This window comes from Streptomyces sp. ADI95-17 (assembly GCF_003846175.1).
Taxonomy (GTDB): Bacteria; Actinomycetota; Actinomycetes; order Streptomycetales; family Streptomycetaceae; genus Streptomyces; species Streptomyces sanglieri.
This window is the reverse complement of the sequence record NZ_ML123049.1, coordinates 276,081-391,423: the sequence shown is the minus strand read 5'-3', so window position 1 is coordinate 391,423 and position 115,343 is coordinate 276,081. Positions and strand designations below refer to the sequence as shown.

Annotated in this window: 97 protein-coding genes (1 of these 97 only partly in view); 24 read left to right on the top strand and 73 right to left on the bottom strand. The window is 70.9% G+C overall.

Annotated elements, in window-relative coordinates; translation table 11 throughout:
• Both EES42_RS28545 and galE read right to left on the bottom strand, forming a co-directional pair.
• Nucleotides 1–746: the 5' portion of a PLL family lectin gene (locus EES42_RS28545; RefSeq protein ID WP_124721154.1), read on the bottom strand. It extends 361 nt beyond the left edge of the window; 746 of the gene's 1,107 nt are visible here — the first part of the coding sequence; it begins with the start codon at nt 744–746; its stop codon lies off the left edge, out of view.
• 83 nt (nt 747–829) lie between these two features.
• Complete coding sequence (gene galE / locus EES42_RS28540; RefSeq protein WP_124721153.1) at nt 830–1,840, bottom strand: UDP-glucose 4-epimerase GalE; 1,011 nt, start codon at nt 1,838–1,840, stop codon at nt 830–832.
• Nucleotides 1,841–2,023: 183 nt separating this feature from the next.
• Between galE and EES42_RS28535 the strand changes: the two genes are divergently transcribed.
• Complete coding sequence (locus EES42_RS28535) at nt 2,024–3,130, top strand: LCP family protein (RefSeq protein WP_124721152.1); 1,107 nt, start codon at nt 2,024–2,026, stop codon at nt 3,128–3,130.
• Nucleotides 3,131–3,179: 49 nt separating this feature from the next.
• On the opposite strand, the gene EES42_RS28530 is transcribed toward EES42_RS28535, so the two are convergent.
• From EES42_RS28530 to ngcE, 9 genes are all read right to left on the bottom strand, one after another.
• Nucleotides 3,180–4,694, bottom strand: coding sequence for an amino acid permease (locus EES42_RS28530; protein WP_124721151.1), 1,515 nt, complete (start codon nt 4,692–4,694; stop codon nt 3,180–3,182).
• Nucleotides 4,695–4,849: 155 nt separating this feature from the next.
• Nucleotides 4,850–6,778, bottom strand: coding sequence for a 1-deoxy-D-xylulose-5-phosphate synthase (gene dxs, locus EES42_RS28525; protein WP_124721150.1), 1,929 nt, complete (start codon nt 6,776–6,778; stop codon nt 4,850–4,852).
• Nucleotides 6,779–6,985: 207 nt separating this feature from the next.
• A complete protein-coding gene (locus EES42_RS28520) occupies nt 6,986–8,314 on the bottom strand; it encodes a sugar ABC transporter permease (RefSeq protein ID WP_124721149.1) in 1,329 nt (442 codons plus the stop codon).
• Nucleotides 8,311–9,105, bottom strand: a complete 795-nt coding sequence (locus EES42_RS28515; protein WP_124721550.1) for an ATP-binding cassette domain-containing protein — start codon at nt 9,103–9,105, stop codon at nt 8,311–8,313. The genes EES42_RS28520 and EES42_RS28515 overlap by 4 nt, the downstream gene beginning before the upstream one ends.
• 342 nt (nt 9,106–9,447) lie before the next feature.
• Complete coding sequence (locus tag EES42_RS28510) at nt 9,448–10,545, bottom strand: substrate-binding domain-containing protein (RefSeq protein ID WP_241196633.1); 1,098 nt, start codon at nt 10,543–10,545, stop codon at nt 9,448–9,450.
• 122 nt (nt 10,546–10,667) lie between these two features.
• Nucleotides 10,668–11,867 carry an ROK family transcriptional regulator gene (locus EES42_RS28505; protein WP_124721148.1) on the bottom strand — a complete coding sequence of 400 codons (1,200 nt, stop codon included), beginning with the start codon at nt 11,865–11,867 and terminating at the stop codon, nt 10,668–10,670.
• 195 nt (nt 11,868–12,062) lie between these two features.
• Nucleotides 12,063–12,929, bottom strand: coding sequence for a carbohydrate ABC transporter permease (locus tag EES42_RS28500; RefSeq protein WP_124721548.1), 867 nt, complete (start codon nt 12,927–12,929; stop codon nt 12,063–12,065).
• A 145-nt stretch (nt 12,930–13,074) separates the two neighbouring features.
• A complete protein-coding gene (locus EES42_RS28495) occupies nt 13,075–13,998 on the bottom strand; it encodes a carbohydrate ABC transporter permease (RefSeq protein WP_124721147.1) in 924 nt (307 codons plus the stop codon).
• Between the two features lie 50 nt (nt 13,999–14,048).
• Entirely contained in the window at nt 14,049–15,497 is a 1,449-nt protein-coding gene (gene ngcE / locus EES42_RS28490; protein ID WP_114247262.1) for an N-acetylglucosamine/diacetylchitobiose ABC transporter substrate-binding protein, read from the bottom strand.
• A gap of 499 nt (nt 15,498–15,996) precedes the next feature.
• Between ngcE and EES42_RS28485 the strand changes: the two genes are divergently transcribed.
• The gene (locus EES42_RS28485; RefSeq protein ID WP_124721146.1) at nt 15,997–19,842 is read left to right on the top strand and encodes a GH92 family glycosyl hydrolase; all 3,846 of its coding nucleotides are present in this window, start codon (nt 15,997–15,999) and stop codon (nt 19,840–19,842) included.
• A 65-nt stretch (nt 19,843–19,907) separates the two neighbouring features.
• Here the strand turns inward: EES42_RS28485 and EES42_RS28480 are convergent, their stop codons facing one another.
• The 6 genes from EES42_RS28480 to EES42_RS28455 all read right to left on the bottom strand — a co-directional run bounded on the left by EES42_RS28480 (nt 19,908) and on the right by EES42_RS28455 (nt 27,542).
• Nucleotides 19,908–20,552: a histidine phosphatase family protein gene (locus EES42_RS28480; RefSeq protein WP_124721145.1), complete on the bottom strand. Its 645-nt coding sequence runs from the start codon at nt 20,550–20,552 to the stop codon at nt 19,908–19,910.
• A 302-nt stretch (nt 20,553–20,854) separates the two neighbouring features.
• Entirely contained in the window at nt 20,855–23,569 is a 2,715-nt protein-coding gene (gene acnA / locus EES42_RS28475; protein WP_124721144.1) for an aconitate hydratase AcnA, read from the bottom strand.
• Nucleotides 23,570–23,767: 198 nt separating this feature from the next.
• Nucleotides 23,768–24,673, bottom strand: a complete 906-nt coding sequence (locus tag EES42_RS28470; RefSeq protein ID WP_124721143.1) for an AraC family transcriptional regulator — start codon at nt 24,671–24,673, stop codon at nt 23,768–23,770.
• Between the two features lie 49 nt (nt 24,674–24,722).
• Nucleotides 24,723–25,535, bottom strand: a complete 813-nt coding sequence (locus EES42_RS28465; RefSeq protein WP_124721142.1) for a phytanoyl-CoA dioxygenase family protein — start codon at nt 25,533–25,535, stop codon at nt 24,723–24,725.
• A 120-nt stretch (nt 25,536–25,655) separates the two neighbouring features.
• The gene (locus EES42_RS28460) at nt 25,656–26,582 is read right to left on the bottom strand and encodes a hypothetical protein (protein WP_124721141.1); all 927 of its coding nucleotides are present in this window, start codon (nt 26,580–26,582) and stop codon (nt 25,656–25,658) included.
• Nucleotides 26,583–26,666: 84 nt separating this feature from the next.
• Nucleotides 26,667–27,542, bottom strand: coding sequence for a hypothetical protein (locus tag EES42_RS28455; protein WP_124721140.1), 876 nt, complete (start codon nt 27,540–27,542; stop codon nt 26,667–26,669).
• A gap of 146 nt (nt 27,543–27,688) precedes the next feature.
• Between EES42_RS28455 and EES42_RS28450 the strand changes: the two genes are divergently transcribed.
• The 3 genes from EES42_RS28450 to EES42_RS28440 all read left to right on the top strand — a co-directional run bounded on the left by EES42_RS28450 (nt 27,689) and on the right by EES42_RS28440 (nt 30,718).
• Nucleotides 27,689–28,210, top strand: coding sequence for a hypothetical protein (locus EES42_RS28450; RefSeq protein ID WP_124721139.1), 522 nt, complete (start codon nt 27,689–27,691; stop codon nt 28,208–28,210).
• A 26-nt stretch (nt 28,211–28,236) separates the two neighbouring features.
• Entirely contained in the window at nt 28,237–28,896 is a 660-nt protein-coding gene (locus tag EES42_RS28445) for an RraA family protein (RefSeq protein ID WP_124721138.1), read from the top strand.
• 292 nt (nt 28,897–29,188) lie between these two features.
• Entirely contained in the window at nt 29,189–30,718 is a 1,530-nt protein-coding gene (locus tag EES42_RS28440) for a helix-turn-helix domain-containing protein (RefSeq protein ID WP_124721137.1), read from the top strand.
• A 557-nt stretch (nt 30,719–31,275) separates the two neighbouring features.
• Here EES42_RS28440 and EES42_RS44960 read toward each other — a convergent pair.
• From EES42_RS44960 to EES42_RS28420, 3 genes are read right to left on the bottom strand one after another with little or no spacing between them, the layout of a single operon-like run.
• Nucleotides 31,276–33,423, bottom strand: a complete 2,148-nt coding sequence (locus EES42_RS44960) for an outer membrane protein assembly factor BamB family protein (RefSeq protein ID WP_241196679.1) — start codon at nt 33,421–33,423, stop codon at nt 31,276–31,278.
• Nucleotides 33,424–33,443: 20 nt separating this feature from the next.
• Entirely contained in the window at nt 33,444–35,735 is a 2,292-nt protein-coding gene (locus tag EES42_RS28425; protein ID WP_124721136.1) for a protein kinase domain-containing protein, read from the bottom strand.
• 17 nt (nt 35,736–35,752) lie between these two features.
• Complete coding sequence (locus EES42_RS28420) at nt 35,753–36,643, bottom strand: hypothetical protein (protein WP_206433624.1); 891 nt, start codon at nt 36,641–36,643, stop codon at nt 35,753–35,755.
• A 227-nt stretch (nt 36,644–36,870) separates the two neighbouring features.
• Between EES42_RS28420 and EES42_RS28415 the strand changes: the two genes are divergently transcribed.
• Both EES42_RS28415 and EES42_RS28410 read left to right on the top strand, forming a co-directional pair.
• A complete protein-coding gene (locus EES42_RS28415) occupies nt 36,871–39,978 on the top strand; it encodes an AfsR/SARP family transcriptional regulator (RefSeq protein WP_241196632.1) in 3,108 nt (1,035 codons plus the stop codon).
• Nucleotides 39,979–40,264: 286 nt separating this feature from the next.
• A complete protein-coding gene (locus EES42_RS28410) occupies nt 40,265–40,852 on the top strand; it encodes a GNAT family N-acetyltransferase (RefSeq protein WP_241196631.1) in 588 nt (195 codons plus the stop codon).
• 88 nt (nt 40,853–40,940) lie between these two features.
• On the opposite strand, the gene EES42_RS28405 is transcribed toward EES42_RS28410, so the two are convergent.
• Entirely contained in the window at nt 40,941–42,161 is a 1,221-nt protein-coding gene (locus tag EES42_RS28405) for an ATP-grasp domain-containing protein (protein ID WP_124721133.1), read from the bottom strand.
• Nucleotides 42,162–42,320: 159 nt separating this feature from the next.
• Nucleotides 42,321–43,637, bottom strand: a complete 1,317-nt coding sequence (locus EES42_RS28400; RefSeq protein WP_164495353.1) for an MFS transporter — start codon at nt 43,635–43,637, stop codon at nt 42,321–42,323.
• A gap of 146 nt (nt 43,638–43,783) precedes the next feature.
• Here EES42_RS28400 and EES42_RS28395 point away from each other — a divergent pair, with 146 nt between their 5' ends.
• Entirely contained in the window at nt 43,784–44,650 is an 867-nt protein-coding gene (locus EES42_RS28395) for a phytanoyl-CoA dioxygenase family protein (protein ID WP_241196630.1), read from the top strand.
• A 69-nt stretch (nt 44,651–44,719) separates the two neighbouring features.
• Here the strand turns inward: EES42_RS28395 and EES42_RS28390 are convergent, their stop codons facing one another.
• The 7 genes from EES42_RS28390 to EES42_RS28360 are packed head-to-tail and all read right to left on the bottom strand — an operon-like array spanning nt 44,720 to nt 52,072.
• Nucleotides 44,720–45,838: a GNAT family N-acetyltransferase gene (locus tag EES42_RS28390; RefSeq protein WP_124721130.1), complete on the bottom strand. Its 1,119-nt coding sequence runs from the start codon at nt 45,836–45,838 to the stop codon at nt 44,720–44,722.
• A 49-nt stretch (nt 45,839–45,887) separates the two neighbouring features.
• The gene (locus EES42_RS28385; protein ID WP_124721129.1) at nt 45,888–47,063 is read right to left on the bottom strand and encodes a GNAT family N-acetyltransferase; all 1,176 of its coding nucleotides are present in this window, start codon (nt 47,061–47,063) and stop codon (nt 45,888–45,890) included.
• Nucleotides 47,064–47,113: 50 nt separating this feature from the next.
• Nucleotides 47,114–47,665, bottom strand: coding sequence for a P-loop NTPase family protein (locus tag EES42_RS28380; RefSeq protein WP_124721128.1), 552 nt, complete (start codon nt 47,663–47,665; stop codon nt 47,114–47,116).
• Complete coding sequence (locus tag EES42_RS28375) at nt 47,662–48,474, bottom strand: HAD family hydrolase (RefSeq protein WP_164495352.1); 813 nt, start codon at nt 48,472–48,474, stop codon at nt 47,662–47,664. The genes EES42_RS28380 and EES42_RS28375 overlap by 4 nt, the downstream gene beginning before the upstream one ends.
• Nucleotides 48,471–49,166 carry a methyltransferase domain-containing protein gene (locus EES42_RS28370; RefSeq protein ID WP_124721126.1) on the bottom strand — a complete coding sequence of 232 codons (696 nt, stop codon included), beginning with the start codon at nt 49,164–49,166 and terminating at the stop codon, nt 48,471–48,473. Before EES42_RS28370 ends, EES42_RS28375 begins: the two co-directional genes overlap by 4 nt.
• A gap of 23 nt (nt 49,167–49,189) precedes the next feature.
• The gene (locus EES42_RS28365; RefSeq protein WP_124721125.1) at nt 49,190–51,055 is read right to left on the bottom strand and encodes a B12-binding domain-containing radical SAM protein; all 1,866 of its coding nucleotides are present in this window, start codon (nt 51,053–51,055) and stop codon (nt 49,190–49,192) included.
• A 24-nt stretch (nt 51,056–51,079) separates the two neighbouring features.
• Complete coding sequence (locus EES42_RS28360) at nt 51,080–52,072, bottom strand: thymidylate synthase (protein ID WP_124721124.1); 993 nt, start codon at nt 52,070–52,072, stop codon at nt 51,080–51,082.
• 293 nt (nt 52,073–52,365) lie between these two features.
• Between EES42_RS28360 and EES42_RS44955 the strand changes: the two genes are divergently transcribed.
• The 4 genes from EES42_RS44955 to EES42_RS28345 are packed head-to-tail and all read left to right on the top strand — an operon-like array spanning nt 52,366 to nt 55,653.
• Complete coding sequence (locus EES42_RS44955; protein ID WP_164495351.1) at nt 52,366–53,175, top strand: hypothetical protein; 810 nt, start codon at nt 52,366–52,368, stop codon at nt 53,173–53,175.
• A gap of 5 nt (nt 53,176–53,180) precedes the next feature.
• Nucleotides 53,181–53,957 carry an energy-coupling factor transporter transmembrane component T family protein gene (locus tag EES42_RS44950; RefSeq protein ID WP_164495350.1) on the top strand — a complete coding sequence of 259 codons (777 nt, stop codon included), beginning with the start codon at nt 53,181–53,183 and terminating at the stop codon, nt 53,955–53,957.
• Nucleotides 53,954–54,823 carry an energy-coupling factor ABC transporter ATP-binding protein gene (locus tag EES42_RS28350; RefSeq protein WP_164495349.1) on the top strand — a complete coding sequence of 290 codons (870 nt, stop codon included), beginning with the start codon at nt 53,954–53,956 and terminating at the stop codon, nt 54,821–54,823. Before EES42_RS44950 ends, EES42_RS28350 begins: the two co-directional genes overlap by 4 nt.
• Complete coding sequence (locus EES42_RS28345; protein ID WP_124721122.1) at nt 54,820–55,653, top strand: energy-coupling factor ABC transporter ATP-binding protein; 834 nt, start codon at nt 54,820–54,822, stop codon at nt 55,651–55,653. The genes EES42_RS28350 and EES42_RS28345 overlap by 4 nt, the downstream gene beginning before the upstream one ends.
• A 173-nt stretch (nt 55,654–55,826) precedes the next feature.
• On the opposite strand, the gene EES42_RS28340 is transcribed toward EES42_RS28345, so the two are convergent.
• Entirely contained in the window at nt 55,827–56,639 is an 813-nt protein-coding gene (locus EES42_RS28340) for a sulfite exporter TauE/SafE family protein (RefSeq protein WP_124721121.1), read from the bottom strand.
• Between the two features lie 101 nt (nt 56,640–56,740).
• Between EES42_RS28340 and EES42_RS28335 the strand changes: the two genes are divergently transcribed.
• A complete protein-coding gene (locus EES42_RS28335; protein WP_124721120.1) occupies nt 56,741–57,535 on the top strand; it encodes an AraC family transcriptional regulator in 795 nt (264 codons plus the stop codon).
• A gap of 46 nt (nt 57,536–57,581) precedes the next feature.
• On the opposite strand, the gene EES42_RS28330 is transcribed toward EES42_RS28335, so the two are convergent.
• From EES42_RS28330 to EES42_RS28290, 9 genes are all read right to left on the bottom strand, one after another.
• The gene (locus tag EES42_RS28330) at nt 57,582–58,451 is read right to left on the bottom strand and encodes a hypothetical protein (protein WP_124721119.1); all 870 of its coding nucleotides are present in this window, start codon (nt 58,449–58,451) and stop codon (nt 57,582–57,584) included.
• A gap of 166 nt (nt 58,452–58,617) precedes the next feature.
• On the bottom strand, nt 58,618–59,124 hold the full coding sequence (locus EES42_RS28325; protein ID WP_124721118.1) for a DUF5994 family protein: 507 nt from the start codon (nt 59,122–59,124) through the stop codon (nt 58,618–58,620).
• Nucleotides 59,121–59,726 (bottom strand): DUF5994 family protein, encoded by a 606-nt coding sequence (locus EES42_RS28320; RefSeq protein WP_124721117.1) that lies wholly within the window; start codon nt 59,724–59,726, stop codon nt 59,121–59,123. The genes EES42_RS28325 and EES42_RS28320 overlap by 4 nt, the downstream gene beginning before the upstream one ends.
• A gap of 148 nt (nt 59,727–59,874) precedes the next feature.
• Nucleotides 59,875–60,228 (bottom strand): monovalent cation/H(+) antiporter subunit G, encoded by a 354-nt coding sequence (gene mnhG, locus EES42_RS28315; protein ID WP_124721116.1) that lies wholly within the window; start codon nt 60,226–60,228, stop codon nt 59,875–59,877.
• Nucleotides 60,225–60,569 carry a monovalent cation/H+ antiporter complex subunit F gene (locus EES42_RS28310; RefSeq protein ID WP_124721115.1) on the bottom strand — a complete coding sequence of 115 codons (345 nt, stop codon included), beginning with the start codon at nt 60,567–60,569 and terminating at the stop codon, nt 60,225–60,227. Before EES42_RS28310 ends, mnhG begins: the two co-directional genes overlap by 4 nt.
• Nucleotides 60,566–61,192, bottom strand: coding sequence for a Na+/H+ antiporter subunit E (locus tag EES42_RS28305; protein WP_124721114.1), 627 nt, complete (start codon nt 61,190–61,192; stop codon nt 60,566–60,568). Before EES42_RS28305 ends, EES42_RS28310 begins: the two co-directional genes overlap by 4 nt.
• On the bottom strand, nt 61,189–62,841 hold the full coding sequence (locus EES42_RS28300) for a Na+/H+ antiporter subunit D (RefSeq protein ID WP_124721113.1): 1,653 nt from the start codon (nt 62,839–62,841) through the stop codon (nt 61,189–61,191). The genes EES42_RS28305 and EES42_RS28300 overlap by 4 nt, the downstream gene beginning before the upstream one ends.
• Nucleotides 62,838–63,440 carry a Na(+)/H(+) antiporter subunit C gene (locus EES42_RS28295; protein ID WP_124721112.1) on the bottom strand — a complete coding sequence of 201 codons (603 nt, stop codon included), beginning with the start codon at nt 63,438–63,440 and terminating at the stop codon, nt 62,838–62,840. The genes EES42_RS28300 and EES42_RS28295 overlap by 4 nt, the downstream gene beginning before the upstream one ends.
• Nucleotides 63,437–66,364 (bottom strand): Na+/H+ antiporter subunit A, encoded by a 2,928-nt coding sequence (locus tag EES42_RS28290; RefSeq protein WP_124721111.1) that lies wholly within the window; start codon nt 66,362–66,364, stop codon nt 63,437–63,439. The genes EES42_RS28295 and EES42_RS28290 overlap by 4 nt, the downstream gene beginning before the upstream one ends.
• 268 nt (nt 66,365–66,632) lie before the next feature.
• On the opposite strand from EES42_RS28290, the gene EES42_RS28285 reads away from it, so the two are divergent.
• The 5 genes from EES42_RS28285 to EES42_RS28265 are packed head-to-tail and all read left to right on the top strand — an operon-like array spanning nt 66,633 to nt 72,281.
• Complete coding sequence (locus EES42_RS28285) at nt 66,633–69,683, top strand: sensor histidine kinase (protein ID WP_241196629.1); 3,051 nt, start codon at nt 66,633–66,635, stop codon at nt 69,681–69,683.
• Nucleotides 69,680–70,117, top strand: a complete 438-nt coding sequence (locus tag EES42_RS28280; RefSeq protein ID WP_124721110.1) for a roadblock/LC7 domain-containing protein — start codon at nt 69,680–69,682, stop codon at nt 70,115–70,117. The genes EES42_RS28285 and EES42_RS28280 overlap by 4 nt, the downstream gene beginning before the upstream one ends.
• A complete protein-coding gene (locus EES42_RS28275; protein ID WP_124721109.1) occupies nt 70,114–70,518 on the top strand; it encodes a DUF742 domain-containing protein in 405 nt (134 codons plus the stop codon). Before EES42_RS28280 ends, EES42_RS28275 begins: the two co-directional genes overlap by 4 nt.
• A 6-nt stretch (nt 70,519–70,524) precedes the next feature.
• On the top strand, nt 70,525–71,094 hold the full coding sequence (locus EES42_RS28270) for a GTP-binding protein (protein WP_124721108.1): 570 nt from the start codon (nt 70,525–70,527) through the stop codon (nt 71,092–71,094).
• Nucleotides 71,095–71,147: 53 nt separating this feature from the next.
• A complete protein-coding gene (locus EES42_RS28265) occupies nt 71,148–72,281 on the top strand; it encodes an FAD-dependent monooxygenase (protein WP_124721107.1) in 1,134 nt (377 codons plus the stop codon).
• A 62-nt stretch (nt 72,282–72,343) separates the two neighbouring features.
• Here the strand turns inward: EES42_RS28265 and EES42_RS28260 are convergent, their stop codons facing one another.
• Nucleotides 72,344–72,745 (bottom strand): RidA family protein, encoded by a 402-nt coding sequence (locus EES42_RS28260; protein ID WP_124721106.1) that lies wholly within the window; start codon nt 72,743–72,745, stop codon nt 72,344–72,346.
• Nucleotides 72,742–73,869, bottom strand: coding sequence for an acyl-CoA dehydrogenase family protein (locus EES42_RS28255; protein WP_124721105.1), 1,128 nt, complete (start codon nt 73,867–73,869; stop codon nt 72,742–72,744). Before EES42_RS28255 ends, EES42_RS28260 begins: the two co-directional genes overlap by 4 nt.
• A gap of 198 nt (nt 73,870–74,067) precedes the next feature.
• Between EES42_RS28255 and EES42_RS28250 the strand changes: the two genes are divergently transcribed.
• From EES42_RS28250 to EES42_RS28240, 3 genes are all read left to right on the top strand, one after another.
• On the top strand, nt 74,068–75,669 hold the full coding sequence (locus EES42_RS28250; protein WP_124721104.1) for an AMP-binding protein: 1,602 nt from the start codon (nt 74,068–74,070) through the stop codon (nt 75,667–75,669).
• 69 nt (nt 75,670–75,738) lie between these two features.
• Entirely contained in the window at nt 75,739–76,560 is an 822-nt protein-coding gene (locus EES42_RS28245) for a GNAT family N-acetyltransferase (protein ID WP_124721103.1), read from the top strand.
• A complete protein-coding gene (locus tag EES42_RS28240) occupies nt 76,557–76,988 on the top strand; it encodes a hypothetical protein (protein WP_124721102.1) in 432 nt (143 codons plus the stop codon). Before EES42_RS28245 ends, EES42_RS28240 begins: the two co-directional genes overlap by 4 nt.
• On the opposite strand, the gene EES42_RS28235 is transcribed toward EES42_RS28240, so the two are convergent.
• On the bottom strand, nt 76,975–79,245 hold the full coding sequence (locus EES42_RS28235; protein WP_241196678.1) for a bifunctional salicylyl-CoA 5-hydroxylase/oxidoreductase: 2,271 nt from the start codon (nt 79,243–79,245) through the stop codon (nt 76,975–76,977). The genes EES42_RS28240 and EES42_RS28235 overlap by 14 nt on opposite strands.
• A 91-nt stretch (nt 79,246–79,336) precedes the next feature.
• Complete coding sequence (locus EES42_RS28230; RefSeq protein ID WP_124721100.1) at nt 79,337–80,164, bottom strand: enoyl-CoA hydratase family protein; 828 nt, start codon at nt 80,162–80,164, stop codon at nt 79,337–79,339.
• A 257-nt stretch (nt 80,165–80,421) separates the two neighbouring features.
• Between EES42_RS28230 and EES42_RS28225 the strand changes: the two genes are divergently transcribed.
• A complete protein-coding gene (locus EES42_RS28225) occupies nt 80,422–80,853 on the top strand; it encodes an ATP-binding protein (RefSeq protein ID WP_124721099.1) in 432 nt (143 codons plus the stop codon).
• A 50-nt stretch (nt 80,854–80,903) separates the two neighbouring features.
• On the opposite strand, the gene EES42_RS28220 is transcribed toward EES42_RS28225, so the two are convergent.
• From EES42_RS28220 to EES42_RS28125, 19 genes are all read right to left on the bottom strand, one after another.
• The gene (locus EES42_RS28220; protein ID WP_124721098.1) at nt 80,904–82,346 is read right to left on the bottom strand and encodes an amino acid permease; all 1,443 of its coding nucleotides are present in this window, start codon (nt 82,344–82,346) and stop codon (nt 80,904–80,906) included.
• A 178-nt stretch (nt 82,347–82,524) separates the two neighbouring features.
• Nucleotides 82,525–83,541, bottom strand: a complete 1,017-nt coding sequence (argF, locus tag EES42_RS28215; protein ID WP_124721097.1) for an ornithine carbamoyltransferase — start codon at nt 83,539–83,541, stop codon at nt 82,525–82,527.
• A 112-nt stretch (nt 83,542–83,653) separates the two neighbouring features.
• The gene (locus EES42_RS28210) at nt 83,654–84,886 is read right to left on the bottom strand and encodes an arginine deiminase (RefSeq protein ID WP_124721096.1); all 1,233 of its coding nucleotides are present in this window, start codon (nt 84,884–84,886) and stop codon (nt 83,654–83,656) included.
• 154 nt (nt 84,887–85,040) lie between these two features.
• Nucleotides 85,041–87,605 (bottom strand): polynucleotide kinase-phosphatase, encoded by a 2,565-nt coding sequence (locus EES42_RS28205; RefSeq protein WP_124721095.1) that lies wholly within the window; start codon nt 87,603–87,605, stop codon nt 85,041–85,043.
• Nucleotides 87,602–89,101: a 3' terminal RNA ribose 2'-O-methyltransferase Hen1 gene (locus tag EES42_RS28200; protein ID WP_124721094.1), complete on the bottom strand. Its 1,500-nt coding sequence runs from the start codon at nt 89,099–89,101 to the stop codon at nt 87,602–87,604. Before EES42_RS28200 ends, EES42_RS28205 begins: the two co-directional genes overlap by 4 nt.
• A 103-nt stretch (nt 89,102–89,204) precedes the next feature.
• A complete protein-coding gene (gene mmuM, locus EES42_RS28195; RefSeq protein WP_124721093.1) occupies nt 89,205–90,125 on the bottom strand; it encodes a homocysteine S-methyltransferase in 921 nt (306 codons plus the stop codon).
• Between the two features lie 231 nt (nt 90,126–90,356).
• Nucleotides 90,357–91,280 carry an LLM class F420-dependent oxidoreductase gene (locus EES42_RS28185; protein ID WP_124721091.1) on the bottom strand — a complete coding sequence of 308 codons (924 nt, stop codon included), beginning with the start codon at nt 91,278–91,280 and terminating at the stop codon, nt 90,357–90,359.
• Nucleotides 91,281–91,407: 127 nt separating this feature from the next.
• On the bottom strand, nt 91,408–92,037 hold the full coding sequence (locus EES42_RS28180) for a DUF6099 family protein (RefSeq protein ID WP_241196628.1): 630 nt from the start codon (nt 92,035–92,037) through the stop codon (nt 91,408–91,410).
• 123 nt (nt 92,038–92,160) lie between these two features.
• A complete protein-coding gene (locus EES42_RS28175) occupies nt 92,161–92,529 on the bottom strand; it encodes a nucleotide pyrophosphohydrolase (RefSeq protein ID WP_124721090.1) in 369 nt (122 codons plus the stop codon).
• The gene (locus tag EES42_RS28170; RefSeq protein WP_241196677.1) at nt 92,526–93,656 is read right to left on the bottom strand and encodes an AAA family ATPase; all 1,131 of its coding nucleotides are present in this window, start codon (nt 93,654–93,656) and stop codon (nt 92,526–92,528) included. The genes EES42_RS28175 and EES42_RS28170 overlap by 4 nt, the downstream gene beginning before the upstream one ends.
• Before the next feature lie 197 nt (nt 93,657–93,853).
• Complete coding sequence (gene sepF, locus EES42_RS28165) at nt 93,854–94,249, bottom strand: cell division protein SepF (RefSeq protein WP_124721088.1); 396 nt, start codon at nt 94,247–94,249, stop codon at nt 93,854–93,856.
• Between the two features lie 104 nt (nt 94,250–94,353).
• Nucleotides 94,354–95,628, bottom strand: coding sequence for a cytochrome P450 (locus EES42_RS28160; protein ID WP_241196627.1), 1,275 nt, complete (start codon nt 95,626–95,628; stop codon nt 94,354–94,356).
• Nucleotides 95,625–96,239 carry a GTP-binding protein gene (locus EES42_RS28155; protein ID WP_124721087.1) on the bottom strand — a complete coding sequence of 205 codons (615 nt, stop codon included), beginning with the start codon at nt 96,237–96,239 and terminating at the stop codon, nt 95,625–95,627. The genes EES42_RS28160 and EES42_RS28155 overlap by 4 nt, the downstream gene beginning before the upstream one ends.
• The gene (locus EES42_RS28150; protein WP_124721086.1) at nt 96,217–96,570 is read right to left on the bottom strand and encodes a DUF742 domain-containing protein; all 354 of its coding nucleotides are present in this window, start codon (nt 96,568–96,570) and stop codon (nt 96,217–96,219) included. The genes EES42_RS28155 and EES42_RS28150 overlap by 23 nt, the downstream gene beginning before the upstream one ends.
• On the bottom strand, nt 96,567–96,992 hold the full coding sequence (locus tag EES42_RS28145; protein WP_124721085.1) for a roadblock/LC7 domain-containing protein: 426 nt from the start codon (nt 96,990–96,992) through the stop codon (nt 96,567–96,569). The genes EES42_RS28150 and EES42_RS28145 overlap by 4 nt, the downstream gene beginning before the upstream one ends.
• A complete protein-coding gene (locus EES42_RS28140; protein ID WP_124721084.1) occupies nt 96,989–98,356 on the bottom strand; it encodes an ATP-binding protein in 1,368 nt (455 codons plus the stop codon). Before EES42_RS28140 ends, EES42_RS28145 begins: the two co-directional genes overlap by 4 nt.
• Before the next feature lie 75 nt (nt 98,357–98,431).
• The gene (locus tag EES42_RS28135) at nt 98,432–99,439 is read right to left on the bottom strand and encodes an MBL fold metallo-hydrolase (RefSeq protein ID WP_124721083.1); all 1,008 of its coding nucleotides are present in this window, start codon (nt 99,437–99,439) and stop codon (nt 98,432–98,434) included.
• Between the two features lie 349 nt (nt 99,440–99,788).
• A complete protein-coding gene (locus EES42_RS28130; protein WP_124721082.1) occupies nt 99,789–100,961 on the bottom strand; it encodes a Gfo/Idh/MocA family protein in 1,173 nt (390 codons plus the stop codon).
• Nucleotides 100,962–101,243: 282 nt separating this feature from the next.
• Nucleotides 101,244–102,044 carry a DeoR/GlpR family DNA-binding transcription regulator gene (locus tag EES42_RS28125; protein WP_124721081.1) on the bottom strand — a complete coding sequence of 267 codons (801 nt, stop codon included), beginning with the start codon at nt 102,042–102,044 and terminating at the stop codon, nt 101,244–101,246.
• Between the two features lie 185 nt (nt 102,045–102,229).
• Here EES42_RS28125 and EES42_RS28120 point away from each other — a divergent pair, with 185 nt between their 5' ends.
• The gene (locus EES42_RS28120) at nt 102,230–103,114 is read left to right on the top strand and encodes an SIS domain-containing protein (protein ID WP_124721080.1); all 885 of its coding nucleotides are present in this window, start codon (nt 102,230–102,232) and stop codon (nt 103,112–103,114) included.
• Between the two features lie 296 nt (nt 103,115–103,410).
• Complete coding sequence (locus tag EES42_RS28115; RefSeq protein ID WP_241196626.1) at nt 103,411–104,205, top strand: acyl-CoA thioester hydrolase/BAAT C-terminal domain-containing protein; 795 nt, start codon at nt 103,411–103,413, stop codon at nt 104,203–104,205.
• 53 nt (nt 104,206–104,258) lie between these two features.
• Here EES42_RS28115 and EES42_RS28110 read toward each other — a convergent pair whose 3' ends face one another.
• The 11 genes from EES42_RS28110 to EES42_RS28060 form a co-directional block, all read right to left on the bottom strand.
• On the bottom strand, nt 104,259–104,879 hold the full coding sequence (locus tag EES42_RS28110; RefSeq protein ID WP_124721078.1) for a hypothetical protein: 621 nt from the start codon (nt 104,877–104,879) through the stop codon (nt 104,259–104,261).
• Nucleotides 104,880–105,030: 151 nt separating this feature from the next.
• Complete coding sequence (locus tag EES42_RS28105) at nt 105,031–106,185, bottom strand: DmpA family aminopeptidase (protein ID WP_124721077.1); 1,155 nt, start codon at nt 106,183–106,185, stop codon at nt 105,031–105,033.
• An 11-nt stretch (nt 106,186–106,196) separates the two neighbouring features.
• Complete coding sequence (locus EES42_RS28100; RefSeq protein ID WP_124721076.1) at nt 106,197–106,877, bottom strand: 4'-phosphopantetheinyl transferase family protein; 681 nt, start codon at nt 106,875–106,877, stop codon at nt 106,197–106,199.
• A 147-nt stretch (nt 106,878–107,024) separates the two neighbouring features.
• Complete coding sequence (locus EES42_RS28095; protein ID WP_124721075.1) at nt 107,025–108,266, bottom strand: MFS transporter; 1,242 nt, start codon at nt 108,264–108,266, stop codon at nt 107,025–107,027.
• Between the two features lie 6 nt (nt 108,267–108,272).
• Nucleotides 108,273–108,830 carry a GNAT family N-acetyltransferase gene (locus tag EES42_RS28090; protein ID WP_241196625.1) on the bottom strand — a complete coding sequence of 186 codons (558 nt, stop codon included), beginning with the start codon at nt 108,828–108,830 and terminating at the stop codon, nt 108,273–108,275.
• A gap of 12 nt (nt 108,831–108,842) precedes the next feature.
• The gene (locus EES42_RS28085) at nt 108,843–110,024 is read right to left on the bottom strand and encodes a type III PLP-dependent enzyme (protein ID WP_124721073.1); all 1,182 of its coding nucleotides are present in this window, start codon (nt 110,022–110,024) and stop codon (nt 108,843–108,845) included.
• 16 nt (nt 110,025–110,040) lie between these two features.
• Nucleotides 110,041–111,462: a DUF6271 family protein gene (locus tag EES42_RS28080; protein ID WP_241196624.1), complete on the bottom strand. Its 1,422-nt coding sequence runs from the start codon at nt 111,460–111,462 to the stop codon at nt 110,041–110,043.
• Entirely contained in the window at nt 111,444–112,508 is a 1,065-nt protein-coding gene (locus EES42_RS28075) for a phytanoyl-CoA dioxygenase family protein (protein WP_124721072.1), read from the bottom strand. Before EES42_RS28075 ends, EES42_RS28080 begins: the two co-directional genes overlap by 19 nt.
• 292 nt (nt 112,509–112,800) lie before the next feature.
• Nucleotides 112,801–113,733, bottom strand: coding sequence for an ArsR/SmtB family transcription factor (locus EES42_RS28070; RefSeq protein WP_164495348.1), 933 nt, complete (start codon nt 113,731–113,733; stop codon nt 112,801–112,803).
• A gap of 295 nt (nt 113,734–114,028) precedes the next feature.
• Complete coding sequence (locus tag EES42_RS28065; protein WP_164495347.1) at nt 114,029–114,889, bottom strand: Gfo/Idh/MocA family protein; 861 nt, start codon at nt 114,887–114,889, stop codon at nt 114,029–114,031.
• A 220-nt stretch (nt 114,890–115,109) separates the two neighbouring features.
• Nucleotides 115,110–115,343: DUF7144 family membrane protein (locus tag EES42_RS28060; protein WP_124721544.1), on the bottom strand; the 234-nt coding region annotated here is incomplete at its 5' end.

The window sequence follows — 115,343 nt, the reverse complement described above, 5'->3', positions numbered from 1 at the left end:
GTCAGGTAGTACGTCAGCCGGCCCGGCGCGGTCTCCAGCGCGGTCACCGATCCGGGCAGCGGGGGCACCGCCACGTCGTATCCGCGCGCCAGGTCGCCGCCCGGCTCCGGCTGCCGGAGCCGCAGCGCGGCGGTGCGGGTGGGGACGAGGACCTCCACCAGGCCCGACGAGGTCGCCGCGGGCACCGGCCCGTCGGTGCCGCCGGAGACCTGGAGCTGCGCCCAGGCCTCCCACCGGCCGCGCTTGTCCTCGCGGCGCAGGGCGACGCCGCCCGGTCCGGTCGGGACACAGACGTACAGCGCTCCGTCGGCGGCGACGGCGGCGGCCGGGACGCCGGTCTCGACCGCCTTGTCGATCTCCTTGAACGGGTTGCCCAGCGAGCGCCACTGCGTCATCGGGCGGCCCGTCTGGTACTGCGTGGCGTACATGACGTCCACGTTCGTCCAGCCGTCGGCGCGCGGCCGGACCCGGCGCCCCAGCAGATGGGCGTAACGATTCTGCCCCTGCACCACGGTGAGCCGTTCGATGTCCTTCGCCGGCAGGACGTCCGGCCCGGTCCACCGCGGGCCGCCGGGAGCGGACTCGGTCCAGCGCAGTACGGCGCCCTCGACGTGGACGTACGCGGTCAGCCTGCCGTCGTGTCCGGTCAGCAGCCAGGGGCCGCCGAGGACTCGGTCGAGCCGCGCGGAAGCCTCCGCGACGGGCTCGTCACGCTGCTTCGCTTCACGTGGGGAGGCGCTGCGCATCGCTGTTCGTCACCCTCCCTGTGAGCAGGCCCGTGCAGGTCACAGGCGCTGGATCGAGACATCATAAACAAGCCATGGCATGCTCAGGCCGAGCCCGCGGCACCAGCCGGACGGCGCGCCGCGGGGTGCCCGAGGCACCAGCCCTCCCACGCGGAGGCGACCATCTCGCGGGCGTCGTGCCGGGCGGACCAGCCCAGCTCGGCACGGATCCGGTCGGCCGAGGCGACCACCCTGGCCGGATCTCCCGCCCTGCGCGGCGCCGAGACCGGGGCCGCGTCGGCCCCGTACCCCGTCACCTCACCGATCAGTTCGATCATCTCGCGCACCGAGACGCCCTCGCCCCGGCCGATGTTGACGGTCAGGTCGGTGCCCGGCTCCCGGCCGAGGAGGGCCCGCGCCGCGGCGAGATGCGCCGAGGCGATGTCGTCGACGTGGATGAAGTCGCGTACGCAGGTGCCGTCCGCGGTGTCGTAGTCGTCGCCGAATACCACCGGGGCCGCCCCCTGCGTCAGCTTCTCGAAGACCATGGGCACCAGGTTGTAGACACCGGTGTCGGCGAGGGCCGGGGTGGCCGCGCCTGCCACGTTGAAGTACCGCATCGAGGCGGTGGCGATGCCGTGCGCCTTCCCGGCGGCACGCACCATCCACTCGCCCGTCAGCTTGGTCTCGCCGTACGGGTTGATCGGGGCGCACGGGGTCGACTCCGTGACGAGCGGTACGTCGGGCATGCCGTAGACGGCCGCCGACGACGAGAAGAGGAACGCCCGTACCGCGTTGTCGGCGGCGGCCTCCAGCAGGGTCCGCAGGCCCTGCACGTTCTCCCGGTAGTAGAACAGCGGGCGCTCGACGGACTCCGCCACCTGCTTCTTCGCGGCGAGGTGGACCACCCCGCGCACCGGGAACTCCGTGAAGGCGTGCCGCAGACGGTCCGCGTCGAGCGTCGAGCCCTGGATGAACGGGACGTCCGCAGGCAGGCGCGAGCGGTCGCCCGTGGAGAGGTCGTCGTACACGGCGACCGATTCGCCGGCCTCGCGCATAGCGCGGACGACGTGCGCCCCGATGAAGCCCGCCCCACCCGTGATCAACCAAGTCATGAACGAATAGTAGTTCGAGCTGCACAGATCATGATTCCGGGGGCCAAAACACCCATTCGCACGATCCTCTGTTCTATAGTGCACGCTCAGCCATGCACGCACGGACCGGCCGCACCCCCCCCACCCGAGTCCCACGCACTCCACGGCCCGCCCCGGGCCACGAGATTTGAGGACTCGACCACGATGAGCCACGACGGCATGTCACAGGGCACCCGCGAGGGTCGTTCGGCCTCCCGCAGCGGCGGACGGAAGCAGCGGGGAACCCCTCGCAAGCGCCGCCGCGGCCTCAAGATCACCCTCTGCGCCCTGCTCGTCCTGCTGCTCGCCGGCGGCGGCACCGTCTACTGGCTCTACAGCCGCCTCGACGGGAACATCCAGGGCGTGGACATCGACAAGGCGCTCGGTGAGGACCGTCCCGAGAGACTGCCGACCAGCGGCCAGAACCTGCTGGTGCTCGGCTCCGACTCGCGGGCCGGTGCCGAGAACAAGGAGCTGGGCGGCGGCGGTGACGTCAGCGGCGCCCGGTCCGACACCGCGATGGTGGTGCACATTCCCGAGGGCCGCTCCAGGGCGGTCGCCGTCTCCATACCCCGCGACACCCTGGTCACCCGGCCCGAGTGCACCAAGGCGGACGGCTCGACGGTGCCGTCGGCGAACCGCGTGATGTTCAACTCCGTCTACTCGCAGGTCGGTCCGGCCTGTGTGGTCAAGACCGTCGAGAAGATGTCCGAGGTCCGGATCGACCACTACCTGGAGATCAACTTCGCCGGGTTCAAGGACCTGGTGGACGCCATCGGGGGCGTCACCGTCGATGTCCCGCAGGACATCCACGACAAGTCCTCCGGCCTCGACCTCACCAAGGGCCCGCACAAACTCGACGGCACCGAGTCCCTCGCCTACGTCCGTACGCGCCACGGCATCGGGGACGGCAGCGACCTCGGCCGGATCGGGCTCCAGCAGCAGTTCCTGCTCGCCCTGCTGAGCGAGGTCAAGTCGCAGGACCTGCTGAGCAGTCCGACCAAGTCGTACCGGATCGCCAGCTCGGCGACCAGGTCACTGACCACCGACGCGGGGCTCGCCTCGCTCAAGTCCCTCGCGGAGTTCGGGCGTTCGATGAACGGCGTGGACCCGGGCAACATGGAAACGATCATGCTTCCGGTGGCGTACGACAAGCAGGACCGCAACCGGGTGGTGGCGGCCGAGCCGCAGGCCGGCGATCTCTGGAAGGCCATCCGCAAGGACGGCACGATCCCGGAGTCCGCGAAGAAGTCCCCCGCCACCGGCGGCTGACGACGGGGAACGGCCGGTGCGCCCGGCACCCAGTCGCGCACCGGCCCGTCTACGACCGGCGACCGACAGGGTCGTTGATCCGGCTGTGCCCACGTCCGTAGGCGAAATAGATGACCACGCCGATGACCATCCAGATGCCGAACCGCAGCCAGGTCTCCGCGGGCAGATTGAGCATCAGCCACACCGACGCGGCCACCGAGAGGATGGGGATCAGCGGTACCCACGGGGTACGGAAGGCGCGGTGGAGGTCGGGGCGGGTGCGGCGCAGCACCAGCACACCCAGGGCCACGACGACGAACGCGAAGAGCGTGCCGATGTTCACCAGCGTCGCCAGTTCGTTGATGCTGGTGAATCCCGCGACGATCGCGATGATCACGCCGAGCAGGATGGTCGGGCGGTACGGGGTGCCGAACTTCGGGTGGGTCTTGGAGAAGAACGTCGGGAGCAGCCCGTCGCGGCTCATCGCGAAGAAGACCCGGGTCTGTCCCAGCAAGAGGATCAGACAGACCGTGGTCAGGCCGATCGCGGCTCCGAAGCTGATGAGTCCGGCGTAGACGGGATGGCCGACCGCCTTGAAGGCGTCGGCCAGCGGGGCCTCCACCGACAGTTCGGTGTAGTGCTCCATGCCCGTGACCACCAGCGACACGGCGACGTAGAGCACGGTGCAGATGAAGAGCGAAGCCAGGATGCCACGTGGCATGTCACGTTGCGGAAGCTTGGTCTCCTCGGCGGCGGTGGCCACCACGTCGAAGCCGATGAAGGCGAAGAAGACGACGGAGGCGGCGGTGAAGATGCCCATGACGCCGAAGTTGGTGGGGGCGTAACCGAACATCAGCTGGACCAGCGGTGCGGTCAGCCCGGAACCCGAGGTCTGCGGCTGCGCCTCGGGGATGAACGGCGAGTAGTTGGCGGCCTTCACGAAGAACAGCCCCGCGATGATCACGATCAGGACCACCGCGATCTTGATGGCGACGACGACGGTGGTGACCCGGGCGGACAGCTTCATGCCGAGCACCAGCACCACGGTCAGGACGAGCACCAGGGCGAAGGCCAGGATGTCGAAGCCGAATCCTTTTGCCACATCGGTTCCGGAGAGCACGACGGGCATGCTCCAGCCGAAGTTGTCCATCAGTGAGCGGACGTAGCCGGACCAGCCGACCGCCACCACCGCCGTGCCCAGAGCGAATTCCAGCACCAGGTCCCAGCCGATGATCCAGGCGACCAGTTCGCCGAGCGAGGCGTAGGAGAACGTGTAGGCGGAGCCGGCGACCGGGACGGTGGAGGCGAACTCGGCGTAGCAGAGCGCCGCCAGCGCGCAGACGACAGCGGCGACGACGAAGGCGAGTGCGGTGGCGGGCCCCGCCGTCTCCTTGGCCACCTTGCCGGTGAGGACGAAGATGCCGGTGCCGATGATGACACCCACTCCGAAGACCGTGAGGTCCAGGGCGGAGAGTGACTTCCGCAGTGCGTGCTCCGGCTCCTCGGTGTCGCGGATGGACTGCTCGACCGTCTTGGTCCGGAACAGTCCGTCACTGCTGGGTGGTGTGTCCTGCTGGGCAGTCACCGGCGTACCTCCACGCACTCGTCGTGTACGCCATGATTGGGACCGCTCCGGCGGCACACCGTTGCGCACCGGGCGATTTCACGCGAATGGGCCGGTCGGACCACCCGTACAGGGCGACCCGACCGGCCCATCGGCCGTACCGGTGTCCGCTCGCGTCAGTCGCGGGCGGGCTCGATCACTGAGCGGCTGTCTGCGTCGCTCTCGAAGCGGCCGTCCAGCTTGGCGACCAGGCCGGTGACCTGGCGGGCGATGTCCGGCGCGGTCAGCCCGATCTCGGCCATGACCTCCTTGCGGGAGGCGTGGTCGAGGAAGCGGGGCGGGATGCCGAAGTCGCGCAGCGGTACGTCGACACCGGCGTCGCGCAGTGCCTGGGCCACGGCGGAACCGACGCCGCCGGCCCGGCTGTTGTCCTCGACGGTGACGACGACCCGGTGCTGCTCGGCGAGCGGGGCCATGGCCTCGTCGACGGGCTTGACCCAGCGCGGGTCGACGACGGTCGTCGAGATGCCCTGGGCCTCCAGCAGCTCGGCGATCTCCAGGCACATCGGGGCGAGCGCGCCGACGGAGACCAGCAGTACGTCGGGACGGGTGGTGCCGGGCTCGCGCAGCACGTCCATGCCGCCGACCCTGCCGACGGCCTTGACCGCCGGGCCGACCGCGCCCTTGGAGAAGCGGACCACGGTCGGTGCGTCGTCGACCTCGACGGCCTCGCGGAGCTGGGCGCGGACCTGGTCGGCGTCGCGCGGGGCGGCGATCCGGAGGGTGGGCACGCACTGCAGGATCGACATGTCCCACATGCCGTTGTGCGAGGCGCCGTCGGTACCGGTGACTCCGGCCCGGTCCAGGACGAAGGTCACACCGCACTTGTGCAGCGCGACGTCCATCAGGACCTGGTCGAAGGCGCGGTTGAGGAAGGTGGCGTACACCGCGAAGACCGGGTGCAGTCCGCCGGTGGCGAGGCCGGCCGCGGAGACCGCGCCGTGCTGCTCGGCGATGCCGACGTCGTAGATCCGGTCCGGGAACGCCTTCTCGAACTTGGTCAGGCCGACCGGCTGGAGCATGGCCGCGGTGATCGCGACGATGTCCTCGCGCTCCTTGCCGAGCTTGACCATCTCCTCGCCGAAGACGGAGGTCCAGTCGAGGCCGGAGGTGGCGACCGGGAGGCCGGTGTCGGGGTGGATCTTGCCGACGGCGTGGAAGCGGTCCGCCTCGTCGAGCAGGGCGGGGGTGTAGCCGCGGCCCTTCTCGGTGAGGCAGTGCACGATGACGGGTCCGCCGAAGCGCTTGGCGCGCTGGAGCGCGGACTCCAGGGCCTCGATGTCGTGACCGTCGATCGGGCCGACGTACTTCAGGCCGAGGTCCTCGAACATGCCCTGCGGGGCGATGAAGTCCTTCAGCCCCTTCTTGGCGCCGTGCAGCGTCTCGTACAGCGGCTTCCCGACGACGGGGGTTCGCTCCAGGAGGTCCTTGCCGCGGGCCAGGAAACGCTCGTAGCCGTCGGTGGTGCGCAGCGTCGCGAGGTGGTTGGCGAGGCCGCCGATGGTCGGCGCGTAGGAGCGCTCGTTGTCGTTGACGACGATGACGAGCGGGCGGTCCTTGGCGGCGGCGATGTTGTTCAGCGCCTCCCAGGCCATGCCGCCGGTGAGTGCGCCGTCACCGATGACCGCGACGACGTGGTCGTCCTTGCCCAGCACCTCGTTGGCCTTGGCGAGGCCGTCGGCCCAGCCGAGGACCGTGGAGGCGTGCGAGTTCTCGATGACGTCGTGCTCGGACTCGGCGCGGGAGGGATAGCCGGAGAGGCCGCCCTTGCTCTTGAGCTTCGAGAAGTCCTGCCGGCCGGTGAGGAGCTTGTGCACATAGCTCTGGTGGCCGGTGTCCCAGAGGACCTTGTCCTTCGGCGACTCGAAGACCCGGTGCAGGGCGATGGTCAGCTCGACCACACCCAGGTTGGGGCCGAGGTGGCCGCCGGTCTTCGATACGGCGTCGACCAGGAAGGTCCGGATCTCTTCGGCGAGCTGGTCCAGCTGCTCGGGAGTGAGCCGGTCCAGGTCACGCGGTCCACCGATGCGGGTCAGCAGAGCCACCCGTGCCTCCTTGCGTATTGAGCTGGTCGAGCATGCCGATCCGATGAGTCTAATGTTCCGTCCGCCGTCGCGGGCATCGGGCGGGGACAGTACGGGGAGAGTGCTGTCACACCCCGCGCCCCGCACCGGACAGTGCCCGGCACCCCGTCGAGGGCGCCGGGCACTGTCTGGTGCGGGTGTGATATCGGGGGTCCCGCGCGAGGCTTCCTACGCGCGGCCCGCGGTCTTCTGCGTACGGCGGGAGACCGAGTCGATGACCACGGCGGCCAGCAGCACCGCGCCGGTGATCATGTACTGGATGGCGTTGGCCATCCCGATCATGTTCAGGCCCTGCTGGATCGACTGGATCACGATCATGCCGAGCAGCGCCGACCAGACCTTGCCCCGGCCGCCGAAGAGGCTGGTGCCGCCGATGACGGCGGCCGCGATGACCAGCATCAGGGTGTTGCCGCCGCCGACGCTCTTGGTGGCACCGCCGGAGAGGCTGGCGATGAACAGACCGCCGAAGGCGCCCAGCATTCCGGAGAGCGCGAAGACGATGATCCGGATCCGGTCGACGTCGATACCGGCGCGGCGTGCCGCCTCCGGGTTGCCACCGACCGCGAAGACCTGGCGGCCGAAGGTGGTCCGGCGGGCCACGAAGTCCGCGACGACCAGCACGGCGAGAAAGATCACCAGGGCCAGCGGCAGGCCGCGGGCGCCGGAGGGCTCGTTCAGGACGTACGCGACGGCGAAGCAGAGGACCGCGACGATGCCCGTGCGGAGCAGGACCTCGGTGGTGGGGCGGGCGGGCAGGCCCGCGGCCCCGCGGCGCCGGCTGTCCATCAGGAGCGAGGCGGCATAGGCGAGGACGGCGACCAGCGCGACACCGTACGCGACGGCCTTGTCCTCGAAGAAGTAGTTGGTGAGGTTCTCGACGATGCTGCCGGACGGTGTGTTGATCGAGCCCTCACCGCCCATCATCCACTCCTGCAGACCGCTCCAGCCGAGGAAGCCGGCCAGGGTGACGACGAAGGCCGGTACCCCGATCTTGGCGAAGAAGAAGCCGTGCAGCGCGCCGAGCACCATGCCGGAGAGCACCGCGACGAGCACCGCCGTCCAGTCGTTCCAGCCGTGGTTGACGCTGAGCACGGCCCAGACGGCCGCACCGACACCGGCGACCGAGCCGACGGACAGGTCGATCTCGCCGAGCAGCAGCACGAAGACGATGCCGACCGCCATGATGCCGAGGCCGGAGCTGTAGACGGCGACGTTGGCGATGGAGCTGGCGGAGAGGAAGTTGCTGTTCTGGAACTGGAAGACGACCGCGATGACGATCAGGCCGACCAGGACCGGCAGGGAGCCGAGCTCGCCGCCGCGCACCTTGCGGGTGAACTCGGACCAGTAGCCCTTGAAGCCCTCCTCGCGGACGAGCAGGCGCGGGTCGATCGCGGGGGCGGGGGCCGCCGACGGCCCGGCCTCCGGTACCGCCGCGGCGGACTTCTCGGTGGCGGACTCCTCGGTGGGGGTCCCGGGGGTCTTGGCGAGGTCGCTCACTTCGCGTCCTCCTTCGTGGCTGTGCGTGCCTGACGGCGCGTGACGGCATTGTCGGTGGCACCGGTGATCGCGGAGATGATCTCCTCGTGGGACGTGGTCGCCACGTCGAAGACTCCGTTGTTGCGGCCCAGCCGCAGCACCGCCACCTTGTCGGCGACGGCGCGCACATCGGCCATGTTGTGGCTGATGAGGATGACGCCGTGGCCGCGCTCGCGCAGCCGCTCGACGAGGTCGAGGACCTGGGCGGTCTGCTCGACGCCGAGGGCGGCGGTCGGCTCGTCGAGGATGACGACCTTGGGGTCACCGATCAGGGCGCGGGCGATGGCCACGACCTGGCGCTGACCGCCGGAGAGCGAGGCGACCGGGATACGGACGCTGGGAATCCGGATGGACAGCGTGTCGAGCAGTTCCTTGGCACGCTTCTCCATCCCGATCTCGTCGAGGACGGAGGCCTTGCGCAGTTCGCTGCCGAGGAAGAGGTTGGCGACCACATCGAGGTTGTCGCAGAGCGCCAAGTCCTGGTAGACGGTGGCGACTCCGAGCTCCTGGGCGTCGTTCGGCCGGTTGATGCGGACCGGTGCGCCCTCCCACTCGATGGTGCCTTCGTCGATCGGGTGGACACCCGAAATGGTCTTGACGAGGGTCGACTTGCCGGCGCCGTTGTCGCCGACCAGGGCGACCACTTCGCCGGAGCGAATCTCCAGGTCCACATCGGTGAGCGCCTGGACGGCGCCGAACCGCTTGGAGATTCCGCGCAACGCCAGCACGGGCGTAGCGGACACGTGAATCATCTCCTTCGCCGCCTGACCGGCGGGGATGGTGCTGCTGAGCACAGGGGCAGTGCCGGTCGCCGGACCACCGGGGTGGCCGGGAAGGTCTCCGGGGGGCTGTCCTGGGGAGCGCCGTCGCCGGGGGGACGACCGCGCGCCGAGGACCGGAGCCGGGGGAAGTCCGGGACCGGTGATCGGTCCGGAACCGGCATGAGGTCAGGACCACCGGGAGCCCCGGGACCTGTGAGTGACCCGGGACGGCAGGAAGTCCGGACCTGTGAGAAGTCCGGCGCCCGCCCCTGCTTGCGGGGCATTGGACGGGGCGGGTGCCGGACCGGACCGGGGGTGACGCTTGCCGGCGGCCTACTTGATGCCGGCGGCGTCACAGGCCGCCTTGTACTGGGCGGTGCAGATCTCCTCGACCTTGTAGACCTTGTCGGCGACGATCGTGGAGGCGATGTTCTCCTTGGTCACGACCGAGGCGTCGTACAGCTTGGACGGGGTGCCCTTGAACTCGCCCGAGAGACTGTCGACCTTGACCGGGGCCAGGTCGTCGAACTTCTTGCCCTTGAGCAGCCGGACGGCGATCTCGGCGGTGGTCTCGGCCTCCGGCTTGATCTGCTTGTAGATCGAGAAGGCCTGCTCGCCCGCGAGGATGCGCTGCAGACCGGCGAGCTCGGAGTCCTGACCGCCGACCGGGATCTTCACGCCCTGCTTCTTCAGGGCCGTGATGATGCCGCCGGCCATGCCGTCGTTGGCGGAGTAGACGCCCTGGAAGCCGTCCTTGCCCAGGGAGTCGATGGCCGCTCCCATCTTCTTGTTGGCCTCGTCCGCCGACCAGTCCGGGATGTCCTGCTCGTAGACGACCTTCTTGACCTGCTTGTCGAGGACGCTGTGCGCGCCCTTCTTGAAGAAGGGGGCGTTCGGGTCGGTCGGCGAGCCGTTGATCATGACAACGTTGCTGTCCTTGGCCTTGGCGCCCATCGCCTTGACCAGTGCCTCGCCCTGGAGCTGGCCGATCTTCTCGTTGTCGTACGACACATAGGCGGAGATCGGGCCCTCGGCGAGACGGTCGTACGCGACGACCTTGACGTCCTTCTTCGCGGCCTGCTGGACCCAGGACTTGGCGGCCTTGTAGTCGACGGTGTCCAGGATGATGACCTTCACACCCTGCGTGACGAGCGCGTCGAACTGCTTCTTCTGGGTCTCGCTGTCCTGCGCGGCGTTGTTGTACTTGACCTCGCAGTCGGAGCACAGCGCCTTGATCTTCGCCTCCATGATGGGGCGGTCGAACGTCTCGTATCGCGTGGTCTTGTTCTCCGGCAGGAGCAGGCCGATGGTCTTGCCGTCGCCGCCGCTGCCGGAGTCCTTGTCATCTCCGGCCTTGCCACACGCCGCGAGGGAGACGGCCATGGAGAGTGCGGCCGTGCCTATGACGATGCGTCGCGTCGTTGCGTTCATTTCGGGTTGCCTCCCTGACGAGGCCGCAACGTTGCGGCCGAGGTGGCTGGCAGTCAACTCGGCCGCAACGTCAGCGTCAAGGAGTAAATCCTTAACGAGATGACAACGGTGCCATTCGTTATCTAAGTGAAGGCAGCAGTGGCTTTCGGCAGGGTGCTTTCCAAAAGGGTCGAATCACCCATCTCGCTGAGCACCAGGGCCAGTGCGCCCAGCACTTCGGCCCGGCCGCCCAGCGCCCCGGGCAGTACCGAGAGCTGCCGGGCGGCGCTCGGAATGGCGTAGCGCGAGACCGAGTCGCGGATCGGACCGAGCACCAACTCGCCCGCCTCGGCGAGCGATCCGCCGAGGACCACCCGGCTGGGGTTGAGCAGATTGCAGAGATTGGCCACCCCGCTGCCGATGTGCCGCCCGACGTCGCCGATCACCCGGCGGCAGCCCGGATCGCCCTCGCGGGCCAGCTGGACCACGCGTTCCATGGTGAGGTCGGGCCCGTGGCTGGGCTGGAGCAGCGGCAGGACGTACCGGGCGGCCGTGAAGGTCTCCAGGCAGCCGCGGTTGCCGCAGCGGCAGACCGGGCCCGACTCGTCGAGCGTGATGTGCCCGATCTCGCCGGCCGTGCCGCCCGGGCCCCGGTAGATGCGCCCGTCGATCACCAGACCGGCGCCGACCCCGCTGGCCACCTTGATGTACGCGAGGTCCTTGACGCCCCGGCCGCTCCCCCACACCAGCTCGCCGAGCGCCCCGAGGTTGGCGTCGTTGTCGACGTAGACCGGCACACCGAGCCGGCCCTCCAGCTCCTTGCTGGGGTTGATCCCCGTCCAGCCCGGCAGGATCGACGTGGAGCCCAGCGTGCCGGACTCCACGTCGATCGGGCCGGGTACACCGAGGCCCACCCCGATCACCTTGTCCGGACCGATCCCGGTCGTCTCGATCAGCCGCCTGACCAGCTGTTCCGCCCGCCCGAACCCCTGCGCGGACGAGGCGTCGACGTCCAGCGGCTCGGCCTCCTCGGCCAGCACCTGGTGGGCCAGGTTGCCGACCGCCACCCGCAGGTGCGTATGGCCGAAGTCGACGCCGATCACAATGCCCGCGTCACCACTGAGCGAGACGCTGCGGGCCCGGCGGCCGCCCGCCGAGGTCGGGGTGACCTCGACCGTGCCGCCGTCCTTCAGTTCACGAACGATGTTGGAGACGGTGGCCGCTGACAGGCCGGTGCTCCGTGCGATCTCCGCCTGGGTGAGCGAACCCGCCATGCGTACCGCACGCACGACCCGCTCAAGGTTGGCGCGATGCAGAGATGTCTGCGACCCCGGAGTCTCCATCGACTCTCTCACTCCTACCGTTTTCTCTAACATGTGAACTCTAAGCTGAGCGTTTTGCGGCACCCCCCGTCAAGACCTTGAGCAAGCGAAGCCTCGGATGAGCGCGGTGGGACGGCCTGGCGCACGCACGAACCGCCCGCCGGCGCGTGGCCGACGGGCGGTTCGTCTGTACGGGGGTGGGGTGGTGCCGGGCGGCTACTTCACCGCGCCCGCGGTGAGGCCGGCGACGACCTGGCGCTGGAAGATGATGTAGGCCGCGAGGACCGGCAGCATCGCCATCACCAGACCGGCGAAGAGACCGGACCAGTCGCCCTTGTACCCCTGGCTGGTGGCCAGTTCGACCAGGCCCTGCGAGAGCACCCGGTATTTCGGTTCCGTGTTCAGGACCGTCGGCAGCATGTACTGGTTCCACTGACCGAGGAAGTTGAAGATACCGACGCTGATCAGGCCGGGCTTCGCCATCGGCAGCATCACCTGGAAGAACGTCCGGGTGTGCGAGGCGCCGTCGAGCATCGCCGCTTCCGCCACCGAACTCGGCAGTGTGCGGAAGAACGAGGTGAGGAAGAAGACGGTGAACGGCAGCGAGTACGCGATGTAGACCATGATCAGTCCGTGCCGCGTGTTCAGCAGGGCCATGTTGTTCATGACGAAGAACAGCGGGACCAGCGCCAGGATGATCGGGAAGCTCATCCCGCCGATGAACAGGTAGTAGATGAAACGGTTGCCGGGAAAGTCGAACCGCGCCAGTACGTACGCCGCCATCGAGCCGAGCAGCAGGGTGCCGACGAGCGAGCAGCCCACCACCACGACGGTGTTGAAGAAGTAGTCGCTCATGTGCGCCTGGCTCCAGGCGCGCGACCAGTTCTCGAAGTGCAGCTTGTCGGGCAGCGCCCACGGCGTCGACAGGATCGAGTCGTCCGTCTTGAACGACGCCATCACCGCCCACAGCAGCGGCAGGACGACCAGGATCGCCCAGATGATCAGCACACCGTGCGAGAAGACATTGAGGACCTGGCCCTCACTGCTCTTCTCCTTGGCGGCGGATGCGGGCGCCTTGGCCACCGGAGCGGGGTCGGCGGCCGGGGCGGCGGCGGGCGGGGTGTCAGTCGTCTTCACGTGTACTCACCTCGTACTGTCGAGCCGGACACGGAGGCCGACCTGTGGTGCCTGCTGAGGGTCCGGGGACCGTCTCCCGGGAATCGCAGCATCAGAACTCCAGCCGATCGCGACGGCCCAGCCGCATCACGATGGCGGCGAAGGCCATGGTGACGATGAGCAGTCCGACGCCGATCGTCGTCGCGTAGCCGGCCTGCCCGTCACGGAAGGCCGTCTGGTACACGTACAGCGGCAGGACGGTGGTCGAGTAGTCGGGGCCACCGGGGCCCACGGTCATGACCTGCACGGCGGTGAACGCCTCGACGCCGAGGGCCAGGATCCCCATGTAGACCCAGCCCGACTGCACCGTGTCCCAGAGCAGCGGAAGTGTGATCTTGAAGAACGTGGTGAAGCGGCTGGCGCCGTCGAGCAGCGCCGCCTCGTAGAAGTCCTTCGGGATGGACGCCATTCCGGCCGAGAACAGGACGACGAAGAATCCGACCGTCGACCAGACCAGCACCGACATGACACAGACCAGCGCGAGACTGGGATCGCCCAGCCAGTCCGGCTGGATGGAGCCCAGACCGATCGTCTTCAGCGTCGAATTCAGCATCCCGCTGGTGGGGTTGAACGCGAACTGGAAGAGCAGGGCCACGATGACGATCGAGAGCACCTGCGGGAAGAAATAGGCGATCTTGTAGAAACTTGAGCCGCGCACGCCGGAGACCGCGGCGTTCTTGCGCCGCCGGCCCCCGACATTGAGCATGAAGGCGAAGAAGAGCGCCAGACCCAGCGTCACCAGCGGCAGCAGCACCACAAGCAACACGCTGTGCTGCAACGACTTCCAGAAGATGTCGTCCTTCAGCATCCTCGTGTAGTTGTCGAACCCGACCATCTTGAAGTCCGGGCTCAGGCCGGTCCAGTCCGTGAACGAGTAGTAGATGGACTGGATGAACGGCCAAATGACGAAGACCGCGTACAACGCGAGTGGGAGTACCAAGAATCCCACGATGAAACGGTACTTGCCATGCTGCATCGTTTACCGACCCCGATCTTTCCGCGGGTGCCGCCGCTGGTGACGGTTGCTCACTGGTGCTTGTAGTGCTTGATGGACTGGTCCTTGGCCGCCGCGTCCGCGAAGGCCTGGATCTTCTTGATGGCTTCCGCCGGGGTCGCGCGGCCGGCCATCATCTCGCCGATGCCGGCGACACCGATCTGCTCCTTCTGGAGCTTCACGTACCAGTCCTGCAGACGCGGGTTCACCACGTTGTCGCCGGCCTTCTTCAGCGCGTCGACACCGGACTGCATGGCGGTCGACAGGGTCAGACCGTCGGTGCCGCCGTTGAACGCGCTGAGCGACTTGACCTGCTTGGTGAAGTTCTTCGAGGACTCCTCGGAGAGCATGATGCGCAGCTGCTCCATGCCGCCCTGGGGGTTCTTCGCGTTGGCCGGGACGACGAAGGGCTCGCCGCCGGAGGCCCAGATGGTGCCGAACGGCATCTTGTCGGACGAGTCCAGACTGGACGGCGCCGCGACCATCATCTTGAAGTCCTTGGGCGTGGTCGGCGCGGCCTCGTTCTCCACCCACGAACCGTTCGGGAGGAAGAGCGCCTTGCCCTTGGTCCACTCGGTCTGCGACTGGATGTGGGTCAGACCGGGGGTGCCCTTGAGGATGTACCCCTTCTTGTACAGCTCGTAGTACGCCTCGAACGCCGCCTTGACCGCGGGGTCCTTCCAGGCGTTCGGCTCCAGGTTGTCGATCTTGTCGAGAACCTCCCGGCCACCGATCTTGCCGATGAACGGGTAGAGCGAGAACGGCAGGTAGTACGGGTACTTACCGGCGTACGTCCAGCCCGCGATGCCCTGCTTCTTCGCCTTCGCGCAGAGGGCGAGCATGGCGTCCCAGTCCTCCGGGTACTCCGCGTCGAGCTTCTCCAGCGCGGTCTGCGAGTACCAGACGCCGTACACGGTGTACGCGTAGTACATGATCCAGACCGGGTCGCCGTCGAACTGACCCATCTCCAGGACACCCGGGCGCAGCGTGTCGCGGACCTTCTTGCTCGGGTCGTCGATGGACGGGGCGTCCATCAGCGGCGTCAGGTCGAGCAACTGCTTCTTGCCGACCAGGACACCCATGTCCATCTGCTCGGCGCCGGAGTTGTCGATCAGGTCCGGCGGGGTGCCGCCGTTGAAGCGGGGCTGCAGCTGCGACTGGATCTTCTGGGTCGCGACGTGCTTGACCTTGGGGGCCTTCGGGAACGCCGCGTTGTACTTCTTCTCCGCGTCGATCGCGTACTGCTGGCCGAAGCCGCCGTCGAAGATGACCACCTCGAGCGGGGCCGTCTCGTTCACGCCGAGCGGGTTGGCCTTGGTGACCTTGCCCTTCTCGACCTTCTTGTCGCTGCTGCTGTCGCCGCTGGCGCACGCCGACAGGAAGCCCATCGTCGGAACGCTGATCAGGCCGAGTGCGGCCGATCGCTTGATCACATCGCGACGGCCAAGGCCCTCATTCTTGTGGGCGGAGGTGGATCCCATGCTCAAGTCCTCGCCTTCTCCAGGACTCAGGCGGTGTGTACCGGTCGCCCGTAGAAATTCGCCTCAGGCGAAGGGCCCCGCCACCGCGGTCAGTTGCGCTTGGGTGGTGCTGATTTCAGGCTAGCCATGTGCAGTGGGGGGTCGGGGAGACCGGACATCGGATGCACCCGTCGTGCTGTCCTCGGCCCTTCCCCCGTGTCCCCCTTGTCCGCGTCGCCGGAAAAGCTGTGCGGACGCCGACAGGTATAGTCCACTTCCGGTCGACTGAGCAAGATCGAATGCGAGTTTGAGCAGCAGTCTTTCCCGAGTTGAGACCTCGCGGATACATGGCCCCCGCACGCTCTCGGCCCGGGTGTAACGATTTCCGCATTCCGGTCGATTCGGCTTGCGCTTCCCGTCCAACGCCCTTGACACATCCCGGCACTTGGCTCCCTACTGGACCTTGCGCATCTCTCTGACAACGTTGTCCAGATGCACTCCTCGGGAGGAATGGCTCGGCATGCAGCCCCGACATGGTTCTCGCACGAGACAAAGCCGTACGGCCGCACTGATCGCGGCTTCACTCGTTCTGGTCGTGACCGCCCCCTCCGTCGCCGCCGCGCAGTCGGCCGGCGCACACGAAAAGGGCCGGCCGTCTTCGGGAGACCGGACATTCAGCTCGTCCTTCGAAGCGGACGAAAAGCAGCCGGACTGGCGCAACACCGTAGAAGAGGGTCCGGACGGAAAGAAGCGGTCATCGGGTGTCGATGGCGGCTTCTCCGCAGGAATACCGGGCAATGTCACCGACAAGGTGACAGATGTCCGCGCCAGTGGTGAGAACACCGGCGGCGGAGAGGTCAAGGAAAACCTGATCGACGGGGAATCCGGCACCAAGTGGCTGGCCTTCGAACCCACCGGATGGGTCGAATTCGACCTGGATGAACCGGTCAAGGTAGTGACATACGCCCTGACTTCGGCCAACGACCACGACGAGCGCGACCCGAAGGACTGGACCCTCCAGGGCTCCGCCGACGGCAAGGACTGGCAGGACCTCGACTCCCGGACCGGCCAGACGTTCACCGAGCGGTTCCAGACGAAGTCGTACGATTTCACATCTGACACCGCATACCGGCACTTCCGTCTTCGGATCACGAAGAACAACGGCGCCTCGGACGCCACCCAGCTCGCCGACGTCCAGTTCTCCGACGGCGACACCTCCACCCCGGCCCCGGACGAGATGCGCAGCCAGGTCGACCGCGGCCCCTCCGGCTCCCCCACCGCCAAGGCGGGCGCGGGCTTCTCCGGAAAGCGGGCCCTGCGGTACGCCGGTACGCACAAGGCGGACGGCCGGGCGTACTCGTACAACAAGGTCTTCGACGTGAACACGGCTGTCACCCGTGACACCTCACTGTCGTACCTGGTCTATCCCCAGATGGGCGAGACCGACCTCTCCTACCCGGCGACCCATGTCTCGGTGGACCTGGCGTTCACGGACGGCACGTATCTGAGCGATCTGCGGGCCACCGACAGCAACGGCGGGCTGCTGACCCCGCAGGGCCAGGCCGACGCCAAGCGGCTGTACGTCAACCAGTGGAACAAGGTCGAGTCGACGATCGGCACGGTCGCGGCGGGCAGGACCGTCGACCGGATCCTGGTGGCGTACGACTCCCCCAAGGGCACGGCGAAGTTCCAGGGCTGGATCGACGACATAGAGATCGCCCCGAAGGCCGCCGAGAAGCGCCGGGCGCATCTGTCCGACTACGCGTCGACGGTCCGCGGCACCAACTCCAGCGGCGCCTTCTCCCGGGGCAACAACTTCCCCGCCACCGCGGTCCCGAACGGCTTCAACTTCTGGACACCGGTCACCAACGCCGGCTCGACGAGCTGGCTGTACGACTACGCGCGGGGCAACAACGACGACAACCTGCCCACCCTCCAGGCCTTCAGCGCCAGCCACGAACCGAGCCCCTGGATGGGCGACCGGCAGACCTTCCAGCTGATGCCCTCGGCGGTCGCCGGCACCCCGGACGCCTCGCGCAAGGCACGTGCGCTGCCGTTCCACCACGAGAACGAGACGGCGAGGCCGCACTACTACGGTGTGACATTCGACAACGGTCTCAAGGCCGAGATGACACCGTCCGACCACGCGGCCCGGATGCGGTTCACCTACCCCGGTGACGACGCGAGCATCGTCTTCGACAACGTCTCCAACGACGGCGGCCTCACCCTCGACCCGGCCACCAGCTCCTTCACCGGCTTCTCCGACGTGAAGAGCGGCGGCTCGACCGGCGCCACCCGGCTCTTCGTGTACGGCGTCTTCGACGCCCCGGTCACCGCGAGCGGCAAGCTGTCCGGCGGCGGTGGCGACGATGTCACGGGTTACCTCCGCTTCGAGGCGGGCAAGGACCGCACGGTCGGTCTGCGCCTGGCGACCTCGCTCATCAGCGTCGACCAGGCGAAGCAGAACCTGGCCGCCGAGATCCCCGCCTCGCGCTCCTTCGGCCGGGTCGAGGACCGGGCGCAGCGGGCCTGGGACGACATCCTGGGCAAGGTGGAGGTCGAGGGTGCCACGGCCGATCAGCTGACCACGCTCTACTCCAGCCTGTACCGGCTGTACCTGTACCCGAACTCGGGCTTCGAGAAGGTCGGCGGCAAGGACAAGTACGCCAGCCCGTTCTCCCCGCAGGTCGGCTCCGACACCCCGACGCACACCGGCGCGAAGATCGTCGACGGCAAGGTCTACGTCAACAACGGCTTCTGGGACACCTACCGCACGACGTGGCCCGCCTACTCCCTCCTCACCCCTGACAAGGCCGGCGAGATGGTGGACGGCTTCGTCCAGCAGTACAAGGACGGCGGCTGGATCTCCCGCTGGTCCTCCCCCGGCTACTCCGACCTGATGACCGGCACCTCCTCGGACGTCGCGTTCGCGGACGCCTACGTCAAGGGCGTGAAGTTCGACGCGGCGGCGGCGTACGACGCGGCGCTGAAGAACGCCACGGTGGTCCCGCCGTCCTCGGGCGTCGGCCGCAAGGGCATGGTGACGTCACCGTTCACCGGTTACGCGAACACCGACACCCACGAGGGCCTGTCCTGGTCGCTGGAGGGCTACCTCAACGACTACGGCATCGCGCGGATGGGCGAGGCGCTCTACAAGAAGACGAAGAAGCAGCGCTACAAGGAGGAGTCCGAGTACTTCCTCAACCGCGCCCGCAACTACGTCCAGCTCTTCGACGACAAGGCCGGCTTCTTCCAGGGCAAGGACGCCAAGGGCGGCTGGCGGCTCCCGTCGGACCAGTACGACCCCCGGGTCTGGGGCTACGACTACACGGAGACCAACGGCTGGGGCTACGCCTTCACCGCCCCGCAGGACAGCCGGGGCCTGGCGAACCTGTACGGCGGCCGCGCCGGCCTGGCCGAGAAGCTCGACACGTACTTCTCCACTCCCGAGACGGCGGGCCCCGAGTTCGTCGGCTCGTACGGCGGTGTCATCCACGAGATGACCGAGGCGCGGGACGTGCGGATGGGCCAGTACGGGCACAGCAACCAGGTCGCGCACCACGTCACCTACATGTACGACGCGGCCTCGCAGCCCTGGAAGACGCAGGAGAAGGTCCGCGAGGTCCTGGGCCGGCTCTACACGGGCAGCGACATCGGGCAGGGCTACCACGGCGACGAGGACAACGGCGAGCAGTCGGCCTGGTTCCTCTTCTCCTCGCTCGGCTTCTACCCGCTGGTCATGGGCAGCGGCGAGTACGCGATCGGCTCCCCGCTCTTCGAGAAGACCACCGTCCACCTGGAGAACGGCCGCGACCTGGTCGTCAGGGCACCGAAGAACAGCGCGCGGAACATCTATGTGCAGGGTCTGCGGGTCAACGGCAAGAAGTGGACCTCCACTTCACTGCCGCACGACCTGCTGGCCAAGGGCGGCGTGCTGGACTTCGACATGGGCCCGAAGCCGTCACCGTGGGGCACCGGCAAGGACGCGGCACCGACCTCGATCACCACGGACGACAAGGTGGCGTCGCCGCAGACGGACGTGCTGAAGGGCGACGGCGCCCTGTTCGACGACACGTCGGCCACCTCGGCGAAGGTCACCTCGGTGGACCTGCCGGTCCCCTCCGCCACGGACGCGGTCCGGTACACACTGACGTCGGACAAGGCGGCCGGGGCCCCGTCCGGCTGGGTCCTCCAGGGCTCGTCGGACGGCACGACGTGGAAGGACCTCGACAGGCGCTCGGCCGAGTCGTTCGCCTGGGACAGGCAGACGAGGGTGTTCTCGGTACGCGAGCCGGGCTCGTACGCGCACTACCGCCTGGTGTTCGCCGGTGAAGGCACGCTGGCGGAGCTGGAGTTGCTCTCCTGATCCGACGCCCCCTTCACCACGGCCGGCGGCCGGTACCCCTGGCGGGGTGCCGGCCGCCGGTCCGTTCAGTCCCGCTCCGGGCTCTCCGGCACTGCCCGGGGGAACAGGCTCTCCGGCAATGTCACATTCCACGCCGTGATGACCGGCTTCCCGTGCTCGGTGCCGAGGCGGGAGACGGCGCCCGTGGCGAGCTGGAACAGCGTCCCCTCGGCCGGGGTCAGACCGAGATAGCGAGCGGTGAGCACACGCAGGAAGTGGGAGTGGGCAACGAGCGCGATGTCCTCGTCCGCGTCCCGCCCCGCCACCTCCACCGCTTCCGCCAGCACCCGATCGGCACGCGCCCCGACCTCGGCCGGGGTCTCACCGGGATGCGCCTCGGGCCCGGGCGCGACGCCGTCCGTCCAGAGGTTCCAGTCCGGGCGGGTCCGGCGGATCTCGTCGGTGGTCACCCCTTCGTAGCCGCCGTAGTCCCACTCGCGCAGCTCGGGCGTGATGCGGGGCGCGGCCAGCCCGGCGAGCTCGGCGGTGCGCCGGGCGCGTACGGCGGGAGAGACGAGGGTGAGCGCGATCCGCCGGTCGGCGAGCAGTGGCGCCAGGGCCCGTGCCTGCCGTTCCCCGAAGGCGGTCAGGGGCAGATCGGTGTGGCTCGTGTGCTGCCCGGACCGCGACCACTCCGTCTCGCCGTGCCGGATCAGGATCAGCTCGCCCATGATGATTCCGCTCTTTCCGTGCCGATGCCGATGCCGCCGGCGCTGTCACTGTCGCTGTGTGAACCTGCGGCCCCACGATCGCATTCCACCAGGCCGACGAGAGGACGGCTCGCCCTCGTGCGCCCGGACGGCACGGACGCCTGCGGGTGGCACATTCCGGCCCTCCGGGTGCGGTACGGGGCCGTGAGCCGGCCGCGTCCGTACGGAGCATCAGGCGGTAGGGCCGCCTCCCAAGGACACGCGAAGGGCCGCACCCCGGAATTCCGGAGTGCGGCCCTTCGGCTCTGCTGCCTGCCTCGCGACTACTTGCGGATCAGGTTGCGGAGCACGTACTGCATGATGCCGCCGTTGCGGTAGTAGTCCGCCTCACCGGGGGTGTCGATGCGGACGACCGCGTCGAACTCCACGCCGGTGTCGGTGGTCACCTTGACCGTGCGCGGCGTGGTGCCGTTGTTCAGCTCGGTGACGCCGGTGAAGGAGAAGGTCTCCTCGCCGGTGAGACCGAGGGCCTCGGCGGTCGCGCCCTCCGGGAACTGGAGCGGGAGGACGCCCATGCCGATGAGGTTCGAGCGGTGGATGCGCTCGTAGGACTCGGCGATGACGGCCTTGACGCCGAGGAGCGCGGTGCCCTTGGCGGCCCAGTCGCGGGACGAGCCGGAGCCGTACTCCTTGCCCGCCAGGATGACCAGCGGGGTGCCGGCGGCCTGGTAGTTCTGCGAGGCGTCGTAGATGAACGACACCGGGGCGTCGGCCTGGGTGAAGTCGCGGGTGAAGCCGCCCTCGGTGCCCGGGGCGATCTGGTTGCGCAGGCGGATGTTCGCGAAGGTGCCGCGAATCATGACCTCGTGGTTGCCGCGGCGCGAGCCGTACGAGTTGAAGTCGCGGCGCTCGACGCCGTGCTCCGTCAGGTACTTGCCGGCCGGGGTGTCGGCCTTGATCGCACCGGCCGGGGAGATGTGGTCGGTGGTGACCGAGTCGCCCAGCTTGGCGAGCACGCGCGCGCCGGTGATGTCGGCGACCGGGGTCGTCTCCATCGTCATGCCCTCGAAGTACGGGGGCTTGCGCACGTAGGTGGACTGCGCGTCCCACTCGAAGGTGTTGCCGGTCGGGATCGACAGCGCCTGCCACTGGGCGTCGCCCGCGAAGACGTCCTGGTAGGACTTGTTGAACATGTCCTCGCCGATGGAGTTGGCGACGACGTCGTTCACCTCGGCCTCGGAGGGCCAGATGTCCGCGAGGTAGACCGGCTTGCCGTCCTGGTCGATGCCCAGGGCGTCCTTGGTGATGTCCACCTTCATCGAACCGGCGATGGCGTACGCGACGACCAGCGGCGGGGACGCCAGGTAGTTCATCTTGACGTCGGGGTTGATCCGGCCCTCGAAGTTACGGTTGCCGGAGAGCACCGAGGTCACGGCCAGGTCGTGCTCGTTGACCGCCTTGGAGACCTCCTCCGGCAGCGGGCCGGAGTTGCCGATGCAGGTGGTGCAGCCGTAGCCGACGAGGTTGAAGCCGACCTTGTCGAGGTACGGGGTCAGGCCCGCCTTGTCGAAGTAGTCGGTGACGACCTTCGAGCCCGGGGCGAGGGTGGTCTTGACCCACGGCTTGCGGGTCAGGCCCTTCTCGACCGCCTTCTTCGCCACGAGCGCCGCGGCGACCATGACGTACGGGTTCGAGGTGTTGGTGCAGGAGGTGATCGCGGCGACGGTGACGGCGCCGTGGTCGATCTCGTACGTCGTGCCGTCGGGGGCGGTCACGGTGACCGGGTTCGACGGGACGCCGTTGTGCGCGGCCGGGGAGTCGGAGGCCGGGAAGGACTCCTTGCCCGCCTCCTCGTCGTCCGCGACGTAGTTGCGCACGTCCTGGGCGAACTGCGCCTTGGCGTTGGCGAGGACGATGCGGTCCTGCGGGCGCTTCGGGCCGGCGATCGACGGGACGACCGTCGACAGGTCCAGCTCCAGCTTCTCGGAGAAGTCCGGCTCGGCGGCCGGGTCGAGCCAGAGGCCCTGCTCCTTGGCGTACGCCTCGACGAGCGCGACCTGCTGCTCGTCACGGCCGGTCAGGCGCAGGTACTTCAGCGTCTCGTCGTCGATCGGGAAGATCGCGGCGGTGGAGCCGAACTCCGGCGACATGTTGCCGATGGTGGCGCGGTTGGCGAGCGAGGTGGCGGCGACGCCCTCACCGTAGAACTCGACGAACTTGCCGACGACACCGTGCTTGCGGAGCATCTCGGTGATGGTCAGCACCAGGTCGGTGGCGGTGGTGCCGGCCGGGAGCTCGCCGGTCAGCTTGAAGCCGACGACGCGCGGGATGAGCATGGAGACCGGCTGGCCGAGCATCGCGGCCTCGGCCTCGATGCCGCCGACGCCCCAGCCCAGCACACCGAGGCCGTTGACCATGGTGGTGTGCGAGTCGGTGCCGACGAGGGTGTCGGGGTACGCCTGGCCGCCCCGGACCATGACCGTACGGGCCAGGTGCTCGATGTTGACCTGGTGGACGATGCCGGTGCCCGGGGGGACGACCTTGAACTCGTCGAAGGCCGTCTGGCCCCAGCGCAGGAACTGGTAGCGCTCCTTGTTGCGGCCGTACTCCAGCTCGACGTTCTGGCCGAAGGCCTCCTTCGTACCGAACTTGTCGGCGATGACGGAGTGGTCGATGACCAGCTCGGCCGGGGCGAGCGGGTTGATCTTGGCCGGGTCGCCGCCCAGCTCCTTGACGGCCTCACGCATGGTGGCGAGGTCCACGACACACGGCACACCGGTGAAGTCCTGCATGATCACGCGAGCCGGCGTGAACTGGATCTCCTGGCTGGGCTGGGCCTGGGAGTCCCAGCCGCCGAGGGCCCGGATGTGGTCGGCGGTGATGTTCGCGCCGTCCTCGGTGCGGAGCAGGTTCTCCAGCAGCACCTTCAGGCTGTAAGGGAGGCGCGCGGAGCCCTCGACCTTGTCCAGCTTGAAGATCTCGTACGACTCGTCGCCCACGCGCAGCGTGCTGCGGGCGTCGAAGCTGTTCGCCGACACGACAGTCTCCTTCATCAATGTGCGCGTACTCCGCGCCGCGCCTCATTACGGCGGGCGCCGCGTGGTGCCGCCTACGGCCCCTCGACCATCCGCTAAGGTAAGGCTTAGTTAGGTAACCCTTACCGACTGGCGGACTGCGGTGCGCCTTCGGCATATATCTCGATGTCGAGATAACTCTAGTACATCACCGTCGCACGGTCATGCGGGGGCGCCGGTGTTCCCTCGCGACGAAGGCCGAGCGTCCAGCTCGCGCTCCACCGGGAGCCACAGTTCGGCGTCGGCCCCGGTCTTCTCCGGCGACGGGCGGATGCGCAGGATCTCGGGTCCGGTGCGGGTGCGGTACGGATTCGACGGGAACCACTCGGTGAACACGTCCCGCCACAGTTCCTGGATGGCTTGCGGCGCGGGCCCGGAGGTGGTGAAGACCGCCCAGGTGCCGGCCGGGACGGACAGCGCGGTGGTGCCCTCGGGAGCGGCCGCGGAGGTGACCACGCCGTGGTGGTAGTCGAGATCGGTGCCCTCGGCGCGGCTGGGGTCCAGGTCGTCGCAGACCGCGACGATGCCGTGCGGCTCCTGGTCCGACAGTTTCTCCACGCGCTTCAGGGTCCGCGGGTCGATCCCGCGGACAAAGTCCATGATCGCCCGGTTCGGCCCCGCGTGCACCAGCGGTACCCGGGCCCTGAGCCCGACGACGGTGAAGGCCGCCTTGTCCACGAGGCGGTATCGCATGCTGCTGCTCCCTTCGACCGTGAGCCGGAAGGCCATCCGCGACTGCGAGCTGAGGGCGGCACCGGTACGCCGGGCCTCGCCCGGTCCGATGCCGTGCATGGCACGGAACGCCCGCGCGAACGCCTCGCCGGATCCGTAGCCGTAACGCACCGCGATCTCCAGCAGCGTGTCACGCCCCGCGAGCACTTCGGCGCCCGCGAGGGTGAGCCGGCGGCGCCGGATGTACTCCGACAGCGGTAGGCCCGCGAGCGCGGAGAACATCCGGCGCAGGTGGTACTCCGAGGTGGCCGCGACGCGTGCCAGCTCCGCCACCTCGACGGCCTGGTCGAGATGGCGCTCGATGTGCTCCATGGCCTGGTTCAGCCGCTCCAGCACGCCCGGTCTCCTTCCTCCCGGCGACCACCACGCCGGGCGGCGTCCGTGTCTACCCGGCGCCGGTGCCGGTGCCGTCCCCGTCCGGGCCGGGCGTGTCCTGTCCCAGGCCCCGGCGGATCGCGATCTCCACGGGAGAGTACGCTCCGTCGGCCCGTTCCGGTTCGTACGTTGCGGCCGGCATCAGCGGCGGCTGGGCCATGAAGCGCGGCCGCGTCCCGTGGTGCGGTTGCGCCGAGTGCACCAGGAACGGATGACACAGGAAGACATCGCCCGGGGACCCGGTGGCGAGGGCGATCGGCCGGTGGCCGGACGCCGCCACCAGCTCGGGGGCGAGGGCCAACCCGCTCGCCCCGTCCTCCCCGTACTTCTCCAGCACCTTCGGCACATCGAGGTGCGAGCCGACCCGGATCCGGGTGGGGGCGTCCTGCTCACCGACCTCGCTGAACAGGAACAGCATCAGCAGCGCCCGGCCCCGGGAACGCAGATTCGTGAAGTACCAGCTCTCGCCCTCCGGCAGATAGCTCCCCTCGATGTGCCAGCCCGCGTCGTCCGGTTCCTCCTCGTGCGGGAAGCGCAGCGGGAACGTGCCCAGCGAATAGCGCGGCTCCCAGCGTCCCGCGCCGACGAGAAGGTCGTAGGCGTGGTGCAGGGAGGGGGAGTTGGGTGCGGCGGCGAACGGCCCCTGCGCCATGCCGGGCACCCAGTGCACGGGCTGCGTCCACGTCGCCGGATCCTCCGGGTCGCAGCCCGTCTCCCGCCACAGCAGACGCGCGCAGTCCGCGGCCACGCGTGGCGCGACGGCGCCTTCCAGCTTCACGAAGCCGTCGCGGAGGAAGCGGGACATCAAGATCGTGTCGTCCATGCGCCCATCGTGCGACGGCACCGGCCCCGGCCACCCGACATTGTCCGCACCACTTCTGTCGGGTGTTCACCGAGCCCGTTTCCCGGGGCGCGAGCCTTCAGGTGGCCACTGCGGCGGCACTCAGAGTCTGTGGTCGATCTTCTTCTCCCGCATCAACTCCTCCAGCTCCGTGTCCGACAGCGGGTGCAGAGTGTCCAGGAGATGACGCAGCCCCGATTCGTCGACGCTCTGGCTCGCGACCGAGACCTCCGCCTTTCCGTGTCGGCGGACAAGGGTGACCTCGCGGGTGCCGTCGGGAAATTCGCGGACCATGACCATCTCCCCGTGCGCGTCCACCGTGCAGGTGACGGACTTGTCCACGGGCTCGGGGCACCGGGGTTCCGGAGTGTCCGACGAGCGCACGACGAGGCCCGCGTACCCCGACTCGTACCCCTCCCGCACGGGGCGGTAGTCGACGACGAAGGCGGCGGGGCCGAGCTCCGCACGGGACACGTGCATGCCCGGCGGCGCGGCCCCCAGGTACAGCAGCTCGGGCTTCTCCCGGTACCGCTCGACCTCCGCCTCGTGCTGACGTTGCTGCGACTGCGCCGGACCGACGAAACCCCCGTAGACCACCCCGGCCGCCAGCACCACCAGCGCTCCCGACCGCACCCACCGGCCCGGCACGAAGAACGCCGCGGCCACGGTGTACGGCACCCCCGTCAGCGCGATCCGGGTACCGGCGCTCCCCAGGTCGACGTCCCCGCCGTAGGCGGCCAGGCCCGACAGGACGCCGAGTGTGCCGGGCACGAAGACGAGTACCGCCCAGCCCAACCGCCGCGGCACGGATCCGCACAGCGGCACCACGTCCTTCACCGGCAGGCCCGCCAGGGCCAGCAGGCCCACCATCAGCGGCGCGCCCAGTACCAGGACCGGCACCGTCGCACCGGCACCGCCGCCCCAGGCCGCCGCCACCAGCCCGAAGCCGAGCGCCGGCACCGCGGTCGCCGTCATCGCCCAGACCAGAAAGAGATGCAGGGCCGTGAGCGCCCCTCTGCCACTCGTCATACCGCGGAGCCTGTCAACCGGCTTCCGGGCACACATGAGTACCCGTACTCAGGAGACGGCTCCGCCGCCCGGCCGGAGGGCAAGTCACTCCGCCCGGCGGTGCAGTCGGTCGTCCAGATGGTCCGCGCTGAATCCGAGCCGTTCGCCGAGGGCCCGGCAGCGGTCGCGCCGGGCGTCGGGGACGGGGACGTCGTACGTGAGGAGGATCTGGAGGAGGAGGCGGAAGCCCAGGTCCGGGTCCACGGTGGCGGCCACGTCCTCCAGTACGCGCGCCACGTCCCGTACCTCGGCCGCTTCCGCCCGCTCCGCCTCGCGGACCTCGCGGACCTCGCGCAGCACGGCCCCGGCCAGGTCGGTCCGGGCGGGCGACAGATACGGCACGCAGCCGGGGTCGATCTCCCCCAGCCGTTCCCGGCACGCCCGAGCCACCCGCTCCAGCCAGGCCCGTACGTCGGCGTCGAACCCCTCGTCGGCGTCGAACGACGCGTCGACGTACAGCCGCCGCGAGGCGGTCCGCCACAGTGCCGTGACCGCCTCGTCGGACAGTGCGGAGTCCAGCAGCAGCCGGACGTCCTCCTCCGTCACCGTCGGCCGCACCCGGTCGAGGAACTCCGGCTCGGCCCGTTCCCGCTCCCGCGTGCACGGCGGGCAGACCTCCGCGACCCGGCGCAGCCAGCACCGGATGTCCGTGCCCTCCTCGGCCGGGTCGAAGCACCGCCGCACGGCGGCCAGCCACACGGCGTGGAGCACCTCGTCCGGCAGCGGGGACTCCAGCAGCAGCCGGACGTCCCTGCCGAGCTGGTCGTCCTCGTCGTCCGTCTGCGCCCCGGCGAGGGCGAGCACCACGGGTACGTCGGTGCGGAGCGTCGCACGCGAGCACAGCGTGCCGGCGAAGCCGCTGAGCCCGACGTCCTGCCCGTGGTCGAAGTAGTACAGCTCGCGCATCCGCACCGTCGCCAACTCCGGCCGCCCTCCCCCGTGTCTGCGGCACCCACCTCAGGCACCGTGCTCGCGAACGGGGCAAGGCCCAGAAATACCGAGCGGCACAGCTCATGACCGGAGCAGGTCTCGGGGACGATGTCAGATGCCGGATCTATGGTTTCGCCATGGCAGTCCCCGAGATCATCCCCATAGCCCACGAGCCCGGTTACCGGACCGACACCATCGGACGGTACGCGGACGGACAGTTCCTGGCCTCGGTCACCTACGCCTTTCCGCAGGGGTACACGATCGGCGACGACTGGGAGGAGCACAAGCGCCTCTATTCCGTTCTGCACCGCTTCGACCACGAGGGCCGGCACCTCGATTCGGACATCGGGTACGCGGGAACGTACGCCGAGCAGCAGCAACACCCCGTGGGCGACGGCTCCGTCATGGCACGGGCGGAGGCGCGTATGGCGGCGCTCCTCGACGGTCTGCCCGAGCGCGAGTACGGAGACATCGCGATCCGGCCCTTCCAACTGACGGTCGACGGCGTGCTCTTCGGGCTGGTCGTCGAACACCACGACAGGGAGAGCGGGGACGGGGACGGAGAAGACGGCGAGGGCGAGAGCGAGGACGACTGGGCCGAGCTCCACCCCGACCAACTCGGCTTCTACGCTCCCTGGGACGGCCTGTACGACACCTGACGCGTGGGCCCGGACGACGGAGGAACATGAACGACAACAGTGAGTTCGAGGAGTTCGAGGAGTTCGAGAATCCCGGGGAGTTCGGGGGCATCTCCCCGACCACCCTGGCCGATCTCCTGGGGCGCGGGCAGGTCATGGACATCGGCGTCCGCCCGCTGTGGCCCTCGGTCCCCCGGGTCGCCGGACCGGCGTTCACCGTGCGGTGCCCTCCGGGCGACAACCTCATGCTCCACGCGGCCGTCCACCGCGCGGAGCCCGGCGCCGTCATCGTCGTCGAGTCGGGCGACGTGGACTACGCGCTGGCCGGCGGGAACGTCTGCGCCGTCGCCCGACGCCGGGGAATCGCGGCGTTCGTGACCGACGGCGTGATCCGTGACCTCGCCGAGGTGCGCGAGATGGGATTCCCCGTCTTCGCCAGGGGCGTGATCCCCATCCCCGGCACCAAGAAGGCGGTCGGGCCGCTCAACGGCCCCGTGCGGTGCGGCGGTGTGGACGTGGACGCCGGTGACATCGTGGTGGCGGACGAGGAGGGCATCGTGGTCGTTCCCCGCGCCCGGCGCGGACAGGTGCTCCTCGACGCGCGGGCGAAGGCGGCCGAGGAGGCGGGCGAATCCCTGGACGCGTGGGAGGCCGCGCATCGCGCCCGTATCGACGGCATCCTGCGCGACAACGGCTTCGAGGACTGACCGCCGCAGGACGACCGCCGGGCTCCGCGGGCCCCGGAGACCGGCGGCCGTCCTGCGGTCTCCGGAGCCCCGGGTACCGGCTTCCGTATGTCCAGGTCGCCCCGTCCCCCGTACGGACGCGCACCGGACGCGGTCGCGGCGATCCGGGCGGACCATTGAACGCACGGCGCGCACCGGGACGGCGCGTCCCATACGCTCCCGGCCTGCAACTGCTGCGCCGACACGCCCGGGCGTCACCCGAACACCACACCCCGGCGCAGGTCCCATCTCATATCTGAGATAACCTTTCGCCATGTCAGACGATTACCTCGTACGCATCGGCAAGCTCATCCGTGACGCCCGTCAGCACCGGGGCTGGACACAGAGCCAGCTCGCCGAGGCGCTCGCCACCAGCCAGAGCGCCGTGAACCGCATCGAGCGCGGCAATCAAAACATCAGCCTTGAGATGATCGCGCGCATCGGTGAGGCACTCGACAGCGAGATCGTGTCGCTCGGCTACGCCGGGCCCATGCACCTGCGGGTGGTCGGCGGCCGCCGGCTCTCGGGCTCCATCGACGTCAAGACGAGCAAGAACGCGTGCGTGGCACTCCTCTGCGCCTCGCTGCTCAACAAGGGCCGTACGGTGCTGCGCCGGGTGGCCCGGATCGAGGAGGTCTACCGCCTCCTGGAGGTGCTGAACTCCATCGGTGTGCGGACCCGGTGGATCAACGAGGGAACCGATCTGGAGATCGTCCCGCCCGCCCGGCTCGACATGGACGCCATCGACGCGGACGCCGCCCGCCGGACCCGTTCCATCATCATGTTCCTCGGCCCTCTGCTGCACCGCATGGACCAGTTCAAACTCCCGTACGCCGGCGGCTGCGACCTCGGTACGCGGACCATCGAGCCGCACATGATCGCGCTGCGCCGCTTCGGTCTGGAGATCGCCGCGACCGAGGGGATCTACCACGCCCAGGTCGACCACTCGGTGACCCCCGGCCGCCCCATAGTGCTGACCGAGCGCGGTGACACCGTGACCGAGAACGCGCTGTTGGCCGCCGCCCGGCACGACGGCACGACCGTCATCCGCAACGCCTCCTCCAACTACATGGTCCAGGACCTCTGCTTCTTCCTGGAGGCGCTCGGCATACGCGTGGACGGCATCGGCACGACCACGCTGACCGTCCACGGAGTCCCGCACATCGACGTGGACGTCGACTACTTCCCGTCCGAGGACCCGGTCGAGGCGATGAGCCTCCTCGCCGCCGCCGTGGTGACGGAGTCCGAACTGACGATCCGCCGGGTGCCGATCGAGTTCCTGGAGATCGAACTCGCGGTGCTGGAGGAGATGGGCGTCGACTGCGACCGTACGACGGAGTACGCCGCCGACAACGGCCGTACCCGCCTGGTCGACCTCACGGTCCGGCCCTCCAAGCTGGAGGCGCCGATCGACAAGATCCACCCCATGCCGTTCCCGGGCCTCAACATCGACAACGTGCCCTTCTTCGCGGCGATCGCCGCCTCGGCCCACGGCCAGACCCTCATCCACGACTGGGTCTACGACAACCGGGCCATCTACCTCACCGACCTGAACCGCCTCGGCGGCAGGCTGCAACTCCTGGACCCGCACCGGGTACTGGTCGAGGGCCCGACCCGCTGGCGCGCCGCCGAGATGATGTGCCCGCCGGCCCTGCGGCCCGCCGTAGTGGTGCTGCTCGCCATGATGGCGGCCGAGGGCACGTCGGTCCTGCGCAACGTGTATGTGATCAACCGCGGTTACGAGGAGCTGGCGGAGCGGCTCAACTCCGTGGGCGCGCAGATCGAGATCTTCCGGGACATCTGACCGGCGCGGTGTCGTGCCCCCTGGAGGCAAGGGGCACGACACCTCAGCACGCCTACCGACCTGCGGATACCCACCTTCATCACCCTCCACTGACTACTGTTGTTTCAAGCACCTTGTGCAACGCAAGTGCAGGATGCTCTTCCACGGTTGACAACACGTCAGAGGTGCCTGAGCAGCCGTCAGCCTTCACGGCGAGTGGCTCGGCTGTACTCCTCGCGCTCCTCGTCGTCGACGCTGTGACGTGGCCTGACAAGGTCGGGCAGGAACAGGGACTCATTCACGGGCATCTCGGACTGCGCCTTGTGCAGAGCGGCGCACGCGGCGAAGAGTCGTCAGGACATGCCCAGGTGGACGCCAGCACCAGGAAGACGGGCAGCGACAAAGCCGCCGGCCTCCTCGCAGGATCGCACCGCGGCCTCGCCGGTCACGGATTCGGAGCGCGGTCGGTACCGGATCTCCCGGGTCGGCTCGTCGCGCTCCACAGGAGCGAGGGAACCTGTCCGCTGATGGAATCGCTCGAGGGAGGGCGATTCAAGCATTCTCTGAGGCGGGTTCGCCTATGCCTTGGGCACCGAGAAGCGGAAGAGCTTGCCGGACCATGTGGCGTACAGGTGGTCGCCGACGGCGTGCGTCGACCAGGAGCCGGAGCCGCCGGTGGCCCGATAGTGCCAGACCTGCTTGCCAGTGTCGGCGTCGAAGGCGTACAGGCCCTTCTTGCCTGCGGCGAGGAAGAGTCCGTGCAGGGCGCCCAGGAACTCGAGGTCAGCCAGGCCTGACCCTGCCGTCCAGCGTCTCGCGCCGGTCTTGGCGTCGATCCCGTGCAGGATCTTCTTGTCCAGGTAGCAGACGGTCGCGCCGGCGCGCGCGTAGCCGCGGTTGCCGTCGGCGGTGGTCTGCACTGTCCACAGGGTCTTTCCCGACGCCGGGTCGAAGGCGACGAGCAAGCCGCGGGTCGAGCCATTGAAGTTGGTGCTCGGGTAGCAGAACAGGGTTCCCTCGATCAGGCTCATGGACCCTGTGAAGCCGAGGATCTCGCTGTTCGTCGGCGGGAGTTCGGTGGGCTTGCTCCAGAGCGTCTCACCGTCGTCGGGGTCGAGGGCGAGCAGCTTCATGTCGGCGTCGATGCCGTAGAGCACCTTGCTCTTGTCCGGTGGGTACAGGGTGACGAGATCCTTCGCCCATACGCGTTTACCCGTGTCCGGGTCGAGGGCCATGTATCCGTCGAGCGTCGCGGCCGGGTTCGTCTTCGATGCGCCGCCCCAGGCGAGCAGCGCGCCCGCCGGGGTGGCGCCGAGGACCATGCTCACGTCCTCCACGTCGGTCGAGGTCCACCGCACCTCGCCGCTCGACGCCTCCAGGGCCTGGACGCGCCCGTCGCTCACGGTCACCACCGACTCGCCGTCCGAGAAGTCCAGCTCGGGCGCGCTGTCCCCGGCCGGGGACGCGTCCCACACCTCCTCGCCGGACCGGCCGTCGAACGCGTGCACCTTGCCGTCGGTACGTACCGTGTATACGCGCTCGTCGTCGGTGAGGGCGTCGGTGTTCTGGCCGCCGAGGTCCTTCCACAGGAGCTTGCCGGTGTCCCGGTCGAAGCAGGCACCGAAGGCCAGTCGGGTGCACAGCAGCGTGGACCGGGTCACCGCGCGCAGGGACATGGTGGGCTGCGGAAGCTCATTGGTCCAGTCCAGTTCGGGGGTGGCGACCGTGCCCTTGCTGTCCTCGCCCCGTGAGTGCAGGAACCAGGCGGTGCCCCCGGCCGCCGCGGCAACGGCGAGCACCGCGCCACCGGTCAACAACCGGCGGCGGCTGAGCAGCGGGGTGCGTACCACGTCCTGCAGCGTGCGCTCGTCCTCGGTCACCTGCAGTTCGACCGCGCCGAGCCAGCCGGCGGTGGTCTCCGGGCGCAGCCAGGCCTGCAGGTGCTCGACGGTGGGGCGCCGGGCGGGGTCCTTGTCGAGGCAGGCGGCGACGATGCCGAGCAGGCCGTGCGGGACGCCGTTCAGCTGCGGCTCCTCGTGGGCGGCCCGGTAGAGCAGAGCGTGGGCCGCACCGGTACCGAAGGGCGGGATGCCTGTGGCGGCGAAGGCGAGCACGGCCCCGAAGGCGAACACATCGCTGGCGGGCGTGAGTTCACCCCCTCTCGACTGCTCGGGCGACATGAAGCCGGGCGAGCCGGCGACCTGGCCCTCGGCCGTGAGCACGGTTCCGTCCACGGCCCGGCTGATGCCGAAGTCGATGACTCTGGGGCCGTCGAGGGTGAGCAGGATGTTGGACGGCTTGAGGTCGCGGTGGATGAGCCCGGCACGGTGGATCGCGGCCAGCGCCTCGGCCAGGCCGCCGCCGAGCACGCGCAGGGTGGACTCGGGCATGGGCCCGTGGGCGTCCAGGGCGTCGGCGAGGGAGGGGCCGGGGATGTACGCGGTGGCCAGCCAGGGCTGGGGCCCCTCGGGGTCGGCGTCGACGACCGGCGCGGTGAAGGCACCGGAGACCGCACGGGCGGCGTCCACCTCGGCCTTGAAGCGACGGCGGAAATCGGGGTCGGCGGCCAGTTCGGGACGTACGACCTTGACGGCCACCGCACGGCCACTGCGCGATGCGGCGAGGTGGACGAGGCCCATGCCGCCCGCGCCGAGTTCCCGGATCACCCGGTAGGGGCCGATGTACGAGGCGGGTGAGGCGGCTTGCGGGGGATGCGCGGACGGCATCGGCGGGGACGGCGGCATGGTCACGGGGTGTCGCTCCGGAAGGCGTAGAGGGTGGTCTCGGATGCGGCGAAGAGGGTGCTGCCGGAGGTCTGCAGCAGCCAGTCGTTCTTGCCCCCGGCGCTGCTCCCGGAGGGCTGGTGCGCCCAGAGCGGCCTGCCGTCGAAGGCGCGCAGGACGACGAACCCCGGGACGTCGCCGGCGGCGAACGTGGCGATGGCCACCACGGACGCGGAGACGGCGGGCCCCTGGTCGTATGCACCGCCGGTGGTCGTCAGGTCCACCGGGCTCGCGGTGTGCCACACCTGCTCACCGCTCTGTATGTCCAGGGCGAACACGGTGCCCGGACCGTCGTAGACATAGGCCCGCTCACCGCGGACCCTGGCCGGGCTGATGGTGGTCGTCTCGTTGACGGCGGTCCACAGTCTCTCGCCATCGGCGGCGCGGAAGGCCTGCACCTTGGTGCTGGTGACGAGCAGGGTCCTGCCGTCGGTGGACAGGTGCGGATAGGCGCCGGGCTCGATGACGTCCCGGACCTGCCACCGCTCGGTGCCCGAGCGCAGGCCGAGCCCGCGGAGCGTGCCGTTGTCCTGCAGGAAGCAGAGGCTTCCGTCGGCGTAGGCCTGGAAGTCGCTGCCTTTGACCGTGCGCGACCACAACACCTCGCCCGAGTCGATATCGACCGCGAGCACGCCATAACCGTCGTCGCCACTGGTGCCGACGACGGTGACCGAACCGGCGACGGACAGAACGTTCTCGACGGAGTCGGCGGACCGGGTGCCGGTGCCCTGCCGGGTGACAGCGTGGGTGAACTTCTGCTTGCCTGTGGCGTCGACACCGAAGAGATAGCCGCGCTCGCCGCCCCAGGCCTCGGCGTACAGCATCGATCCGTGCACGCCCAGCCACTTCGGATCCCCCGAGACGCCGGAGGGCGCGCGCAGCGAACCCGTCCAGCGCTCCTCCCCGGTCGCGGCGTCATAGGCGTACGCGCTGCCCTGGTCCCAGTGCACCAGCGTGTCGCCGAGGAGCCGCAGTTGTCCGCTCTCCAGCTTCTTCAGCGGAGCCGACCACTGCGGCTTCGGGCCGGCCGGAACCTTGGGCTCGGGCAGGCCGGTGGTGCCCGCGCTGCCGCCGGCCCGGATCGGGGTCCTGTCAGGCTTGGACCGCCACCCGGCCAGCGTCGCGGCGCCTGCGCCCGCTGCGACGGTGGCACCGGCCGCGGCGATCCACAGGAACCTGCGGCGACTCGGCCCGCTCGGGACGGCGGTGGCGGGCGGGCCGAGGGGCGGCGCGAGGGACGTCATGGGCACGGGCGGTGCGGCCACCAGAACGGCGGCGTGCGCCTCCCGCCGCGCCAGGTCCTCCCGCAGGCCCTCGGTGAGCAGCGCGGCAGGGTCGGCTCCCCCCAGCGCGGCCAGCACCGACGCGGCGGGCGGCCTGCGGGCGGGATCCTTGTCCAGACAGGAACCGATCAGCGGGCCCAACCCTTGGGGAACTCCGTCCAGTTGGGGCTGCTGATGGACGGCCCGGTAGAGGATCTCGGCCGTCCCTCCGGCGCCGAAGGGTCCCCGCCCGGTGGCAGCGAAGACCAGGACGCAGCCCAGGGAGAAGACGTCGGCCGCCGGTCCGGCCTCACGGCTCGACACGATCTGCTCGGGCGCCATGAACCCGGGCGTCCCCATCACGGCGCCCGTCCGGGTCAACTGGGTGGCGTCCACCGCGCTGCTGATTCCGAAGTCGATGACGCGAGGCCCGTCTTCGGCGACGAGTACGTTGCCGGGCTTCAGGTCGCGGTGGACGATGCCGGTGTCATGGATGGCCAGCAGCGCCTCCGCGAGGCCGGCGCCCAGGGCCCGCAGGGCAGGCTCGGGCAGCACACCGAAGCTGCGTACGACATCGTGCAGCGACGGCGCGGGGACGTAGGCCGTGGCCAGCCAGGGCTGTGGGGCATCGGCGTCCGCGTCGAGCACCGGCGGGGTGAAGAACCCGCTCACCCGGCGGGCGGATTCGGCCTCGCGCCGGAAGCGCCCGCGGAAGTTCGACGCCTCGGCGTACTCGGGCCGGATGACCTTCAGGGCGACCAGGCGCGATCCCGGTGATCTGGCCAGGAACACCCTGCCCATGCCGCCCTCGCCGAGGAGTTGGAAGACCTCGTAGGGGCCGATCCGGGCAGGGCTCTGCTGCTGAGAGACCTGGCCGGGCGGCCGCGGGACGGCGGTGACCGGCCGGGTCGCCGCGGCCGGCGGCTGCGGGACTGTGGTGTGCGCAGGCTGCGGGACCGTGGGGTCGCTGCCTCCGTATGGGGGTGTGTGCACGTCGTTGCCGCGGGCGGTCAGCTCAGCGAGCCCAGCACATCACGGGCGGCGGTGATGGCGGCGTCCTCGGCCTGCTTCTGGGTGACGTCGGAGGTATCCCGACTGTAGGTGAAGTTCGTGGTGAGCGAGGCGTTGCCCTCACGGACGATCACCTCAGCCTGCGCCAGCGACCCGTCCATGGTGTCGACGGTGTCGACGACGAAGGCCTCCTCGCCGAGCCCGCCGACCGACCGGGATTCCTGCACCTTGCGCATGCCCCCGAGGTCCTTGAGAGCGGTCTTCTTGTTCATGTCGTATGTGCTCTTGGCCGTCGTGCCGACCATGAGGTTCACATCCAGGCTCTGATAGGCGCCACCGTAGCCGGGGTGCTCCCACCTCGGCATTCTGGTGATCATCGAGGCCAGATCCTTGTCGTCCATCAAGCCGGGCGTGCACTCGCCTCCGGGCGCGATCTTCTCGATGGTGGACGCCTTGATCAGCTCGCACCCCTTGGGCACCTTGGTGAACGCCTTGCCCGACGGCGCCTCCGGCTTGGCGGCGTCTCCCAGGGAGCCGGAGGGCTTGCCCGACGCGGTGCCCTTGTCGCCGCCCCCTGACGTGGCGATGACCACGCCGACGATCACGGCCACGGCAAGCGCCGCAACGCCACCGATCAGCCAGATGCGCGAACGGCCGCCGCGCGGGCCTGGGTTGCCCGGACCGCCCGCCGGAACCGGCTGCGACCAGGCCGAGGGCCCACCCGGCGCCTGCGGCGGGACGGGCGGCGGCGCCTGACCCGGCATCGGGGGCGGCGCCTGGCCGGGTCCCTGCGCCGCGGGCCCCCAGGCCGGCGTGCCCTGCCCGAGCGGCTGGGTGGGACGGCTCTCGCCGAAGCCCTGCCGGGGGTCCACCTGCGGGGTCTCACTCACGGAACAGCTCGCTTTCATACGGTTTATGCCCTCGGGACCGGCAGAAACCCGTCCCATGGGGCCAGGCCGGAGCGACGGTCGACCGGGACCCGGCACAACGTCCCGAACCCTCTCGCGAGACACTGCAATTCCGATGAAATTCTGATGAAACAGAGGTCTCGGCGGCGGCAGACGACTCGGCTGCAGCAGAGCAACGGGGAACTACGGGGACCATGGGGGACTGCGGCGTGGGCACGAACACAGCGGACACAGTCGGCTCAGGCGTGGGCGCGTGGGATCCGGCGGATGCGACCGGCACGTCGGCCGCGACAGACACAGCAGGTACGGCGGGTACGGCGGGTGCGGAGGATGCGGCGGATCGGCTGCGCCTCGACCTGCTCGGCCCGGTCGGAGCCCACCGCGGCGAGGCGCCCCTCGACCTGGGGCCCGTACGGCGTCAGGCGGTGCTGGCCGCGCTGGTCCTGCGCGCGGAGACGCTCGTCACCCACCAGCAACTGCTGGACGACGTATGGGGACCCGAACCCCCGGGCACGGGCCGCCGGGTCCTGCCCAGCTACGTCTACCCCCTACGCAAGGCACTGGACGCGCCCGGCACCGGCCCCGCCGCATCCGCGATCCGCGGCGAGCGCGGCGGCTACCGTTTCGTACCCGGCCAAGCCCGCACGGACATCGGCGAGTTGGCCGGACAGTCCGCCGCGGCCCGCAGGGCGAAGGCCGCGGGCGACCTCACCACCGCTCTCGACGGCTGTACGCGGGCACTGAACCTGTTCCGCGGGGAGCCGTTGGCCGGCCTGCCCGGGCCGTTCGCCGACGCCGAGCGGCAGCGACTTGCCCGGCAGCGGCGCACCCTCCATCAGGAGCGGACGGAGTGCCTGGTCCTCCTGGGCCGGTACACGGAGGCCCTGGACGAGCTCCTGGCCGCGCCCGCGGGGCGGCCGTACGACGAGCCGCTCGCCGCCCTGCGCATACGCGCGCTGTACGGCAGCGGCCGGCAGACCGAGGCACTCGCCGCCTACCAGGAGACCCGGGACCGGCTCCGCGGCGAGTTGGGGTTGGAGCCCGGCGAGGAACTGCGCCGGGTACACCAAGGCGTACTGCGCCGGGACGACCTGATGCTGCTCGGCCGGGCACCGCTGCCCCGCACCGCCGGATCCGACGCAGCACAAGCACCGGCACCGCCATCCGCACCCACACTGGCATCGGCACCCGAACGTCCCCTGCCCCCGCCACGACCTCGCCGCAACGAACTCCCCGGCGACACTGCCTGGCTCGTCGGCCGGGAGACAGAACTCGCCCTGCTCACCACACCTGTGCCTCCCGGCTCCGTCTCCGTGGCCGCCGTCGACGGCACGGCGGGCGTCGGCAAGACCGCGCTGGTGGTCCGCGCCGCCTGGACGCTGCACGACCAGTACCCGGACGGCTGCCTGTTCGTGGACCTGCACGCGCACGGCGTCCCCCACGGGAGCCTGCGCCCACAGCGCGCACTGCACCGGCTGATCCGTGCCGTCCACGGCGCAGACGGCGAACTGACGGACGAACTGGACGAGTTGGTCACCGCCTGGCGCGCGGCCACCAGCTCCCTGAGGCTGCTGCTGGTCGTGGACGACGCCCGCAGCGCGGAACAGGTGCGCCCGCTGCTGCCCGCGGGCCCGGGCAGCCGAGTGCTGGTGGCCGGCCGCCAGCGTCTGCCCGGCCTCGACGCCGACCGGCGGCTCACCGTGGAGCCGCTGGGCACGGGCGAGGCTGTCACACTGCTCACGCATCTGCTGGGCGAGGCTCGCGCCGAACAGGAACCGGAGGCCGCGCAGGAACTCGCACGCCGCTGCGGCGGTCTGCCGCTGGCGCTGCGGATCACCGGGGCCCGGCTGCAGAACCGTCCGTCCTGGACACTGGCCCACCTGGTCGGCCGGATGTCGGACGACGAACGCCGCCTGGGCGAGCTCCGGGCCGAGGACCGCAGTGTGGAAGCCGCCTTCCGGATGTCCTACGACCAGCTCACCCCTGACCTGCAGCGCGTCTTCCGGGCGTTGGGCCAGTCCCCCACCGCCGAGTTCGACGGGCTCACTCCCGCCGTCATGCTGGGCCGCTCGCTCCAGGACACCGAGGACCTCCTGGAGCGCCTGGTCGACGCGAGCCTGCTGCAGCAGCCGCGGCTCAGCCGCTACCGGCTGCACGATCTCGTACGCGACCACACGCGCCGCCTGGCCGCCGCCGTACCCGAGGAGACCGCCGCAGACCGCGCCGCAGTGCTGCACCTCTACACAGCCGCCGGCCGCATCGCCAGCGACTGGGGCCCCGAGGGCTTCCCGACCGGCCCGGACGTCTCCCGCTCCCCCTTCTCGAACTGGCAGGACGCCGACGCATGGCTGGACGCCGCAGGCGGCCAACTGCTCGACGTGATCGCCTACGCGGCCGCCACCGGGCAGCACGACCACGTCTGCTGGATCGCCGAATCCCTGGTCGACCCGCTGGTCCGTCAGGGCCGCTACCACGAGTGCCGCTCCGCCCTGGAGCTCGCACTGCCCAGCGCGGACGTGGCCGACGACCGGCGAATGCCCTCCGCCCTGCGCAACTGCATGGCCATCGCGGACCTCTACCAGGGGCGCTTCCAGCAGGCCCACGCCTGGTGCACCGACGCGCTGCTCCTCGCCCGCCGCCAGGGCGACCTGCGCGAACAGGCCCGGGCAACCGCCGGGTTGGGCGCTGCGGAGCGTGCTCTGGGCCGCATCCCGGAGGCGGTCGCCCACCTGGGCGAGGCCATGGAGCTGGCGGCCCGGCTCGACGACGACTGGCTGGCCGGGATGTCGAGCTGCAACCTCGGCGCCCTCCACGACCAGCAGGGACGGCACGAGGAAGCACTCACGTACTACGCCGCCTCCCTCGCCTTCGCCGAGAAGATCGGCCACCCCAGAATGATCAGCAAGACCCTGTGCTTCATCGCCGAGGCCCACCTGGCACTCGACCGGCACGCGAAGGTCAAGGACGTGGCGAGACGCGCAGCGGACCTGGCCCAGGAGGTCGGCGACCTGCAACTGCGCGCGACAAGCCTGTCCCTGCTCGGCGCCGCGGAACACGGCGACGGAGAACTGCCGTTGGCCATCACCCTCCAGCAAGAGGCCCTGGCCACGCTCACCGAGCACACCAGCAGGCCCCTGGAGACAGAGATCCGCCGCCGGCTCGGACACACCTACTCGGCAGCGGGCCACCAGGCCGAGGCCGAGCAGCAGTTCCGCATCGCCGTGTCCCTGGCCGGGACGGAGGAGCTGGGACGGCCGCCCTCCCCTGGTGGCACACCATCCGTGACGGCACGAGAAGCGGATCTACACGAAACCTGAGCAACCCGGCGGGACTCGGATGCCTGATCTCGCCGGGGTTCTGGCTCGCGCACCTTCCGACAGCGCAGTACTCCTGGACCGCCCTCGCACCCAGTGCCGCACGCTCCGGGTCCGAGAGCGGAGCGAGGTCGACTGCGGTTGACGTCCGGTCGGACAGCGCCTGCTCACAGGCCGGCCCGCGGCGGTATGCGCTCGCTCCGCGGCAATGCGCCCGAGCGGGGGGCTGCTGCGGGCCACGGTCCGGTGGTGCCGCGCGGGGGCGATCAGGTCGTGGTTTCATGCTGCGGTGGAACGACAGGCGGACCCCGTGGCGGAAGAGGCTCCCGGCTGCCGGGTCCGGTGGCGGGAGGATTCGGATCTCGACGCCTGCGTGGAGCTGCTGGCCGACGTGCACGAACGGGACGGCTACCCGGAGAACTGGCCCGAGCGTCCTGGTGACTGGTTGGCCCAGCCCTCCCTGTTCGCCGCCTGGGTGGCGGAACTGGACGGGAAGGTCGTCGGTCATGTCGGCCTGTGCGAGGGCGGGGCGGGAGACCGGGCGCCGGTCCTGTGGAGCCGCCGAGCGGGTGTGCCCGTCGAGAAGGCCGCCGTGATCAGCCGCTTGTTCGTCTCCCCCGCGGCGCGTGGCCACGGGGTCGGTGCCCTGCTGATGGAGCGGGCCACGGGCGAGGCCCGGCGGCGCGGGCGCCATCCGGTCCTGGACGTCCTGGCGTCAGACACGTCGGCTGTGGCCCTGTACGGACGCCTGGGGTGGACCTTGCTGGCCACCGTCGACCACCGGTGGAGCCCGACGGAGACGGAGACGGTGACATTGCACTGCTACGCCGCACCCGTCGCTGCCGGATCGGCACGGCAGGCCGTGTCCGGGCCATGAGCCGGCTCCCGCCCGTGCGGTGCGGGGCGACCGAGCCCCGCGCCGCACGGGAGAGGACATGCCGGGTGGCGGCCGGCGTCCGCGCAGGTCACTCGAAGGTGAAGGTGAAGACCGAGCGGACCTGTTCGGCGATCTCGTGGAGGCCGGCAACGGTGTCGGCGGTGATCATGGCCTCGGCGAAGAAGTTCTCCCGGTCCATCGTCACCACGCGGAAGTTCTCGAACAGGTAGCCGTCCACCACCCCGGGAATCCGCTTGAGCTCCTCGACGGAGGTGGCGCTCGCCAGGGTGCCTACGCGGTCGGCCTCGAAGGGGAGCATGGCCAGCAGTTCGGTGCCACCGGGGGTCGCCCCGGCCGGTGCGCCGTCCAGGCGCTCGCCGAGCGCCATGCGTACCGACATGTCGATGGGGTCCACCCCGCAGACTCGCTGGGTGGCCGCCCGGTACATGCGGCCGCCGGGGCGGGGGTTGATCTCGACCAGCTCGCAGGTGCCGTCCGCGCGGACCCGGCCTTCGACGTGGAGCCAGCTGCTCCCCAGGCCGAGGGAGGCGTACAGGGCTCCGACCCTCTCCGACAGCTCGCGCACGGCCTGTCGCACGTGCGCGGAGGGCGGGGGCGAGATGAGGAGTCCCGCGTCGTGGTGCCGGAGGTTGTCGTGCTCCGTCTTCTCGACCTCGAAGAGCGGGTGGAACCGGCCGTCCAGCACCGGGCCGTCGACCGAGAACTCGACGCCGTCGATGTACTGCTCCACGATGGCGTCCGTGTCCGGGCCCACGGAGTCGGCCAGCTCCTTGAGGCGGGAGCGGAGCTCCACGGCGTCCTTGGCGCGGCGGACGAGCCGTGAACCACCCGAGTCCTGGTCGGGCTTGACGATGACGGGGTACGAGGTGACCGCGTCGACATCGAGGGAGGAGACCGTTCCGGCGACGAACGGCAGCGAGGACAGGCCCCGGTCCGTCATGGCCGCCCGCACCCGGGCCTTGCTCAGCAGAACCTCTCGGCCGTTCTCCCCGCCCTCCAGCCCGTAGTGCCGCGCAGTGCGCACCTGCCAGGAGATCAGCGACTCGACGAAGTTGACGACGGCGGTCGGCACCACACCCGCCGCCTCGACCGCCGTCACCAGCTCCTCCAGGCTCGCCGTCTCCCAGTCGACGACGACATGGGCCGCGCAGTGGTCGCGGTTGACGTCCTCCGGTTCGTCGGAGACCAGGATCGGGCGGCGCCCCATCTCCGAGAGCATGCGCGAGACGAGGCGCACTCCGCCTTCGAAGCGCTTGGAGTAGATCAGGACGTCTCGCTCATCAGCCACGTCGTTTCTCGCTTTCTGTGTCCGGGGAGTGGGGTACGGAGATGGTCCGGCGTGGGGTACGGAGGTGGTGCGGCGTGGGGTATGGAGATGGTCCGGCGTGGGGTACGGAGGTGGTGAGGCGTGGGGTACGGAGATGGTGCGGGCCGGGCGCTCGGCCGGTCAGGGGGCGGGGGTCTGCTCGCCGAGGGTGTCTCCGGACCCCGGCCGCACACCCAGCGCACGGGCCTGTTCGAGGGTGGTGGCGGAGCGCAGCGGCGAGAACATCAGCCAGAAGGAGACGCACAGGTACGAGACCCCGACGATCCAGATGGCCCGGCCGGGCCCCAGCGCGTCGGCGAGGGCCCCGCCGGCGAGAGCACCGAGCGGCAGCGTCCCGAGGGCCACCAGCCGGTAGCTCGCCGTGACCGCGCCCAACTGGTTCTCCGGCGGGATGGCCTGGCGGAGACTCACCGCGAAGACGTTGAAGAGCGCCACCCCGAAGCCGTTCACGACGAAGGCGAGGGCGAGGAGCGCCACCAGGCCGAAGGTGCCGAGGTCGAAGACGACCACGAGAGGGACGAGGAGCAGACCCGCGGCGGCCAGGACCACGCCCCAGGTGAGCGTCCTGCCCACGGTGATCCGGGCGCCGATGCGAGCGGCCACCAGCGAGCCGGCCAGTGCGCCGACGCTGCCGATGCCGATGACCACGCCGACGACCGTGCCGCTGAGGCCCAGCTCGCGGACGGCGAAGACCAGGAAGACGGTGAGGAAGCACTGCTCGTGCAGGTTGGACAGGCCCGCCTGCGTGCAGAGGTCGCGCAGGGGCCGCAGGGACCAGGTGTACCGCAGCCCCGATCCGATCGTGCGCAGCGCCGACTGCTGCGGCACTCCGGGTGCCTTGACGTCGCGGAGCAGCGCTCCGCTGAGGGCGGCACCCACGAAGAAGGCGGCGGTGACGGCGAAGGTGGGTGAGAGTCCCAGCTTGCCCACGAGGAAGCCCGCCGCCGAGGGGCCGGCGAGCTGGCTGACGGAGTAGGTGGCCTGGTGCAGTCCGTTGGCCGAGGGGATGGAGTCCACCGAGACGATCTTGGGGATGGTGGACTGGTAGGCGACCTCGTAGAAGACGGTGGCCGTGCCGATGACCGCGGCGGCCACCACGACATGGGTGGCCGTCAGCCCCTCGGTGGCCTGTGCGAGCCCCAGGAGCCCGAGCGCGGCACCCCGGACCACGCTGGTGATCACCAGGGTGCGGCGGGGCGGGTGGCGGTCGACCACCATCCCGGCGACCAGCGACAGCAGGACGACCGGGACGAACTGCACGGCGGAGATGAGGCCCACCTCGGTGCCGCTGGCGTGCAGGGCGGTCACCGCGACCAGTGGTAACAGAAAGTTGGTCAGCTGGGTCCCGAAATGGGCGGCGGACTCCCCTGTCCATACATTTCGAAAATCCCTGTTCTTCTTGAGGAGAACCCGGATTTCCTCATCTAGGATAGCCATTCCATCCCCCCGATCGGACCAGTTGGAAAATGAACCTAGCACACGCCTCATCCGTTCGCTAGGCTGCCTCCCGGCCCGATGGTTCGACGGAGGTTCAGAGAGATGAGGACACGGTGTCGGAATATTCGGTACTGACAGAAGAAGAATTGCGGTTACTGCCGTCGGACGAGGATGTCCGGAAGTACGAGGAAACCGGCTGGTACCTTTCGAAGAAGCTGCTCAGCGACGCGGAGACCGAGACTCTGACTCAGGCCAGCGAGCGCTTCTACGCAGGTCACAAGGGTCGCGCGCTGCCAGGCCAGCCGGACCGGCTGGCCGATTGGTCACCGGCCGATGGCGAGATCCAGCGCAACAGCGACTACATTCATTACCGGGACGAAGCCATTGCCGGAATTCTCCGTAAACCCGTCGTTGCCGCAGTGGCGGCGCGATTGGCGAGAACGCCGGAGGTGCGCACTTTCCAGGCAACTCTGATCTACAAGCCGGCAGTCCCCGAAGAAACGTCGAACATCGTTTCCTGGCATTTCGACAAGTACTTCTGGCCCACCTGCTCGTCCGACAACATGCTGACCGCCTTCATCCCTTTCCATGACTGCACGGAGGAGGCGGGCACCATCACGATGGTGCCCGGAAGCCACCGGTGGAAGCGGCGCCACGGCGCCGAACGGCCGGTCGGCGATCCTGCGGACGTGGCCCGCGACTACCTGCTGGAGGGGGACGCGGAACGCAACGGCGCCACCGTCGAGCGGGTCCCCGTGCACATCCCGCGGGGTCACATGACCTTCCACCACTGCCTCCTGTACCACGGCAGCGGCCCCAACCGCAGTCCTCACCCCCGTCGCGCGATCTCGTTCCACCTCCAGGACGGTGCCAACACCTACCGGCACTACCGGAACTCCGAGGGCCGCCAGCAGCCCTACAAGCACGACGCCCTGGTGCGGCGGACCCCGACCGGGGAGCCGGACTACGCAGACCCGGAGTTCTGCCCCACCCTCTGGCCCGCCCGGAGGTGAGCTCCGCTCCGGAGTTCGCGCGGGGTGCCGGGCCGCTCGGCCGGCACCCCGCGGAAACCGCCGTGGGGGTCAGAGCGGGGTGACCCGGCCCAGCTCCCACTCCTTCTCGTCCATCCCGCCGCCCGCCTCGGCCCGCACCGAGTCGGCCAGGGCCTGGTCGGCGGCGGCGTCGCGGGTCAGGCCGGCGCCCCGGACCAGCGGCAGCGGCAGCACCGCCGCCCAGACCGGGTGGAGCCGCGCCCCGCGCCTGACCTTGGCCTGCACCGCCGACAGACCCAGGTGAAGGGTGTCGAGCCCGTGCTGCTCCATGTGGCGCAGCGGGCCGTAGTAGACGGCGTTGAAGTACTCGTACGCGTCCCGGGTCCGGGTGTAGTCGAACCCGGCCACCCGGGCGTAGAGCATCTCCCGCCAGGCGAAGGAGACATGCCCCCCGACCAGGCCGCCTTCCTCGTCGACGACGCGGAAGACCGTGCTGAGGCCGTCGAGGTGCTCTGCCTGGACCGTGAGGAACGTCCGGATCTCCGCCAGGTCCAGAGAGGCGTCGTACCGGTCCATGGTCTGGCCGATGAGCGGCGCCAGTTCGTCCACGCACTCCGACAGGGGCGCCGTCTCCAGCCGCAGCCCGGCCTGTTCGAACTTGCGCACCTCGTAGTCGCGCTTGCGGACGTTGCGTCCGAGCAGCCGCCGGTACGACTCGAAGGTGCCCTCCTCGTTGTGGACCACGGCCTCGGCGCTGCGCAGCTGGGCCCGGACCGGGAACAGACCGGCGAGCAGCCGCAGGCTGTCGGTGGTGAGGAAATCGAAGAGGAGGGCGTCGCTGCCGAGGCGGGCGGCGTGATCCGCCAGGCCCTCGACCAACTCGGCCAGGGCATCGCGCTGTTCCTCCTCCGTTCCGGCGAGCAGGAACTCGTTGTGGTACCCGGTGCGTGTGCCGACGCGCAGGACCTCCCGGTCGGCGGCGACCGGCGGGAGGGGCGGCGCGTTCTCCGCGGGGAAGTCGTAGGACGGGGTGGCGGCGAGCAGCCTGCTGCCCGAGGACACCACGGTGTAGGTGGCCGTGGCGAAGTCGGGGCGCTCCTGCCCGGCGAGCCAGCCGTGGCTCTGGTAGAAGCAGGGGGCGGGCACCAGGGAGTCCCAGGTGCCGCGTTCGATGTCGCCGATCGACGCCAGGTGCCTGGTCTCGGTCACGGCCGGGGCCTCCTCTCGCACGATCCGGGCCTCGGGGCGGTGCGGGTGTTCACAGCTGCCAGTCCTTCGTGTCGACTCCGCCGACCACGTGCCGCGCGTACGCGGCCCCGAACGCCTCGGTCTCCTTGCGGTTGCGTTCCCGCACGGCGTCGGGGTCGGCCGCGAGCGGCTGGTCCACGCCCACGAGCACCGTGTACAGGGGGACCGGCTGGGCACCCCGGGTCAGCTTGGCCTCGAAGGTTCCCAGGCCGAGGTGGATGGCGCGGGTGGACCGCCCCGTCCCCTCGGAGATCGGGTGGTAGAAGACCAGGTTGAAGTAGTCCGCCTTGTTGGCGTAGTCGTAGTCGAAGCCGGCCACGCGGGCGTACAGCATGTCCTGGTGGTGGTAGCGCAGGGCGAAGCCGACGGGGCTGTCGCCCTCCTCGGCCAGCAGCAGGGTGCTGCGATCGCCCAGGTGGCGTCCCTGCCGGCCGTAGACCTCCGCCGCCCGTGCGATCCCGTAGTCGTGGCCGTGCTTGCGCATCAGGGCGCTGTTGAGCGGGGCGATGCGGTCGACGACCTCGGGCAGCGTCACCTCGCGCACGGTGCGCCCGCTCGCGCGGAAGTTCCGGACCTCGCGCCGGGCACGAGGACGCCGTTTCGCGGGGAGCCAGGCGTAGTAGTCGTCCAGGTCGTCCCAGAGGCCGACCGGGAGCACTGTCTCCACGTCGTGGAAGAGGACGACGGCACCGGCGTGATCGTGGGCGCGGGCGATGTCGAGCGCGTCCTCGCGGGGAAGGTAGTAGTAGGCGAGAACGGATGCCTCCGCCTGCTTGGCGAAGCCCAGGGCCTCGGAGGTCAGGGCCTCGACGGCCGCCGTCCGCCGCTCGGGCCCGGCGTCCGGGTGGTGGACGACCTGGCCCCGGAACTCGGACCAGCCCGCCCCGATCGCCAGCGGGCGCGAGGCGACGGCGGCGTGGCGCTCCTCGTCGACGAGTCCGGTGAGCAGATCGGCGGGGGTGTAGAGCGCGTGGGGGGGCCGGGCGAACGCGTATGCCTCCAGACCGGCCGCCACGGCGCCCTCGGCGTCGTGGGCCGTGATGCGACGGGCCTGCGCCCCCTGCGGAAGCTCTTCCTCCCTTACGCCCTGGAAGCCCGCGGTCGAGTAGATGGTGGACCCGGACGTGAGGGAATCCCAGTCGGCGGCGGGCAGCTCGCCGACTGTGTCGTAGGTGCGGACATCCATGGGTAACTCCCGATGTTGACAAGAGGGTTGTTCCATCGGCCTGGAGAGGATCACCGGGCGATCCGGCCGACAAGGTTCCGTACGTCGCCGCCGCGGAACCGGATGAGGCGCACGCCGGGCTGCGACAGGCGTGCGAACAGGTCGTGGTTGGCGCGCTGTTGTTCCGACCGCACCTTCAGGGCGTACCAGAGGATCGAGCGGGGGCCGACGACGGTCCACAGGGTTTCCCGGGTGCCGCCCCACAGCTTCTCCCGGCGTATCCAGCGGCGCAGGGTGCGGCGCAGCAACCGGGGCCAGGCGACGCGCAGCGGCGGGTCGAGCCAGACCACGCAGTCGGCGGTGTGCGCGAAGGCCGCGACGGCGGCGGGGAACTGGCCGTCGACCACCCAGCGTTCGCCCTCCAGCGCCCTTCCGACCTCCGCGAGGAACGTGTCTTCCGGCACCGGCGTCCACCCCGGTCCCCAGAACAGGGCGTCCAGGCAGACCGGGGGCGCGCCGGGCTCCGTCAGCAGTCCCGCGAGGGTCGACTTCCCGCAGCCCGGCCCGCCGACTATCCATACTCTCCCCGCCGGTGGGCCACCGGGAGGGTTCACTTCACTCACAGCAGGTTCCTCTCCACCCACATGGCCACCCCGTCCTCGTCGTGGCCGGCCGTCAGTTCCGTCGCCGAAGACCGTACGTCAGAAACGGCGTTGGCCATTGCCACTCCCGTGGCGGCCGAGCGGAGCAGGCTCATGTCGTTGGGCGCGTCGCCGAAGGCGACGACGGCGCTCCAGTCGAGACCCCGGCTGTCGAGGAGCCACGAGACGGCGGACCGCTTGTCGGCCCCGGGCGCCGAAACCTCGACGAGACCGGCGTCCGACGAGGTCCAGCAGAGACCGGCGGGGGCGAGGAAGGAGGGCGAGGGCGGGGAGGCCCGCCGGGCCATCAGGCAGAGGACCTCCTCGCCGTCCGGCACCTCCTCGGCCCGGGGTGCACCGGCACCCCCGCTGCTGAGGATGTCCGGCCAGTCGGGGCCGAGCAGCCGCCCGGAGGGGCGGTCCACCGCCCAGGGCACCGGGCCGAGGAGGCCGAGCGCCTCGCGCACCCGGGCCGGTGCCATGGTGCGGACCCGCCGGGGCCGGGGGTCGTCCAGATCGCCGGTGACGGCGCCGTTCGAGGAGACGAGGGACGCGCCCAGGCCGCGCAGCGGCAGCAGCACCTGCCGAGCGGACCAGGCGGGCCGGGCGGTGGCGAGAACCAGGTGCACGCCGCTCTCCACCGCGGCGGTGAGGGCCCTGCGGGTGCGCTCGGCGACCTTCCGGTCCGCGTCCAGCAGGGTGCCGTCCAGGTCCGAGACGAGGACCGCCGGGCGGGCGCCCCCAGGGAGGTGGGGACGCCCGCCGGTCCGTGTGGTGTCCGTGGACGTCACGGGGCCGGTTCGGGGGTGGTGGGCAGCGGCATGCGGTGCACGATGGCGGCGGCGTACCGGTGGTAGTGCCATTCTTCGTAGCCGAGGTGGCTCTCACCGCGGATGCCCAGGTCGGCGTTCTCGAAGAGCTGCCAGCCGGGGCGGTCGACGATGCGGTCCATCTCCTCCCGGGGCGGGTAGTAGCCGCACCGGCGCTCCTCGTCGTTGAGCCCGATCAGGTACTCGCCGAAGAAGATGCCGCCCGGGGCGACCATGTCCATCGCGTGCCGGATGAGCGCTTCCAGCGTGTGGGCCCGGTTGGGGGGCATCGACCACAGGCCGCTGCCCATCACCAGCTGGAAGTCGCCCGAGGCCGGGAGAGTCATGTAGTCCTGCTCGACGATGGTGCAGCCCTCGGTGAGGCCCTCGGACGCCAGCCGCTGCCGGAGGCCGACGACCTCGTGGTGGCCGTCGACCAGGTCGAACTCGCCCCCGTTCAGGAAGAGCGCGTCGGTCTCCACACCGACGACCTCCCAGCCGGCCCGGAGCAGGGGAAGGGCGAACTTGCCGTCCGAGGCACCGAGCACGCAGGCCCTCGGGCGGACCCGGCGGGCGTACTCGCCCAGCGGGATGTAGCGGGCGAGCGCGGGGAAGTACGAGTAGTACGGACCCCAGTAGCTCTTCTCGTCGACGTCCAGCACGTGGCCTCTCAAGACAATCCTTCCGCCGGTGTGCGTCATGCGTTTATGGAGGCCGCCGACTCGGCGGCGCTGTTGCGGGTGCTGCCCCATCGCTTGGCCGATGCCTCGTGGATGAACCAGATGTCGTCCTCGTCCAGGAGCCGGGAGACCACTTCGGGGTATGCCTCCTCGAAGTACGTGTAGGGCGGCCGGTTGTTCTTGCGCGAGTGGTAGTCGAGCCGGACCTGTCCGTGTGCCGCGGTGATGGCAGTGCCGGGGTGGTAGGTGAGGATGTTCGGGCTGGCCATGACGAGCAGTCCGTCGTCGATGAGGCGGCCTATCTCCTCGATCGTCTCCTCGATGGTCTCCCGGTTCTCGCCGTCGAGTCCGAACAGGACGGAACTGCCGACCCGGATTCCGTGGTCCCGGATGGTGGTCAGGGCTTCCCGCACCTTGCTCACCCAGGCTTCGGGGTTGCGGCGCAGCAGGTTCTTGCCGACGTTCCGCATGACCTGCTGCGCCATGCTCTCGATGCCGATGTAGATGTAGGTGCAGCCGTTCTCCCTCATGAGGTCGAGGGCCGCGTGGACCTCCGCCGCCTTGGCGCGGTTGAGGACGACGTCCACGGTGAGCTGCGCACCCCACTCGAACGTCCGGACCGCGGGCCGGCGGTCCCGCAGCCGCGCCAGATCGTGGCAGAAGTCGCTGATCGCCTTCCAGTTGCCGCCCCAGAAGACCGGGTCGTCGAAGAAGGCCGCCTCCGCACCCCAGTCGACCAGTTGCCCGATGCGCCGGGCGACGTGCTCGGTCTCGGAGACCGCGAAGCGCGTGGGCCGCTGCGACACCTGGATGCTCTCGGAGCAGAAGGTGCACTTGAAGGGGCAGGCGTCCAGCGTCATCACATGGGCGGTCCGGCTGCCCAGCGGAGAGCTGCCCGCACGGGTGAAGATCCCGAACCGGGCCCGTACGGAGAAGGCCTCGTACGGCGAGGGGAGCTGCGCGGCGTCGATGCGCTCCCCCTGCACGGGTACGAGCACGGCTTCGTCCGCCGTGAGACCGACGATGCTGCCGACTCCCCTGGTCGCCCCGTCGTGGGCGGCGACGAGCGCGAGCGCGTCGAGAACCTCCTCGACTGGGGTGGGGCCGAACCCGGGGGTGGCGACCAGCCCGACCGCGCATAACAGCAGGTCGAGAAGGGGAGATCCGTCCCCCGCCACCACGAAGTCGACCACGGGCCGGGCGCGGCCGTCGCGGATGACTTCCACCGTGCTGCTCCAGGACAGGTCGGCCGTGCGGGTGGCGTGCCGGTAGCGAATCGTTTCGTCAGCGTGCCTGCCCCCGAGGACCACGAGGCAGCCCGGCGCGTGCTCCTTGGCCAGTTCGGCCATCTCCAGCGCGTAGCGGTGGCCGGCCGAGACCGAGCTGAGCAGCAGCACCTTGGGGCGCAGCGCCCGGAGTTCGGTGATGAATGCCTCGCAGGCGACGTCGTCCCAGATGCGGGGGTCGAAGACGTGGCCGTCGGTGGTACGGCTGTCCGCGACGAGCACGGAGCGGGGACCGTCCTCGGCGCGGCGATAGGCGGCATCCGGGTAGCGGCCCCAGTCGGGGGCGACGTCGTCCAGTGCCGGCCGCACGGCGAGCCCTCGCACCCGGCGGGCGACGGACCGTTCGACGGTGAGTGAGAGCGCCGAGTAGAGGCACATGGGATCGCCTGGGTAGGCGACCTCCCCGCCGCGGCTGGTGGCGACGGGGACCAGGGCGGCCATGATCGGAAACAGGTAGGGGTCCCGGTCCGGGCGGGGGGCGGTGTCACCGGCCCGCTCGAAGAGTTCGCGCCGGCGGGAGAGGCGGTCGGCCAGCTCCTGCCGGTCGGCGGGGCCGGGACATCGCGGTTCCAGGGGAGGACGAACCGTCAGTATCACGTGGGCTCCCTGCGCTTCCGGCGGTCAGATCGCAGAGATCAGCTCGGCCACGGCGGGCTCGGCCGCCCGGCTGGTCACCAGGGACGTGGTGTCGCCGAGCTTGCGGTAGGCGTGGGTGGCCAGACAGGCACGGGCCACGTCCGCGATGTCGGTGACGGCCGGAGTCGCGGCGATCCTGTCCACCGCGGCGGTGTCCTGCGCCTGGGCGGCCAGGCGGAGCCGGGATTCGAGGCCGACGAGTTCCCGCGCCGCCTCGCGGGCACCGTCCGGGGTGGTGGGGAAGGCCGGCAGGGAGGCCGGGACCGCCGGGTCGTCCACGATCTTCCGGGCGAGTGCGGCCTCGTTGTCGTAGAAGTGGAACGTGCCGGACTGATGGATGTACCGGCCGGCGGGTACGCCGAGCAGACCGGCGGCGTACTGCTGCATGCCCATGAAGAGGAAGGCGTCGTAGGGCAGGACGGTCAGCGCCTGCTGGGCGCGCATCACGGTGAGCCAGACGAGGGCCCCGTCGCGCAGGAAGAGGTGCACACCCACGGCGCAGGGGTACTCCCGTGACTGCCGGAAGTTGTCCTGCGGCTCCAGGACCAGGGCGAAGGCCCGGCGGTGGGCGGGGTCGCGCTCGATGCGGCCGACGACCTCCTCCAGCTGGTTTCCGTTGGCCGTGACCAGCCGGTGGCCGAAGGCGCCGCTGAGGGTGTGCTGGTCGTCGGAGTACTCGTGGGCGCCCCGGCGGTAGTACGCGGGGGTCTCCACGTCGTTGCGCCCGTCGAGGGACCAGGCGAGGAGCCCGAAGCAGTACGAGAGGTTCACCGGCAGGTACGGGGTGACCGCGAGGCAGGAAGTGGGGTTCTCGATCGTGCTGCGGTGGGCGATGAGCTCGCGGTAGGGGCGGTCGTTGCGGCCGAAGTCGGATGCCTTCGAGAGCGGGTCGCGGACGGAGGGGATGTCGCTCCCCTCGTCGAGGACCGCCTGGAGACCTGACGTATATGCATTGGCAAAAGAACGGAAAACATCCATGCCGCGTTCCCCTTAATTCTGAGAGCTGCCCGACGGATGCGCGAAAAGTTCACTTCGCGTCAACCCGGGCAAACCATCGTGACCTGTTGGCCAGCTGCCCGAGCGATCCCACACCAGCCGCCCGACCATTGTCAACCAGCCACTGAAATAGGCGAGTTACGGCAAACACCGCCTTAGCGACTGCGGAATCAGGAAAGTCGCTAATGCCATTGACACGCAATGGAGAGGCCCTGCTAGTGTGCGCGCTTGAATTTCCAGTACTTACCTCACTGCCGGGGGAATGAGGTCAAATAATGGCTGGTTTCAATCGCTCCACTCCGTCATGGCTGAATGAGCGATGGCGCATCGGGTGGGGCACCGGCGTGGTTCTCGTGACCTACGCGGGACTCATCGCCGTCCGCCCCACCTCGGAGCACGGCGTGGGTGGCCCGATCGCGCTGCTGGCACTGGTGGGGTACACGCTCGGCGCCCTGCTGATCGTCTCCGGTGCCGTGGCCCGGCTGCCTCCCACCACTGTGGCGCTGCTGCCGGTGGCCATCACGGTGAACATCGTGATGGGCAAGATCGTCTACTTCAGCGGCCTCCCGCTGCAGCTCGACTCCATCGGGACCGTGCTGGTGGGAGTGGTCGCGGGGCCGGCCGCCGGGGCCGCCACCGGGGCGCTCGCCAGCGTCATCGTGGGTATGACGATCACACCCGGCGCCCTGCCTTACGCGGTGACGGCGGCCATGATCGGCTTCACCGCGGGCATGCTGGCGCGCGCGGGGTTTTTCCGGCGGCTGTCCACCGCGGTACTCGCCGGTGGCCTGATCGGTGCGGTGGCGGGCGTCGTCTCCGCCCCCATCACCGCCTTCGTCTTCGGCAACGCCAGCGGATCGGTCGGCCAGTCCGCGCTGATCGCGACCTTCCAGGCGTTCGGGAACGGCATGCTCAAGGCCGCCACGCTGCAAGGGCTGGTGGCGGACCCGCTCGACAAGGCGCTGACGGTGGTGCTCGCGATGGCCATTCTCAAGGGCCTGCCACCAGGATTCCTCCACCGCTTCCCGTTCGTCCGGGACCGGCACATCCTGGCGCCGCGGGCCGACCTCGTGAGGGTGGGGTGAACGCCGTGCGGGACACCGCCCACGCGACCGGCGCCTCCGGGATTCACCGGCTCAACCCCCTGACGAAACTGGCCTTCGCCGTCACCGTGACCGTCTGTGCTTTCGCTGTGGTGGATTACCGGTGGCCCCTGCTGCTCTTCGGCATCCTCCTCCTTCCGGCCGCGATCGGCGCGGGGGTGTTACGCCGATTCCTCCTCATGCTCACCACGTTCTGGGTCCCGGTGGCCGTGGTCCTGTTCGTGGTCCAGGGATTCTTCCTTCCCGGAGCCCATGACGTGATTGCCCAATTAGGCCCGCTGAAACTGAAGAGCGAGGGGGTCTCCTTCGCCCTTCTGACGGCACTTCACATCCTGGTGCTGATGAGTGGGTTCTTTCTCCTGCTCCTCACCACCCACGCCGGGGCCTTCATGAGTGCCCTGAGTGAACGGAAGGTGTCGCCGAGCCTCATCTACATCGTGTCGGCGGCGCTGCAGATCGTGCCGGCGCTCAGTCGCCGCGCCACCCGAATCCTCCACGCCCAGCAGGCACGCGGCCAGGTGATCCACGGTCTGCGCGGCCGGGCGCGGGCGCTGGTACCGCTGATGGGCCCGCTGATCCTCGGCGCCTTCACCGACGTGGGCGAACGCGCCGCCGCCATGGAGACCCGGGGCTTCGGCGCCACCCGCCACCCCACGAGCCTCACCGCGGTCCCGGACAGCGGGGTACAGCGCTGTCTGCGCGCCGCCATGATGCTGTGCGCCGTGGCCGCGGTCACTGTGAATGTTTGGGGAGTAGTGCGTTGATCGAAGTCAAGGGTTTCTCCTTCACCTATCCCACCGGCTCCCGGCCGGCCCTCTCCGACGTCGATTTCGAGGTCGAGCCCCGTGAACTGTGCGCGGTGGTGGGCGGCGGCGGCGCGGGCAAGAGCACCTTGGCCGGTGTGGTGAGCGGCACCGTTCCCCATCTCACCGGAGGCACGGCGCAGGGGACGGTCCGGGTCAACGGCAGGGACCTGGACGACACCCCGCTGTCGGGGCTGGTGGGCGAGGTCGGGCTGGTCATGCAGAATCCGTTCAACCAGATCTCCGGCGCCCGCTTCTCCGTACGCGAGGAGATCGCCTTCGGCCTGGAGAACCTCGGCGTCCCACGGGACGAGATGGCGGCCCGGGTCGACCTCGTCCTGGACGACCTCGGGCTCACCGGGGTGCGCGACCGGTCGCCGTACGAGCTGTCGGGCGGGCAGCAGCAACTGCTGGCCATCGGATCGGTTCTGGTCATGCGGCCCACCGTCATGGTGCTCGACGAACCGACCTCGCAGCTGGACGCGGCCGGGAACGCGCTGGTCTTCGAGGCGCTCGGCACCCTCAAGGAGCAGGGCGTGACCGTCCTGCTGATCGAACACCGAATGGAGCGGCTGGCCCACGCGGCCGACCGCGTCCTCGTACTCGACCGGGGGGCCATCGTGGCGAAGGGCACGCCCGGCGAGGTACTGGCGGACGAACGGCTGGAGGAGTGGGGGGTCGCACCGCTGCGCTACACGGTGGCTGCTCGCCGCGCCGCCGGCCGGGGACTCTGGCCGGCCCGGAAGCCGCTGCCGGTGACGCTCGACGCCGCCGCCGCGGGATTCGGCGAGACGGTGGACCATCTCGACCGAGGAGACTGGCGATGATCGTACGGATCGATTCCCTGACGTTCCGCTACCCCAACGGCACCACGGCCCTGGACGGGGTGTCCTTCTCCGTCGAGGCCGGTGAACGGGTGGCGATCCTCGGTGCCAACGGCGCGGGCAAGAGCACCCTCGCCCGCCACCTCGTCGGCATCGAACGTCCGGCCTCCGGAACCATCGAGATCGACGGGCGGCGGACCGACGGGCTCGGCATCGCCGAACTCGCCCGCACCGTGGGATTCGTCTTCCAGAACCCGGACGACCAGCTCCACGCGGCGAGCGTCGTCAAGGAGGTGGGGTTCGGGCCGCGCAACCTCCGCTTCCCGCCCGCCCGCCGCACGGAGCTGGTCGAGTCCGCCCTGCGGAGGACGGGCCTGACCGAGTTGCGCGACACCCACCCCCACCACCTGTCGCTCGGCGAACGCAAGCGGGTCGCCCTCGCCTCGGTCCTGGCCATGGACACCCCGGTCGTCGTCCTCGACGAGCCGACGACCGGCCAGGACCACGCCTCGGTCGTCCTGCTGGGGAACCTGGTCGACGACCTGGCCACCGACGGCCGGACCGTCCTCGCCATCACCCATGACATGGACTTCTGCGCGGAGCACTTCGACCGTGTGATCGTGCTGGAGAACGGCGGGATCTCCTGGGACGGCCCGGTGGCCCACTGGCTGGCGCAGGTCGCCGACATGGCCGGCCAGACCCTGGAACTGCCCCAGATGACGAGGCTCGGCCGCCGGCTGGGATGGGCGGGTCCGGTGTCGACCGTGGCAGGCTTCCTGGAGCGTCTGGCATCCGAGGCCGACCCCGCGCCGGTACCTTCCACCGCTCCCTGACCCGGCGCCCCGGTCCTGCCGCAAGGAGCCCGCGGTCGCGCGAGGCGCCGGGCTGCCGACGATCCCGAACGGCTCGCGGCCGCCGGTCGCCCGGCGCCGAGGCCGCGGGACCTTCACGGCCGCTGCTCGCTTCCGCGGCATCCGGGCGGCCGGGGCGCCCGGCGGCCGGGGCGTCAGAGCCCCACCGCCAGCATCACGATCAGTACGACCACGAGCAGCGCGACGTACGCGATCGAGTGGACGCGGTCCGGGACGCGGCCGGTGAGGCGTCTGGCCGCGGCGATGGTGGGAAGCGAGCCGAGGAGCAGGGCGGCGCCCGCGGTGAGGTCGACGTAGCCGAGTTGGCCCGGCCCGGCGGCGGCGGTGGGGGCGAGGGCGTAGACGAGGGTTGCGGCCACGGCGACCGGGACGCTCAGGGGGTTGGCCATGGCGGTCGCCTCGGCCATCGGAAGGCCCCTGCGCCGCAGGAGCGGGACGGTCATGACGCTGCCGCCCACCCCCAGACCGGCGGCCACGAGGCCGATGCCGATGCCGCCGAAGGTGACGGTTCGCCGTTCCAGGGGCTGCGGGCGGGTCCGTTGTGTCACGGAGAGGAAGCCCTTCCTGAGCAGGCTGTCGGCGATCGTGACCAGCAGATAGGCGGCGAACAGCAGGCTCAGAGCCGTGCCGCCGATCAGGGTGGTCGCGAACGATCCGGCGACGGCGCCCGCCGCGATGAAGGCCGCCAGCGGCCAGACGTACTCGCGGCGCAGCCGGCCCTGGCGCCACTGGGCCAGGGCCGCCGCCGAGGCGTTGACGACCATGACGGCCGCCGAGGTCGCCACGGCCACGTGCATGGCGTCCGCGTCCGCTCCGGGGCGTGCCGTCACGGTCAGGACGCCGTAAACAACGGGCACCGTGATGAAACCGCCGCCGAAGCCGAAGAGCACGGTCGTGATGCCGGTCAGGCAGCCGAGGGACAGAAGGGTGAGGAAGGAGGTCAGCACTGGTCCGACACTAGGGAGAGCCGGACCTGGCGGGCAATCGATGAATTGCCCACTGTCTACGCGCAGCAGACACGACGCCGAGCCCCGGGTAGCCTCGCGGCATGCGGAACATTCCGGTCGCGGAGGTGGACCGGCTCGATCGTGCGGTGCTGGCCATCGGCACCGACTACCCCCCTGACCACCTGCTCGTATGGCACGAGCACCGCCGCGCCCAGGTCCTGTACGCGGCCACCGGCGTCATGCGGGTCGAGACGGCGGACGGCAGCTGGACGATCCCCACCGCCCGCGCCGTGCTGATCCCGCCCATGACCAGGCACCAGGTGGCGATGACGGGCGTCAGCACCCGCAGTCTCTACATCGAGCCCGCCGCCGTGCCGTGGTTCCCGTCCCGCTGCCAGGCCGTCGACGTCTCCGCCCTGCTCCGGGAACTGATCCTGGCGGCCGTCGAGATGGCGCCGCGCTACCCCGAGCACAGCCGCGACGCCGCGGTCGCCGCGCTCATCCTCCACGAGCTCAGGAACCTCACCCCGCTCCCCCTCGATGTGCCGCTGCCGTCCGATCCACGGCTGCGCGGCCTGTGCGAGGCGTTCCTGCAGCAGCCGGACATCCACGACCCGCCCGCGCGCTGGTGCGCGGCCCTCAGCATCAGCGAACGCACCCTCGCCCGCCTGTTCCTGCGCGGCACCGGGCTGACCTTCTCGCAGTGGCGTCAGCGCGCCTGTGTCCTGCACTCCCTCCAGCACCTCGCCGCGGGTACGCCCGTCACACGCGTAGCGACCCGGCTCGGCTACGACAACCCCGCCGCCTACACGGCAGCGTTCAAGAAGCTCCTGGGCCGGCCGCCGACGGCGTACCGGAGCCCCGACGCCACCGGCGTCCGGGGCCGGGAGGCGTGAGCGACGGGCCACGCCGCAGCCGACCGGGTTCGCGCGGCCGTCCGGTTCACGGACCCGTGGGGCGCTGGTGGCCGACGTCGCGGGCGAGGTCCAGGCCGAGGACGCGGTCGAGGTGGGCGAAGGTCTCGAACTTGGCGCCCGCCGGCACATCGGACCGTCCCGCCACCTCGGCCAGCAGCGCCAGCACGGCGGCGACGTCGAGGTCCTCGGCGAGCGCCGCGTGCGACTGCCCCAGCAGGTCGGCTGGGATCGGCCTGGACGGCTGCTGCGCCCAGTCGGCGACCGAGCGGCGCCAGTCGCGCAGGGTCCGTCCGGCCCCGGCGAGCGCGGCGCCGGTGACCGTGACCGGCGTTCCGTACGGGCGGCCGAGCAGCAGCAGGCGCACGGCCAGCGGGTCTGGGGTGTCGTCCGCCGGGTCGGCGGCGTCCGCGGGGGCGGGGGTGTCGTCCGCAGGGGCGGTGCTGTCCCCGGGGGCGGCGGTGTCCTGTTCCGGCACAGTCGTGTCCACCCGGCCCACTTCGACGCGGGCGCCGTCCGCGAGGTCGCCCGGATCGGTGTCCCCGGCGGTCACATGGACGTCGGCGGGGCCGCCCAGGGCTGCTTCGGGGCGGTGGGGGCCGATGACGGTCGGGGGGTGGATCCCGAGCACCGCCATGACCCGGTCCAGTGCCCGGGCCCGGTCGGGCGTCAGCTCGGGGGTGGTGAGGACGGTGATGACCTGGAGGCCGTTCAGTTCCGCGGTACGGGCAAGTACGTCACCGATCAGCGGGACGCGCAGGTGCAGCGGGCCGATGCCGGTGCCGTCGTCCGTACCGGCGCCGAGGGCCGGGAGGTGGACACAGCTGCGCAGCAGGCGGCGCGGTGCGGCGGGGATCTCCACGAGGTGGCCGGTGCGGGTGTCGGTGATACGCAGCATGATGCGGAGGCTAGTCGCGGGAGCCTCCCGCACGCGGGAGCCCGTGCGCACCATTCACGCCTTATGTCGCGAATGTTCTCCCGGGAGTACCCTGGAAGGTGGGTTGGCGCACGCTCACGTGCACCGCCCGGAAGGGCGACCCCGGCGCATATTGCCGGGGTCGTTGTCACATCGGCCGCCGACGCGGTGCTCCCGGCCGGGCGGGGGTGATACCGGCGGCGTCGAGTATCTGCTCGGCGGATGTGCGGTTGTCGTCCTGTACGGCCATGGTCATCGCGGTGTGTGCGGCTGCCGCGGAGGCCTGCGGCGGGATGACCAGGAACGCGAAGTGGTCGTGGTGGCCGCGGGTGATGATCATGGTGCTGTCGTCGACGGCGGACCAGTCGATGCGGACCTTGCGGTCGCCGACGACGAGGTGCGCCGGGGCCTCGTTCCAGGCACTCGCGTCCAGGCCGACGCGTGCGATGGGTCCGAGACTGGCCGTCAGCGCTTCGATCAGGTCGGGCAACTGGCTTCTGATGTCCCGTGAGCGGGGCCACCAGGCACCGTCGAAGGTCCCGTCACGGCTGGAGGTCGTCGCCATCCGCAGCACGGCGCTGCCCGGGACCACCGGCTGATCGGCGATGTCCTGGAGAAGCAGAAGTGGTGCCGGGTCACGTGACTCGGTGGTCATGGGGTGCCACCTGTCCGCGGACCCGGGGCCGTTCCCGGGTGGACGGGCCGTCGGGGTGCCGGCGTCCGGGGTGCTGCGCCCCGGCCGCCCTCGGAGTCCCAGGCCAGTTCCCGGGTCGAGTCCCAGTCGGCCTCGGCCGCGATCCGGAAGAACTCCGCCTCGTCCATCAGGCCGCTCGCGGTGAGCACCCGCAGAGGATCGGCGGCCGCAGTCATCAGCCGGGCGGCTGTGGCCGGGCCGGTCCCCGGAGGGATCACCAGCAGATCCCAGCGACCGGTCGTGTAGGAGAGCAGCAGGAGTTTGTGCGGGTCCTGTTCGGCCTTGAACCAGCCGACGTGGACCAGGTGCCCGGCGACCTGTACCTTGCGCGGGACGACCGGCCAGAACGTGGGGTTGACGGTGACCCGGGTGATCCTGCCCCAGAGCGGATCGAGTACGGCCATCAGCGGCGGCAGTTCCGCCGTCAGGTCGCGGGAGCGGGGCCACCACGCACCGTCGACAAGGGCCGGGGAGGAGCCGGCGGGGGCCAGCACGAGTCGGAGCGGCAACGAAGAAGGGGCCCGGTCTTCGACCGCCTGCGGGTACTCGATGATCGCGGTCATGACGCGAACCCTGCTCCGGGCCGGTCGTGACCAGCCCGGTGTTGTGGATCGCCGAGAGCGGCACCGGCCTGAAAGCGGGTGCGCGAATTGTCCTCGGTGACTCCAGGGTACTCCTGACCAGGGCCTTTCTGCCGGACCGTGATGCCGGTCAGTTCTCCTCGGTCAGCTGCTCGTCCAGTTCGTCGAAGAGCAGCTCGCCGTGGTCGATCTGGCCGGTCCGGTAGGCGGATCGCGCCACCAGATGGGCGGCGACGGGACCGGTCATCAGCTGGAAGAAGCCGATCAGCGCGAGGGTGGCGAGGTCCATGCCGCTGCGCAGCCGCAGGGCGACCCCGGCGAGGACCAGGAGCATGCCGAGGGTCTGCGGTTTGGTCGCGGCATGGCTGCGGGAGAGCACGTCCGGCAGCCGCAGCATCCCGATCACACCGAGCAGGCAGATCGCCGCGCCGACGAAGACCAGGGCCGCGCCGGCCAGGTCGAGGATCTGGAGCCAGACGCTCACCTCGATTCCCCCTCGGGGCCTTCGGTGCCGTTCCCTGCCCGGTCCTTGCCGTGTCGCGGCGGTCTGTCGCGTACGGCGATGAAGCGGGCGATGCCGACCGACCCCGTGAACCCCAGGAAGGCCAGCACCAGCATGATCGGGAAGTAGAACGAGTCCCGTGCGAAGGCGGACTTGGCGCCGAGGCCCGCGATGATCAGGGCGGCACACACGTCCAGCGAGATGGCGCGGTCCAGCATGGAGGGGCCTCGGCGGATGCGTTCGAGCAGTGCCGCTCCGGCGATGACGATGACCACGACGGCCGCGGTGAGCAGCGCCCGGTCGACGGTCTCCGGGACGCTCATGCGTCGGCCTCCCTGTCGGGTGCGGTCGGTGGGGATGGTGCGGCGACGCGGGCGATCTCGTCCGCGGTGCCGAAGGCCCGTACGGTCAGCCGTTCCAGGCGCCAGACGGAGCGGCGTGCCGCGTCGAGCACGGCGGGCCGGTCCGCGTCGAGGACGTGCAGGAAGACGGTGGCCGTGGCGCGGCGTACCTCGACGACCGATCCGCCGGGCACGTTGGAGACGGCCACGGCGGTGGCCGCGAGCATCAGGTCGGAGCGGCAGCGCAGTGGTACCGCGATGACGGCGGCCCGGTGCGGGTGGTCGACGAAGATCTGCCGGGTGACGCGTACGCCCGAGGTGTACATGTCGTAGAGCAGATATCCGGCGAGCATCAGGATGCCCCAGGGGTGCAGGCGCAGTCCGAGGTCGACCCGGGGCAGCGGGAAGGCCAGGCAGACGGCCACGGCGACGATCGCGCCGGTGAGCAGGTTGGCCGGGTTCGGGCTGGACCAGAGCAGCACCCAGATGAGGGTGAGCCAGGCGATGAGCGGGAGGTCGAGCACGCGTCGTCGGCGACCGGCGAACTCACAGCTGAAGGGCGGCAGGTCCTTGTTCCGGAAGGACAGCCTGAGCAGGCGTTTCACCGGCCGAGCACCGCCTGTACGTAGGGGGCCCGCGCGATGAGTTCGGCGGCCGCGCGGTCGGTGTAGGAGGTCAGGGGGCCCGCGAACACGGTGAAGGCGAGGCCGAGTGCGACGGTCGCCGCGGTGGCCCCGGTCATCGGCAGGGGCAGTTTCGTCGTGGTGGTGACGGCGTGTCCGTGGAGGGTGGCCGCGACGGCCCGCCCGGCGGGCTGGTGGCGGGGGCGGACCGGCTCGTCGCCGGTGCCGGGAATCCGGTCGGGGCCCTCGTCTCCGTCGTCGTCCTCGTCGGAGTCGGCCTCCAGGACGGTGCCGGTGGCGGCCTGTCCGGGAGGCGCGGCCCGCCAGAACGCCAGGTTCCAGACCTTGGCCGTCACGTACAGGGTGAGGAGGCTGGTCACCGCCGACCCGACGACGAGGATCCACGCCCAGACGCCGCCGTCGGCGACACCGGCCCTCATCAGCCCGAGCTTGCCGATGAAGCCGGACAGCGGCGGGATGCCGGCCAGGTTCATGGCGGGTACGAAGAAGAGGGCGGCGAGCAGTGGGGCGGCCTTGGCGAGGCCGCCGATCCGGGTGAGTTCGGTGGTGCCGCTCCGGCGTTCGATCAGCCCCGCCACCAGGAACAGCGTGGTCTGGACGGTGATGTGGTGGGCGACGTAGACGATCGCGCCGCCGTACGCGTCCCGGGTGGCGAGGCCGATCCCGAAGACCATGTAGCCGATGTGGCTGATGAGGGTGAAGGAGAGCAGCCGTTTCAGGTCGGTCTGGGCCACCGCTCCGAGGATCCCGACGACCATCGAGGCGAGCGCGGCGGCCATCAGCAGGTCGCCGAGCCGGTTGCCGGGGAAGAGCAGGGTCTCGGTGCGCAGCATGCAGTAGACGCCGACCTTGGTGAGCAGACCGGCGAAGACGGCGGTGACCGGGGCGGGTGCGGTCGGGTAGGAGTCGGGGAGCCAGGCGGCGAGCGGGAAGACGGCGGCCTTGATGGCGAAGACGGTGAGCAGCATCGCCTGGATCAGGGTCTGGACGCCGAGCGGGAGTCCGGCGAGGCGGCCGGCCAGCTGGGCGAAGTTCGCGGTGCCGGTCGCCGCGTACGTCATGGCGATGGCGGTGAGGAACAGCATCGACGAGAACAGCGAGATGATCACGTAGGTGGAGCCCGCGCGGATGCGGGGTCCGGTGCCGCCGAGGGTGAGCAGGACGAAGCTGGCGACCAGCATGATCTCGAAGCCGACGTAGAGGTTGACGAGGTCGCCGGCGAGGAAGGTGCAGGAGACCCCGGCGACCAGGATCAGATAGGCGGGGTGGAAGACCGCGACGGGTGTCTCCTCCTCCCGGTCGGCCATGCCCTGGCCGAGGGAGTAGACCAGCACGCAGAGGGTGACGGCGGAGGAGACGGTCAGCATCAGTCCGGACAGCCGGTCGGCGACCAGGGTGATGCCGAGCGGCGGGGCGAAGTCGCCGAGGTGGACGGTGAGCGGGCCGCGCATGTCGGCGGCGATCATCAGGGTGACGGAGAGCCCCAGTACGGCGGTGAGCACGGCGACGCTGATGAGGCGCTGGAGCTGTTTGAGGCGGGTGCCGAAGGCGAGGCTCAGGCCGGTGGCGCAGAGCGGCAGCAGCACCGGCAGGGGGACGAGTGCGTTCATCCGGTGGCTCCCGGGTCGGCGTCGGGGCGGTCCTGCTGGGCCGCGTAGTCCTCGGGGTCGGCGCCCAGCACGTCGTGCCAGAGGTCGCCGGTGGCGTCCCGGCCGCGGGCCTGCAGGGCGCGGTCGGCGCGCAGCCGGGCCCGCAGCCTGCGGCGCTCCTCGCGGTACCGGGTGCGTTCCTCGGCGGTGACTTCGTCGGTGGCCCGGTACCGCTCGCGCAGTTCGTCCCGCTCGCCCCGTACTTCGGAGCGCAGCGCGATCCGGCGGTCCTCCTGGTCGTCGTGGACCTCGTCGGTGCCGGTCAGCTGGTGGCTGCGGTAGGCCATGGCGAGGAGGAACGCGGTGGTGGCGAGGGTGATGACGATCGCGGTGAGGGCGATCGCCTGCGGCAGCGGGTCGGTGACCCGTCCCAGCGGGACGCCGTACAGGAGTGGTTCCGCGCCGGCCCGGCCCCCCGCGGCGAGGACGAGCAGGTTGATGCCGTTGCCGGCGATGACGGCGCCGAGCAGGATCCGGGTGAGCGGGCGGGTGAGCATGAGGATGCCGCCGACCGCGCAGAGCACCGCGGCGGTGGCCAGGAGGGAGACGCTGACGGTCATCCGGGGGTGCCTTCCGTGCCGGGTGCCGGGCGCGGTGGTGCGGCGGTGCCCGCGGCGGCGGCCTGTTCGGCCGCCGCGCGCTCGATCTGGCGGTCGATCTTGGCGCCGAGCGCGCGCACGATGTCCAGCACCACGCCCAGGACCAGCAGATAGACCCCGAAGTCGAAGATGATGGGGGTGCCGATGTGGTACTCGCCGATCAGTGGCAGCCGGCCGTGGTGGGTCCAGGCGTGCAGGACCGTTCCGTCGGCGAGGCCGAGCAGGGCGACGCCGGTGGAGAGGAACAGTCCGAGGCCGGTGAAGAGTCCGGGCTGGAGCGGGGCGGCCTCGGCCAGTTCGAACCGGCCGCCCGCCAGATAACGGGTGATCAGGGCGAGTCCGGCGACGAGCCCGGCGACGAAGCCGCCGCCCGGCATGTTCTCGGCGCAGAACAGCAGGTACACCGAGAGCACCAGGACCGGGTGGAAGAGCAGCCGGGCCACGACCTCGAAGACGATGGAGCGGTGCTCGGGCGCCAGCGTCGAGCCGGCCGCGAGCCAGCCGCGCTCCGGTGCCCCTTCGTCGCCGTGCGGCAGCCCCGTCATCCCGGGTGCCGTCAGCGACCAGGCGGTACGTCCCCGTACCTCTTCGCGCAGCGACGATCCCTCGGTCCGGCGGTGCAGATAGATCAGGCTCGTGACGCCGACCGCCGCCGCGGCGAGCACGGCGGACTCCCCCATCGTGTCCCAGGACCGCAGGTCGACGAGGATGGTCGCCACGACGTCCTTGAGGCCGTGGTGGGAGACCTCCTCGACCATGGCCGCGCCCGCCGGGGCGCCCGTGCGGGCTGCCGAGGCGACCCACACCACCACGCCGAGCGTGGCCGCCGCGGCCAGCGCCACCGGGATGCGCACCGCGCGCCGCCAGGTGCTGACCGACTCCTGGAAGTGCACCGGCATCCGCCGCAGCACCAGCACGAACACGATCATCGACACGGTCTCGACGCAGAACTGGGTGAGCGCCAGGTCCGGGCCGCCCTGGACGACGAAGAGCAGCGCCGCGCCGTATCCGGTCAGCCCGGCCAGGACCACGGCCTTCATCCGGCGGCGGACGGTGAGGCAGCAGAGCGCCGCCGCGCAGGTCAGCAGGGCGACGGCACCCTGGAGCGGGACGTCCCAGACGCGCGGGGCCACCGCTCCGCGCCAGGGCCGGTCCACGCCGAGGACGGTGAGCTGGCCGGCCAGCACCACCAGCAGGGTGGTGGCGAGGTAGACGGAGAGCGAGCCGCGCTGGACGAAGCCGGTGAGCTGGAGGGAGAACCGTTCCAGGCCGAGCAGCAGATGTCCGAAGACGCTGTCGGCGGTCGGCCAGGCGATCCGCCGGGAGAGCCGGGTCACGGTGGTGCGCCCCGTGAAGAGCAGCACACCGCCCGCGGTGGCGACGGCCGAGAGCAGCAGGGCGGTCCCGAAGCCGTGCCAGAGCGCGAGGTGGTACGGGTGCGCGGACGGCGGGAAGGCGTCGGCGTACGCGCCGAACAGCCGGTCGGTCCAGCCGACGCCCGGCCCCAGCACCAGCCCGCAGGCCGCGAGCAGGGCGGGCGGTGCGAGGAAGGCCCAGCCGACCCGGTGCACCGGGGTGTCCTCGGCCCCGGGCTTGCGGAAGAAGGCGCCCCAGACGAACCGCAGGGTGTACGCGACGGTCAGCGCCGAGCCCGCGACCGTGATGCCCAGCGCCCAGCGGTCGGCGGTCGATCCGTGCAGCAGCGCGTCGAACGCGGCCTCCTTGGCGGCGAATCCGAGCAGTGGGGGCAGGGCCGCCATGGACGCGGCGGCGAGCATCGCGACCGTGCAGACGTGCGGCAGGGCCCGGCCGACGCCGGAGAGTCTGCGCAGATCACGGGTGCCGGCCGCGTGGTCGACGATGCCGGTGACGAGGAACAGCGGGGCCTTGAACAGTGCGTGACCCAGGATCATGACGGCGGCGGCCAGCGCGGTGTCCCGGTTGCCGGTCCCGGCGAGCAGGGTGAGGAAGCCGAGCTGGCTGACGGTGCCGTAGGCGAGGACGAGTTTGAGGTCGTTCAGGCGCAGCGCCCGCCAGCCGCCGAGCAGCATGGTCGCGGCGCCGAGGACGATCACGACGGGCCGCCAGACGGGCACGTCGGCGAAGCCGGGCGCGAGCCGCGCGACCAGATAGACCCCGGCCTTCACCATCGCGGCGGCGTGGAGATAGGCGCTGACGGGGGTGGGTGCGGCCATGGCGTTCGGCAGCCAGAGGCTGAACGGCCAGATCGCCGACTTCGACAGGGCCCCGCACAGGATCAGCACCACCGCGACGGAGACGGCGAGGCCCGCCCGGGGCGGGTCGGCGAGGATGGCCGAGATGCGGTAGGTGCCCGCCGACTGACCGATGATCAGGAAGCCGACGAGCATCGCGAGGCCACCGAGGGTGGTCACGGTGAGTGCCTGGAGCGCGGAGCGGCGGCTGTGTTTCTGCTCGCTGTCGTACCCGATCAGCAGGAACGAGAAGACCGTGGTCAGCTCCCAGAACACATAGAGCGAGATCAGGTCGTCGGCGAGGACGAGGGCGAGCATGGCGCCCGCGAACGCCAGGAGATTACCGGCGAATCCGGCCAGTTGCGGGGTCCCGTCGGTGAAGTACGAGGCGCAGTAGAGCAGGACGAGCGTGCCGATTCCGGCCGCGAGCAGCACCATCAGCTCGGCGAGCGCGTCGAACCGCAGCGCGACGGTGACGTCGTACGCCGGCATCCACCGCCACGTCCAGGTGACCGCGGAGCCGGACGCCGCGGTGTTCCACTGCGTGGCCGCCCACACGGTGGCGGCGGCCGGTGGCAGCGCGAGGACGACGAAGGCGCGTCTGCCCAGCGCCCGTACCAGTGGTCGCGCGAAGGCGGCCAGGACGAAGTGGCAGACGATGAGCGCGGTCATACGGCCCCGGGGGGCGTTCCGCGCCCGCCGTGGACGGGCGTCCCGGGCGTGGGCGATACATAACGGGCAAATAGCACCCAATACAGATATATCCCCGACCGCACCTCACCCGTACGGCGCGCCGCGCCCGTCGCCGCGCGGTGAGTTCGCCCGGACCTCCCGGCCCGCTGCTCGGACCGGGGCGAACCGGCCCGTCCGGAGCACGGTGGTGGAGATGTGCGTGATCAGTGATGCACCTGTGAGCCCGCTTTCTTTTCATTTTTTCACTGTGACTAATATCTATCTGTCGAAGTTCTCAACGGATTTGACCAGTCCCGAGGCTGGCATCATCAAGGAGCACGCCCTGCGCACGCGCGCCTCACGGCGGACCGAATCGACCACCATGTCGCTGCGGACAGCCCTGCTCGTTCTGGCCATCGTTCCCGGCGTCGCACTGGCCGCCCTCTGGGCCGTCACCAGTGGTCAGACCCTGCTGGACTTCCAACGCCAGGCCGCTCAGGGGCAGCTGGCGCAGAAGGCCGGCCAGCCGTCCAACATCGTGTACTACAACCTCCAGGCGGAGCGCCGGCTCAGCGCCGAGGCGCTCGCCCGGCACAAGGGCGCCACCGAAGAGCTCCGGCAGCAGCGCAAGCTGACCGACGAAGCCGTCAAGAGCTTCCAGACGCTCTCCGACGTGGCGACCGACGACGCGCCCGCCGAGGTCCGCGACGCGGTCGGCAGGGCCCGCGCGGCCATCAACCAGCTGCCGGCCCAGCGCGCCCTCGTCGACGACGGCGGCAACGACCAGCAGAAGGCCGTGTACGGCTACTACACGGACCTGATCGCGGTCGACCTCCAGCTCTTCGCGGCGCTCAGCCATGTCGACAACGGCCGGATCACCACGCTCTCGCAGCCGCTGGTGGACCTGTTCTGGACCAAGGAGATGATCTCCCGCTCGGACGCCCTGCTGGCGCGCGGCTGGCCCGAGGGGAAGCTGAGCACCGAGGACCTGAAGCAGGTCCGGGAGGCTGTTTCCGGCCAGGAACTCCAGTACTCCACCAAGGTCGTTCCCCAACTGCCCCCGGACGACAAGGCCATGTGGGAGGAGATCACCCACAGTGCCGCCTGGAAGGCCAAGACGCAGGTGGAGAGCGACGTGCTGCGCCCGGCCAAGGCCGACGCGGACGGGTTCGTCGACCTCGGTGCCCGGGAGAAGACCTGGCGCGGGGCGATGGACGAGCTCGGCCCACAGATCGAGAAGCTCCTTGAGCGCCGCACCGCCAGTGTGGTCGAGGAGGGCAAGGGCAGCGTCATGTCGCTGCTGTTCAAGATGGTGCTGACCACGGTCGTCGGCCTGGTGGCCGTGATCGCGGTCATCTGGACCACCTGGCGCCTCACCCGCAACCTCCGCCGCCGGATCAGCGGCCTCCAGGAGCGGGCCGAGGAGCTGGAGAAGGCCCTGCCGGACGTCGTCGAGCGGCTCGCCCAGGGCGAGCGGATCGATGTCGAGGCCGAGGCGCGGGCCATCGAGTCCGACAGCAAGGGCAGCCGGAGCGACGAGCTGACCCAGCTCGGCGACGCGCTCAACCTGGCGCGCACCAGTGCGCTGGCGGCGGCCGTCAAACAGGCCGACCAGCACCGGGGCTTCGAGCGGCTGCTCCAGCGCATCGCCCGCCGTACCCAGCAGTTGATCGGCCAGCAGCTGAAGAAGCTGGACGAGCTGGAGCGCAAGCACGAGGACCCCGAGGTGCTGGACGGTCTCTTCGACCTGGACCACCTCACGGCCCGACTGCGGCGGTACGAGGAGAACCTGGTGATCCTCGCGGGCGGTTCCCCGCACCGGCGCTGGCGCAAGCCGGTTCCGCTGCTGGACGTGATGCGTTCCGCCCAGGGCGAGGTGCAGGACTACCGCCGCGTGGTGCTGGACCTGGACGGCAGCCCGTGGCTGTCGGAGCGGGCCGTGGGCCCGGTCTCCCACGTGCTCGCCGAGCTGATCGAGAACGCGCTCAGCTTCTCCCGGCCGCCGAGCCCGGTCGAGGTCAGGGCCGCGAAGGTGAGCCGGGGTCTGGCCATCGAGGTCGAGGACCGCGGACTCGGGATGGAGGAGGACCAGTTGGCGGCGGCCAACGAACTGATGGTCCGGCCGCCCCGGATGGACGTGCTCGCCCACTCCGACGACATCCGTCTCGGTCTGTACGTGATCGCGCGCCTCGCGGACCAGCACGGCCTGCGGGTGGAGTTCCGCTCCTCCGCGTACGGCGGTACCCGCGTGGTCCTGCTCGTCCCCGACGAGCTGACCGTCCCCAAACCGCGGACCGGTCCGGTCGGCGTGCCGGCCCCCGCGGCCGACGCCCCCGCCGCCGCTCCCGCGGCCCCTTCGGCCCCCGCGGCCGATGGCGCGCTGCCCACCCGCGTACAGGGCCAGGCGCTGGCCGGGGTCACCGCGCTGCACACGGCGGGCGCCCCGTACACCACCACCGAGCAGCCGTACCCGGCCGCCGAACAGCCCTACCCGGCCCCGGAGCAGGAGCCGTACCGGCCGCAACCGGAGCCGGAGCAGCCGTACGCCGCGCCGGCCGCGCCGTACGCCACGCAGGAGAACCCGTACGGCCAGGCCGAACAGCCGTACATGACGGCCGCCGGCCAGTACCCGGTGGACCAGCCGCCGTACCCGGCGCCCGAAGGCGAGTTCCCGGGTGACCGGCCGTCCTACCCGGCGCCCCAGGGCGAGTTCCCGGGTGACCGGCCGTCCTACCCGGCGCCCCAGGGCGAATTCCCCGGCGACCAGCCCTCGTACCCGGCATCCCAGGGCGAATTCCCCGGCGACCGGCCGCCGTTCGCGGCGCCCGCCGAACCGTACGCGGCTCCGCAGCCGTACGCGGCTCCGTACTCCACCGCCCCCGGGACGGGCCGCGCGCCCCTCGCGATTCCCGCGCCCCGGCAGTCCGAGCCGGAGAGCGGCCGGCCCGCCCGGCTGCCGGTTCCGGAGCCCGACCACCCGGCCCCGCCGGACGTCGCGGCCGTCCGCGCCCAGGACGCGGGGCACGGATCCGACCGGCCCGCCCTTCCCGCGCCCGGTACGGAACCCCCGTTGCCGCGCCGGGTACGGCAGGCCAGCCTGGCCGACGAGCTGCGGCTCGACCCGGCGGCCTCCCGGCCCGCCGCACCGCGGCCGCCGAGCCCGTCCGAGAACCCGCAGCCGCGGCCGGCGCCGCGCCGGGCCGGCGCCGCGATCGGGGCGTTCCAGCGCCGGTCCCGCGCCGCCCGCGCGACCGACGAGACGCCGAAGCAGCCTGCACCGCCAGCCATCCCGCTCCCCACGAGAGAAGAACGGCCATGACACGCACAACCGCCACCCACCAGGATCTCGACTGGCTGCTCGACGGCCTGGTGGACTCGGTGGCCGAGACCCAGAACGCAGTCCTGCTGTCCGACGACGGGCTCGTGGTGAGCCACTCGCGCACCATCGACCGCGCCGACGCCGAGCGGCTGGCCGCCATCTGCACCGGCCAGCAGAGCCTGGCCCGCGGCGTCGGCCAGCTCTTCAACGGCGGCGGCGTGCACCAGGTCATCGTCGAGCTGAACGACCTCTGGCTCTTCATCATCGCGGCCGCCCAGGGCACCCACCTGGCCGTGATCGCCTCCCAGGAGGTGGACGCCGAGATCATGTCGCTCGCCATGCACAACCTGGTGCAGCAGGTCGGCCAGAAGCTCACCACGCCGGCCCGCGGCGAGTTCGACGCCTTCGGTACCGGGGACGGGCAGCGCGCGTGACCCCGCACTGGGAGGACGAGGCCGAGGAGGACGGGGCGGGCACGATGGTGCGCCCGTACACCATCACCCGGGGCCGGACCGCTCCCGAGCGGGACGACTTCAGCCTGATCACCGTGCTCACTACCGCGCAGGACCCCCGGGACGAGCACGGTGCGCCGGTGCGGCCCGGACGGCTCCAGCCGGAGCACCGGATGATCCTGGACCGCTGCCGCCGCCCGGCCGCGGTCGCCGAAGTCGCCTCCGACCTCGGCCTCCCGGTGTCGGTGACCAAGATCCTGCTGGCCGACCTCGTCGCCCAGGGCCTGCTGCTCGCCCGCGCCCCGCTCTCGGTGGCGCGGGTGGCCGGTGGCCGCGACATGGGCCTGCTGGCCGCCGTTCGAGACGGACTCCGGAGACTCTGAACCAAGATGACAAGCAGTCAGGCGGCCCCCGCCGCCGTCAAGATACTCATCGCCGGAGGCTTCGGCGTCGGCAAGACCACCCTGGTGGGCGCGGTCAGCGAGGTCGCACCGCTGCGCACCGAGGAGTACCTCACCAAGGCCAGCATCGGGGTCGACGACCTGGCCGGTGTCGGCCAGAAGGACACCACCACCGTGGCGCTGGACTTCGGCCGTATCACGGTCAGTCCCGAGCTGGTGGTCTACCTCTTCGGCACCCCGGGCCAGGAACGCTTCTGGTTCATGTGGAACGACCTGGTCAACGGGGCGCTCGGCGGCGTGGTGATCGCCGACACCCGCAGGCTGGAGACGAGCTTCGCCTCGATCGACTTCTACGAGAGCCGGGACATCCCGTTCGTGGTGGCGATCAACTGCTTCCACGGCCACAACACCCGTACGCCGGACGAGATCAGGGCCGCCCTCGACCTCGACCCGCACGTGCCGCTGCTGATCGGTGATGTCCGCGAACGGCCGTTCGGCCGGGATGTGCTGCTGGCTCTGGTGGACCACCTGATGAGCCTGCCCGTCGCGGCCGGCTGACCGTCCGCTCCCCCGTAACTCTCTGCACCTTTCTCGCTCTGGAGACACCTGAGATGGCAACACCCCTGCGCGTCCTGATTCACGGCGGCGGCATCGGCGGGCTCACGCTCGCCACCGCACTGGCCCGGCGCGGCCACACCGTCGAGATCGCCGAGCTCCGCGACGAGGTGGACGCGCTCGGCGTCGGGATCATCCAGCCGTCCAACGCCCTCCACGTCATGCGGGAGATCGGGGTCCTGGACGACTGCCTGGCGGCGGGCTTCGAGTGGGAGATCCTGACCATCGCCGACCCGGCCGGCAACACTCTGGCCGAGATACCCCAGCCGCGGATGGGCGACGCCCCCTCCAACAACGGCATCCCGCGCCCCGCCCTGGCCCAGGTGCTGAACTCCGCCGCCGTCGCCGCGGGTGCGCAGATCCGCTTCGGCACCACCATCACCGAGCTGACCGACGACGGCTCCGGCGTGGACGTCACCCTGTCCGACGGCTCCTCGGGCCGCTGGGACCTGGTGGCCGGCTTCGACGGCATCGGTTCGCCGCTGCGCACCCGGCTCTACGGGGACCGCTACACCCCCGAGTACACCGGCTTCGCGAACTGGCGGGTGACGGTGCCCAGGCAGCCGCAGGTGCGGGGCGTGGTGATGGGCACCGCGGGCAAGGACGCGAAGGCGCTGCTCACCCCGATCACCGAGGAACTGATGTACCTGGGCGCGGTGTTCGCGGAGTCCGAGGACTTCCGGCCGGACCCGGAGCGGGCCCACGAGCAGCTCACGGAGCGCCTCGCGATGTTCTCCGGACCGGTCGCCGAGGCGCTCGCCACCGTCACCGACCCGGCCTCGGTGGTGTACTCGCGGATCTCCCAGGTGACGGTCGAGGAGCCGTGGCACGTCGGCCGGGTGGTCCTGGCCGGTGACGCCGCGCACGCCTCGACCCCGCACATCGCGCAGGGCGCGGCGATGGCCGTCGAGGACGCGCTGGTGCTCGCCGAGTCGCTGGACGACGGGTCCGACGTGGCCGCGGCTCTCGAAGCGTGGGAGGCGCGCCGCCGCCCCCGGGCCATGTGGGTGCAGGCCATGTCGCGTGCGGTGCTCAAGCAGGAGACGGGCAACGAGACGACGCCCGAGGAGGACGATCTGCTGAAGGTCGGCATCCCGGGCGCGGCGCACGTGCTGGTGAAGCCGTACTGACCGGTGCCGATGCACGTCGTTGAACCCGTACGGGCCCGGATCACCGGGCCCGTACGGTGCGTTCAGGGCAGTACCGCCACCCCGTCGATCTCGACCAGGGCCTGTTCGTCCCAGAGCCTGGCCACGCCGATGACCGCCATCGCCGGGTAGTCGCGGCCCGCCAGCCGCCGCCAGATCCGGCCCAGTTCGGCGGACCGTTCGCGGTAGTCGGCCACATCGGTGGCGTACACGGTGACCCTGGCGAGGTCCGCCGGGGCGCCGCCCGCCGCGCGCAGGGCGGTGAGCAGATTGGTGAGCGCGGTGGCGAACTGCTGGGGCAGGCCGTCGCCGACGATCTTGCCGTCCTCGTCGAGGGAGGTCTGCCCGGCCAGGAAGACGAGTTGGCTGCCGGTGGCCGTAACGGCGTGCGAGAAGCCCGTGGGCGGTGACAGGTCGACGGGGTTGATCCGGTGGACCGGACTCATGCGGACGCCTCCCGGGTCGCGTACAGCTCCTTGGCGATGATCGTGCGCTGGACCTCGCTGGCGCCCTCGTAGATCCGTGGCGCGCGGACCTCCCGGTAGAGGTGTTCCAGGAGGTGGCCGCGGCGCAGGGCGCGGGCGCCGTGCAGCTGGACGGCGGTGTCGACGACGTACTGCGCGGTCTCGGTGGCGTACAGCTTCGCCATGGCGGCCCGGCGCGGCACGCCGGATTCCCCCGCGTCGTATCCGGCGGCTGCCGCGAACACCAGGAGCCGGGCGGCCTCGGTCCGGGTGGCCATCTCGGCGACCTGGTGGGAGACGGCCTGAAGGTCCTTCAGCGGGCCGCCGAACGCGGTGCGGTGGGCGGTGTGTTCCACTGTGGCGTCCAGGGCGGCGCGGGCCATGCCGACGGCGAACGCGCCGACGCTGGGGCGGAACAGGTTGAGGGTGTCCATGGCGACCCGGAAGCCCCGGTCGGGTTCGCCGAGCACGTCGTCGGGGGTGACCGGGACTCCGTCGAAGGCCAGGGCCCCGATGGGGTGCGGCGAGAGCATGTCGAGGGCGGTGCCGGTGAGTCCGGGTCGGTCGGCGGGGACCAGGAACGCGGTGACGCCCCGGGAGCCGGCGCCCGGGGTCGTGCGGGCGAACACGGTGTAGAAGTCGGCCTCGGGGGCGTTGGAGATCCAGCACTTCTCGCCGGTCAGCCGCCAGCCGCCGGGGGTGGGTGCGGCGCTCAGGGCGAGGGCCGCCGCGTCGGAGCCCGCGCCCGGTTCGCTGAGCGCGAAGGCGGCGACGGCGCGGCCGGCCCGCACCTCGGGGAGCCAGCGTTCGCGGTGGGCCGGGGTGCCCGCCCGGAGCAGGGGGTGGGTGCCGAGGCCCTGGAGGGCGAGCGCGGTCTCGGCCTCGGTGCAGCCGCGGGCCAGGGACTCGCGGAGCAGGCAGAGGTCGAGGGCGCCCGAGCTCAGCAGCCGGTCGAGCAGCCCCGTCTCGCCCAGTGCAGCGATCAGGGGGCGGTTGACGTGGCCGGGGGCGCCCTTCTCCGCGAGGGGGCGCAGTTGCTGTTCGGCGAGGGTTCTTAGCTCTTCACACCAGGCGGTCTGTGCCGGATCGAGTGAGAATGCCGTCATACGGGCGCCTCTCTGGTCGCGTCTCGTCTTCCCGGTCTCTCGTTCCCGTTTTTCCCGTCCGTGTTCCTGCCCGTTCTCCCGTCCGTTCGATGTCCCGCGTCCCGTCCGCCCGATTTCCCGTCCACCCGCTCTATCGCGGACCGTTGACTACCGTCACCCAAACGATACGCTCCAGAGGCGACAAGGGGGCGAGCCGTCATGGACCCGAAGACCTCAGCGCACGTCGACACCTTCGCCAGGGAGCACCTGCCGCCGAAGGACCAGTGGCCGGAACTGCTCTTCGGCCTTCCCGAGCTGCAGTACCCGGACCGCCTCAACTGCGCGGCGGAACTGCTGGACCGTACGGCCGACCGCTTCGGCCCCGACCGCCCCGCCTTCCGCACCTCGGACGGCACGGTCTGGAGCTACCGGGAGCTGCGCGAGCGGGTGGACCGGATCGCCCATGTCCTCACCTCCGACCTGGGGGTCGTGCCCGGCAACCGGGTGCTGCTGCGCGGCCCCACCACCCCTCTTCTGGCCGCCTGCTGGCTCGCGGTGCTGAAGGCCGGCGCGATCGCCGTCACCGTGCTGGACCGGCAGCGGTCCGCCGAACTCTCCACCATCTGTTCCATCGCCCGGGTGAGTCACGCGCTGTGCGACTCCCGGGCGGTCGACGACCTGGTGAAGGCCGAGGTGCCGGGGCTGCGGATCACACCGTACGGAGGTGACGCCCCGGACGATCTGCTGCGCCTGGCCGAGGCCAGGACCGGGCCGTACGAGGCCGTGCGGACGGCGGCGGACGACGTCGCGCTGATCGCGTTCACCTCGGGCACCACCGGACGCCCGAAGGGCTGCATGCACTTCCACCGGGATGTGCTCGCCATCGCCGACACCTTCTCGGCCCATGTCCTGCGGCCCACCCCCGACGACGTGTTCGCGGGCAGCCCGCCGCTCGGCTTCACCTTCGGCCTAGGCGGTCTGGTGGTCTTCCCGCTGCGGGCCGGTGCCAGTGCCCTGCTGCTCGAACAGTCCGGCCCGGCGCAGTTGCTGCCCGCGCTGGCCGCCCACCGCGTCTCGGTGCTGTTCACCGCGCCGACGGCCTACCGCGTGATGCTCGACCACATGGACCACCACGACGTCAGCGCGCTGCGGCGCTGCGTCTCGGCCGGGGAGAACCTCCCGGTCGCCACCTGGCGTTCGTGGCACGAGCGGACCGGGCTGCGCATCATCAACGGCATCGGCGCCACCGAGCTGCTGCACATCTTCATCTCGGCCGCCGACGACGCGATCCGCCCCGGCACCACCGGAGTCCCCGTCCCCGGCTGGCAGGCCCGGGTGCTGGACCGGGACGGCCGCCCGGTGCCGGACGGCGAGCCCGGACTGCTCGCGGTACGCGGCCCGGTCGGCTGCCGCTATCTCGCCGACGAGCGCCAGCGGGACTACGTGGCACACGGCTGGAACCTCACCGGGGACACCTACGTACGCGATCCGGACGGCTACTTCCGTTACGTGGCCCGCGCCGACGACATGATCATCTCTTCCGGCTACAACATCGCGGGCCCCGAGGTCGAGGACGCCCTGCTGCACCACCCGTCGGTGGCCGAGGCGGCGGTGGTGGGCCGGGCGGACGAGCTGCGCGGCCAGATCGTGGTGGCGTACGTGGTGCTGCGCGACGGCGCCGAGACGGCGGCCGACGAACTGCGCGCGTACATGAAGACCGAACTGGCCCCGCACAAGTGCCCCCGCGTCATCGAGTTCCTGCCCGCCCTCCCCCGCACCGCCACCGGCAAGCTCCAGCGCTTCCGGCTGCGGGAGGGCTGAACCGGGCGCCGCGTACACCGGCCCGGAAATGCGGGTGCCGCGCTCCCCGCGCACCCGGCAGTATGAACCATGCCCTGGACCTTCACCGATGACGTCGATGTCTTCCTCGACGCGGCCGGCGCCTCGCTGGCCGCCCGCCCCGCCGAGAACACCCTGGTCCTGACCGTCACCGAGACCCTGCGGCTCCACGGCCCGCACGCCTACGGCGACGCCGCCCCGCTGCTCGGCTGGTGGCGCGGCGCGGACGGCGAGGTCGCGGGGACGCTGGTGCAGACCCCGCCGCACCCTCCCCTGCTGGGATCCGTCGCCCCGGACGCGGTCGGTCCGCTGGCCGCCGCGCTCCCGCTGACCCGGATCAACGCCGACCGGGCCACCGCCGAGCGGATCGCCGCCGGCTGGCCCGGTCACCGGGTCGACGAGGAACAGCGGCTCTACCGGCTGGCGACGCTGATACCGCCCTCACCGGCCCCGCCGGGACGGCCCAGGACCGCGGCCCTCGCCGACCGGGAGCTGCTGGTGCGCTGGGTCCGCGCCTTCGCCGAAGGGACCGGCCAGCCCGGCACCCACGCCGAGCGGCTGGTCGACGAGCGCATCGCCTCCAACGGGCTGACGCTCTGGGAGCACGACGGCGTCCCGGTGTCGATGGCGGGGGTCTCGCGCCGGATCGCCGGCATGGTCCGGGTCTCCTCGGTCTACACCCCGCCGGTCCACCGTGGCCGGGGCTACGCGGCCGCGGTGACGGCGGAGATCAGCCGGGCCGCGCGGGAGGCGGGTGCGCGGGAGGTGCTGCTCTTCACCGACCTCGCGAACCCCACCAGCAACGGCGTGTACCGGCGCATCGGCTACCGGGCGGTCTCGGACCGGCTGCTGATCAGCGTGGCGGAGCGGTGAGCGGGACGCCCGAGCCGGTCTGGCTGGTCGCCGCGAACGTGGTGCTGTGGCGGCGGTACGGGGATCTCGGCCAGGAGCTGCGGCCGGGCACGAAGGCGTACCGGGGTGGCGCGAAGGTGTACGTCGTCGGCACCTATCCGGGGATGGGGCACCAGCAGCTGACCACGGTGGGGCACGGGCGGCACACCGGTCACTGGATCACCATCGACACCGGGGTCCGTCATCTGCACACCTTCCGGGCGCGGTTGGTGTACACCCCGGCGGTGCTGAAGCGGTGCGGCGGCGGGGGCTTCGGCACGCGGGAGGAGGCCGCGGAGCTGGCCGCGCTGCTGGAGCGGATCGCCCGGGAGGAGCGGCACGCGCACCACGCGGCCCCGCATCCGCCGGGGTGTCTGTGCCACGAGTGTCTGCTTGTCACTCCAGGGTGAGCCGCGGCTTCGGCGCGTCCGTGCGGCCCGTCGGCGGGGTGCGGCTGCCCGCGCGGTACGGGAGCGGCCAGGGCGCGCCCGGCCCTTCGTAGCCCTGCTCGGCCGCCGCGTGCAGCGTCCACTGCGGGTCGTAGAGGTGGGGGCGGGCCAGGGCGCAGAGGTCGGCCCGGCCGGCGAGCAGCAGGGAGTTGACGTCGTCCCAGGAGGAGATCGCGCCGACCGCGATGACGGGCACGCACAGGGTGTTGCGGATCCGGTCGGCGTACGGGGTCTGGTAGGAGCGGCCGTACTCGGGGTGCTCGTCGGGGACGACCTGGCCGGTGGAGACGTCGATGGCGTCGGCCCCGTGGGCGACGAAGGCACGGGCGATCTCGACGGCGTCCTCGGCCGTGGTGCCGCCGTCGGCCCAGTCGGTGGCGGAGATCCGGACGGTCATGGGCCGGTCGTCGGGCCAGTCGGCGCGGACCGCGTCGAAGACTTCGAGGGGGAAGCGGAGCCGGTTGCTCAGCGGTCCGCCGTACTCGTCGGTGCGGTGGTTGGTGAGCGGCGAGAGGAAGCCGGAGAGCAGATAGCCGTGGGCGCAGTGCAGTTCGAGCAGGTCGAAGCCGCAGTGGTCGGCGCGCCGGGCCGCTGCCGCGAACTGCTCGCGCACTGCGTCGAGTCCGGACCGGTCCAGGGCGTGCGGGACCTGGCTGACGCCGGCCGCGTACGGGATCGGGGAGGCGGCGGTGAGCGGCCAGTTGCCGTGGTCGAGGGGCTGGTCGATGCCCTCCCACATCAGCCTGGTGGAGCCCTTGCGCCCGGAGTGCCCGAGCTGCACGCCGATGGCCGTGCCGGGCGCCCCCGTGTGGACGAAGTCGGTGATCCGGGTCCAGGCGGCGGCCTGTTCGGCGGTGTAGAGCCCGGTGCAGCCGGGGGTGATGCGGCCCTCGGCGCTGACGCACACCATCTCCGTCATGACGAGTCCGGCGCCGCCGAGCGCGCGTGCGCCCAGGTGGACGAGGTGGAAGTCGCCGGGGACGCCGTCGACGGCCGAGTACATGTCCATGGGTGACACGACGACGCGGTTGCGGAGTTCGAGGCCGCGCAGCCGCAGCGGGGTGAACATCGGCGGGATGCCCGGCGGGCAGCCGAACTCCGTCTCGGCGGCGGCGGTGAAGGAGGCGTCGCGCAGCCGCAGATTGTCGTGGGTGACGCGGCGGCTGCGGGTGAGGAGGTTGAAGGCGAACTGGCGGGGCGGCTGGTCGACGTAGGTGGCGAGCTCCTCGAACCAGCGCAGGCTGGCCGCGGCGGCCCGCTGGGTCGATTCGACGACCGGGCGGCGCTCTGCCTCGTACGCGGACAGGGCGCGCGGCAGGTCGGGCTGTTCCTCGATGCAGGCGGCGAGGGCCAGGGCGTCCTCGACGGCGAGTTTGGTGCCGGAGCCGATGGAGAAGTGCGCGGTGTGGGCGGCGTCGCCGATGAGGACCGTGTTGCCGTGCGACCAGTGGGCGTTGACGACGGTGCGGAAGGTGAGCCAGGAGGAGTTGTTGGAACGCAGTGGCCGGCCGCCGAGCGCCTCGGTGAAGATCTTGGCGCAGCGCAGCGTGGAGTGCTCGACCTCGCAGGTGTCGAATCCGGCGGCCCGCCAGACCTCCTCGCGCATCTCGACGATGACGGTGGAGGCGTCGGCCGAGAAGGGGTAGCCGTGCAGCTGCATCACCCCGTAGGCGGTCTCGGCGGTCTCGAAGCGGAAGGCGTCGAGGGCGAAGTCGGCGGCGAGCCAGATGTAGCGGCAGCGGTGGGTGGTGAGGCGGGGGCCGAAGGTGTCGGCGTGGGCGGCGCGGGTGAGGCTGTGCACCCCGTCGGCGGCGATCACCAGGTCGTGGGTGGCGGCCAGTTCGGCGGCGGGCGGGGCCTCGGTGCGGAAGCGGAGGCGTACGCCGAGGGATTCGCAGCGCTCCTGCAGTATCCGCAGCAGCCTGCGCCGGCCCAGCGCGGCGAAGCCGTGGCCGCCGGACGTCTGGGTGACGCCCCGGTGGACGATGTCGATGTCGTCCCACCGGACGAATTCGTCCCCGAGGGCCCGGTACACGACGGGGTCGGCATGCTCGATGCCGCCGAGGGTCTCGTCGGAGAGGACGACGCCGAAGCCGAAGGTGTCCTCGGGGGCGTTGCGCTCCCAGACGGTGATCTCGCGCTCCGGGTCGAGCCGCTTGAGCAGGGCCGCGGCGTAGAGCCCGCCGGGGCCGCCGCCGATGACCGCGATGCGCCGCACGCCGGTCCGGGCCGCGTCGGCCGCTGCCGCGTCCGTCCGGGCCGCGACGGCTGCTGCCGCTTCGGCTGTTGCCGCGTCGGAGGGCATCGCGCTACCTGCCCCGCCACTTCGGGGGCCGCTTCTCGGTGAAGGCGGCATGGAATTCCGCGTAGTCGTCGCCGTGCATCAGCAGGGCCTGGGTGGCGGCGTCCATCTCGACCGCGGCGGCGAGCGGCATGTCGAGTTCGGCGGTGAGCAGTGCCTTGGTCTGGGCGAGGGCGAGGGCGGGTCCGTCGGCGAGGCGGCGGGCGAGCGCCGCCGCCCGTACGTCCGCGTGGCCCTCTTCGGTCAGCTCGCTGATCAGACCGATGCGTTCCGCTTCGGGTGCCCGGACCGGTTCGCCGAGCATCAGCAGCCGGGTGGCATGGCCGAGGCCGACGACACGTGGCAGCAGGTAGGCGGCGCCCATGTCGCCGCCGGAGAGGCCGACCTTGGTGAAGAGGAAGGCGAACCGGGCCGACGGATCGGCGATCCGGAAGTCGGCGGCCAGCGCGAGAACCGCCCCCGCGCCCGCGGCCACCCCGTGTACGGCGGCGATGACGGGGAAGGGGGTCTCACGGAGGGCCCGCACCACCTGCCCGGTCATGCGGTTGAAATCGAGGAGCTGGGCGGTGTCCATGGCGAGCGTCGCGCCGATGATGTCGTCGACGTCTCCGCCGGAGCAGAATCCGCGGCCTTCCCCCGCGAGCACCAGAGCGCGCACGCTGCGTTCGCGGGAGAGTTCGGCGAGCAGATCGCGCAGGTCGGCATAGGCGCCGAAGGTGAGCGCGTTGAGTTTCTCGGGCCGGGCGAGCGTGACGGTGGCAACCCCGTCGTCCGTCGTCAGCCGCAGATGGCGCCAGTCGTCCGTGTGCGGGGCGGAGCTGGGAAACGGGCTCATGGAGGGGGCTCCCCTTCAGCCGTCGGGCTGCTACCTGCCCCCGAACTTATCACTCGTACGTGACTTCCGTCACGAGCACGCGATATGCGGAACGTGAGGACCCAGTGGCCAACGTCCCTTTGATACCGGTCGGCAGTCCCTTGTCTGTGTCGTTGCGGTTCGTAAGGTTGAAACCGAGAAGTCTTGACCGCCAGAGAGTCCCGCACCCCACGCGGGCGACCGCACCTGACCCCGAACCCCGGAACGGAAACCATGCCGTGCCCACCGATGTCCCCTTCCCCGCCTCCTGGCGGATCGCGCTGCCGCATTCGACCGCGGCCGTACCGATCGCCCGCGCCCTGATCCGTACCGCACTCGCGGACATCGACGCGCCGGCCGACACCGACACCGCCGAGCTCCTCACCGCGGAGCTGGTCGCCAACGCGGTCGAGCACACCCGGAGCGACGAGCCCATCGAGCTGGTGGTGGAGCTCCTGCCGACCGGCTGCCAGGTCGAGGTGCACGACCGCGATCCCGCCCCGCCGGGCGGCCTGTCCTTCCCCCGGCCCGACAGCGAGCCGGACCCCTGGCAGGAACACGGCCGGGGCCTGCTGCTGATCCGTACGCTCAGCTCGTCCTGCGGACACCGCACGACGGAGCACGGCAAGGCGGTGTGGTTCACGCTGCCGTCCCTCACGCCTCAGAGCTGAGCGCCGCCCCGGAGCCGGCCTGAAGCCGAAGGCCCCGGCCCGCCGCGGCCTCAGCCGGTCGCGCCGACGCCGGCCAGCCGGGAACGGCTGCGGCCGTAGAAGGCGTACACCGCCGCGCCGGCCATCAGGAAGACCGCGAACTGGATCCAGGTCCGCCAGCCCGTCCCGTACATCAGGTACACGCAGAAGCCGACGCCCAGGAGCGGGCTCAGCGGATAGAGCGGTACCCGGAACGAGCCCCGCACCTCCGGATTGCGGCGCCGCAGCACGATCACCGCGATGTTCACCGCGACCATGGTGGCCAGCGTGCCGATGGTCGTCAGGTTCACCACCACGTCGAGCGAGGCGAAGGCCGCCGGGACCGCGAAGACGACCGCCACGATCCAGGTGTTGGCGACCGGCGTCGCCGTGCGCGGCGAGACCCGCTCGAAGACCCGCGGGATCAGCCCGTCCCGGGACATCGACATCAGGATGCGGGTCTGCCCGTACATCACCGCGAGCACGACCGAGGCGATCGCGACGACCGCGCCGAAGGCGATGACTCCGCCGCCCACGGTCGAGTCGGTGACCTGGTCGACGACGATCGAGAGCGCCGCCGGCCGGTCGGCGACGGCCTTCGGCCCCAGCGCGCCGATGGCGGCGAGCGCGACCGCGCAGTAGAGCAGGGTGACCAGACCGATGCAGACCATGATCGCGATCGGGATGTTCCGCCTCGGGTTCTTGACCTCTTCGCCCGCGGTGGTGATGGCGTCGAAGCCGATGTACGAGAAGAAGGCCAGCGACGCGCCGGCGGTGACCCCGCCCGCACCGTGGGCGAAGAACGGCGCGAGGTTTCCGCGCTCGAAGGCCGTGAAGGCGATGACGCAGAACAGGATCAGGATGGTGATCTTGAGGATCGCCATCGCGGCGGTGGCCCCGGCGCTCTCCCGGACACCGCGCACCAGCAGGGTCGCGGCCATCATGACCACCAGCACGGCGGGCAGATTGATCACCCCGCCGTCGCCGGGCCCCGCCGAGAGCGCGGCCGGCAGCTGCGCGCCGAACAGGCTGTCCAGCAGCTCGTTGACGTACTGGCTCCACCCGACGGCGACCGCGGAGACCGAGACGCCGTACTCCAGCAGCAGACACCAGCCGACGAGGAACGCGACGCGTTCGCCGAGGGTCGCGTAGGCGAAGGAGTAGGAGCTGCCGGAGACCGGGATGGCGCTGCCCAGCTCGGCGAAGGAGAAGGCGGTGAAGATGCAGGTGATCGCGGCCAGCACGAAGGAGAGCACGACCGCGGGGCCCGCCTCGGCGACGGAGTCGGACAGGCCGACGAAGATGCCGGTCCCGACGACGGCGCCGACACCGAAGCACACCAGCTGGAAGAGCCCCATGGTGCGCTTGAGGCCGTGCCCCTCCAGGTCGGCGCCGGACTCGGCGATCAGCTGGTGGGGATTCTTGATGCGCGGCCCGGACGGGTGCGAGGGGCTCGGTGGGCGCAGCGGACTCACGGGGGATGGTCTCTTCTCTGGTGGAGCATGTGGGGGGTGTGGGTCAGGGGGCTGTGGGGGCTCCGGTGACACACAGAAAAATGGGGTTCGAGCGTGCGAGCTCGAACCCCACCAGGAAGCGACATATTAGTCGCCTTCGCGCATGTTCACCCAATCGGGCGCATGGCCATGCAGTTGCTCAGCCGTCGACCGCCGGGGCCGCCAGGGTCGCCACCAGAACGGCCTTGATCGTGTGCATCCGGTTCTCCGCCTCGTCGAAGACGACCGAGTGCGCGGACTCGAAGACCTCGTCGGTGACCTCCAGCTCCGTCAGCCCGTAATCGGCCTCGATCTGCCGCCCGACCCCGGTGCCGAGGTCGTGGTAGGCCGGGAGGCAGTGCAGGAACTTCACGTCGGCGTTGCCGGTGGCGCGGAGCACGTCCATGGTCACGCTGTACGGCGCCAGGGCCTCGATGCGCTCGGCCCAGACCTCCTTGGGCTCGCCCATGGAGACCCAGACGTCGGTGGCGACGAAGTCGGCGCCCCTGACGCCCTCGGCGACGTCCTCGGTGAGGGTGACGGTCGCGCCGCTCCCGCCGGCCAGCCGGTGGGCCTCGGCGACGATCTCCTCGGTGGGCCAGTACGCCTTCGGCGCGACGATCCGTACGTCCATGCCGAGCAGGGCGCCGGTGATCAGGTAGGAGTTGCCCATGTTGAAGCGGGCGTCGCCGAGGTAGGCGAAGGCGATCCGCTCCAGCGGCTTGTCGCTGTGCTCGGTCATGGTGAGGACGTCGGCGAGCATCTGGGTCGGGTGCCAGTCGTCGGTCAGCCCGTTGAACACCGGCACGCCGCCGTGGGCGGCCAGCTCCTCCACGGCCGCCTGGCTGTCACCGCGGTACTCGATGCCGTCGAACATCCGGCCGAGGACGCGGGCCGTGTCCTTCACCGATTCCTTGTGCCCCAGCTGGGAACCGGAGGGGTCCAGATAGGTCGTCGACGCGCCCTGGTCGGCGGCGGCCACCTCGAAGGCGCAGCGGGTCCGGGTCGAGGTCTTCTCGAAGATCAGCGCGATGTTCCTGCCGCGCAGCCGCTGCGCCTCGGTCCCCGACTTCTTGGCGCTCTTGAGCTCGGCCGCGAGCTCGATCAGGCCGCGGAACTCCTCGGCCGTGAAGTCCAGCTCCTTGAGGAAGTGGCGGCCTGCGAGGTCTATGGCCATGGGACAGCTCCTGGGTCGGGCGGCGATCGCGCGTACGGTAACCCTGGAAGTCTATACGACACTCTGCATCGCTATACGGAGCGCCCGCCGCAGTCCCGTGCCCCTCACGCCCCTACACCGGGTCGCGCACCACCGGGCAGCTCATGCAACGGGGGCCGCCCCTGCCCCGGCCGAGTTCACTGCCGCGGATCTCGATGACCTCGATGCCTTCCTTGCGCAGGAAGGTGTTGGTGGTGGCGTTGCGCTCGTACGCGACGACGACGCCCGGCTCGACGGCCAGCACATTGCAGCCGTCGTCCCACTGCTCGCGCTCGGCGGCGTGCACGTCCTGGGTGGCGGTGAGGACCCGGATCGAGTCCAGTCCCAGGGCGTGCGCGATCGCCTGGTGCATGTGCTCGGGCGGATGGTCGGTGACCTTGAGGTCCCTGGGCCCCGCGCCGGGCTCGATGGTGTACGAGCGGAGCATGCCCAGCCCGGCGTACTTGGTGAAGGTGTCGCCGTCGACCATCGTCATCACTGTGTCGAGGTGCATGAACGCCCGGCGCTTGGGCATGTCGAGCGCCACGATCGTATGGGCCGAGCCGGCGTCGAACAGGCCGCGGGCCAGCATCTCCACCGCCTGCGGGGTGGTGCGCTCGCTCATCCCGATGAGGACGGCGCCGTGGCCGATGACCAGGACGTCGCCGCCCTCGATGGTGGACGGGTAGTCGTCCTGCCCCTGGGACCAGTGGTGGAAGGCGCCCGCCTCGGGGCCGGTGAACAGGGGGTGGTGGCGGTAGATCGCCTCGAAGTGGACGGTCTCGCGCTGCCGGGCAGGCCAGCGCATCGCGTTGATGGACACCCCGTCGTATATCCAGGCCGAGGTGTCCCGGGTGAAGAGGTGGTTCGGCAGCGGGTCCAGCAGGAAGTCGTCCAGGTCCATGACGTGGAAGCGGACGGAGGTCGGCTCACTGTTGCCCGCCAGGAACTCCCGCTTGGTCATGCCGCCGACGAGCGCGTCGGCCAGCTCCGCGCTGGGCAGCTCCTCGAAGGCGGCCCGCAGATGCTCGGTGGCGAGCGGTCCGTACTCCTTCTCCTCGAAGACCCGGTCCAGGACGAGCCGTCTGGCCACCGGGATGTCCAGCGACTCACGGAGCAGATCGCCGAAGAGGTGCACCTCCACACCGCGGTCGCGCAGCACGTCCGCGAAGCCGTCGTGCTCCTGGCGGGCCCGGCGGACCCAGAGCACGTCGTCGAAGAGGAGCGCGTCCTTGTTGCTGGGGGTGAGCCGCTTCAGTTCCAGATCCGGGCGGTGCAGGATGACGCGGCGCAGCCGCCCGGCCTCGGAGTCGACGTGGAATCCCATGTCTCCATCCTCACCGTGCGCGGGCCGGTGAACCCTGCGAATCGCCAGTGGGTTTTCCGTTGATCACTCCGGATCGCTCCGGATCACTCCGGAAAACCCACCGACGCCTCCGTGGGACCCGTCGGCGACGCTCCGCCGCCTGCCGCGACGCGCCTCACAGGCGCGGGTCGACCGGCTCCGACTCCAGGGCCAGCACCGCGAACACCGCCTCGTGGACCCGCCACAGCGGCTCCCCGTCGGCCAGCCGGTCCAGCGCTTCGAGCCCCAGCGCGTACTCCCTCAGCGCCAGCGAGCGCTTGTGGCCGAGGAACCTGTCGCGCAGCCGCTCCAGGTTCTCCGGGCGGGTGTACTCAGGGCCGTAGATGATCCGGAGGTACTCCCGGCCGCGCACCTTGATGCCCGGCTGGACCAGCCGCCCCTTGCCGTCCCGTACGAGCGCGGCGAGCGGCTTGACGACCATGCCCTCGCCGCCGCGGCCGGTCATCTCCAGCCACCAGTCGACCCCGGCGCGCACCGATGCCTCGTCCCCGGTGTCGACGACGAGCCGGCGGGTGACCTGGAGGAGCCCCGTCGGGTCGTGCTCGACCAGCCGGTCGAGCCAGGCCAGCTGCTCGTCGTGCGGTACGGAGGCCAGCGAGCGGCCCTGCACGGCGAGGATCTGGAACGGCGCGAGCCGCACCCCGTCCAGGCCCTGGGTGGACCAGCAGTACCGGCGGTACGCCTCGGTGAACGCGGTGGCGTCCTCGGCCCGGCCCCGCTGGCGCTCCGCGAGCGGACCGACGTCCACACCGCGGGCGGCCGCCGCCGCGAGGGCCGCGTTGGCCTCCGGGAGGACGGCGCCGGACGCGGCACCGACCGCGGCGTACTGGGAGCGCAGCAGCCCGGCCGCCTTGAGGGACCAGGGCATCAGCTCGGCGTCGAGCAGCACCCAGTCGGTGCCCCACTCCTCCCACAGTCCGGCGGCGGTGACGGCGGTGCGCAGCCTGCCGAGGATCACCTCGGTGAGCGCGGCGTCGTCGAGGAACGGCCGTCCGGTACGGGTGTACAGCGCCCCGGTCGGACCGCCCGCGGCGCCCGGGGTACCGCCGACGCCGAACCGCTCACGGGCGGCGGCCGCGTCCCGGCAGACCAGCACCACCGCACGCGATCCCATGTGCTTCTCCTCGCACACGACCTTGGTGACACCGTCGGCCCGGTACTGCGCGAAGGCCTCGGCCGGGTGCTCCAGATAGCCGTCCTCGCGCGAGGTGGCGGTCGGCGCCATGGTCGGCGGGAGGTAGCCGAGCAGCTGGGGGTCGACGGCGAACCGGCTCATGACTTCGAGCGCGGCGGCTGCGTTCTCCTCGCGGACCGCGATGCGGCCCATGTGCCGGGTCTCGACGACCCGCCGGCCCTGCACATCGGCAAGGTCCAGCGGCCGTCCCTCCCGGCCGCCGGGCGCCTCCGTGGCCAGCGGCTTGGCCGGCTCGTACCAGACCTGCTCGGCCGGTACGTCGACGAGCTCGCGCTCCGGCCAGCGCAGCGCGGTCATCTTCCCGCCGAAGACCGCTCCGGTGTCCAGGCAGATGGTGTTGTTGATCCAGGAGGTGTTGGGCACCGGGGTGTGGCCGTAGACCACGGCGGCGCTGCCCCGGTACTCCTCCGCCCAGGGGTAGCGCACGGGCAGGCCGAACTCGTCGGTCTCACCGGTGGTGTCCCCGTACAGGGCGTGCGAACGGACCCGTCCGGAGGTGCGGCCGTGGTACTTCTCGGGCAGCCCGGCGTGGCAGACGACGAGCTTGCCGTCGTCGAGCACGTAGTGGCTGACGAGCCCGTCGATGAACTCCCGTACCCGCTCGCGGAAGGCCGGGTCCTTCCCGTCCTCCCTCTCCAGCTGCTCGATGGTCTCGGCGAGTCCGTGGGTGTGCTGGACGTTGCGGCCCTTGAGGTAACGGCCCAGCTTGTTCTCGTGGTTGCCCGGTACGCACAGGGCGTCGCCCGCCGCCACCATGGCCATGACGCGGCGCAGCACTCCGGGGCTGTCGGGGCCGCGGTCCACGAGGTCGCCGACGAAGACCGCCGTACGCCCTTCGGGGTGCGTGCCGTCGACGTAGCCGAGCTTGCCGAGCAGGGACTCCAGCTCGGAGCTGCAGCCGTGGATGTCGCCGATGATGTCGAAGGGGCCGGTGAGGTGGCGCAGGTCGTTGTAGCGGCGCTCCAGCACCACTTCGGCCCGGTCCGCCTCCTCCTCGGTGCGCAGGATGTGCACCTTGCGGAAGCCCTCGCGCTCCAGGCCCCGCAGTGAACGGCGCAGTTCGCGACGGTGGCGCTGGATGACGTGGCGCGGCATGTCGGCGCGGTCGGGGCGGGCCGCGTTGCGCGCGATGCAGACCTCCTCGGGCAGGTCGAGGACGATCGCGATGGGCAGCACGTCATGGCTCCTGGCCAGCTGGACGAGCTGCTTGCGGCTCTCGGACTGGACGCTGGTGGCGTCCACGACGGTCAGCCGCCCGGCCGCCAGCCGCTTGCCCACGATGTAGTGCAGTACGTCGAAGGCGTCCCGGCTGGCGCTCTGGTCGTTCTCGTCGTCGGCGACCAGGCCGCGGCAGAAGTCCGAGGAGACGATCTCGGTGGGCTTGAAGTGCTTGCGGGCGAAGGTGGACTTGCCGGAGCCGCTGGCCCCGATGAGGACCACGAGGGAGAGGTCGGTCACCGGCAGCGTGCGTGCGGTACTGGTCATGCGGCATTCGCCTCCTTCTCGGTCCGGTTCCCGCTCTGCTTCGCGGTCCCGTCGGCCGTGGTCATGGTGAACACGGCCATCTGTGTGGGCGGTCCCACCTCGGGGTCGTCCGTCCCCACGGGTACGAAGTCGACTCCGTACCCGTGCCGCTGCGCCACTTCCCGGGCCCAGCCGCGGAATTCGTCCCTGGTCCATTCGAACCGGTGGTCGCCGTGGCGCACGTGTCCGGCGGGCAGGGTCTCCCAGCGGACGTTGTACTCGACGTTCGGCGTGGTCACGAGCACGGTCCGCGGACGGGCCGAGCCGAACACCGCGTACTCCAGCGCGGGCAGTCGCGGCAGGTCGAGGTGTTCGATGACCTCGCTGAGCACGGCCGCGTCGTACCCCTTGAGCTGCTTGTCGGTGTAGGTGAGGGAGCCCTGCCGGAGGGTGACCCTGGCCGCCTGCCGCTCGCCCATCCGGTCCAGCTTCAGCCGCCGTGACGCGATGGTGAGGGCGCGCATGGAGACGTCGACGCCGACGATCTCGGTGAAGGCCACGTCCTTGAGGAGCGCCTGCACCAACTGGCCCTGGCCGCAGCCCAGGTCGAGGACCCGACTCGCGCCGGCGGCCCGCAGCGCTTCGAGGACGGCGGCGCGGCGCTGCTCGGCCAGCGGGACCGGCTTCTCCTCGGTGTCGGTCGTCTCGTCCACGGCGTTGTCGATGCTTTCGACGTCGAGGTCGTCCGACTCGGCGAGCCGTACCAGTTCGAGCTGCTGCATCGCCTGCCGGGTCAGCCCCCAGCGCCGGGACAGATAGCGGCTGGTGATCAGCTTCTGCTCGGGGTGGGTGGCGAGCCAGCCCTCGCCCGCGCGCAGCAGCTTGTCCACCTCGTCCGGTGCGACCCAGTAGTGCTTGGCGTCGTCCAGCACCGGCAGCAGCACGTACAGCTGGCGCAGGGCGTCCGCCAGCCGCAGCTCGCCTTCGAGGACCAGCCGTACGTACCGGGAGTCCCCCCACTCCGGGAACTGCTCGTCCAGCGGTACGGCCACGGCGTCCACGCTCGTCCAGCCGAGCGGCCCGAAGAGCTTGCGCACCAGCTCCGCACCACCCCGGGCCGGGAGCGCGGGCACCTCGATCCGCAACGGCATCGGCGCCTGTACGCGCTCGGGCAGCGCACGGCACACCCCGTTCAGCGCGGACTTGAAGACCGCGCTCATGGCGACGGACAGCAGCGAGGAGGCCGCGTACGGGCGGTCGTTGACGTACTGCGCGAGCGCCGCGTCGGGAGCGCCTCCCCTGCCCTTGCCCTTGCCGCGGCGCACCAACGCCACGGGGTCCACCTCCAGCAGGAGCGCCGCGGTGCAGCGCTCGGCGGATGCCTCGGGGTAGAAGACATGCGCGGTGCCGTGTGAGGTGGAGAACGTCTGCGCCTTCTCGGGGTGCTTGTGCAGCAGAAAGCCGAGGTCGGTCGCCGGACGTCCCGGGTCGCCGGTCGTGCTGATTGTCAGGAACACACGTCCGAGTATGGTCCGTTCCACACGCCCCCACCAGGTATTTTCGCATGTCCGAGCCATCACCCCGACAAGCGCCGCGGTGCGCTGCCACGCCCGTCGCGCACTACATGGGCCCTTCGGCCGCCGTCGTGCCGAGCAGCCCGGCCAGTTCCGCGACGGTGTCCGGGCCGACCCGGCAGCAGCCGCCGATCAGCCGGGCCCCGGCGTCCAGCCAGGCCCTTGCCCCGCCCGGTTCGAACGTGGGGGCACCGACCCATCCCCGGCCCCCCGCGTCCCACCGCTCGCCGCTGTTCGGGTAGACCACGACCGGCTTCCCGGTCACCTCGGCGGCCACCCGCACCGCCCGGCCGGCATCCGCCGGATCGCAGCAGTTCACCCCCACGGCCACCACCTCGTCGTGCCCCCGGACCAGCCCGAAGGCCGTCTCCAACGGCTGGCCCGCCCGGGTGCGGTCGCCCGCCACGCTGTACGAGAGCCAGACCGGCAGCCCGCACCCCTCGACCGCCCGCAGCAACGCCTCGGCCTCGTCGACGTCCGGCACCGTCTCCAGCGCCAGCACATCGGGCCCGGCGGCGGACAGCGCCTCGATCCGGGGCCGGTGGAAGCGCTCCAGCTCCCGGCCGGTGAGCCCGTACCGGCCCCGGTACTCGCTGCCGTCCGCCAGCATCGCCCCGTACGGGCCGACCGAGGCGGCGACCCAGACGTCCCGCTCCACCGCACCGGCGGCCCGCCGCGCCAGCCGGACGCTGCGGGCGAACAGCCCGGCCGCCTCCGCCCGTCCGATCCCCCGCCGCGCGAACCCCTCGAAGGTCGCCTGGTAGCCGGAGGTGATGAGCACCTGTGCACCCGCACGCACATAGGCGGTGTGCGCCGCCTCGATCTGTCCGGGCCCGTCGGTCAGCAGGCGGGCAGACCACAGGGCGTCGGACAGGTCGCAGCCCTGCGCCTCCAGTTGGTTGGACAGGCCCCCGTCCAGCAGGACCGGCCCCGTCGCGAGAGCCCGCGCGAGCGTACGGACGGGCACACCACCGGGCGCACCGGCCGGCGCATCGACAGACGTACCGACAGGCGCACCGGCCGGCGCATCGACAGACGTACCGACAGGCGCATCAGCCGGCGTATCGACAGACGTACCGGCCGGCGTACCGGCGGGCGGGCGTCGGGGCGGTGGGCCGTCGGCCCGGCGGGCGGGATGCACAGGCGACTCCCTCTGTCCGTGTGTCCTGATCCTCGCGCTGTCCTCGGCCCCGGCGGCTCAGCCGAGCTGGGACTGGACCTGCGCGGAGATCAGCTCCAGGTGCTCCAGGTCGTCGAGGTCCAGCACCTGGAGGTAGATCCGGGACGAGCCGATCGCGCCGTACCGGCCGATCTTGTCGACCACCTCGGCGGGCGAGCCCGCGAGCCCGTTCGCCTTCAGCTCCGCCACCTCACGCCCGATGACGGAGGCGCGGCGTGCCACCTCGGCGTCGTTCTTGCCGACGCAGACCACCAGGGCGTTGGAGTACACCAGGTCGTCCGGTGCGCGGCCGGCCGCCGTTGCCGCGTCCCTGACCCGGCCGAACTGCTTCTCGCTGTCCTCCAGCGACGCGAAGGGGATGTTGAACTCGTCCGCATAGCGGGCGGCCAGTCGCGGTGTACGCGTCGCACCGTGGCCACCGATCAGCACCGGCACCTTGGCCTGCGCCGGCTTGGGCAGCGCGGGCGAATCGGTGAGCTGGTAGTAGGTGCCGTCGAAGTCGAACGTCTTGCCGACCTCGGTCGCCCAGAGCCCGGTGATGATCTCCAGCTGCTCCTCCAGCCTGCCGAACTTCTCCTTGGGGAACGGAATGCCGTAGGCCTTGTGCTCCTCCTCGAACCAGCCCGCGCCAAGACCAAGCTCGACGCGCCCGCCGGACATCCGGTCGACCTGCGCGACCTGGATGGCGAGCACACCGGGAAGCCGGAAGGTCCCCGCGGTCATCAGCGTGCCGAGCCGGATCCGCTTGGTCTCACGCGCCAGCCCGGCCAGGGTGATCCAGGCGTCGGTCGGGCCGGGCAGTCCGTCCCCCGGCCCCATGCGGAGGTAGTGGTCGGAGCGGTAGAAGGCGTCGAAGCCGAGGTCCTCGGTGGCCTTGGCGACGGTGAGCAGGGTGTCGTAGTCGGCCCCTTGCTGGGGCTCGGTGAAGATTCGAAGATCCATGCATCCATCCTGCACCTCCGGCCATCGGTCGCTCCGCTCCTCCCGTCTCCCCGGCGCCGTCGCCGCCGGACTCCGGCAGGGTCACCCGCCCCCTTCCCGTCCCGGCACCCTCCCCGAAGCCGCACGGTCACTCCCGGAGCCTCGCGCGACCCCGGCCGGCCGCGGTCGTACCCGCCGTCCCGCCGACCCCGCTGCCACCGTCGGCCGCGCCGTACGCCTCGTACGCGCCGTACGCCTCGTACGCGCCGTTCGCCCCGTGCGCGCCGTACGGGCCGTCCCGCCCCCGGCCGCGCTCCAGATCCTGCTGCCGCTCCCTTTCGTGCTCGTCGAGGCGACGGAGCATTCCGTGCACCCGGTCCATCGACTCGTCGGCCGCGTCGATCGCCTCCATGCACTGCCAGTAGAGCCCCTGCTCATCGGTCTCGCAGGCGACCCCGACCAGCGCCATCCCCACCTCCCCGAGCAGTGTGCCCAGCCCGGTCAGCGTCGCCCGGGGGTCGGCCAGCCCGGAGAGCTGCGCGGCCCGCGCCACCGCGGCCCGCGCCGCCGGATGGTCCAGCGAGCCGCTGCTCCGCCCGCCGATCTCGCTCAGCCCGCGCGCCTCTCCCCGTAACTCCTTGGGCCCGTCGGCCGCCAGGCGGCTGCCGATCGCCTGGGCCAGCGCCTGGGCCTGCCAGGCCTCCGCGATGATGTCCGGCGTACCCCTGCTCTGCGCCAGAGCACGCCGGCTGACTCCCACAAGCCGTTCCGCTTCCATGCGTTCCCCCGTCCGTACGAAAAGCCGCTCACCTCATCCATTACCCACAGTGAGGTCACCGGTACCGAAAAGCCAGGGGAATTCGGAAATCTGTGGACACTAAATCGATTGTGGACAAGTTGATCACTCCGAAGAGTGACGGTCACCCGTTTCCGTGGACTCCTGGCCCTCAGGCACGGGGAATCGGGACTCGTTCCGGTCGATCTTCTCCGACAGCGCGGAGAGCGCGTCGATGCCCAACACCTCGCAGAACTGGAGCAGATACGCGAGGACATCCGCGACCTCGTCCGCCACCCGGTGCGCCGTCTCGGGCCGCTCCATCACGCGTGCCGACTGCTCCGGCGTCAACCACTGGAAGATCTCGACCAGTTCGGACGCCTCGACGCTCAGCGCCGCCGCCAGGTTCTTCGGGGTGTGGTACTGCTCCCAGTCACGTGCGGCCGCGAACGCGGCCAGCCGTCGCTGCAGGGTCTGTACATCGAGTTCTGTCACGGCTCCAGGTCTACCACCGTCACCCCGGGCGTCTCCCGGGCCCGTTCGGCGTTCGGCTCCGTGACCGTCCCGATCAGTCTGAGGTGCCCGGTCGCCCCGGCCGACACGGCCAGGGCGAGCAGTTCGCGCAACTGCCCGCCGTCCAGGTCCCGGTCGAGTCCGTCGGCCAGCACGGCGAGGGTCTGCATGGCCGACGGCACCTCGCCCGCGGCGTCCACCGCCACCGCCCCGGGACCGGTGAGCAGCACCAGGGCGAGGGCGAGATAGCGCAGCTCGCCGTCCCCGAGCCGTTCGATCGGGGTGGCCCGTCCCCCGCCCCGCCCGAGCATCGCCCGCAGCGATCCGTCCCCGAGCCGTTCGGCGCCCAGCGAGGTCACCGTCCCCGCGCACCCGGCGTGCGCCGCGGCGACGAGCCGGGCATGGCGCTGGACGCACTGCGCGTGCGTACGCTCCAGTACCGCGGCGAGGTTGTCGCAGCCGCGTCGCAGCCGGTCGTTACCGGCCGGCACGGGGGCCCGCATCCACTGCGGCTGCGGTTCGCACGCGAAGACCGACCGCAGGGCCACCACCATCTGTTCGGCGGCGGCCAGGACCCGTAACTGCGCCTCGGTCCGGCCCGCGACCCGCAGCGGCAGCAGGGCCGTGCCGAGCCGGTCGTCCGGCAGCGGTGCCCGTGTCACGGGGACCGCGCCCGCCGTGTGCCAGGCCGCCTGGACCGTGGCGCGCCCCGGGTCGCGCAACGCGGTGGTGAGCAGGGTCTCGCCGCCGCCGGTGAGCCGTTCACCGACGATGCGCAGGGTGGGCTCGGCCTGGATGGCGACGTCGAGCCGTACCGGCCCGGCCGGGCCGTCCGCCGTACAGCCGATCCGGAAGCCGCGGCGGCCCTGCGCATCGGCCGCGGCCCCTTCCGGCACACAGGCCGCCGGATCCGGGAACACCTCGTCCAGCGGGTCTCCGCCGCCCAGCCGCGCCAGGGCCTCGTACGCCCGTAACGCGCTCGATTTGCCGCTGCCGCCGGGCCCGCCGAAGAGCGTGACCGGGCCGATGGGGAAGGCGGCGCCCCGGTGCGAGGCGAAGGCGGACAGCCGCAGCTCGGTGACGACGGGTCCGGCGGAGCGGACCGGCATGCGTGCGGCGAGGGACGTGCCGCCGGGCACGGTCGGGGCGGCGGACGGCGTCGGGAGGGTCTCGGGGCGGAGTGCAGTCATGGGCGGACGGTATGCGGGCCACCTTCAGGCGAACCGTTCCGCCTGAACGACCTTCCTACGATCGGGTTACGTCGGACACCTCGAACGCCCCGGCCCCGCCCGCCCCTGCGACCCTCCTACGAACCCGGAAGGCCCGCCGCCGTGACTCCCTCGACCTCCATGCCGACCGGGGACAGCAGGAAGACATTCCGGTCGACCCGGTGCATTCCGCTGCCGAGGCCGAAGACCACCCCGCTGGTGAAGTCCAGGATGCGTTTGGCCACATCCGTCTCGGCGCTGGTCAGATCGAGCAGCACCGGAATCTGCGCGACCAGGTATTCGGCCACCTCCCGTGCGTCCGCGAAGACCTGAACCCGCAGCACGACGAGTCGCCGCTGCTCGGCCGCTTCGGTCTCGTCGACCGTGCGGTGATCCACCCTGGACGGCCACTCGTTGCGGCTGCGCAGAGGTACGACCTGGGCAAGCCCCTCCCACTGCTCGTCCGTGACGTCGTACCTGTCGTACCTGCTCACCGGACCACCCCGTCTGTGCTTCGGTTGGCGTTGCGCCGGCTGCGCTCGCTGTTCATCGGGCAATTCTCTCGCCACTCACCCGTTCGGCGTACCACCGACACGGTTCAAGGGCCGATCGACACCGCCTGCTGCCCGTCCGCCGCTTCCCCGGCGGTCCTGTGCCGGTGGGCTTCCGCACTCATGTCGACGGGGGTGAACCGTACCGGAAGCCGGATCAGCGCGCGGTGGAAGGGGCCCGGACGCCACTTCAGCCCACCGGCCGGAACGGCCAGTTCCGCGTCGCACAGCTGGCTGGTGAGCTGCTCGATCGCGGTCATGGCGATGAGCAGCGCCGGCTGCTTCGCCGGGCAGCGGTGCGGACCGGCGGACCAGGCGAGGTGGGCGCTGGCCCCGGAGCGGACCGCGGAGTCCGAAGGACCGGGCGCCGAACGGGTGTTGGCCGCCGCGTAGGAGACCAGGACGAGTTGTCCCGCGCGCAGCCGCACGCCGTGGAACTCCGTGTCGTGCCGCGGGTAGTGGGCCCCGAGATTGGCCAGCGGCGGGTCCTGCCAGAGGACCTCGTTGATCGCCTCGTGGGCCGTCATCGCGCCGCCGTGCAGCGACCCGGCGTAGCGGGCGTCGGTGAGCATGTGCAGCAGCGCGTTGCCGATCAGATTGGTCGTCGGATCGTGACCCGCGCTCATGATCAGGGTGATCTGACGCACAGTCTCGTCGTTGTCGAGACCGGCCGGGTGGCCGAGGAGGTACGAGGTGAGGTCGCGGCGCGGCCGGGCGCGCCGGGCGGCGACCAGTTCGGTGACGACCTCGACGAGGTCGGCGTACGCGGTGGTGGCGTTCTCGGTGGAGTTGAACATGCCGGCGATGCCGTTGACGATGCGTTCGCCGTCGCCCGGCTCCACGCCGAACCAGGTGACGAAGACGTGCAGCGGAAGCCGTCGGGCGTACTGGGCGATGAGATCGGCGTCGCCGGTGGCGGCGAATTCGCCGATCAGGCGTCTCGCGACCCGGGCGACCTCGGCGCGCAGGACGTGCGGTTCCATCAGGGCGAGGCTGTCGTTGATGGCGTCGCGGTAGCGGGCGTGCACGTCGCCGTCGCTGAAGAGCGCGGTGGGCCGGTGGCCGAGCACGGGCAGGACCGGCGAGTCGTCGGGGACGGTGGCCTGCCAGGCGCGCGGGTCCTTGGTGAAGGTGTGGGTGTCGCGGAGCAGATCGACGGCGGCCTGGTAGTCGGTGACCAGCAGGGCGTCGATGCCGGGGGCGAGCCGGACGGGTGCGAGGGGGCCGTGTCCGCGCAGCCGCCGGTAGTGGTCGCGCGGGTCGGCGGCGAATTCCGGACCGTACAGGGCGAGGGGTTCCGGCGGTTGTACGTAGGGTGTCATGACGGGTCCTCGGGCCTGGGCATCCGGGTCAGTACGTGCTCGGCCAGCGCGATCAGCGCGTCGATGCTGCCGCGGCGCTCGCGGGCGTCGCACTGCACCAGCGGGGTCTCGGGGGCGAGGTCGAGGTGCCGGCGCAGGACCTCGTCGGTGTGGGCGGGGGCGTCGGGGAACCGGTTGACCGCGATCGCGTACGGCAGGCCCTGCTCCTCGACCATGTCCATGACCGCGAAGGAGTCGGCGAGCCTGCGGGTGTCGACCAGTACGAGTGCGCCGAGCGCCCCGCGCGCGATGTCCTCCCAGAGCGGCAGGAACCGCTGCTGGCCGGGGGTGCCGAACATGTAGAGCACCAGGTCGTCCAGGACGGTGAGCCGGCCGAAGTCGACGGCGACGGTGGTCGTGGTCTTGTCCGGCAGTCCGGCGGTGTCGTCGAACCGGGTGCTGGACTGGGTCATCGCCTCTTCGGTGTGGAGCGTGGCGATCTCCGACAGCGTACGGATCAGGGTGGTCTTGCCGACGCCGAACGGACCCGTGACGACGATCTTCATCAGGGTCCGGGCGGCGGGCGGCAGATAACCGACGCCGGTGCGTTCAGTGGAGGGAGCGGAGTCCAACGAGCAGCCTCTCGACGAGCGACCGGTCGATCTCCCCGGCGCTGGGGACGGGCGGTCGGGTGAGCAGATGTCCGGCGGCCGCGAGGTCCGTGGCCAGGAAGACGGTGGCGCTGACCGGCAGGTCCAGGTGGGCCGCGCATTCGACGACGGTGAGCGCCCCCGGTTCGAGCAGCTCGCAGAGTCTGCGCTGCTCCGAGCCGGTGTCCTGGGGCAGTCCGGTGTCGGTGCGTACGAGGATGTCGAGCCGGTCGAGCGCGGGACCGGCGGGCCGGGTCCGGCCGCCGGTGACCAGGTAGGGGGGTATCAGACGGCGCCCAGGGCCGGAGGTCATGGCCGGGCGGCGGTGTCCGGCCGGCGGGCGGGTGCGTTCATCGCCCGGGTCAGGGCGGTGACCTGCACCTGCATCTGGTACGCGATGTCGCCGAGCTTGGCCCCGGGGTCCGCGAACAGGGCGAGCGTGGTGTTGTTCCCGGCCGGTACGACGATGGCGAAGCCCTGGTCGGACTCGACGACCGTCTGGGCCAGGCGCGGCGCCTCGACGTCGGTGAAGGCGGTGGTGAACGCGCGGGCCGCGGCGTGCAGGGTGGCGGTCATGGCGGCGACCCGTTCGCCGGAGGCCCGGTCCAGGCCGGGCGAGGCGCCCTCGACGAGGCCGTCTCCGGTGGCGACCACTGCGTGCTGGACTCCGGGCAGCTCCAGCAGCGGGGTCAGCACCCATGCGAGGTCGCCGGTGGTGGAAGTGGGGGCGCTCACGTCTGGTCGTCTCCTTGGTCGTCCCGGTCGTCCGGGTGGTCGTGGTCGTCCGGTGCGGGTGCGGATGGCGGTCCGGCGACGCTCCTGCCGTTGAGGGTGCCCTGCTGGAGTGCCGCCCAGGAAGCCCCGGCCTGCTCGGGTGTACGGGGCACCTGTTCGCGGTCCGGGGCGGCGACGGAGGCGGCGCGGGCCGGGGCCGGGCGTGGTGCGCGTCGGCGTCGGCTGGGCAGCGCGGGTGCCTCGCCGCCGGCGGGTTGCGGCACGGGGGCGGTCTCCTGCTCGGTCGGGGCGGGAACGGCGGGCGAGGCCTGCGTCCGCACCGGCTTCGGGGCGAGGGCGGAGAGGCTGCGGTCGTCCTCCAGCACGGTCAGCAGATGGGCGGGGACGCGCAGGATCGTGCGCATGCCGCCGAACGGCGAGTCCTCGATGTGGCAGTTGAAGCCGTACTGCAGCACCAGCCGGCCGACGACGGCGAAGCCGGTCTGCGGGGGATCGCCCAGCTCGGTCAGCAGGACCTCGGGCGGGCCCGCGAGCAGGGCCCGTGCCCGGTCGAGCGCGTCGCCGTCCATGCCGATGCCCGCGTCGTCGACCACCAGGAACGCGCCCCGGCCGCCGCTCTGCTGGAGGGTGACCTGGACGTCGGTGTCGGGGTGCGAGTAGGCGGTGGCGTTGGCCAGGACTTCGGCCAGGGCGATGGCGAGGGGTTCGGCGGCGCGGGCGACGAGGGCCAGCCGTTCGTCGCGCAGGTGGTTGGCGACCTTGATGCGTTCGTAGCCGGCGACCCGGGACTGGGCGCCGAGCACGATCTCGACGAGCGGTGAGTTCTGGCGGGCGAGGCCGGGCCAGGCGTCGCAGAGCACCGCGGTGGCCTGGGTGCGTCGCAGCGCCAGTTCGTTGCGGAAGTCCAGTTGCAGGATGCGCGGGTCGTCGTACTCGTGCTGGAGCTCGTGCAGCAGCTGCTGGGACTGGTTGAGCAGGGACTGGATCTTGGCGGAGGTGCCGCGCATCGCGGCGCGGGCGGCCGCGTCGACCCGGCCCCGCTCCTCGACGACGGCGGCGCGGGCGGCCTGCACCGCCTCGGTGAGCAGCCGCGCGGAGCCGCCGTCGACGTCGGCCGCCTCCCGCAGTCCGGGGACCTTGGCGGTGGGGTGGGAGAGGGCGAGCGCGGCGGCGGGTATCCGCTCGCGGGCGAGCTGGCGGATCTCGTCGGTGAGGGCCGCGGTACGGGCCTCGGCGGCCTTCGCCTGCCGTTCGGCCAGCTCGGCGCGGGCCGCGGCGATGCGTTCGGCGCGCGCCGAGTTCTGTGCGCGGACCGCTGCCGCCACGGCAGCGGCGGCGGCGATCACCGCCACTATCCAGCCCATGCCGTCACCGCGTTTCTGTTGTCGGACCGGTCTTCCGGCCGGATCGGTGGCAGGAGTTCCGCGGGGCCGGCCGGCTCATCCGGACAGGCCCCGGTGCTCCGCGGGTCCGGCCGGCTGCTCCAATTCCTGGGCGACCACGGCGACCTCGGTCATCACCTGGAGCACGCCGGGCAGTTCGGAGCCGTCGAGCTGCCGGTACTCGCTGCCGATGGTCACCACCAGCCGCTCCGGAAGCCCCAGTTCCGGGTAGCGGCCCTCGCCGATGACCCGGCGGGCCGCCTCGACGGCGGGGATCCCGGCCGCGTGGAAGGCGTGGGCGCGCTCGCGCACGTACTCCAGGTACACGATGTGGTCGCGCACCCCGGCCCGGTCGAGGATCGGGCCGTGCCCCGGGACGACGGTCTCGGCGCCGGTCTCCAGTACCCGTTCGCAGGCCGAGATCAGGTTGCTCAGCGGGCCCGCCCAGTGCACCGGGTGGTCGCCCGGCTGCTCCGGGGTGGAGGAGAAGATGATGTCCCCGGTGAACACGGCGTCCTGGGCGGGCAGATGGACCATCAGGTCGCCGGTGGTGTGCGCGGACGGCAGCGCGGAGATCTGGACCGGGTACTCCCCCAGGGTCAGTTCGAGCTCGCCCGTGAAGTAGGTGGTCGGCATCACCGGCTCGGTCTGCGACCAGTCGAAGGGGCCGAAGTGGCGCGCGAGGTAGCCGCCGAGCGGGGTGGCCGGATCGCCCGAGGCGACCAGGGCGTGCTGCTGCTTGGGGGTGGGTTCGTAGTGGATGTGCTCGCGGGCCTCGCGCGTCGCGATGATCTCCGCGTCCGGGAGTACGCCCGCGCCCCAGAAGTGGTCCCCGTTGGCATGGGTGACGATCACCCGGTCGACCCGGACGCCGTCCGGCAGCCGCTTCGTGGACTCGGCCAGGAACTGACCGGCCAGCACGGCGTCGTACGGGGTGTCGATCCACAGCGCACCGCGGGGCGAGACGAGCAGACCGCAGTTGGCCAGCCCCCAGCCCCGTTTCGGCGGGAGCCATGCGTACAGGCCCCGCCCCAGGTCAACGACGTCTCCACCCGTGATCGACATGGACGCGATTATGCCGACCGGGATCCGGCCACGCGTTCGAACTCGGCCACCACGAGATCTCATTGGCTTGAAATCGCCCTACTGGCCTTGCCGCGACGCATCCACGGTGACCCTGCGAGACCGGCACACCCCACCCCCACCCGTCACCTTCCTTGCAATTCACCCCAATTCACCCGGCGACGTCACACATCTCACCGAACGCCCACCGGGCGGCCGCCAAACCGGAATGAGCCGATTACCCACCGAGCATGACCGAAAACAGTCGTACGGAGACCTTCGGGGACGGCACCGGAAGGCGCCGTCCCCGAAGGTCTCCGCAGCTGCGGACCAGTCGCACCGCTCGTGCGCGTTACCGGACCTGGCCGCCCTCGAAGTAGGCGATCAGCTCGGGGTCGAGGGCCGGCACCTCGAAGGGCGCACCGCCCTCGCGCAGGGACCGGGTCGCGAGCACACCGGCGGCGACGCTCATCCGCGCGGCGACCGGCGAGGTGTCGGTGACGCCCCCGTCGCGTACGAACCGGCAGAACTCCTCCATGATCCGGCTGTCCCCGCCGCCGTGGGAGCCGTCGGCCTCCGGCACCCGGTAGGTGATGTCCGCCTCGGCGCGGTATCCGCTGGGGCCGGTGTTCCAGACCTTGACCTCGTCACCGGGTCCGTCACCGAAGTTCTCCAGGCGGCCCTCGGTGCCGATGACGGTGTAGTTCCGCCAGTAGTCGGGGGTGAAGTGGCACTGCTGGTAGGCGGCCACGACGCCGTTGTCGAGCTGCATGTTCATCACCGAGACGTCCTCGACGTCCACGATGTGGTGCAGGTCCTTGCGGGCCGTCGGCGGCCAGTCGAACTCCCGCAGCCAGTTCGCCGGGCGGGGGGTGTCCGCCTCCCGGCGCGGCAGGTCGCCGTAGACGAGGAGGTCGCCGAGCGCGTTGACGCGGCGGGTGTAGCCACCGGCCAGCCAGTGCAGTACGTCGATGTCGTGCGCGGCCTTCTGGAGCAGCAGACCGGTGGTGCGGGTCCGGTCGGCGTGCCAGTCCTTGAAGTAGTAGTCACCGCCGTACCCGACGAAGTGCCGCACCCACACCGCCTTGGGCTCGCCGATGTCGCCGCGGGCGATGATGTCGCGCATCAGCCGCACGACGCCCATGTGGCGCATGTTGTGCCCGACGTACAGCCGGGTCCCGGTCTCGTACGCGGCGCGCAGGATGTTGTCGCAGCTCTCGACGGTGATCCCGAGCGGCTTCTCGACGAAGACGGCCTTGCCGGCCCGCAGCGCGTCGATGGCGATGGTCTCGTGGGTGTCGTCGGGAGTGGCGACGACGATCGCGTCGAGGTCGTCCCGGCCGAGGAGCTGCCTGTAGTCCTCGACCGCGACATCGGCACCGAACTGCTCGGCCTCGCGCCGCCGGACCTCGGGGTCGAGGTCGCAGACGGCGGTGATCGCCGAACCCTGTCCGGGGTGGTGGGCGGAGGTCGCGATGGAACGGCGCAGGCCGAGCCCGATGACGCCGAGTCGCAGGTCTGACACGGGGGTCCCTTCTCTGGCTGTACTGGTGGTGCGGGTCTGGCTGTACTGGTGGTGCGGGCGGTTCGTACGGGGATGGGGGTGCGGCCGTTGCTCCTGCACGGCGACACCCACATAGTTCACGACAGCGCACGCACGTGGCAAGAGTTGCTCGTTTCGTGGACCTAGTGAGCATCATTCGACATCGAATCGCCTCGGTACAAGCAAAGAAGCGGCACGCACAGAGAAAACGGCGGGGTGCCGCCCCGCGTCCGGGACGACTCCCCGCCGTCGGGCGGCCGGCGCTCACACCGCGATGACCGTGACCCCGGCCTCGGTGAAACGGGCGGTCGCCTCGGGGGTGATCCCCTCGTCGGTGACCAGGAAGTCGACCTGGGCCAGGTCGCAGACCCGGGCGAAGGCCCGCTTGCCGATCTTCGAGGAGTCGGCGGCCACGACCACGCGCTGGGCCTGCTGGGCGAGCAGGCGGTTGATACTGGCCTCGCCCTCGTGGTGGACGTAGGCACCGCGCTCGGTGTCGATCGCGTTGACACCCAGCACGGCGACGTCGAGCGTGATCTCGCCCAGCACCCCGCTGGCCAGCGGGCCCGTCAGCTCGTACGACTGGGGCCTGGCCACTCCGCCGGTCACCACGATCTTGATCTGCGGGCGGATCACCAGCTCGTTGGCGATGTTGAGGGCATTGGTGACCACGGTCAGGGTCGGCTGCCCGCCCATCCCGGTCGCACCCTCACCGACGACGTCGGAGCGCACCGCCAGCGAACGGGCCACCTCGGTCAGCGTCGTACCGCCGGTCAGTCCCACCACCTCGCCCACCGCCACCAGCTCGGAGACCGCGCGGCCGATGGCCTGCTTCTCGGGGGCGTGGCGGCCGGTCTTGTAGCGCAGGGCCAGTTCGTAGCTGACTCCGTGCGCCACCGCGCCGCCGCGGGTACGGGTGAGCAGCTGCTGCTCGGCGAGCTGGTCCAGGTCGCGGCGGATGGTCGCGGCCGAGACGTCCAGCGCCGTGGCGGCGTCCTCGACGTCCACCCGGCCGTTCTTACCGACGAGTTCCAGCAGCGCGTTCCACCGGGCATCCCTGGACAAGGCAACTCTCCTTACGAGCCCGGGCTTCGGGCACCCATCCCCTTGGGTACGGTCACCGGACACGCGCAAGCGTCGCACAAGGCACCGCCCAGTCAAGCCTCCTGCACGCAGGATGCTTGATAATGCTCGTAGAGCACGTATATCTTGCGTAAACGAGCATCTCACTACGAGTACGGAGTGCAAAAGTGTCATTTGTCGAGATCGAGACAGCCAGTCAGCCGGAGTGCTGGCGTCGCGCCGCCGAGCTGGCCGAGACGCAGTCGGCCGCGCTGCCCGCCACCGGCGAGCGCATCGCGGTCGTCGGCTGCGGCACCTCGTTCTACATGGCCCAGGCGTACGCCGCGCTCCGTGAGGGGTCCGGCCAGGGCGAGTCCGACGCCTTCGCCGCCTCGGAGTTCCCCTTCGGCCGCGGTTACGACCGGGTCGTCGCCCTCACCCGTTCGGGGACCACGACCGAGGTGCTGGAGCTGCTCGAACGGCTCCGGGGTGTCACCCGTACCGTCGCCATCACCGCCGACCCGAACACACCGGTCATGACGGCGGCCGACGACGTCGTCGTCCTTGAGTTCGCCGACGAGCAGTCCGTCGTGCAGACCCGGTTCGCCACCACCGCGTTCACCCTGCTCCGTGCCCACCTCGGTCTGCACACCGAGGAAGCGGTGCGCGACGCGGAGACTGCACTGGCCGAGCCGCTTCCCGAGGGCCTGGTGGAGTGCACCCAGTTCTCCTTCCTCGGCCGCGGCTGGACGGCGGGACTCGCCAACGAGGCGGCGCTGAAGATGAAGGAGGCGTCGCTGTCCTGGACCGAGTCGTACCCCGCGATGGAGTACCGCCACGGCCCGATCAGCATCGCCACCGACGGCACCGCGACCTGGATGTTCGGCACCGCCCCCGAGGGGCTGGCGGAGCAGGTGCTGGCGACCGGCGCCCGCTGGGTGGACAGCGACCTGGACCCGCTGGCCGACCTGGTGCGCGTGCAGCGGCTGGCGATCGCCCGCGCCGTCGCCCGCGGCCTGGACCCGGACAGCCCGCGCCACCTGACCCGTTCCGTCGTCCTCACGGACGCCTGACGGTCCGTCCGATGCACATCGTCGAGCGCGTCTTCCGCGATCCCGGCCGGGTCGAACCGGATGGCGTCGGTCCGGGGGAAGTCGAACCGGATGGCGTCGATCCGGATGAGGTCGGTCCGGATGAAGGCGATCCCGGCGAGGTCGATCCGGGTGAAGGCGTACGCGGTGAAGGCGTACGCCGTGAAAGCGCTCGCGGGGCTGCTCGCGGAACCCCTCTCGAACCCCCGCACCGGGGCGTTCGCGAGGGGTATCTCGCCAGGCCCCCGCACGGTCCGGCCGGCGACCCGGAGGTCGGGGTGCTCGTGCTCTCCGGGTCCAGCGGGCGGATCGAGGAAGAGCGGTGCCGGATCCTGGCCCGGGAGGGCATGACCGCCCTGTCGATCCGCTGGTTCGGCGGCTCCGGGCAGCCGCCGGGCATCTGCGAGGTCCCGCTGGAGACCTTCGAGCCCGCGATCGCACTGCTGCGCGCGGGCGGCGCCCGGCGGATCGGCGTGCTCGGTACGTCCAAGGGCGCGGAGGCCGCCCTGCACCTGTCGGTGCTCCTGCCCGGTGTCGACGCCGTGGTGGCGCTCTCGCCCACGTCGCTCACCTGGGCGAACGTCGGCCCCGGGAAGGACGGACGGGCCCGGCCCCACCGGTCCTCATGGACCTGGCGCGGTGAGCCGCTGCCGTTCGTCCCGTACGACGACTCCTGGACGCCCGCGCCCGCACGCCCCGAAGGCGGTCCGGTCGCGATCCGCGGCTGGTACGAGCAGAGTCGGCGCACGTTCGCCGGTCGCGTCGACGCGGCGAGGATTCCGGTGGAGAGGTCGGGCGCAGATCTCGTCCTGGTCGCGGGCGGCGACGACGAGATGTGGCCCTCGCTGCCCTGCGCCGAGGAGCTTGCCGCCCGACGCAGGGCGGCCGGGCTGCCCGTACGGGTCGTCGGCGCCCCAGGCGCGGGCCACCGTCCACGCCTGCCCGGCGAGGGTCCGGCGCCCGCCTCCGCACAGTTCCGCTACGGGGGTTCAGCCGCGGCGGACGCGGCGCTCGGGGCCGCCGCGTGGCCGCACATCCTCGACGCGCTCCGCGGCCCGTACGGCACGCGCTGAGGCCGGTGGGCGGGGAGACTGCCGACCCCGCCCACCAGGCCGCTCCGCCGGGGTCAGGACTCCTCGAAGTAGGCGTCCAGCACCGTGTCGAGCTCCGCCGCCCACTCCTTGAGGCTGCTCCTGGCCGGCGCCTCGACCTCGGCGTTGAACCACCGCCGGGTCGACATATGGACAGTGACGGTGAACCGGCGGCCGAACCGGGGCAACTTCACCTCGACGGCACCGATCTCGTCCCACCGGAAGTCGGCTTCCTGGTCGTCCAGCCGGAACCGGACCCCCGCACGGTCCGCGGCGATCGAGCCCCGGCGGTCGCTCACCTCGAACGAGGGACCGTCCGCCGCCTCCTCGCCGTCCGCCGCCGCGTCCTTTCCGCCCGCCGCCTCGTCGCTGTCCCCGTCGTCGGAAGCCTCACCGTGGGAAGCCTCACCGCCGGGAGCGGCGTCGTCGGCCGACCGCTCCTGCGTCGCTTCCGACTCCGGCCGGTCGTGCTCCGGACGGTCCTGCTCCGGCTTTTCCTGCTCCGCCTGTTCCGGTTCTGTCTCCTCCAGGTCTGGCTGCTCCAGGCTCGTGTCCGGTGTCCTGGCCGTGACGGGGGCCGTGAGACCGGGGATGAACGCCGGGTCTGTCCCTGCGGCGTATCCGGGCTGAGTGTTCGGATCTATGCGCTGCTCCACGGCGGGCAGTATGGCCGACGAACCTGTACCCGGCCAACGAGCCCGCCCGAAGCGGCTGTGAGCGCGCCGGTCCGTGGGGGCTTTACGACACCGCTCCGCGCGCCGGCCCGCGGGGCTTTTCGACACTCCTCCGCGCGCCGGTCCGTAGGGCTTACGACACCGCTCCGCGCGCCGCCAGGAGCTCGGTCACCCGGTCCAGCGGAAGCGCCGGGACGTGGTGGCCGGCCCGACCCGTCATCGGCTCCGCGCCGGTGAGCACATTGAGCACCGCCTCCTCCACCGACTCGACCACCGCGCCGTAGAAGGGGTCCATCCGGCCCCAGGGGACGAAGCGCATCGACTCGTACGGTGCACTGCCGTCGTTCTCCGGGAACGTACTGGTCAGCGCGGACGGGTTGGCCGTGGAGAAGGCCAGGAACAGGTCTCCGGAGAAGTGGCTGCCGGTGGTGCCGGTACGGGCCAGGCCGAGCGTCACCCGGCGGGCCAGCGCCTTGCACTGACCCGGCAGCAGCGGTGCGTCGGTCGCCACCACCACGATCACCGAGCCCGCGCCGGGCGGCACCGGGCGCTCCCCGTCGGCCGTCGCCCCGGGGGCCACCCGGGGCGCCGCCGACCCGGCCGGGTCGGCGAGCTCGCGGCCCACCGGTACACCGGACACCACCAGTTCGCGCAGTGCGCCGAAGTTGGCCTGGACGAAGGCTCCGACGGTGTACCGGTCCTCGCCGTACTCCACCACGCGCGACGCGGTGCCCGAGCCGCCCTTGAAGCCGTAGCAGCGCATGCCCGTCCCGCCGCCGACACACCCTTCCTCGACCGGGCCGGAGACCGCCGCCTCGATCGCCTCCGCCGCGTGGCGGGACTCCACGGCCGAGCCGTGGATGTCGTTGAGGTGACCGTCCCAGGTCTCCGTGACGACCGGCAGCAGCCACTCCGGCGCCATGCCCCGGCAGTTGGCGCGGACCCACTCGACCACGCCCCGGTGCACCGGGCCGACCGCGTACGTGTTGGTGATGACCACCGGAACGGCGAGCGAGCCGGTCTCCTCGATCCACGCGGTGCCGGTCATCTCACCGTTGCCGTTGAACGAGTGCCGGCCGGCCGCGCAGGGGGTTCCCACACCGTCCCGGCCGCGCGGCAGCAGCGCGGTCACACCGGTGCGTACGTCGTCGCCGTCCACGAGGGTGACGTATCCGACCTCGACGCCGGGGACGTCCGTGATCGCGTTCCACCTCCCGGGCTCGCCGTTCAGGGAGATGCCCAACTCGCGTGCGCGCCTGCGCTCTTCGCCCGGGTGGTCTTCACTCATGCGGACAGAGATTACGGTGCGGGCGTGTCCTCGACAACGATCGCGGTCAGCAGCAGACCGCCCTCGGACAGCCAGCGGCCGCTGAAGACCCCGGGGACCGCAGGGGCTCCCGTACCGGCCGCCGGTTCCAGGTCGGAGGTCAGGATCTCGGCGGTGAAGCTGCCGTCCGGGCAGAGCTCGATGTCGGCCTCCTCGAAGCCCAGCCAGCGGTGGGTCAGCGGGAACCAGGTCTTGTACACGGCCTCCTTCGCGCTGAACAGCAGCCGGTCCCAGTTGATCTCCGGTCGTTCCAGGCACAGTTCGCGCTCGCGCCGCTGCTCCGTCGCCAGCGCGATGCTGCCGTGCACGTCGGCGGGGAGCGGCGCGTCGCACTCGGCGTCGATGCCGACGGAGCGCACGTCCGCCCGGTGGGCCACGACGGCGGCGCGGTAGCCGGTGCAGTGGGTCAGGCTCCCGACCGTGTTCTCCGGCCAGATCGGGGCACCGCGCGCGCCCTTGAGGATGGGGACGGGAGGGATGCCCAGCGATCCGAGGGCGAGGCGGGCGCAGTGACGCGCCGTGGCGAACTCCCCGCGGCGCTTGGCCACGAAGCCGCGGGTCAGCGCCTCCTCGGCGGGCAGGAGCACGGCATCGGGCAGGTCGGAGAACGCCTCTGCCACCGCTACCCGGGACGGTAGAATCTTCTCGATCATGGTCTCCCCTTGCCGGCTGGACGGCACCATCCTGCCTGGTGCCGGGAGCACACCCAACCGGCCGGGGTCACCGAGCCCCGAAGTGCCCGTGCTCACGTCCGGGGCTCGGGCACCGGGGCTCAGCTCTCGGGGCTCGGTAACCGGGGCTCAGCTCTCTGGGCTCAGGACCCGGGGTTCCGACTCGGCGAGTCCCGGCCAGCGGATCCGTGTGGCGCACAGGGACACCAGGATCGCCGAGGCGGCGACGGCGCCCATTCCCCAGACCAGGCTGCCCGCGCTCGCTATGAAGCCGATCAGCGCGGGCCCGGCCAGCAGGCCCGTCGTTCCCATGGCGGCGACCAGGGCCAGGGCGTCCGTGCCCTGCGCTGCCGCCGCCACGTAGATGCAGGGCGTCACGGCCGCCACGCCCAGGCCGACGCAGGCGAACCCGATCAGGGTCGGCACCACGCCCCCGGCCAGCAGGGCGAGCGCCAGCCCGGTCCCGGCCACCACACCGCCGACGCGGACGATGCGCCCGTCGCCCCAGCGGCTGCGCCAGCCGTCGGCGAAGACGCGGGCCAGCACCATCATGACCGAGACCACCGCGATGCCCAGGGGCGCCAGTTCCGCCGCCGCGTCGACCACGTCCTTCATGTAGAGAGCGGACCAGTCGTTCATGGCGCCTTCGGTGACCGTGCCGAACACCATCGCGAAGCCCATCCATATCGTCACGCGGGACGGCATGCTCAGCCTGCGGCGGCTCTTCTCCGGGACGGGATCCTCGGTGGGCGTACCGGCCTGGCTCTCGGCCGTGGACCCGGCCTGGGGCTGCTCGTCCTCGGTCAGCAGCCCCGACCTGGTCAGCCCGACCAGCAGGAGCAACAGGGCCGCGGCCACACCGAAGTGCACCGTGACGTCCGTGGTCAGCAGGTTCACACCGGAGGCGAGGAGCGCGGCGAACAGCGAACCGGCGCTGAAGGTCGCGTGCAGTCTGGCCATGGCGGTGCGCTGATAGGTGACTTCGAGCGCGGCGCCCTGAGCGTTCATCGCGACGTTCAGGGCGCCGACGGCGATCCCGTCGCAGCAGATGACGACGAGGGCGACCGGATAGTTGGGTGCTGCCGACAGTGCGAGCAGGAGCAGGCTCAGGGCCACGGCCGACAGGACCGCGAGCCGTCGTGAACCCATGCGCTTCATCAGTATCGCCACGAGGGGGAACGACGCGGCCGCGCCCGCGCCGCAGGCCATCAGCAGCAGGCCCAGTTCCGCCTCCGTCAGGTCCAGCCGGGTCTTGATGGCGGGGAGCCGTGATGCCCAGGTCGCGTACTGGAATCCGAGAAAACAGAACAACGCTGCGATCGCGAGCTGTGCTCGGCGGAATTGATCGTTGACGCCAGAAACGCCAGACATCGGCAATCAGCCCACTTCGTCTTCCAGAGTTGCCCGGTGCGAGGACGCACGGGCGGGATTCGTTCTCCTGCTGTGGGCGCCGGGCACGGCCCGGGACATGTACACCGCGTCCGCGCCGTAACCCGTCGGGGGTGTGACCTCCCGATGGGCCCGGTATCCGTTCGCCGCCCAGAAGGTGTCGCTGCCGAGGACGGCGACCAGGGAGATTCCCTCGTACCCCTTCGCCCCCGCTGTTCCGGTGAAATGCCGCAACAGGCCTTTCGCCAGGCCCCTGCCGCGGAACTCCTCGGCGATGACGAGATCGTGCAGATGCAGATTGCGCGAGTGGAAGACGACGTCCTCCGTCCGGTTCAGGTCCGGATACTCGAACATCGGATAGGGCAGTGCCAGCAGATAGCCCACGGTCCGGTCCCCGTGGTCCAGTACGAAGCAGGTGGCGGGCGAGGCATCGGCCCGGGACTTCAGGGCCGCCCGGCCTTCCGAGAGTCCGGCGGCGGTGTACGCACCGGCCTCCAGCGCCGCGACGGCGTCCCAGTCACGCTCCGAGATACGGCGTACGCGCATGTCACGGCCCATCTATCCGCCCTCGACACAGGTGTACGGAAGGGGATCGAAACCGTTGAATCCCTGGGTCATGTATCCGGTGGCGTAGGCGCCGCTGGAGAGAATCCAGACCGGGTCTCCCGAGGCGGCCGATCCGGGCACGGAAACACGGTTGTGCCGGTGGTCGTAGGCGTCGTCGCTGTCGCAGGTGGGGCCCGCGACAACGGCCGGGACGTGGCCCGTTCCGGGGTCCGAGGGGAACATCAGCCGGTACTGCAACTGATCCATCTCGTAAAGGCCGTTGAACTTTCCGCAGCTCAGATAGAGCCAGTGCTCGCGTTCGCCGTCCATCTGTCTCCGGGAGGACAGCCGGGACACATGTGCCCTGATCGTGCCGTGGTCGGCGACCAGATGGCGGCCCGGCTCCATGACGAAGTCCAGCGGGCTTTCCGAGACCGCCCCGAGGTGCTGGATTCCTTCCCGGATCACCGCGAACATCTTGTCCAGCGGAGGGTCCAGCGGGATTCCCCGGCTGTCGAGATAGCCGGCGGCGGGCAGGCCGCCGCCGAGATTGATGTGGTCCGGATGGATACCTCGGCGGTTCAGTTCGGTGAGCACATCGGCGATGCGCTCGAAGGCGTCCTGCCAGGCTTCCGATGTCATCTGCTGAGAGCCGACGTGGACGGACAGGCCGGCCGGTGTCAGTCCGGCCGACCGCGCGGCCTCCATGACGAGCACCGCATCGGTCCCGGAGCAGCCGAATTTCCGGCTGAGGCCCCAGAGTGCGCCCTCGCCACTGGTGGCCAGTCTGCAGAAGACCCGGGATCCGGCGGCGTGGGCCGCTGTCGCCGCCACGTCCTCCAGGCTGTCGGTCGCGAAGGTCCGCACGCCGAGGCGGTGTGCTTCGGCGATGTTCCCGTCGGACTTGATGGTGTTGCCGTAATGGATCCGGTCGGCCGGCACACCGGTCCTGAGGGCCTGCGCGATCTCGTTGGGGCTCGCCGCGTCGAATCCGGACCCCTTCTCCGCGAGCCGGGACAGAACCTCGTCCACGGGGCAGGACTTCATGGCGAACCGGACGGAGATGCCGGGCAACTCCCGTAACAGTGAGTCGTATTGCGCTTCGATTCCGGCGAGATCGAAGACGATCAGGTCCTCGTCGGTGGCTTCGAGCGCAGCGCGCGTATGGGCGTTCAGTTGGGCGTTCAGATGCATGATGATCCGGGCCCGCCTAGCGGCTCGACCGGTGAATGCCGGTGGATGCGGCAGGCCGGTGGACAGCGGTGGATCCGGCAGGCCGATGGATATCGCCAGATCCAGCCGGCCGATGGACATCGACGGATCCGGCAGGCCGGTGAACGGGGGTGGATCTGCTCGCCCGCACCAGGGAGTGCCAGGCCTCGGTCAGCAGCGCGAAGTTCTCGATGTCCGCCCGGGCCTCTTCGAGCAGCCGTCGGCCTCGCGATGCCAGGGTTTCGGCGAACTCGGCGTATCTGCCGCCCAGTCGGCGGTAGGAGCGCTCGATGACGTCCAGCCGGTGCACGTTCTCCTCGCGGTCCGCCCCGGCGCTCTGCCTCGCCAGCCCGGCCACCGTTTCCGGGCGTACGTGGAAGTCGTCGTCGAGCAGTGCGGCACCGGCCGCCGCCATCCGCTCGTAGATGAAGTTGAAGTAGAGCATCGACAGGAAGAACTTCGTGAACCGCAGCTGATAGGCCATGAACCCGGCGTCGGTGCGCCGCTCGGCCGTGTAGTGGTTCACGATGTTGCGGTTGTGCAGTACGCCGGGGAGTGTGCCGTCGTGCACCAGGTGCATCAGGAAGTAGTCGCTGCCGATGGTGTCGGTCGCGGGTGGCAGTGGCACCCGCTCGTACACCTCGTCCAGGAAGCTGATGTTGCACATGTCCACCCGCATGGGATCGACATGGGTCAGGGTCGAGTGGTCGCGGACGAACGGGTCGGTGCCCGCTCCCCGGAAGGACTCCTCCACCAGTTCCCGCTTCTGCTCGTCCGGCCAGTGGCGAGGAGCCCACAGGCTGACGACGTCGTGGTAGATGTCGTTGTCCAGCCGGGCTATCTCACCGATGTCCACCGAGAGTTCGCCCACGAAGGAACTGCCCACCATCGCCACCGGCTTGGCCATGTGTGCCTGGTCGAGCACCGTCTCGGACACACCGCCCGCCGCGGCGGCCGCTCTCTTCCCGAGCGAGGTCAGCTCATGGTGGATCGGAAAGACCGTCTCGCCGTTCAGAACCTGATACGTGCTGTCGGAGTCCCTGCGGTGCACCGAACGGCAGCCGAGCGCGGCGGCGATCAGGAACGCACGGTTGGTGCAGGCGCCGTAGGAGACGCCGGACGGGAGCATGAGGTCGAGCAGCAGATCCGGCTCGGCGGCACCGGAGCGCCGGACGACCCGGCGCAGGAAGTCCCGCTGTTGTGTTTCGTCGAGGTGGTGCGTGATCACGTTCGGGGCCCGGCGGGCCTTGGCGACCACCTCGGCATGCTCGGCGAACGCGTCCTTTCCGGAGGAGTCCAGGATCAGCAGATGCACCTCGACACCGAAGTGGCCGGCCGCGTGGTCCGCCTCCTCGCCGATGTCCGAAATCGCGGCGGCGCAGGGCCGGTTGGTCGGAAGGGTCAGGCAGATACGGCGCATGCCGGCTCCTCCTCCGACTCTTCGGGTTCCCGCTCGTTCCAGGAAGTCAGCCCCAGCAGCCGCTCGCCGAGGCCGTTCAGCGCGGCGGTGCCGTACCTGAGGGATTCGTGCCGGGTGGCGTCGCCGACCAGCGTCCTGTTCCAGTCCGGCGTGCTGAGCCGGCGCCACGAATCGATCCGGGACCGCCTCAGGTCTTCGTGCGATTCGAGCGCGGGCATCATGGAGAGGTACTGCACCGCGCGCACCCCGTTCTCCGAGGTGTTGCGTGCCACCCCGTGCGCGAGCAGCCCGTTCCAGATGAGAAGATCCCCGGCCCTCAAGTCGGGCCGCACCACGGGGAATTCGCTCCGGTCGGCGTCCGGCCTGATCGGGTCGCGATCCGCCGGCTGAGCGATCTTCCACTCCTCGAACCGGCGGAACAGCTCGGGCGAGCACTGGAAACCGCCCAGCTCGGGCCGGGTGTCGTTGAGCGCGATGATCCCCTGGACCCGTTGCGGCAGAACGCCGAGCGTGGTGTCGACATCCCAGTGCAGCTCGATGTCGAAGCCCTTGTCCGTGGGCGCGATGAGCGCGCGGTCACGGTTCTTGATGTTGGGGGGATTGAGGTTGAGCCGGTCCAGCGTCACCCACAGCTCTTCGCAGTCCCAGACGTCGACGAACGCGTCGTACACGCGCCGGGCCTGCCGGCTGTCCCAGAGGAGCTGGTGGTGGTACGCCTCGACGAAGCCGTAGACATGCAGCTCCCGGTCCAGGTCGTTCCGGAACGTCCGGTCCTCGTACCAGCTCTCGGGCCGTGCCGGGTCGAGCCCCTGGAAGTCCCAGGTGAACTCCAGCAGGCGCCGTGCCGCCGCGGCGGGAATGGCCTCCCTGACGATGACGTACCCATAGGTCTGCCAGAAGTCGAAATCCTCCTGGGACAGCACCCGGAGCTCCTGCGACTTGCGGATGTCCCTCAGTGGCGTCTGCGTCAGATACGCCTCGCCGTCCGAGCTGAAGTAGGGGAGATCCGAGGGGGCTCGATGCAGATACGGGGTGGGCGTCGGCATGCGGTCGCTCCAGGTTCGAAGTTCTCGGTGACTGAGCGGACCGGCCGCTCCCCCAGCGCATCCGGTCCGGGCACATCACCGCGGTGGGTGCCGGGGAACGGCCTCGGCGCGGCCGCCGTGACCGGCGGGCGTCGGGCCGGGCCACGGGCCGGGCCCGAGCACTTCCCCACCTCGACCCTTGTCGACAGCAGTGGGGCGGACAAGCCTTTCGGTGTACGCCGAATCACCTCGGAGAGGGCTCCGCACCAGCCAATTGACCTACCGTCACGCCTGCGCGACGCCGCCTCCGGCCTCACTGATTCATCAGGCACTGCGTGAGTGTGACGCCCGAACGGTTCAGCTCGTACAGGACGCGGGTGCCGGCCCGGTGGCGTTGCACGACGCCTGCGGAGACGAGGGCCGAGAGGTGCTGCGAGACCGTGCTCGCGGCCAGTCCCAGTTGGTCGGCGAGCGCGGAGGTGGTGATCGGTACGGCCAGCTCGCGGACCACGGACGCACGCCCCCGGCCCAGCAGGATCGCCAGCCGGTCCTCGCGCGGGGACTGCGCGGCACCGTCCCGTTCCCCACCGGTGTGCAGGAGTCCCGCTCCCCGCGCAGCGAAGGCGACCACGGTCCGCCCCGCGGCGGCCGACCACCAGTGGGTGCCGTCCGCGAAGAGCATCGGCACCGCGGTCACCCGGTCCGTGCCGTCCGTGCGCTCGACCGGGAGCCCGAGATCACGGAGCAGTGCCGCGCCCCCGCCCATCGCCAGGGTGCGCGAGCGGAAGAGGATCTCCTCCTCCAGACAGCGGGCCAGTCCGCCCCCGCGGGGCTCGATCGCGGTTCGCCAGAAGTTCGCCAGCTCCACGGCCAAGTAGCTCAGTTGCGTTTCCGGTTCGCGGATCAGAGCGGCGATCAGGGGGTCGTCGAAGGCCTGCGGGTATTCGCGGGCCAGCTCGTCACGGACGAGCCCGGCAGGGGTACGCGCCAGGCCGTCCAGCTCGTCCGCGACATTCGCCCTCCGGGAGGTGACACCCCCGGTCAGGAACGAGGGAATGCGCCCGCGCGTCCGGGCCAGGGCGACCACCGACCTCAGCCGCGGCGTCAGCGCACCGTGCGCCTCGCGGGCCCAGGAGGAGTGGGGCCAGGGAACGTCGGGGCCGAACCGGACCAGCAGCGCGGCGGCCCCGAACGCCTGCCACAAATCACACAACGCCAGTCGTACATCAGATAATTGACGGTCCATCAGTTCTCCACGGCAGAAGCACGTGACGGTTCGAGCATGAACCCCGCCCATTCATTGTGGTCCAGACCAATGATGAATGAGCTTTCGGCAACCGTCCGGCGACTGTCAAGGATCTTGTGCCCCAGGTCACACCGGTATCACTCATGGCAAACCGACGCGCGCGTATCGTGATCCCGCCAGGCCAATTGCCGTACGGGGTACGCCTGCCGGACCGAATCCCTTCGCCTGCCGGCAACCCGCGCGGGCATCACGGCACACCCGCACCACCGGGGCCCTACGGTGCGGTGGACCCGGCTCAGCGGGCGCCGGCGGGCGCCTCGCGCAGGGCGGTGGCGACGGACTCCAGCACCTCGATGGGGCGCAGCAGGTCCCCGTAGCCGATCGGCGGCGTGCCCGTGCGCGCCATCTCCAGGAACGCTTCGAGGCCGGGTACGCAGTAGTCCGCACCCGGGGCGAGGGTCTGCTGCACCATGCTCTGCCGGGTGAACGTCATCGCGTGGAAGGGGATCTGGTCCGTGCTGCCCGGCCTGACGAGGTTCACGACGACGCGGGTGTCACCGGCGGTGAACGAGGCGACGACCGTGGTGCCGGTGATGTCGGTGCGTACGCCGGAGATCTCGCCGGGGGCGAGCCTGAGCGCGATGTCCACCGCGTGGATGCCGTAGAAGAAGATCCCGCCGTGGTCACCGTCGGGATCGGCCGGCCCGGACACCACGACCAGCTGCGGCGTACCACCCTGCGCCGACCGGGCCACCAGCGCTTCGGTGTCGGGAATCCAGCGGAGCGCCGAGGAGGAGTTGAGCGGTGCGTTGTGGGCGCGTGCGGTGTCGATCATGGCCCGGGCGTCCGCGACGGTGCGGCTGAGAGGCTTGTCGACGAAGACCGGAAGGCCCGCGGCCAGCAAGGGGATCGCCTGCTGCCGGTGGTTCGCACCGTCCCGGTCCGCGACGACGACCGCGTCGACCAGCCCGATCAGGGCGGCGGGCTCGTCGACGATCTCCGCGATCCCGCCGGTGGCCGCCAGCGCGACATTGCGCCGACCGCGCCCACCGCTGAGCGCCACGACGCGCGCGTCGCCGGTCGCCCCGTCGCCGTTGAGGTGGCGCACGATCTGGTCGACATGGCTGTTGTCCGTGCCGACGATCCCGATGCGCATCCGGAGAGCTCCCCTTCGAGGTGACAGGTCTGTGGAATCACACCCTCCCGGGCGTGAGGGGCGCCCCTGCGCAGCGCAGCACCGAGTCTCCCACGGGGGACGAACGGGGCAGGAGGCAGTGTCCCGGTCGAACTGCCCCCGTGACCGTTCCGATGCCCTGATGGCCCGTCCGGTACCTCGTGCCGACGCGGCCCGGATCGAGATCGTGACCCACTGGAGGTCACCGGCTGTCGTCGGCTCCGACATGGAACCTCGTCAGTGCAAAGAGGATCACCAGGTCGAGCGCCATGACGGGGATGGCCCACGCCGGGTAGTACGGAACGAACATGAACTGCGTGATCAGACTGATCCCCGCCGCAGCCACACCGGCCCCACGGCCCCAGCTCTTGTTCGACAGGATCGCCAGGCCGGCGACGACGAGCGCCACACCGACCACGAGGTGGATCACGCCCCA

What these genes read in the sequence shown, in the direction of transcription:
- EES42_RS28320 (WP_124721117.1), bottom strand. Translation starts at nt 59,726, where the DNA reads ATGACCGCGATCATCGAGTACCCGCAGGCGGTCGAAGACCGGGCCCCT.
- EES42_RS28095 (WP_124721075.1), bottom strand. Translation starts at nt 108,266, where the DNA reads ATGTCTGGCGTTTCTGGCGTCAACGATCAATTCCGCCGAGCACAGCTC.
- EES42_RS28510 (WP_241196633.1), bottom strand. Translation starts at nt 10,545, where the DNA reads ATGAACGCAACGACGCGACGCATCGTCATAGGCACGGCCGCACTCTCC.
- EES42_RS28325 (WP_124721118.1), bottom strand. Translation starts at nt 59,124, where the DNA reads ATGACCACCGAGTCACGTGACCCGGCACCACTTCTGCTTCTCCAGGAC.
- EES42_RS28245 (WP_124721103.1), top strand. Translation starts at nt 75,739, where the DNA reads ATGCCCTGGACCTTCACCGATGACGTCGATGTCTTCCTCGACGCGGCC.
- argF (WP_124721097.1), bottom strand. Translation starts at nt 83,541, where the DNA reads ATGGCCATAGACCTCGCAGGCCGCCACTTCCTCAAGGAGCTGGACTTC.
- EES42_RS28150 (WP_124721086.1), bottom strand. Translation starts at nt 96,570, where the DNA reads ATGACCTCCGGCCCTGGGCGCCGTCTGATACCCCCCTACCTGGTCACC.
- EES42_RS28065 (WP_164495347.1), bottom strand. Translation starts at nt 114,889, where the DNA reads ATGCGCATCGGGATCGTCGGCACGGACAACAGCCATGTCGACCAGATC.
- EES42_RS28450 (WP_124721139.1), top strand. Translation starts at nt 27,689, where the DNA reads ATGGCAGTCCCCGAGATCATCCCCATAGCCCACGAGCCCGGTTACCGG.
- EES42_RS28280 (WP_124721110.1), top strand. Translation starts at nt 69,680, where the DNA reads ATGACACGCACAACCGCCACCCACCAGGATCTCGACTGGCTGCTCGAC.
- EES42_RS28330 (WP_124721119.1), bottom strand. Translation starts at nt 58,451, where the DNA reads ATGCTGCGTATCACCGACACCCGCACCGGCCACCTCGTGGAGATCCCC.
- EES42_RS28160 (WP_241196627.1), bottom strand. Translation starts at nt 95,628, where the DNA reads ATGACACCCTACGTACAACCGCCGGAACCCCTCGCCCTGTACGGTCCG.
- EES42_RS28360 (WP_124721124.1), bottom strand. Translation starts at nt 52,072, where the DNA reads ATGGATGTTTTCCGTTCTTTTGCCAATGCATATACGTCAGGTCTCCAG.
- EES42_RS28310 (WP_124721115.1), bottom strand. Translation starts at nt 60,569, where the DNA reads ATGAGCGTCCCGGAGACCGTCGACCGGGCGCTGCTCACCGCGGCCGTC.
- EES42_RS28180 (WP_241196628.1), bottom strand. Translation starts at nt 92,037, where the DNA reads ATGGAAGCGGAACGGCTTGTGGGAGTCAGCCGGCGTGCTCTGGCGCAG.
- EES42_RS28100 (WP_124721076.1), bottom strand. Translation starts at nt 106,877, where the DNA reads ATGATCGAGAAGATTCTACCGTCCCGGGTAGCGGTGGCAGAGGCGTTC.
- galE (WP_124721153.1), bottom strand. Translation starts at nt 1,840, where the DNA reads ATGACTTGGTTGATCACGGGTGGGGCGGGCTTCATCGGGGCGCACGTC.
- ngcE (WP_114247262.1), bottom strand. Translation starts at nt 15,497, where the DNA reads ATGGGATCCACCTCCGCCCACAAGAATGAGGGCCTTGGCCGTCGCGAT.
- EES42_RS28445 (WP_124721138.1), top strand. Translation starts at nt 28,237, where the DNA reads ATGAACGACAACAGTGAGTTCGAGGAGTTCGAGGAGTTCGAGAATCCC.
- EES42_RS28250 (WP_124721104.1), top strand. Translation starts at nt 74,068, where the DNA reads ATGGACCCGAAGACCTCAGCGCACGTCGACACCTTCGCCAGGGAGCAC.
- EES42_RS28385 (WP_124721129.1), bottom strand. Translation starts at nt 47,063, where the DNA reads ATGGATGTCCGCACCTACGACACAGTCGGCGAGCTGCCCGCCGCCGAC.
- EES42_RS28270 (WP_124721108.1), top strand. Translation starts at nt 70,525, where the DNA reads ATGACAAGCAGTCAGGCGGCCCCCGCCGCCGTCAAGATACTCATCGCC.
- EES42_RS28485 (WP_124721146.1), top strand. Translation starts at nt 15,997, where the DNA reads ATGCAGCCCCGACATGGTTCTCGCACGAGACAAAGCCGTACGGCCGCA.
- EES42_RS28480 (WP_124721145.1), bottom strand. Translation starts at nt 20,552, where the DNA reads ATGGGCGAGCTGATCCTGATCCGGCACGGCGAGACGGAGTGGTCGCGG.
- EES42_RS28400 (WP_164495353.1), bottom strand. Translation starts at nt 43,637, where the DNA reads ATGGCTATCCTAGATGAGGAAATCCGGGTTCTCCTCAAGAAGAACAGG.
- EES42_RS28090 (WP_241196625.1), bottom strand. Translation starts at nt 108,830, where the DNA reads ATGCGCGTACGCCGTATCTCGGAGCGTGACTGGGACGCCGTCGCGGCG.
- EES42_RS28460 (WP_124721141.1), bottom strand. Translation starts at nt 26,582, where the DNA reads ATGACGAGTGGCAGAGGGGCGCTCACGGCCCTGCATCTCTTTCTGGTC.
- EES42_RS28230 (WP_124721100.1), bottom strand. Translation starts at nt 80,164, where the DNA reads ATGAGCCCGTTTCCCAGCTCCGCCCCGCACACGGACGACTGGCGCCAT.
- EES42_RS28345 (WP_124721122.1), top strand. Translation starts at nt 54,820, where the DNA reads ATGATCGTACGGATCGATTCCCTGACGTTCCGCTACCCCAACGGCACC.
- EES42_RS28495 (WP_124721147.1), bottom strand. Translation starts at nt 13,998, where the DNA reads ATGCAGCATGGCAAGTACCGTTTCATCGTGGGATTCTTGGTACTCCCA.
- EES42_RS28070 (WP_164495348.1), bottom strand. Translation starts at nt 113,733, where the DNA reads ATGGACCGTCAATTATCTGATGTACGACTGGCGTTGTGTGATTTGTGG.
- EES42_RS28465 (WP_124721142.1), bottom strand. Translation starts at nt 25,535, where the DNA reads ATGGACGACACGATCTTGATGTCCCGCTTCCTCCGCGACGGCTTCGTG.
- EES42_RS28265 (WP_124721107.1), top strand. Translation starts at nt 71,148, where the DNA reads ATGGCAACACCCCTGCGCGTCCTGATTCACGGCGGCGGCATCGGCGGG.
- EES42_RS28290 (WP_124721111.1), bottom strand. Translation starts at nt 66,364, where the DNA reads ATGACCGCGCTCATCGTCTGCCACTTCGTCCTGGCCGCCTTCGCGCGA.
- EES42_RS28515 (WP_124721550.1), bottom strand. Translation starts at nt 9,105, where the DNA reads ATGATTCACGTGTCCGCTACGCCCGTGCTGGCGTTGCGCGGAATCTCC.
- EES42_RS28135 (WP_124721083.1), bottom strand. Translation starts at nt 99,439, where the DNA reads ATGTCGATCACGGGTGGAGACGTCGTTGACCTGGGGCGGGGCCTGTAC.
- EES42_RS44960 (WP_241196679.1), bottom strand. Translation starts at nt 33,423, where the DNA reads ATGCCGTCCGCGCATCCCCCGCAAGCCGCCTCACCCGCCTCGTACATC.
- EES42_RS28170 (WP_241196677.1), bottom strand. Translation starts at nt 93,656, where the DNA reads ATGCCGGTCCGCTCCGCCGGACCCGTCGTCACCGAGCTGCGGCTGTCC.
- EES42_RS28505 (WP_124721148.1), bottom strand. Translation starts at nt 11,867, where the DNA reads ATGGAGACTCCGGGGTCGCAGACATCTCTGCATCGCGCCAACCTTGAG.
- EES42_RS28080 (WP_241196624.1), bottom strand. Translation starts at nt 111,462, where the DNA reads ATGCGCCGTATCTGCCTGACCCTTCCGACCAACCGGCCCTGCGCCGCC.
- EES42_RS28210 (WP_124721096.1), bottom strand. Translation starts at nt 84,886, where the DNA reads ATGGGATTCCACGTCGACTCCGAGGCCGGGCGGCTGCGCCGCGTCATC.
- EES42_RS28260 (WP_124721106.1), bottom strand. Translation starts at nt 72,745, where the DNA reads ATGAGTCCGGTCCACCGGATCAACCCCGTCGACCTGTCACCGCCCACG.
- EES42_RS28140 (WP_124721084.1), bottom strand. Translation starts at nt 98,356, where the DNA reads ATGGGCTGGATAGTGGCGGTGATCGCCGCCGCCGCTGCCGTGGCGGCA.
- EES42_RS28535 (WP_124721152.1), top strand. Translation starts at nt 2,024, where the DNA reads ATGAGCCACGACGGCATGTCACAGGGCACCCGCGAGGGTCGTTCGGCC.
- EES42_RS28300 (WP_124721113.1), bottom strand. Translation starts at nt 62,841, where the DNA reads ATGAACGCACTCGTCCCCCTGCCGGTGCTGCTGCCGCTCTGCGCCACC.
- EES42_RS28295 (WP_124721112.1), bottom strand. Translation starts at nt 63,440, where the DNA reads ATGACCGTCAGCGTCTCCCTCCTGGCCACCGCCGCGGTGCTCTGCGCG.
- EES42_RS44955 (WP_164495351.1), top strand. Translation starts at nt 52,366, where the DNA reads ATGGCTGGTTTCAATCGCTCCACTCCGTCATGGCTGAATGAGCGATGG.
- EES42_RS28185 (WP_124721091.1), bottom strand. Translation starts at nt 91,280, where the DNA reads ATGGATCTTCGAATCTTCACCGAGCCCCAGCAAGGGGCCGACTACGAC.
- EES42_RS28075 (WP_124721072.1), bottom strand. Translation starts at nt 112,508, where the DNA reads ATGCCGACGCCCACCCCGTATCTGCATCGAGCCCCCTCGGATCTCCCC.
- EES42_RS28205 (WP_124721095.1), bottom strand. Translation starts at nt 87,605, where the DNA reads ATGACCAGTACCGCACGCACGCTGCCGGTGACCGACCTCTCCCTCGTG.
- EES42_RS28335 (WP_124721120.1), top strand. Translation starts at nt 56,741, where the DNA reads ATGCGGAACATTCCGGTCGCGGAGGTGGACCGGCTCGATCGTGCGGTG.
- EES42_RS28440 (WP_124721137.1), top strand. Translation starts at nt 29,189, where the DNA reads ATGTCAGACGATTACCTCGTACGCATCGGCAAGCTCATCCGTGACGCC.
- EES42_RS28255 (WP_124721105.1), bottom strand. Translation starts at nt 73,869, where the DNA reads ATGACGGCATTCTCACTCGATCCGGCACAGACCGCCTGGTGTGAAGAG.
- EES42_RS28085 (WP_124721073.1), bottom strand. Translation starts at nt 110,024, where the DNA reads ATGCATCTGAACGCCCAACTGAACGCCCATACGCGCGCTGCGCTCGAA.
- EES42_RS28105 (WP_124721077.1), bottom strand. Translation starts at nt 106,185, where the DNA reads ATGAGTGAAGACCACCCGGGCGAAGAGCGCAGGCGCGCACGCGAGTTG.